The 109,542-nt window shown below is 65.3% G+C and carries 118 protein-coding genes, 7 tRNA genes, 4 pseudogenes and 1 riboswitch (1 of these 130 only partly in view); of the genes and pseudogenes, 53 read left to right on the top strand and 76 right to left on the bottom strand.

The annotated features are described in order from the left end of the window. On the top strand, positions 1-780 hold the 3' portion of the coding sequence (locus LOC60_RS08555) for a bifunctional metallophosphatase/5'-nucleotidase (protein WP_230024499.1). 1,014 nt of this gene lie to the left of the window's left edge; only the last 780 of its 1,794 coding nucleotides appear in the window; its start codon lies off the left edge, out of view; its stop codon occupies positions 778-780. A 192-nt stretch (positions 781-972) separates the two neighbouring features. Then, on the top strand, positions 973-1,242 hold the full coding sequence (locus LOC60_RS08550; RefSeq protein ID WP_230024397.1) for a GlsB/YeaQ/YmgE family stress response membrane protein: 270 nt from the start codon (positions 973-975) through the stop codon (positions 1,240-1,242). Between the two features lie 124 nt (positions 1,243-1,366). Here LOC60_RS08550 and LOC60_RS08545 read toward each other — a convergent pair whose 3' ends face one another. Beyond that, positions 1,367-1,621, bottom strand: a complete 255-nt coding sequence (locus LOC60_RS08545; protein ID WP_230024396.1) for a hypothetical protein — start codon at positions 1,619-1,621, stop codon at positions 1,367-1,369. A 118-nt stretch (positions 1,622-1,739) separates the two neighbouring features. Here LOC60_RS08545 and LOC60_RS08540 point away from each other — a divergent pair, with 118 nt between their 5' ends. Next, the gene (locus tag LOC60_RS08540) at positions 1,740-2,240 is read left to right on the top strand and encodes a DinB family protein (RefSeq protein ID WP_230024395.1); all 501 of its coding nucleotides are present in this window, start codon (positions 1,740-1,742) and stop codon (positions 2,238-2,240) included. Here the strand turns inward: LOC60_RS08540 and LOC60_RS08535 are convergent. Next, positions 2,237-2,782 (bottom strand): GNAT family N-acetyltransferase, encoded by a 546-nt coding sequence (locus LOC60_RS08535; protein WP_230024393.1) that lies wholly within the window; start codon positions 2,780-2,782, stop codon positions 2,237-2,239. The two genes, LOC60_RS08540 and LOC60_RS08535, sit on opposite strands and share 4 nt — an antisense overlap. 163 nt (positions 2,783-2,945) lie before the next feature. Here LOC60_RS08535 and LOC60_RS08530 point away from each other — a divergent pair, with 163 nt between their 5' ends. Continuing rightward, positions 2,946-3,434 carry a GNAT family N-acetyltransferase gene (locus LOC60_RS08530; protein ID WP_230024392.1) on the top strand — a complete coding sequence of 163 codons (489 nt, stop codon included), beginning with the start codon at positions 2,946-2,948 and terminating at the stop codon, positions 3,432-3,434. A 42-nt stretch (positions 3,435-3,476) separates the two neighbouring features. On the opposite strand, the gene LOC60_RS08525 is transcribed toward LOC60_RS08530, so the two are convergent. The 5 genes from LOC60_RS08525 to LOC60_RS08505 all read right to left on the bottom strand — a co-directional run bounded on the left by LOC60_RS08525 (position 3,477) and on the right by LOC60_RS08505 (position 8,926). Continuing rightward, a complete protein-coding gene (locus tag LOC60_RS08525; protein ID WP_230024391.1) occupies positions 3,477-4,811 on the bottom strand; it encodes an HRDC domain-containing protein in 1,335 nt (444 codons plus the stop codon). 74 nt (positions 4,812-4,885) lie between these two features. After that, the gene (locus LOC60_RS08520; RefSeq protein ID WP_230024498.1) at positions 4,886-5,509 is read right to left on the bottom strand and encodes a DUF3000 domain-containing protein; all 624 of its coding nucleotides are present in this window, start codon (positions 5,507-5,509) and stop codon (positions 4,886-4,888) included. Positions 5,510-5,631: 122 nt separating this feature from the next. Next, on the bottom strand, positions 5,632-6,714 hold the full coding sequence (locus LOC60_RS08515) for a threonine aldolase family protein (RefSeq protein ID WP_230024390.1): 1,083 nt from the start codon (positions 6,712-6,714) through the stop codon (positions 5,632-5,634). Positions 6,715-6,755: 41 nt separating this feature from the next. Further along, positions 6,756-7,523, bottom strand: a complete 768-nt coding sequence (locus LOC60_RS08510) for an SDR family oxidoreductase (RefSeq protein ID WP_230024389.1) — start codon at positions 7,521-7,523, stop codon at positions 6,756-6,758. Continuing rightward, positions 7,520-8,926 (bottom strand): DUF6421 family protein, encoded by a 1,407-nt coding sequence (locus LOC60_RS08505; protein ID WP_230024388.1) that lies wholly within the window; start codon positions 8,924-8,926, stop codon positions 7,520-7,522. Before LOC60_RS08505 ends, LOC60_RS08510 begins: the two co-directional genes overlap by 4 nt. 223 nt (positions 8,927-9,149) lie before the next feature. Here LOC60_RS08505 and LOC60_RS08500 point away from each other — a divergent pair, with 223 nt between their 5' ends. Continuing rightward, positions 9,150-9,536, top strand: a complete 387-nt coding sequence (locus LOC60_RS08500; protein ID WP_230024387.1) for a hypothetical protein — start codon at positions 9,150-9,152, stop codon at positions 9,534-9,536. 183 nt (positions 9,537-9,719) lie between these two features. Here LOC60_RS08500 and LOC60_RS08495 read toward each other — a convergent pair whose 3' ends face one another. The 3 genes from LOC60_RS08495 to LOC60_RS08485 form a co-directional block, all read right to left on the bottom strand. After that, the gene (locus LOC60_RS08495) at positions 9,720-11,351 is read right to left on the bottom strand and encodes a peptide chain release factor 3 (protein WP_230024385.1); all 1,632 of its coding nucleotides are present in this window, start codon (positions 11,349-11,351) and stop codon (positions 9,720-9,722) included. An 85-nt stretch (positions 11,352-11,436) separates the two neighbouring features. Next, a complete protein-coding gene (locus tag LOC60_RS08490; RefSeq protein WP_230024384.1) occupies positions 11,437-12,762 on the bottom strand; it encodes an MFS transporter in 1,326 nt (441 codons plus the stop codon). Beyond that, positions 12,759-13,385: a winged helix-turn-helix domain-containing protein gene (locus tag LOC60_RS08485; RefSeq protein ID WP_230024383.1), complete on the bottom strand. Its 627-nt coding sequence runs from the start codon at positions 13,383-13,385 to the stop codon at positions 12,759-12,761. The genes LOC60_RS08490 and LOC60_RS08485 overlap by 4 nt, the downstream gene beginning before the upstream one ends. Positions 13,386-13,910: 525 nt before the next feature. Here LOC60_RS08485 and LOC60_RS08480 point away from each other — a divergent pair. Then, positions 13,911-15,077 (top strand): acetyl-CoA C-acetyltransferase, encoded by a 1,167-nt coding sequence (locus tag LOC60_RS08480; protein WP_230024382.1) that lies wholly within the window; start codon positions 13,911-13,913, stop codon positions 15,075-15,077. A 143-nt stretch (positions 15,078-15,220) separates the two neighbouring features. Here LOC60_RS08480 and LOC60_RS08475 read toward each other — a convergent pair whose 3' ends face one another. From LOC60_RS08475 to LOC60_RS08395, 17 genes are all read right to left on the bottom strand, one after another. Then, positions 15,221-18,238, bottom strand: coding sequence for an alpha-mannosidase (locus tag LOC60_RS08475; RefSeq protein ID WP_230024381.1), 3,018 nt, complete (start codon positions 18,236-18,238; stop codon positions 15,221-15,223). Positions 18,239-18,246: 8 nt separating this feature from the next. Continuing rightward, positions 18,247-19,101 (bottom strand): carbohydrate ABC transporter permease, encoded by an 855-nt coding sequence (locus LOC60_RS08470; protein WP_230024379.1) that lies wholly within the window; start codon positions 19,099-19,101, stop codon positions 18,247-18,249. 3 nt (positions 19,102-19,104) lie between these two features. Then, entirely contained in the window at positions 19,105-20,067 is a 963-nt protein-coding gene (locus tag LOC60_RS08465) for a carbohydrate ABC transporter permease (RefSeq protein WP_231713248.1), read from the bottom strand. Positions 20,068-20,083: 16 nt separating this feature from the next. Beyond that, positions 20,084-21,409, bottom strand: coding sequence for an extracellular solute-binding protein (locus LOC60_RS08460; protein ID WP_230024378.1), 1,326 nt, complete (start codon positions 21,407-21,409; stop codon positions 20,084-20,086). Between the two features lie 252 nt (positions 21,410-21,661). Beyond that, positions 21,662-22,261, bottom strand: coding sequence for a V-type ATP synthase subunit D (locus LOC60_RS08455; protein WP_230024377.1), 600 nt, complete (start codon positions 22,259-22,261; stop codon positions 21,662-21,664). Next, the gene (locus LOC60_RS08450) at positions 22,258-23,640 is read right to left on the bottom strand and encodes a V-type ATP synthase subunit B (RefSeq protein ID WP_230024376.1); all 1,383 of its coding nucleotides are present in this window, start codon (positions 23,638-23,640) and stop codon (positions 22,258-22,260) included. The genes LOC60_RS08455 and LOC60_RS08450 overlap by 4 nt, the downstream gene beginning before the upstream one ends. Then, entirely contained in the window at positions 23,633-25,417 is a 1,785-nt protein-coding gene (locus tag LOC60_RS08445) for a V-type ATP synthase subunit A (protein ID WP_230024375.1), read from the bottom strand. Before LOC60_RS08445 ends, LOC60_RS08450 begins: the two co-directional genes overlap by 8 nt. Further along, positions 25,414-25,941, bottom strand: coding sequence for a hypothetical protein (locus LOC60_RS08440; RefSeq protein WP_230024373.1), 528 nt, complete (start codon positions 25,939-25,941; stop codon positions 25,414-25,416). The genes LOC60_RS08445 and LOC60_RS08440 overlap by 4 nt, the downstream gene beginning before the upstream one ends. After that, entirely contained in the window at positions 25,938-26,171 is a 234-nt protein-coding gene (locus LOC60_RS08435) for a hypothetical protein (RefSeq protein WP_230024372.1), read from the bottom strand. The genes LOC60_RS08440 and LOC60_RS08435 overlap by 4 nt, the downstream gene beginning before the upstream one ends. Beyond that, positions 26,168-26,623 carry an ATP synthase subunit C gene (locus LOC60_RS08430; RefSeq protein WP_230024371.1) on the bottom strand — a complete coding sequence of 152 codons (456 nt, stop codon included), beginning with the start codon at positions 26,621-26,623 and terminating at the stop codon, positions 26,168-26,170. The genes LOC60_RS08435 and LOC60_RS08430 overlap by 4 nt, the downstream gene beginning before the upstream one ends. Beyond that, the gene (locus LOC60_RS08425) at positions 26,620-27,945 is read right to left on the bottom strand and encodes a V-type ATPase 116kDa subunit family protein (protein ID WP_230024370.1); all 1,326 of its coding nucleotides are present in this window, start codon (positions 27,943-27,945) and stop codon (positions 26,620-26,622) included. Before LOC60_RS08425 ends, LOC60_RS08430 begins: the two co-directional genes overlap by 4 nt. Continuing rightward, the gene (locus tag LOC60_RS08420; RefSeq protein WP_230024369.1) at positions 27,932-28,891 is read right to left on the bottom strand and encodes a hypothetical protein; all 960 of its coding nucleotides are present in this window, start codon (positions 28,889-28,891) and stop codon (positions 27,932-27,934) included. The genes LOC60_RS08425 and LOC60_RS08420 overlap by 14 nt, the downstream gene beginning before the upstream one ends. Continuing rightward, complete coding sequence (locus tag LOC60_RS08415; RefSeq protein WP_230024368.1) at positions 28,891-29,334, bottom strand: hypothetical protein; 444 nt, start codon at positions 29,332-29,334, stop codon at positions 28,891-28,893. The genes LOC60_RS08420 and LOC60_RS08415 overlap by 1 nt, the downstream gene beginning before the upstream one ends. Before the next feature lie 47 nt (positions 29,335-29,381). Beyond that, entirely contained in the window at positions 29,382-29,702 is a 321-nt protein-coding gene (locus LOC60_RS08410; RefSeq protein WP_230024367.1) for a ferritin family protein, read from the bottom strand. A gap of 112 nt (positions 29,703-29,814) precedes the next feature. After that, a complete protein-coding gene (locus LOC60_RS08405; RefSeq protein ID WP_230024365.1) occupies positions 29,815-30,351 on the bottom strand; it encodes a flavin reductase family protein in 537 nt (178 codons plus the stop codon). Positions 30,352-30,368: 17 nt separating this feature from the next. Next, positions 30,369-30,815 carry a peptide-methionine (R)-S-oxide reductase MsrB gene (gene msrB, locus LOC60_RS08400; RefSeq protein ID WP_230024364.1) on the bottom strand — a complete coding sequence of 149 codons (447 nt, stop codon included), beginning with the start codon at positions 30,813-30,815 and terminating at the stop codon, positions 30,369-30,371. Positions 30,816-30,829: 14 nt separating this feature from the next. Continuing rightward, positions 30,830-31,321, bottom strand: a complete 492-nt coding sequence (locus LOC60_RS08395) for a hypothetical protein (RefSeq protein ID WP_230024363.1) — start codon at positions 31,319-31,321, stop codon at positions 30,830-30,832. A 94-nt stretch (positions 31,322-31,415) separates the two neighbouring features. On the opposite strand from LOC60_RS08395, the gene LOC60_RS08390 reads away from it, so the two are divergent. Continuing rightward, on the top strand, positions 31,416-32,678 hold the full coding sequence (locus tag LOC60_RS08390; RefSeq protein ID WP_230024362.1) for an alpha/beta hydrolase family protein: 1,263 nt from the start codon (positions 31,416-31,418) through the stop codon (positions 32,676-32,678). Between the two features lie 7 nt (positions 32,679-32,685). Here the strand turns inward: LOC60_RS08390 and LOC60_RS08385 are convergent, their stop codons facing one another. Next, complete coding sequence (locus LOC60_RS08385; RefSeq protein WP_230024361.1) at positions 32,686-33,378, bottom strand: CPBP family intramembrane glutamic endopeptidase; 693 nt, start codon at positions 33,376-33,378, stop codon at positions 32,686-32,688. Between the two features lie 209 nt (positions 33,379-33,587). Here LOC60_RS08385 and LOC60_RS08380 point away from each other — a divergent pair, with 209 nt between their 5' ends. Then, complete coding sequence (locus LOC60_RS08380; RefSeq protein WP_230024360.1) at positions 33,588-34,331, top strand: class I SAM-dependent methyltransferase; 744 nt, start codon at positions 33,588-33,590, stop codon at positions 34,329-34,331. Here LOC60_RS08380 and ybaK read toward each other — a convergent pair. Genes ybaK through LOC60_RS08365 form a run of 3 tightly spaced genes read right to left on the bottom strand, consistent with a single transcriptional unit; the run spans position 34,328 to position 36,291 of the window. Next, complete coding sequence (ybaK, locus tag LOC60_RS08375; RefSeq protein WP_230024358.1) at positions 34,328-34,837, bottom strand: Cys-tRNA(Pro) deacylase; 510 nt, start codon at positions 34,835-34,837, stop codon at positions 34,328-34,330. The genes LOC60_RS08380 and ybaK overlap by 4 nt on opposite strands. Before the next feature lie 54 nt (positions 34,838-34,891). After that, positions 34,892-35,368 (bottom strand): SufE family protein, encoded by a 477-nt coding sequence (locus LOC60_RS08370; protein ID WP_230024357.1) that lies wholly within the window; start codon positions 35,366-35,368, stop codon positions 34,892-34,894. A gap of 23 nt (positions 35,369-35,391) precedes the next feature. After that, on the bottom strand, positions 35,392-36,291 hold the full coding sequence (locus tag LOC60_RS08365) for a sulfurtransferase (protein WP_230024356.1): 900 nt from the start codon (positions 36,289-36,291) through the stop codon (positions 35,392-35,394). Positions 36,292-36,833: 542 nt separating this feature from the next. On the opposite strand from LOC60_RS08365, the gene LOC60_RS08360 reads away from it, so the two are divergent. Further along, positions 36,834-38,624, top strand: coding sequence for an HNH endonuclease (locus tag LOC60_RS08360; protein ID WP_230024355.1), 1,791 nt, complete (start codon positions 36,834-36,836; stop codon positions 38,622-38,624). Positions 38,625-38,771: 147 nt separating this feature from the next. On the opposite strand, the gene LOC60_RS08355 is transcribed toward LOC60_RS08360, so the two are convergent. Next, positions 38,772-39,224 (bottom strand): hypothetical protein, encoded by a 453-nt coding sequence (locus tag LOC60_RS08355; protein WP_230024354.1) that lies wholly within the window; start codon positions 39,222-39,224, stop codon positions 38,772-38,774. Between the two features lie 152 nt (positions 39,225-39,376). Between LOC60_RS08355 and zapE the strand changes: the two genes are divergently transcribed. Then, entirely contained in the window at positions 39,377-40,414 is a 1,038-nt protein-coding gene (zapE, locus tag LOC60_RS08350; RefSeq protein WP_230024353.1) for a cell division protein ZapE, read from the top strand. Positions 40,415-40,786: 372 nt separating this feature from the next. Here zapE and LOC60_RS08345 read toward each other — a convergent pair whose 3' ends face one another. Both LOC60_RS08345 and LOC60_RS08340 read right to left on the bottom strand, forming a co-directional pair. Further along, entirely contained in the window at positions 40,787-41,038 is a 252-nt protein-coding gene (locus LOC60_RS08345) for an antitoxin (protein ID WP_230024352.1), read from the bottom strand. A 106-nt stretch (positions 41,039-41,144) separates the two neighbouring features. Then, entirely contained in the window at positions 41,145-42,344 is a 1,200-nt protein-coding gene (locus LOC60_RS08340; protein ID WP_230024351.1) for a ScyD/ScyE family protein, read from the bottom strand. A 356-nt stretch (positions 42,345-42,700) separates the two neighbouring features. Here LOC60_RS08340 and LOC60_RS08335 point away from each other — a divergent pair, with 356 nt between their 5' ends. Further along, entirely contained in the window at positions 42,701-43,633 is a 933-nt protein-coding gene (locus LOC60_RS08335; RefSeq protein ID WP_230024350.1) for a CPBP family glutamic-type intramembrane protease, read from the top strand. 11 nt (positions 43,634-43,644) lie between these two features. Here the strand turns inward: LOC60_RS08335 and LOC60_RS08330 are convergent, their stop codons facing one another. Further along, positions 43,645-44,502, bottom strand: coding sequence for an SDR family oxidoreductase (locus tag LOC60_RS08330; protein WP_230024349.1), 858 nt, complete (start codon positions 44,500-44,502; stop codon positions 43,645-43,647). 177 nt (positions 44,503-44,679) lie between these two features. Here LOC60_RS08330 and LOC60_RS08325 point away from each other — a divergent pair, with 177 nt between their 5' ends. The 3 genes from LOC60_RS08325 to LOC60_RS08315 all read left to right on the top strand — a co-directional run bounded on the left by LOC60_RS08325 (position 44,680) and on the right by LOC60_RS08315 (position 46,364). Further along, complete coding sequence (locus tag LOC60_RS08325) at positions 44,680-45,264, top strand: hypothetical protein (protein WP_230024348.1); 585 nt, start codon at positions 44,680-44,682, stop codon at positions 45,262-45,264. Positions 45,265-45,382: 118 nt separating this feature from the next. Continuing rightward, complete coding sequence (locus tag LOC60_RS08320; RefSeq protein ID WP_230024347.1) at positions 45,383-45,829, top strand: hypothetical protein; 447 nt, start codon at positions 45,383-45,385, stop codon at positions 45,827-45,829. A gap of 37 nt (positions 45,830-45,866) precedes the next feature. Next, positions 45,867-46,364 (top strand): SRPBCC domain-containing protein, encoded by a 498-nt coding sequence (locus tag LOC60_RS08315; RefSeq protein WP_230024346.1) that lies wholly within the window; start codon positions 45,867-45,869, stop codon positions 46,362-46,364. On the opposite strand, the gene LOC60_RS08310 is transcribed toward LOC60_RS08315, so the two are convergent. The 8 genes from LOC60_RS08310 to LOC60_RS08275 all read right to left on the bottom strand — a co-directional run bounded on the left by LOC60_RS08310 (position 46,354) and on the right by LOC60_RS08275 (position 48,590). Continuing rightward, the gene (locus LOC60_RS08310; protein WP_230024345.1) at positions 46,354-47,331 is read right to left on the bottom strand and encodes a GNAT family N-acetyltransferase; all 978 of its coding nucleotides are present in this window, start codon (positions 47,329-47,331) and stop codon (positions 46,354-46,356) included. The genes LOC60_RS08315 and LOC60_RS08310 overlap by 11 nt on opposite strands. A gap of 94 nt (positions 47,332-47,425) precedes the next feature. Continuing rightward, positions 47,426-47,710, bottom strand: coding sequence for a hypothetical protein (locus LOC60_RS08305; protein WP_230024343.1), 285 nt, complete (start codon positions 47,708-47,710; stop codon positions 47,426-47,428). A gap of 234 nt (positions 47,711-47,944) precedes the next feature. Next, positions 47,945-48,018 (bottom strand) — tRNA-Gly (locus LOC60_RS08300). Between the two features lie 25 nt (positions 48,019-48,043). Beyond that, positions 48,044-48,115 (bottom strand) — tRNA-Val (locus LOC60_RS08295). 56 nt (positions 48,116-48,171) lie between these two features. Beyond that, positions 48,172-48,245: transfer RNA gene (locus LOC60_RS08290), tRNA-Gly, on the bottom strand. A 28-nt stretch (positions 48,246-48,273) separates the two neighbouring features. After that, positions 48,274-48,345 (bottom strand) — tRNA-Val (locus LOC60_RS08285). Positions 48,346-48,373: 28 nt separating this feature from the next. Next, positions 48,374-48,447 (bottom strand) — tRNA-Cys (locus LOC60_RS08280). Between the two features lie 69 nt (positions 48,448-48,516). Beyond that, positions 48,517-48,590 (bottom strand) — tRNA-Gly (locus LOC60_RS08275). 212 nt (positions 48,591-48,802) lie between these two features. On the opposite strand from LOC60_RS08275, the gene LOC60_RS08270 reads away from it, so the two are divergent. The 11 genes from LOC60_RS08270 to LOC60_RS08220 all read left to right on the top strand — a co-directional run bounded on the left by LOC60_RS08270 (position 48,803) and on the right by LOC60_RS08220 (position 58,479). Next, positions 48,803-48,874, top strand: a tRNA-Val gene (locus LOC60_RS08270). An 81-nt stretch (positions 48,875-48,955) separates the two neighbouring features. Then, positions 48,956-49,903, top strand: a complete 948-nt coding sequence (locus tag LOC60_RS08265; RefSeq protein WP_230024342.1) for a PD-(D/E)XK nuclease family protein — start codon at positions 48,956-48,958, stop codon at positions 49,901-49,903. Positions 49,904-49,977: 74 nt separating this feature from the next. Beyond that, positions 49,978-50,580: a peptide deformylase gene (gene def / locus LOC60_RS08260; RefSeq protein WP_230024341.1), complete on the top strand. Its 603-nt coding sequence runs from the start codon at positions 49,978-49,980 to the stop codon at positions 50,578-50,580. Between the two features lie 12 nt (positions 50,581-50,592). Next, a complete protein-coding gene (gene fmt, locus LOC60_RS08255; protein ID WP_230024496.1) occupies positions 50,593-51,522 on the top strand; it encodes a methionyl-tRNA formyltransferase in 930 nt (309 codons plus the stop codon). Further along, complete coding sequence (locus LOC60_RS08250; protein WP_230024340.1) at positions 51,519-53,021, top strand: RsmB/NOP family class I SAM-dependent RNA methyltransferase; 1,503 nt, start codon at positions 51,519-51,521, stop codon at positions 53,019-53,021. The genes fmt and LOC60_RS08250 overlap by 4 nt, the downstream gene beginning before the upstream one ends. A 10-nt stretch (positions 53,022-53,031) precedes the next feature. After that, positions 53,032-53,700, top strand: coding sequence for a ribulose-phosphate 3-epimerase (gene rpe / locus LOC60_RS08245; RefSeq protein ID WP_229952130.1), 669 nt, complete (start codon positions 53,032-53,034; stop codon positions 53,698-53,700). A gap of 9 nt (positions 53,701-53,709) precedes the next feature. Then, positions 53,710-53,855, top strand: a riboswitch (FMN riboswitch). A 134-nt stretch (positions 53,856-53,989) separates the two neighbouring features. Then, positions 53,990-54,673, top strand: coding sequence for a nicotinamide riboside transporter PnuC (gene pnuC, locus LOC60_RS08240; protein WP_230024339.1), 684 nt, complete (start codon positions 53,990-53,992; stop codon positions 54,671-54,673). A 56-nt stretch (positions 54,674-54,729) separates the two neighbouring features. Further along, positions 54,730-55,143, top strand: coding sequence for a DUF1801 domain-containing protein (locus LOC60_RS08235; protein WP_230024338.1), 414 nt, complete (start codon positions 54,730-54,732; stop codon positions 55,141-55,143). Positions 55,144-55,258: 115 nt separating this feature from the next. Continuing rightward, entirely contained in the window at positions 55,259-56,353 is a 1,095-nt protein-coding gene (locus tag LOC60_RS08230) for a DNA alkylation repair protein (RefSeq protein WP_230024337.1), read from the top strand. Positions 56,354-56,388: 35 nt separating this feature from the next. Then, positions 56,389-57,204, top strand: coding sequence for a CPBP family intramembrane glutamic endopeptidase (locus LOC60_RS08225; RefSeq protein ID WP_230024335.1), 816 nt, complete (start codon positions 56,389-56,391; stop codon positions 57,202-57,204). 18 nt (positions 57,205-57,222) lie between these two features. Beyond that, positions 57,223-58,479 carry an MFS transporter gene (locus tag LOC60_RS08220; RefSeq protein ID WP_230024334.1) on the top strand — a complete coding sequence of 419 codons (1,257 nt, stop codon included), beginning with the start codon at positions 57,223-57,225 and terminating at the stop codon, positions 58,477-58,479. A gap of 5 nt (positions 58,480-58,484) precedes the next feature. Here LOC60_RS08220 and LOC60_RS08215 read toward each other — a convergent pair whose 3' ends face one another. The 4 genes from LOC60_RS08215 to LOC60_RS08200 form a co-directional block, all read right to left on the bottom strand. Next, entirely contained in the window at positions 58,485-58,907 is a 423-nt protein-coding gene (locus LOC60_RS08215) for a RidA family protein (RefSeq protein ID WP_230024333.1), read from the bottom strand. Between the two features lie 275 nt (positions 58,908-59,182). Then, positions 59,183-60,505, bottom strand: a complete 1,323-nt coding sequence (locus tag LOC60_RS08210; RefSeq protein ID WP_230024332.1) for an NtaA/DmoA family FMN-dependent monooxygenase — start codon at positions 60,503-60,505, stop codon at positions 59,183-59,185. Positions 60,506-60,805: 300 nt separating this feature from the next. Beyond that, entirely contained in the window at positions 60,806-61,195 is a 390-nt protein-coding gene (locus tag LOC60_RS08205) for a MerR family transcriptional regulator (RefSeq protein ID WP_230024331.1), read from the bottom strand. A 35-nt stretch (positions 61,196-61,230) separates the two neighbouring features. Beyond that, complete coding sequence (locus LOC60_RS08200; protein ID WP_229952123.1) at positions 61,231-61,581, bottom strand: ArsR/SmtB family transcription factor; 351 nt, start codon at positions 61,579-61,581, stop codon at positions 61,231-61,233. 94 nt (positions 61,582-61,675) lie between these two features. Here LOC60_RS08200 and arsB point away from each other — a divergent pair, with 94 nt between their 5' ends. From arsB to LOC60_RS08175, 5 genes are read left to right on the top strand one after another with little or no spacing between them, the layout of a single operon-like run. After that, entirely contained in the window at positions 61,676-62,809 is a 1,134-nt protein-coding gene (gene arsB / locus LOC60_RS08195; RefSeq protein WP_269440168.1) for an ACR3 family arsenite efflux transporter, read from the top strand. Then, positions 62,806-63,225, top strand: a complete 420-nt coding sequence (locus LOC60_RS08190; protein WP_230024330.1) for an arsenate reductase ArsC — start codon at positions 62,806-62,808, stop codon at positions 63,223-63,225. The genes arsB and LOC60_RS08190 overlap by 4 nt, the downstream gene beginning before the upstream one ends. Before the next feature lie 33 nt (positions 63,226-63,258). After that, positions 63,259-64,815, top strand: coding sequence for an FAD-dependent oxidoreductase (locus LOC60_RS08185; protein WP_230024329.1), 1,557 nt, complete (start codon positions 63,259-63,261; stop codon positions 64,813-64,815). A 55-nt stretch (positions 64,816-64,870) separates the two neighbouring features. Continuing rightward, a complete protein-coding gene (locus LOC60_RS08180) occupies positions 64,871-65,227 on the top strand; it encodes a DMT family transporter (RefSeq protein ID WP_230024327.1) in 357 nt (118 codons plus the stop codon). Then, on the top strand, positions 65,227-65,544 hold the full coding sequence (locus tag LOC60_RS08175) for a DMT family transporter (protein WP_230024326.1): 318 nt from the start codon (positions 65,227-65,229) through the stop codon (positions 65,542-65,544). The genes LOC60_RS08180 and LOC60_RS08175 overlap by 1 nt, the downstream gene beginning before the upstream one ends. A gap of 168 nt (positions 65,545-65,712) precedes the next feature. On the opposite strand, the pseudogene LOC60_RS16405 reads toward LOC60_RS08175, so the two are convergent. Beyond that, a pseudogene (locus tag LOC60_RS16405) lies at positions 65,713-65,967 on the bottom strand (hypothetical protein); the annotation flags it as partial. A 240-nt stretch (positions 65,968-66,207) separates the two neighbouring features. Then, positions 66,208-66,504, bottom strand: coding sequence for a recombinase family protein (locus tag LOC60_RS16305; RefSeq protein WP_331460792.1), 297 nt, complete (start codon positions 66,502-66,504; stop codon positions 66,208-66,210). A 115-nt stretch (positions 66,505-66,619) separates the two neighbouring features. Here LOC60_RS16305 and LOC60_RS08165 point away from each other — a divergent pair, with 115 nt between their 5' ends. Both LOC60_RS08165 and LOC60_RS08160 read left to right on the top strand, forming a co-directional pair. Next, positions 66,620-67,591 (top strand): serine hydrolase domain-containing protein, encoded by a 972-nt coding sequence (locus tag LOC60_RS08165; RefSeq protein ID WP_230024325.1) that lies wholly within the window; start codon positions 66,620-66,622, stop codon positions 67,589-67,591. 423 nt (positions 67,592-68,014) lie between these two features. Further along, positions 68,015-68,986 carry an alpha/beta fold hydrolase gene (locus tag LOC60_RS08160; RefSeq protein WP_230024324.1) on the top strand — a complete coding sequence of 324 codons (972 nt, stop codon included), beginning with the start codon at positions 68,015-68,017 and terminating at the stop codon, positions 68,984-68,986. Positions 68,987-68,989: 3 nt separating this feature from the next. Here LOC60_RS08160 and LOC60_RS08155 read toward each other — a convergent pair whose 3' ends face one another. The 4 genes from LOC60_RS08155 to LOC60_RS08140 form a co-directional block, all read right to left on the bottom strand. Further along, positions 68,990-70,330 carry an MFS transporter gene (locus LOC60_RS08155; RefSeq protein WP_230024323.1) on the bottom strand — a complete coding sequence of 447 codons (1,341 nt, stop codon included), beginning with the start codon at positions 70,328-70,330 and terminating at the stop codon, positions 68,990-68,992. After that, complete coding sequence (locus LOC60_RS08150) at positions 70,327-70,527, bottom strand: helix-turn-helix transcriptional regulator (protein ID WP_229952115.1); 201 nt, start codon at positions 70,525-70,527, stop codon at positions 70,327-70,329. Before LOC60_RS08150 ends, LOC60_RS08155 begins: the two co-directional genes overlap by 4 nt. Before the next feature lies 1 nt (position 70,528). Beyond that, on the bottom strand, positions 70,529-70,996 hold the full coding sequence (locus tag LOC60_RS08145) for a hypothetical protein (RefSeq protein ID WP_230024322.1): 468 nt from the start codon (positions 70,994-70,996) through the stop codon (positions 70,529-70,531). 73 nt (positions 70,997-71,069) lie between these two features. Next, entirely contained in the window at positions 71,070-71,567 is a 498-nt protein-coding gene (locus LOC60_RS08140; protein WP_230024319.1) for a hypothetical protein, read from the bottom strand. A 187-nt stretch (positions 71,568-71,754) separates the two neighbouring features. Here LOC60_RS08140 and LOC60_RS08135 point away from each other — a divergent pair, with 187 nt between their 5' ends. Beyond that, positions 71,755-74,001, top strand: coding sequence for an endonuclease/exonuclease/phosphatase family protein (locus LOC60_RS08135; protein ID WP_230024318.1), 2,247 nt, complete (start codon positions 71,755-71,757; stop codon positions 73,999-74,001). Between the two features lie 299 nt (positions 74,002-74,300). Beyond that, complete coding sequence (locus LOC60_RS08130) at positions 74,301-74,879, top strand: DUF1349 domain-containing protein (RefSeq protein ID WP_230024317.1); 579 nt, start codon at positions 74,301-74,303, stop codon at positions 74,877-74,879. A 16-nt stretch (positions 74,880-74,895) separates the two neighbouring features. Here the strand turns inward: LOC60_RS08130 and LOC60_RS08125 are convergent, their stop codons facing one another. Beyond that, positions 74,896-75,456 carry a chloramphenicol phosphotransferase CPT family protein gene (locus tag LOC60_RS08125; protein WP_230024316.1) on the bottom strand — a complete coding sequence of 187 codons (561 nt, stop codon included), beginning with the start codon at positions 75,454-75,456 and terminating at the stop codon, positions 74,896-74,898. A gap of 97 nt (positions 75,457-75,553) precedes the next feature. Here LOC60_RS08125 and LOC60_RS08120 point away from each other — a divergent pair, with 97 nt between their 5' ends. The 3 genes from LOC60_RS08120 to LOC60_RS08110 all read left to right on the top strand — a co-directional run bounded on the left by LOC60_RS08120 (position 75,554) and on the right by LOC60_RS08110 (position 77,787). Then, positions 75,554-76,012 (top strand): hypothetical protein, encoded by a 459-nt coding sequence (locus tag LOC60_RS08120; protein WP_230024314.1) that lies wholly within the window; start codon positions 75,554-75,556, stop codon positions 76,010-76,012. Further along, positions 76,009-76,326 (top strand): winged helix-turn-helix domain-containing protein, encoded by a 318-nt coding sequence (locus LOC60_RS08115; RefSeq protein WP_230024312.1) that lies wholly within the window; start codon positions 76,009-76,011, stop codon positions 76,324-76,326. Before LOC60_RS08120 ends, LOC60_RS08115 begins: the two co-directional genes overlap by 4 nt. An 84-nt stretch (positions 76,327-76,410) precedes the next feature. Further along, complete coding sequence (locus LOC60_RS08110) at positions 76,411-77,787, top strand: hypothetical protein (protein WP_230024310.1); 1,377 nt, start codon at positions 76,411-76,413, stop codon at positions 77,785-77,787. Positions 77,788-77,803: 16 nt separating this feature from the next. Here LOC60_RS08110 and LOC60_RS08105 read toward each other — a convergent pair whose 3' ends face one another. The 3 genes from LOC60_RS08105 to LOC60_RS08095 all read right to left on the bottom strand — a co-directional run bounded on the left by LOC60_RS08105 (position 77,804) and on the right by LOC60_RS08095 (position 79,932). Beyond that, positions 77,804-78,475 carry a hypothetical protein gene (locus tag LOC60_RS08105; protein WP_230024308.1) on the bottom strand — a complete coding sequence of 224 codons (672 nt, stop codon included), beginning with the start codon at positions 78,473-78,475 and terminating at the stop codon, positions 77,804-77,806. 3 nt (positions 78,476-78,478) lie between these two features. Continuing rightward, positions 78,479-79,327 carry a phosphotransferase family protein gene (locus tag LOC60_RS08100; protein ID WP_230024306.1) on the bottom strand — a complete coding sequence of 283 codons (849 nt, stop codon included), beginning with the start codon at positions 79,325-79,327 and terminating at the stop codon, positions 78,479-78,481. 95 nt (positions 79,328-79,422) lie between these two features. Then, complete coding sequence (locus LOC60_RS08095) at positions 79,423-79,932, bottom strand: CGNR zinc finger domain-containing protein (protein WP_230024304.1); 510 nt, start codon at positions 79,930-79,932, stop codon at positions 79,423-79,425. Positions 79,933-80,016: 84 nt separating this feature from the next. Between LOC60_RS08095 and LOC60_RS08090 the strand changes: the two genes are divergently transcribed. Further along, the gene (locus tag LOC60_RS08090) at positions 80,017-80,877 is read left to right on the top strand and encodes an alpha/beta fold hydrolase (protein WP_230024302.1); all 861 of its coding nucleotides are present in this window, start codon (positions 80,017-80,019) and stop codon (positions 80,875-80,877) included. A 565-nt stretch (positions 80,878-81,442) separates the two neighbouring features. Here the strand turns inward: LOC60_RS08090 and LOC60_RS08085 are convergent. Next, on the bottom strand, positions 81,443-81,982 hold the full coding sequence (locus LOC60_RS08085) for a cupin domain-containing protein (protein WP_230024299.1): 540 nt from the start codon (positions 81,980-81,982) through the stop codon (positions 81,443-81,445). A 102-nt stretch (positions 81,983-82,084) separates the two neighbouring features. Between LOC60_RS08085 and LOC60_RS08080 the strand changes: the two genes are divergently transcribed. Beyond that, on the top strand, positions 82,085-83,095 hold the full coding sequence (locus LOC60_RS08080) for a redoxin family protein (protein ID WP_230024297.1): 1,011 nt from the start codon (positions 82,085-82,087) through the stop codon (positions 83,093-83,095). 39 nt (positions 83,096-83,134) lie between these two features. Here LOC60_RS08080 and LOC60_RS08075 read toward each other — a convergent pair whose 3' ends face one another. Next, the gene (locus LOC60_RS08075) at positions 83,135-83,329 is read right to left on the bottom strand and encodes a hypothetical protein (protein ID WP_230024289.1); all 195 of its coding nucleotides are present in this window, start codon (positions 83,327-83,329) and stop codon (positions 83,135-83,137) included. A 236-nt stretch (positions 83,330-83,565) separates the two neighbouring features. Here LOC60_RS08075 and LOC60_RS08070 point away from each other — a divergent pair, with 236 nt between their 5' ends. Together LOC60_RS08070 and LOC60_RS08065 are read left to right on the top strand one after the other, a co-directional pair. Beyond that, entirely contained in the window at positions 83,566-84,093 is a 528-nt protein-coding gene (locus LOC60_RS08070; RefSeq protein ID WP_230024287.1) for an RNA polymerase sigma factor, read from the top strand. Continuing rightward, entirely contained in the window at positions 84,090-85,199 is a 1,110-nt protein-coding gene (locus LOC60_RS08065) for a CU044_5270 family protein (protein ID WP_230024285.1), read from the top strand. The genes LOC60_RS08070 and LOC60_RS08065 overlap by 4 nt, the downstream gene beginning before the upstream one ends. A gap of 134 nt (positions 85,200-85,333) precedes the next feature. Here LOC60_RS08065 and LOC60_RS08060 read toward each other — a convergent pair whose 3' ends face one another. After that, positions 85,334-86,101, bottom strand: coding sequence for an SDR family NAD(P)-dependent oxidoreductase (locus tag LOC60_RS08060; protein ID WP_230024283.1), 768 nt, complete (start codon positions 86,099-86,101; stop codon positions 85,334-85,336). A 124-nt stretch (positions 86,102-86,225) separates the two neighbouring features. Here LOC60_RS08060 and LOC60_RS08055 point away from each other — a divergent pair, with 124 nt between their 5' ends. After that, positions 86,226-87,113, top strand: a complete 888-nt coding sequence (locus tag LOC60_RS08055) for a GNAT family N-acetyltransferase (RefSeq protein ID WP_230024281.1) — start codon at positions 86,226-86,228, stop codon at positions 87,111-87,113. A 29-nt stretch (positions 87,114-87,142) separates the two neighbouring features. On the opposite strand, the gene LOC60_RS08050 is transcribed toward LOC60_RS08055, so the two are convergent. The 6 genes and pseudogenes from LOC60_RS08050 to LOC60_RS16400 all read right to left on the bottom strand — a co-directional run. After that, a complete protein-coding gene (locus LOC60_RS08050) occupies positions 87,143-87,775 on the bottom strand; it encodes a class I SAM-dependent methyltransferase (protein WP_230024279.1) in 633 nt (210 codons plus the stop codon). 327 nt (positions 87,776-88,102) lie between these two features. Next, positions 88,103-88,648: pseudogene (locus LOC60_RS08045) on the bottom strand (recombinase family protein); the annotation flags it as partial. A gap of 555 nt (positions 88,649-89,203) precedes the next feature. Further along, positions 89,204-90,739, bottom strand: coding sequence for an AbgT family transporter (locus tag LOC60_RS08040; protein WP_230024277.1), 1,536 nt, complete (start codon positions 90,737-90,739; stop codon positions 89,204-89,206). Between the two features lie 53 nt (positions 90,740-90,792). Then, on the bottom strand, positions 90,793-91,596 hold the full coding sequence (locus LOC60_RS08035; RefSeq protein ID WP_230024275.1) for a creatininase family protein: 804 nt from the start codon (positions 91,594-91,596) through the stop codon (positions 90,793-90,795). Beyond that, a complete protein-coding gene (locus LOC60_RS08030) occupies positions 91,596-92,027 on the bottom strand; it encodes a FadR/GntR family transcriptional regulator (RefSeq protein ID WP_230024273.1) in 432 nt (143 codons plus the stop codon). Before LOC60_RS08030 ends, LOC60_RS08035 begins: the two co-directional genes overlap by 1 nt. Before the next feature lie 36 nt (positions 92,028-92,063). Next, positions 92,064-92,258 (bottom strand): annotated as a pseudogene (locus tag LOC60_RS16400) (GntR family transcriptional regulator); the annotation flags it as partial. Positions 92,259-93,117: 859 nt separating this feature from the next. Here LOC60_RS16400 and LOC60_RS08025 point away from each other — a divergent pair. Both LOC60_RS08025 and LOC60_RS08020 read left to right on the top strand, forming a co-directional pair. Further along, entirely contained in the window at positions 93,118-93,891 is a 774-nt protein-coding gene (locus LOC60_RS08025) for an SAM-dependent methyltransferase (protein ID WP_230024271.1), read from the top strand. A gap of 257 nt (positions 93,892-94,148) precedes the next feature. After that, positions 94,149-94,436: a VOC family protein gene (locus tag LOC60_RS08020; RefSeq protein WP_442860400.1), complete on the top strand. Its 288-nt coding sequence runs from the start codon at positions 94,149-94,151 to the stop codon at positions 94,434-94,436. Between the two features lie 101 nt (positions 94,437-94,537). Here LOC60_RS08020 and LOC60_RS08015 read toward each other — a convergent pair whose 3' ends face one another. The 3 genes from LOC60_RS08015 to LOC60_RS08005 all read right to left on the bottom strand — a co-directional run bounded on the left by LOC60_RS08015 (position 94,538) and on the right by LOC60_RS08005 (position 95,883). Next, positions 94,538-94,837: a transcriptional regulator gene (locus tag LOC60_RS08015; protein ID WP_230024269.1), complete on the bottom strand. Its 300-nt coding sequence runs from the start codon at positions 94,835-94,837 to the stop codon at positions 94,538-94,540. Continuing rightward, a complete protein-coding gene (locus LOC60_RS08010; protein ID WP_230024267.1) occupies positions 94,834-95,250 on the bottom strand; it encodes a hypothetical protein in 417 nt (138 codons plus the stop codon). The genes LOC60_RS08015 and LOC60_RS08010 overlap by 4 nt, the downstream gene beginning before the upstream one ends. 84 nt (positions 95,251-95,334) lie before the next feature. Continuing rightward, positions 95,335-95,883: a GNAT family N-acetyltransferase gene (locus LOC60_RS08005; RefSeq protein WP_230024265.1), complete on the bottom strand. Its 549-nt coding sequence runs from the start codon at positions 95,881-95,883 to the stop codon at positions 95,335-95,337. A 26-nt stretch (positions 95,884-95,909) separates the two neighbouring features. On the opposite strand from LOC60_RS08005, the gene LOC60_RS08000 reads away from it, so the two are divergent. After that, complete coding sequence (locus tag LOC60_RS08000) at positions 95,910-97,136, top strand: MFS transporter (protein ID WP_230024264.1); 1,227 nt, start codon at positions 95,910-95,912, stop codon at positions 97,134-97,136. 93 nt (positions 97,137-97,229) lie between these two features. Here LOC60_RS08000 and LOC60_RS07995 read toward each other — a convergent pair whose 3' ends face one another. Continuing rightward, positions 97,230-98,795 carry a carboxylesterase/lipase family protein gene (locus LOC60_RS07995; RefSeq protein WP_230024262.1) on the bottom strand — a complete coding sequence of 522 codons (1,566 nt, stop codon included), beginning with the start codon at positions 98,793-98,795 and terminating at the stop codon, positions 97,230-97,232. Positions 98,796-99,151: 356 nt separating this feature from the next. Between LOC60_RS07995 and LOC60_RS07990 the strand changes: the two genes are divergently transcribed. The 5 genes and pseudogenes from LOC60_RS07990 (at position 99,152) to LOC60_RS07970 (ending at position 102,355) form a co-directional block, all read left to right on the top strand. Then, complete coding sequence (locus tag LOC60_RS07990) at positions 99,152-100,234, top strand: NAD(P)-dependent alcohol dehydrogenase (protein ID WP_230024261.1); 1,083 nt, start codon at positions 99,152-99,154, stop codon at positions 100,232-100,234. 152 nt (positions 100,235-100,386) lie between these two features. Further along, a pseudogene (locus LOC60_RS07985) lies at positions 100,387-100,563 on the top strand (pyridine nucleotide-disulfide oxidoreductase); the annotation flags it as partial. Between the two features lie 65 nt (positions 100,564-100,628). Further along, on the top strand, positions 100,629-100,934 hold the full coding sequence (locus LOC60_RS07980; RefSeq protein WP_230024260.1) for an EthD family reductase: 306 nt from the start codon (positions 100,629-100,631) through the stop codon (positions 100,932-100,934). Positions 100,935-101,024: 90 nt separating this feature from the next. After that, positions 101,025-101,492, top strand: coding sequence for a hypothetical protein (locus LOC60_RS07975; RefSeq protein WP_230024259.1), 468 nt, complete (start codon positions 101,025-101,027; stop codon positions 101,490-101,492). Positions 101,493-101,848: 356 nt separating this feature from the next. Further along, positions 101,849-102,355, top strand: coding sequence for a hypothetical protein (locus LOC60_RS07970; RefSeq protein WP_230024258.1), 507 nt, complete (start codon positions 101,849-101,851; stop codon positions 102,353-102,355). Positions 102,356-102,360: 5 nt separating this feature from the next. Here the strand turns inward: LOC60_RS07970 and LOC60_RS07965 are convergent, their stop codons facing one another. Beyond that, positions 102,361-102,666, bottom strand: a complete 306-nt coding sequence (locus tag LOC60_RS07965) for a hypothetical protein (RefSeq protein ID WP_230024256.1) — start codon at positions 102,664-102,666, stop codon at positions 102,361-102,363. A 255-nt stretch (positions 102,667-102,921) separates the two neighbouring features. On the opposite strand from LOC60_RS07965, the gene LOC60_RS07960 reads away from it, so the two are divergent. Further along, positions 102,922-103,428: a hypothetical protein gene (locus LOC60_RS07960; RefSeq protein ID WP_230024255.1), complete on the top strand. Its 507-nt coding sequence runs from the start codon at positions 102,922-102,924 to the stop codon at positions 103,426-103,428. A gap of 29 nt (positions 103,429-103,457) precedes the next feature. On the opposite strand, the gene LOC60_RS07955 is transcribed toward LOC60_RS07960, so the two are convergent. Together LOC60_RS07955 and LOC60_RS07950 are read right to left on the bottom strand one after the other, a co-directional pair. Next, entirely contained in the window at positions 103,458-104,030 is a 573-nt protein-coding gene (locus LOC60_RS07955; protein ID WP_230024254.1) for a hypothetical protein, read from the bottom strand. 115 nt (positions 104,031-104,145) lie between these two features. Then, positions 104,146-104,571, bottom strand: coding sequence for a hypothetical protein (locus LOC60_RS07950; protein WP_230024253.1), 426 nt, complete (start codon positions 104,569-104,571; stop codon positions 104,146-104,148). Between the two features lie 289 nt (positions 104,572-104,860). Here LOC60_RS07950 and LOC60_RS07945 point away from each other — a divergent pair, with 289 nt between their 5' ends. Further along, positions 104,861-105,586 (top strand): hemerythrin domain-containing protein, encoded by a 726-nt coding sequence (locus tag LOC60_RS07945; protein ID WP_230024252.1) that lies wholly within the window; start codon positions 104,861-104,863, stop codon positions 105,584-105,586. 55 nt (positions 105,587-105,641) lie between these two features. Here the strand turns inward: LOC60_RS07945 and LOC60_RS07940 are convergent, their stop codons facing one another. Both LOC60_RS07940 and LOC60_RS07935 read right to left on the bottom strand, forming a co-directional pair. Then, complete coding sequence (locus tag LOC60_RS07940) at positions 105,642-106,796, bottom strand: RNA polymerase sigma factor (RefSeq protein WP_230024250.1); 1,155 nt, start codon at positions 106,794-106,796, stop codon at positions 105,642-105,644. 5 nt (positions 106,797-106,801) lie between these two features. Then, the gene (locus LOC60_RS07935; protein ID WP_229952091.1) at positions 106,802-107,209 is read right to left on the bottom strand and encodes a YciI family protein; all 408 of its coding nucleotides are present in this window, start codon (positions 107,207-107,209) and stop codon (positions 106,802-106,804) included. Positions 107,210-107,382: 173 nt separating this feature from the next. Between LOC60_RS07935 and LOC60_RS07930 the strand changes: the two genes are divergently transcribed. Continuing rightward, the gene (locus LOC60_RS07930) at positions 107,383-107,922 is read left to right on the top strand and encodes a DUF2231 domain-containing protein (protein WP_230024249.1); all 540 of its coding nucleotides are present in this window, start codon (positions 107,383-107,385) and stop codon (positions 107,920-107,922) included. Positions 107,923-107,940: 18 nt separating this feature from the next. On the opposite strand, the gene LOC60_RS07925 is transcribed toward LOC60_RS07930, so the two are convergent. Further along, complete coding sequence (locus LOC60_RS07925) at positions 107,941-108,735, bottom strand: alpha/beta fold hydrolase (protein ID WP_230024248.1); 795 nt, start codon at positions 108,733-108,735, stop codon at positions 107,941-107,943. Positions 108,736-109,542 lie beyond the last annotated feature (807 nt).

The raw sequence follows: 109,542 nt of genomic DNA, 5'->3' as shown, positions 1-109,542 counted from the left end.
TCGCTGTTGAACGCGAACACGGTCGAGGCGGACCCGGTGGTCTCCAAACTGGTCGCGGAGCAGCACCAGCGCGTCATCGATTACGTCAATACGCCGGTCGGCAACGCCACCGAGTCAATGCCCGCGGAGGAATCCCGGTACCGTGATACGGCAGTGATGGACTTCGTGAATTCCGTCCAGGCCCAGGCTGTGGACCGTGCGCTGGACGGCGGCCCGAATGCCGATTTGCCGGTGCTCTCGTTGGTGGCACCCTTTAGCCGCACCGCGGAAATTCCCGCCGGTCCGGTGACCATCCGCGACCTCGCAGGGCTGTACGTCTTCCCGAATACCCTGTTCGGCGTGGAAATGACCGGCGCCCAGGTGAAGGAGTATCTGGAGTACTCGGCGAAGTACTTCAACCAGACCGCGCCGGGAGCCCCGGTGGATCCCGCTACGCTGACCAATGCAAACGGCACTCCCGACTACAACTACGACATGATGTCCGGCGTCTCCTATGACATCGACATCAGCCGTCCCGTGGGGGAGCGGATAGTCAACCTGAGCTTTAACGGGGCACCGGTGGATCCCGCCCAGCGGTTCGCCGTCGCAACCAACAACTACCGGCAGTCGGGCGGCGGCAATTTCCCGCACATCGCCACGGCCACGGTACTGGTGAACCAGCAGACGGAAATCCGCCAGCTGCTCATCGACTACGTGGTGGCCAAGGGGACGGTGGATCCGGCCGATTTTGCCGAAAACAACTGGCGCCTGGTGCGTAACGGCGTCCCCGTTTTCGAATAGCCGGCACGGGGCGCCCGGTAAGCCGCGGTGCAGGGTGGCCGGACCCACCGGTCCGGTTATCCCTGCCGGCTCATGAGGGAATAGACAGCACGCTTAGGAACTTCGGTGTTTTCTGACTAGGATTGAGGGCAGACCGGATCTCCGGGAGACCCGTTCTCCCGTTGCATGCACCGCTACGAAGGGACCAGAACCATGATCGGATTCATCATTGCAGGGCTTATCATTGGAGCCCTCGCGCGGCTGATCAAGCCGGGCCGGCAGAACCTGGGAATCGTTGCGACTCTGCTGCTGGGCCTCGTGGGTTCCGTTATCGGCGGAGTCATCGCCAGCCTGCTGGGCACCGGCGACATCTGGGAACTCAACATCGTCGGATTCATCGTGTCCGTTATCGCCGCGGTCCTGCTGATCGGCGTTGCCGAGGGTGTTGCCGGCCGCGGCAAGGGCAACCAGGTCCGCCGCTAACTCCTGCAACGGCCTAAACGGACTGTCCCGGCACTCGACGCGAACGCGTTGGGTGCCGGGACAGTTTTGTTTTGGGGTCAGATGACCCGCAGGCCAAGGAGGCCGTTCGGCTTCGGGTTAGGTCTTACGCGGGGACGGTGGTGCTTTGCTCCGGAACACCCTTTGCCTGCTGCAAGGCCGGGGAGTCCAAAGGCGCCGATGGAATCTGCCGGGCTTCAATTTCCGCCTGGAGGGAGAGGTAGAAGGCCAGTAGCCCCTCAACGACGGGGCCGTCTTCGAGCTGGGTGAACGCCTGATCACACAGGGACTCGAGTGTACTGTCCGTCATGGCGGAGAAGTCCGGGAAGAGATCGACGGAGACAATGGGGGGCTGGGTCATGAGTGTCCTAACTGAGGAAACCATGGCCCGCGTCTAAACCAAGGAATTACACATTAGCCTGATTCGGATCCCCATGTAAATTCGGCAGGCGCGGGGACACCGGGGCTAGAGTGACCTAATGGAAAACGGCACCCGTGTGGATCCACCCGAGTCAGCGAGCGAACGTGAGACCCTGACCGGGTTTCTAGACTATTTCCGCGCCACGGTGCACCTGAAGGCGGCAGGACTCAGCGACGCCGACGCCGCCAGGCGGCTCCTGCCCTCCCTGACCACAGTCTCCGGGCTCGTACAGCACCTGACCGACGTCGAGCGGCTCTGGTTCCAGGACCGCATCGACGGGCAGCAGGGAGTTCCCGTCCGGTGGTCGAAAGAGGACCCCGACGGCGAGTTCCGGGTCTCCGAAACGGCGAGCCTTGCCCTGCTCCTTGCCGACTACGACGACGCCTGCGGACGCTCGCGTGATGTGCTGGCGCGGTATGACCTTGAGGACCCCTGCCGGGGCGGCAGCCGGGGGCAGAGTGTGCGCTGGGTCCTGGTACACATGATCGAGGAAACCGCCCGGCACTGCGGCCACCTGGATATCCTGCGCGAATTGCTGGACGGCACCACGGGCGACTAGGGCAGCGGGGCAGGCCCGTCAGAAGCGGACCGGACCCAGTAGAGCATCTTCACCAGGGCATCGCGCTGGCGCTGCTGCTCGGTCCGTACCGGATGGAAACCGGCCCGGCGCGCAACCGCTTCGCTGAGGCTGTTGCCGTAAATGGTGCGCAGGGCGACCTCCGGAACGCCGTTGGCCAACGCCCAGTCGCTGAGCCCGCGGCTGGCGGCGGTGGCAGCGCCCCGACCGCGGCCGAAAGGCAGCAGCGCATACATGAGCTCCGGCGTGCCGTCCGCGGTGGAGGAGATTCCCGCTGTGCCCAGCACTTCCTCGCCCTCCCACAGCGAGTACCGGGCCAACAGGCTCTCGCCCCGGGCTTCGGCCGCCCGGTGCATCCGATACCGGGCGCGGTCGTCGCTGAGGTCCGGCGGGAAAAGGGTCCAGCGGATGACGTCGTCGTCCCGGGACAGGGCCTGCTCCAGGCGCCAGTCCGCCGGCGTCAGGATACGGAGCGTGAACCTCCCCAGCTGGAGGGTGTCCGGGGTCGGTGCGAGAAGTGGCATCCGCCATTATTGCGCTCGAAGACGTGGCTGCCCAACCCTCGGGTCGGCTCGGTGTGCCCGGCCACGGGAATTGATTCCAGCTTCAGCCTTCAGCCCCGCGCGGACGCCCGGTGTCCGGGGTCGGGTATTGGTGCGGCGTATCCCGGGCGGCAATAATCGGGGCATGCCCGAACCGCTGTTCCTCCGCCGGCGTACTGCCCGGGACCTGGACACCATCATCAGCTGGATTCCCGACGACGCCGCGCTGAGGATGTTCGCCGGTCCCCGGATGGCATGGCCGCCAACGAGAGAGCAGTTTGCGGAGCCGGCCGCCGTGACGGGATTTTCCGCCTGGGTCCTGTCTGCCCGGGGGCTGCCCGGGACCCCGTTCGGGCACGCCGAGTTGACGGTACGGAAAGGCCATGCGCACATTGCCCGGGTCATCATTGACCCGTTGCTCCGCGGACGGGGCCTGTCGCAGCAGCTGATGCGGCTGGTCCTGGACCAGGCCTGTGCCGAGGGTGCGAGCAGCGCGGGGCTGCGGGTCATCAAAGGGAATACGGTCGCCCTGCGGGCGTACCGGCGGCTGGGATTCGGAATCGATCCGCGCGGGGAGACCGCGGAGGCGTGGGTGCTTGAACTGGATCTGGGTGCGTCAACAGCGGCGGGCTAGGCGGCCGGCCCTGCTGTCAACGCGTGGCCGCAGCGCTGGCGGTCAGCGGCGCCGGCCGCCTGCCGGCTGCTCCCTGGGCTTGTCCTCGGCGGGCCTTTCCTCCAGCGGATCGGGATCGAGGAAGGCCACGGTCAGGACGGCGGCGGTCTGCTCGATCTGCCACTCCCGGGCGCCGAGAGCCCGCAGGGCAGCGCCCACGGTCTCCAGGTTGATCTCGGCAGGCGGGCGCCACGCCAGGCGCCGCAGGTGGTCCGGCGTCAGCAGGTTCTCCAGCGGCATGTTCAGCTTCTCCGCCAGGGCGGTCAACCGCGGCTTGGCGGTCTGCAGGCGGGCGGCGGCAGCCGGGTCGTTCTTGGCCCAGACCCGGGGAGGCGGCGGGGCATGGGTCGGGATGTGCAGCGGGGGAAGATCCGCAGTGGATCGGGCCGCGGAGATGCAGCGCAGCCAGCGCGGAGCTTCCTTCTGTGCGGCGCGGCCGTGGAAACCGGGGGTCTTGAGCAGCTGGGGGACCGTGGTCGGCATGGCCCGGGCAGCGGCCACAATGGCGGAGTCCGGAATCAGGCGGCCGGGTGCGGTGTCCCGCAGTTCGGCCAGGTGCTCGCGTTCGGTCCACAGTTCCCGGACGGCGGCCAGCTGGCGGCGGTCCCGGAGCTGGTGCATCCCGGAGGTGCGGCGCCACGGGTCCACCCGCGGAGGCGCCGGCGGCGCGGTCCGGATGGCTTCGAATTCCTCCTCGGCCAGTTCCAGCTTGCCGGCTTCCTCGAGGACCCGGATCAGTTCCACGCGCAGCTCGGCCAGGACCTCGACGTCGAGCGCCGCATAGCGCAGCCACGGCTCGGGCAGCGGGCGGGTGGACCAGTCGGCCGCCGAGTGTTCCTTGGCCAGCGAAAAGCCGAGCAGGGTTTCGATGACGGCGGCCAGGCCCACGCGGGGCAGGCCGGCGAGGCGGGCGGCAAGTTCGGTGTCGAAGAGCTTATCCGGCCACATGCCCAGTGCCGAAAGGCAGGGCAGGTCCTGGGTGGCCGCATGCAGGATCCATTCGACGCCGCTCAGGGCCTCGTTGATGATGCGCAGGTCGTCGAAGGCTTCGGGGTCGATCAGCCAGGTGCCGGCACCCTCGCGGCGGATCTGGACCAGGAAGGCACGCTGTCCGTAGCGGAACCCGGAGGCACGTTCGGCGTCGACGCCCGCAGGACCGGTGCCGGCGGCCAGTGCAGCGGCCGCCCGTTCGAGGCCGCGCTGGGAGTCAATGACCAGCGGCACGCCGTCCCGGGGCATTTCCAGCACCTGGATCGGCTGCGGCTCCGGCGGCTCCCCGGCTTCGGCAGGTGCGGTGCTGGACTGGTTCTCGGTCTTGCCGGGTATGTGCGCGGTCATAAGGATTCCATTCTACCGAGGAAGACAGCGGCCGCGGACAGCCGCGGCCCCGGCTGCACGGCAACCGGCGGTGCTTAGCTCCTGCGCCGTCCGGGAAGGGGAGTGACGCCGTCGGGCAGCGGCGGCAGGCCGGCAAAGGTGCACACCATGTCCGACCAGGCTTCCAAGTGGGACTGCACATCGGCGTCGGCCGGGGTCCAGGAGGCGCGGAGCTCGATGTCGATCGAATCGTCCCGGCGCTCGAGGGTGCCGTAGCTTTCCGAGAGCACCCGGGTGGCGGTTCCGCCGGCCATGGAATAGCGGGCGCCGTGCTGCTCCAGCGCCTCCACCAGCCACGTCCAGGCGACCGATCCGAGGAGCTGGTCATTGCCCATGTCCGGTTCCAGCTCGGCGCGGATGTAGGTGACAATGCGGAAGGTGCCGTTCCAGACCGGCGAGCCGTCCGGATCGTGCAGCAGGATGAAGCGTCCGGTGGCCAGCTCGAGCTGGTCGGGGACCTGCGGGGCGGCGGGTCCGTGCAGGCTGCCGGGACCGACGGGGCCGGGGGCCAGCACCTCCGCGCCAAGGGAAACGGCATACGGAGCCAGCCGCGTGGGTGCCGGGATCTCTTCCAGCTTCAGTTCGGCCCGGCAGGCAGCCCGGCGCAGGGCGCCGAGGGCGGTCAGGAAATCCGGGGGTACCTGGGACAGGTCACCTATTGCACTCACCTCCGCAGACTACGGGCAGGGGAACGCCTGGGACCGGGCAGGCTCGCCGCTGTGGCCGTTTCGTTACCTGCCGTCCGGTCCGTCGAAGCGGCCGGACGGCAGGCAACATCGGCTTAGCGTGCGCCCAGTGGAGCCGGGTCTGCGGCAACTTCGCGGGCGATCGCAGCAGCGAAAGCATCGACGTCATCCTCGGAAGTGTCGAAGGTGCACATCCAGCGCACCTCACCGGTGGACTGGTCCCAGTCATAGAAGCGGAAGTCGCCGCGCAGCCGGTCGGCGACGCCGGCGGGCAGCTTGGCGAAGACAGCGTTGACCTGGCTGGGCTGGGTGATTTCCACCCCGTCGATCTGCTCGACGGCGGCCCGGAGGCGACTCGCCATGGCATTGGCGTGCGAGGCCGAACGGTGCCACAGGTCGGTGCCGTACAGGGCGACGAACTGGGCGGAGATGAACCGCATCTTGGAGGCCAGCTGCATGTTCATCTTGCGCAGGTAGTCCAGTCCGGGGGAGGCCCCCGGGTCGAAGGTGATGATGCATTCGCCGTACATCATCCCGTTTTTGGTGCCGCCCAGGGAGAGGATGTCCACGCCGGCGTCGGCCGTCATTTCCTTGAAGGACACGCCCAGCGCGGCGGCGGCGTTGCCCAGCCGGGCGCCGTCCATGTGCAGCTTCATGCCGCGGGCGTGGATGTGGTCCGCAATTGCGGCAATCTCGTCCACGGTGTACAGCGTGCCGAGCTCGGTGGACTGGGTGATGGACACGGCCAGCGGCTGGGCGCGGTGCTCGTCGCCCCAGCCCCACGCTTCGCGGTCGATCAGCTCGGGGGTGAGCTTGCCGTCGTCGGTGGGGATGCCCAGCAGCTTCATGCCGCCGATGCGCTCCGGGGCGCCGTTCTCGTCCACGTTGATGTGCGCCGTCGTCGGGCAGATGACCGCACCCCAGCGGGGCAGCAGGGACTGCAGGGCAATGACGTTTGCGCCGGTGCCGTTGAAGACCGGGAATGCGCGGATGTGGTTGCCGAACTGGTCGGTCAGGACCTCGCGCAGCTTGGCGGTGTAGACGTCTTCGCCGTAGGCCACCTGGTGGCCCTGGTTCGCGGCGGTGAGTGCGGCGAGGATTTCCGGATGGACGCCGGAGTAGTTATCGGAGGCAAAGGCCTTAATAGCGGTGTCGTGCAGGGGGAGTATGTCAGTCACGGTTCCTAGTATCTCTTACCTTGGTGTAGTTCAGGTCACGTCTACGGAACGAGGGAAATCCGCTGCCCGTTGACCTCGGCGGCATCCTGCTGGAAGAGGCGGACGACGGCGGCGGCCAGGTCCGCGACGTCGGTGTAGCCGGGGAACCTGCGGTCCGGTGCGGCGGTGCGCTGGGCCGAGTCCACCAGTGCCTTGACGACGAAGACGACGGCGGCGGAGTGCTGCGGTTCCGGGTTTTCCTTCCGGCCGGACTGGGTGCCGCGGAAACCCGCGGCGATGGCGCGGACCCAGGCATCGGCCGCGGCTTTGGCTGCGGCGTATCCGGCGCCGGCGGCCGTGGGGTTGTCCACGGCCGTGGAGGAGACGATCGCCAGCCGTCCGTCCGGGGAGGCCTCGAGCTGGTCGTAGAAGCTGCGGCTGACATTGCGCAGGGTGCGCAGGATGTTCGTTTCCAGGAAGTCCCAGTCCTGCTCGCGCTGGGAGCCGATGCCGGTACCGGCCCGCCAGCCGCCCACGAGATGGATCAGGCCGTCGATCCCGCCGTAGGTTTCCTGCATGTCCGCCGCGAGGGCAGCCACTTCTCCGGCGTCGCTGAGGTCGCAGGTGCGCAGGTCGGCGTCGTTCAGGCGGGCCAGCGTGGTCTCGAGCCGTGCGGCATCCCGGCCGACCGCCACCACCTTGGCGCCCGCCGCCTCCAGGGCTTCGCAGACGGCGGTGCCCGAGGGGCTCCCGGCACCGGCCACCAGGACGGTCCGGCCCTTCAGTGGGGCCGCGGCGGTCTCTGCGGCCGTGCCGGGTCCAGTGCTCATTCGGGGGTGCCTCCCGTGCGGTTTCCGGTGATCCCGGCGGTGGATTCGATGACCGGGGCCATCTTCTTGGACAGGGCCTCATAGAACATGGAGAGCGGGAACTCGTCGTCGAGCACCTGGTCGGTAAGGCCGCGCGGCGGTCCGTCCAGCGGCAGGGCCTGCGGTCCCTGCGCCCAGACCGAGGCCGGGTTGGGCGTCAGTGTTCCTGCCACCAGATCGTACGCCGCGAGCCAGTGCGCCGTCTTGGGACGGTCGATGGAACGCCAGTAGAGTTCCTCGATTTCCGCGCCGAGCCGGACGACGACGTCGGCCGTCTCCTCCCAGTCGATGCTGAGCTTTCCGTCGGTCCAGTGCAGCACATGGTTCTGGTGCATCCAGGCGAAGAGCAGCTGGCCGCCGAGGCCGTCGTAGTTGCGTACCCGGCTGCCGGTGATGGCGAAGCGGAAGATGCGGTCGAAGATCACCGCGTACTGGACCAGCCGGGCGTGCCGGCGGGTGTCCTCCGGTGCATCCTCGTCGTGCTGGATCTTCACGGCCTCGCGGAAGGCGGTGAGGTCGCAGCGCAGTTCCTCCAGCGAGTAGAGGAAGTAGGGCATGCGCTGCTTGATCATGAACGGGTCAAAGGGCAGGTCCCCGCGCATGTGGGTGCGGTCATGGATGAGGTCCCACATGATGAACGTTTCCTCGGCGAGCTGCTGGTTGTGCAGGAGCTCCATGGCTTCGGCCGGTAGCTGCAGCGAGGTGATGTCCGCTGCGGCGGCCAGGACCCTGCGGAAGCGGGCAGCCTCGCGGTCCGCGAAGATGGCGCCCCAGGTGAAGGCCGGGGTCTCGCGCACGGCCACGGTTTCCGGGAAGAGCACGGCGGAGTTGGTGTCGTAGCCGGGGGTGAAATCCAGGAAGCGGATGGGAACGAAGAGCCCGTTGGAGTATTCGCCGGCTTCGAGTTCAGCGACGAATTCGGGCCAGAGAACCTCGATCAGGACGGCTTCCACCAAGCGGTTGGTGCTGCCGTTCTGCGTGTACATGGGGAAGACCACCAGGTGCGCCAGCCCGTCGGTGCGCTGCTCCTGCGGGGCGAAGGCCATCAGTGAATCGAGGAAATCGGGTTCTTCCAGGCCGCCGGCAACCCAGCGCTCAAAGTCGGCTACCACCAGGCGGAGGTACTCGGCGTCGTGCGGGAACGCCGGCGCGAGGGCCGTCACGGCGGCGGCGATGGTGCCGATCAGGTCGGCTGCCTGCCCGTGGTGTTCGGTATCCACCGAGCCGTTCTTGTTCTGGAGAGGCTGCAGGGCAATGGCCGCCTGCTTCAGTGCGGCCCAGGCTTCGGATTCCTCGGGCCGGGAGTCCGGGGCGACGGCGGCGAAGACGGGGCGGGACAGCGCGGGAACTGCGGAGGAGGACATGGTGCTGACCTTCCGGGAAGGGCCTTCCCGTGAGACCGGGGGCGGCAGCTGGAGTTGTTGCGGCCAGCATACTCACGAATTCCTAACGCTTACCTCAGAACGGCTGATTGGTAAGGAATGCTTACGCTCAGGCTGATGTGTCAGGGGTCACTCCGGTAGATTTGCTTCGGTCCGGCTCCCGCTGCGCTCAGGGTGCTATCTGTCCACAGTGGGCATCTCGGGGATGGCGCTTTCCATGCGCTCGGGTGTCCAGTACTCCAACGCCTCGTCAGCCTCGCCGGGTTCTGCCGTCCGGGAGACGGACAGCCCGCACGGATCAGGGTCAGTCGGCGTTGCCTCCGGGGCCGCCTCATCCGGCGGGACAGGCTGGACCGCCGGTGCGGGTTCTACGGGGGTGGCCGGATCGGTCGGCACGGCCTCCGCGCCGCTCGGACATCCCGTCTGCGGGGCAGCGTACACCGCCGTCTGGTCCGGCGGTGCGGACGCGACGGATGCATCCGGCGGAGCCTGCGCCGCGCCCGCGCCGCTCCCGCATCCCGTTGTGAGCAGTGCGGCAGCCAGGAGCACACAGCATGCCGCCATCCCGTTGCGCATCATCCGGGCAGGCTAGCGCAGATTGGAACCGAACGGTGCACGGAATGCGGAATCAGTTCGGTTTCTTTTGTGGAGGCAGGCGTGTCCTTCACCTGCTGTACAGGTGATGCCGTGTGCGTCGTACCTTCCGTACAGGCGATGCTGCCTGGCCCGTGTCTGGCCCACCGGAGCTGTACAGAAGGTGCGAGCGGTGCAGGGCTTAGTAGCCGCGGCTGCTGTTCGGGGACTCGGTGCCGATGACGGTCAGGCTGATGTCCGGGTGGTTCTTTTCCACCCGGCGCAGCGCCCAGACGTCGTTGAAGACGGCCACGAACGCGCCGTCGGTCCGGACCAGCACTTCGGCACCGTGCACGTTGCTGAGCTTTTCGGCGGCGTCGGCGGTGGTGAGCCGGGCCAGCGAGTAGGAGAGCTGCTCGTAGCGCATGGGCGCGTTAAAGTCCTGCGTCATGCGGTCCTCAACCACTTCGAACTGCATCGGGCCGACGGCGGCCAGCACGGGCGCCTGATCGCCGCGGCGGTCCGAACGCAGCACCTGGATGATGCCCTCGTGCTCGAGCTGGTCGATACCTCGCCGGAACTGCTTGTAGCGGCTGGGGTCCTGGGACCGCGCCACGCGGAAGTGCTCGGGGGAGAAGAATGGAATGGGCGGGTACTCCACCGGTTCCTCGACGTAGAGGCTGTCACCCACCCGCAGCGCGGAGGCGTTGACCAGCCCGACGACGTCGCCCGGGTATGCCTGGTCGATGACCTCGCGTTCGCGGCCGAACAGGTGCTGCGCGTACTTGGTGGCGAAGGTCTTGCCGGTGTTGGAATGCGTGACCACCATGCCGCGTTCGAAGATCCCGGAGCAGACACGGATGAACGCCACGTGGTCGCGGTGGGCCTTGTTCATGCCGGCCTGCACCTTGAACACGAAACCGGAGAACGGTGCCTCGACCGGGCGGAGCCCGCCGTCCTTGTCCTCGCGGGCAGTGGCCGACGGCGCCAGGTCCACCAAGGCGTCCAGGATCTGCTTCACGCCGAAGTTCAGCGCTGCGGAGGAGAAGAGGATGGGGGTGGCCTTAGCGTCCAGGAACTTGTTGCGGTCGAACTCGCGGCCGTCAATGACCAGCTCGGCTTCGTCCAGGGAATCGGTCCAGACGTCGCCTTCGCGTTCCAGGGCCTGCTCCGGGGTGAAGTGGTCCTCCTTGGCGAGGGAGGCGCCGGAGTTCTGCCGTTCGAAGTGGACGTATTCGTCCTTCTGCAGGTCCCACACGCCGCGGAAATCGCCGGCGATGCCCACGGCCCAGGTCAGCGGCATCGGCTCGAGACCGGTGCGTTCGGTGATTTCATCCATCAGGGCCAGCGGATCCAGGCCGGGCCGGTCCCACTTGTTGATGACGGTGATGATGGGCAGGTTGCGGGAGCGGCAGACCTCGAAGAGCTTCATGGTCTGGGTTTCCAGGCCCTTGGCGGCGTCCACGAGCATCACGGCGCAGTCCACGGCGGCGAGGACGCGGTAGGTGTCCTCGGAGAAGTCGGCGTGGCCGGGGGTGTCCAGCAGGTTGATCACGGTGTCGCGGTAGGCGAACTGCAGGGCCGTGGAGCTGATGGAGATGCCGCGGTCCTTTTCCATCTGCATCCAGTCGGAGACCGTTTCGCGGCGGTTTTCCTTGCCGTTGGTGGCGCCGGCCGTGCCGATCACCCGGGCGTGCAGGGCCAGCGCTTCGGTGAGCGTGGACTTACCGGCGTCGGGGTGCGAGATCACGGCAAAGGTACGCCGGCGGGCGGACTCCTTGACGATCTCTTTGGTGGCGGTGGCGCTGACGGGGGTGGAAACCTGTTGGGACACTCCGCTGCTTTCAGACTCTGGTGGGTGGGACTGCTTGTCGGGCGGGACTTCTCCCCGGCAGCCGGCTGCTCAGAACACAGCTTTTTCATTCTACCCGCCGCCCGTCGGACGCCCGGACGGGGATGTCCGTGCCGCCGTCGTCGTCGCCCGCATCTCCGGCACCCGCATCTCCCGGGCCGCCGTCGTCCGTGTCTTTAGGGGCGACCGAGCGCGCGTGCCGGGACAGCAAGGGCACTGCCGCAAGCAGGCAGGCGACGGCCATGGCTGCCACCAGCGCCTGGTACGGCATGATCCCGATGAGCACCGCCGCAAGCATGGAGGCCCCGACCTGGGGCAGGTTGGTCATTACCTGCGTTACGGCCGCGGTCCGGCCCTGCATGCCGGGCGGTGTCTCCTCCTGCCGCAGCGTGACGAAAGCGATGATCATCCACGAGGCGCCCGTGCCGACCGCCGCAGCGCCGGTCATCACCAGCGGCAGGAAGGTAAGGGCGGTGGTCAGGACGCCGCCGGCAAGCAGGGCAACGCCGAACACCATGCAGCGGCGGACCCCGAAACGCCGGATCACCAGGCTCGCCGTGAGCCCGCCCAGAACCGCCATGACTCCCTGCGCACCCAGCAGCACACTGAGGAATTCCGGCGGCCTGCCCAGGCCCTGCTCCACGGTGGCGAAGACCGTCACGTTGAGGATTCCGGTGGCACCCATGGCGATGCCCAGGGTCAGCAGGGCGCGGCTGAGCAGGGGGTGCCGGGACATGAAGCGGACGCCCGCCGTCGTGCTCTGCCAGAACGTCTCACCCGTGTCCCGGGCGGAGACCGTTTCGGACAGTTTCAGGGTGGCCAGGATCAGCGCGGCTGCAAGGAAGCAGCCGGTGGCCAGCAGTACAACGGTGTCCATTCCCCACAGGGCGAGCATTCCGGCTCCCACCAGCGGCGAGACGATGCGCAGGCCCTGGTCGATGCTGCTCAGGATGCCGTTTGCGGGGGCGAGGAGGCGGGTGTCCAGCAGGTTGCGGAGCAGCCCGGATTGGGCGGCTGCGGTGATGTAGGAGGAAATGGCGTAGACGAAGATGACCGCATAGACCAGCCAGACCGTATCAACGCCGCGGACAGCCAGGAGGGCGAGGATCACGACGCCGGCGGACAGGTTGGTGAGGATGAGCAGCGGTCTGCTCCGGTAACGGTCTGCCAGGCGGCCGGTGAAGGGGGCCAGGAGCGCCGGAAGGCCGAGGGCAGCGAACACGAGGCCTGCGGCGGCGTCGCTGCCCGTGAGCTGCTTGACCCAGATGGCGGCGGTCAGGAACAAGACCGAGTCGCCGAAGTTGGAGAACACCCAGGCCAGGGCAAGCCTCCGAAAACCGGAAATGCGCAGGACGTCGCGGTTGGTGCCGACAGCCGGCGACGCCGTGGTCATTCCTGCCCCGGATCAACGTTGAGGACGGAGAACAGGCGGACCGGGACCGCTCCTGCGGGGCGCTGGTCGGGGTTCTCCCAGCGGCCTTCGAAGCGCCGGGCCAGCTGCCACAGGTCTTCCCGCAGCTGCAGGATTTCCTGGTGGGTGGCATAGGTGCGGGCCTCGTGCACCGTTGCCACCTCGAGGTCTTCCGGCGGAAGTGCGGGGGAGCGGCTAAGCCAAGACTGGATCCGTTTCAACTGGCGGTCCACCTCTATTGCGGCCACGGCCGAAACCGCGTGCACGGAGCCGGGGGTCTTCGGATCGATGACGTTGGACCGGTGCAGCGCGACCGTCTTCCACGGCTTTTCCCGGCCTGGCTGGTGGACCTGTTCGATGTAACCGTGCCGGGCCAGGACGCGCAGGTGGTAGGAACAGCTGGCTACGGATTCGCCGATGGCTGCGGCGCACTCTGTCGCCGTGGCCGTTCCGGCGTCATCCAGGTAACCGAGTAGTTCCAGCCGGACCGGATGGGCCAGCGCACGGATCTGCACCGGATCGGCGAACACCTGCTCACCGGACGCTCCGGGGGTCGCGGCGTGCTGTTTCGGGCCGGTCACTGCCGGGTCCGGTGTCTGGTTCATGGGGTTGAGGCTAGGTGCTAAAGAAGTCTTTAGCAAGGGTTCTTTAGATTGGGGTTTCGGCTGGGCCGGGGCGGTCGGCGCAGGACTGGGTCACGGGGATGGGTGGACCGTGCCGGTGCTGGGCGGGTGGGATCGGGATTGCCAGCGGGGTCGGCGCGCGTCGCGGAGATGGGGTAGACCGTGTTGGTGCTGGGCGGGTCGGGAATCCCTGCGGTTTGTCGTAATTACTGCGGAATGTCGCAATCCCTGCGCCGCGCCGCGCAGGGATCCGGACAAACCGCAGGAAAACGGACAAACGCAGGGAAACGGACAAGCGCAGGGATCCGGACAAACCGCAGGGAAACGAGCCGGGAAGATATCCAGCCCAGCCAGCGGCACGGCCACACACATACCGCTGGTCTGGTTACCGGCCCGACAGAATCGCCTATTGTGGTGCACGGCACATACCCCGTGCACCGGGTGCCGGCCCTGGGTCCACGCGACCAGGGAACAAAACTGCCTTACAACGACGAAAGGCCCTCGACCATGGCTGAAGCCTTCATCATCGACGCCGTCCGCACTCCCGTCGGCAAGCGCAACGGGGGACTGAGCACAATCCATCCCGCCGACCTCGCCGCGCATGTGATTGCCGAAACGGTCCGGCGCGCAGGGATCGACTCCGCGGAGTATGACGAGGTCATCCTCGGCGCCATTGACCAGGTGGGACCGCAGGCCATGGACATTGCCCGCACCTCCTGGCTCGCGGCGGGCCTGTCCGAACGCGTTCCCGGCACCACCGTGGAGCGCCAGTGCGGTTCCGGTCAGCAGGCCGTGTCCTACGCCGCGCAGGCCGTGATGAGCGGCACCAGCGATCTCGTGATTGCCGGCGGTGTGCAGAGCATGTCCTCCGTGCCGCTGTCCTTCGCCAACTCGGCTGCCAAGGAGCTGGGCTTCCCGAACCCGTTTGCCGGCTCCGTCGGCTGGGAGAAGCGCTACGGGAACCAGCAGATCTCCCAGTTCATCGGTGCGGAGATGATGGTCAAGCAGTGGGGGCTGACGCGCGAGGAGATGGAGGACTTCGCCGTCGAATCCCACATGCGTGCCATTGCTGCGCAGGGCGAGGGCCGCTTCGACCGGGAAATCCTGCCGATGAACGGCGTCACCGCGGATGAGGGTCCCCGGGATCCGGACCGCGCCAAGATCGCCACGCTCGCACCCCTGGCCGAGGGCGGACACCTCACCGCTGCGACCTCCTCGCAGATTTCCGATGCCGCCGCCGTGCTGCTGGTCGCGTCCGAAGATGCGGTGCGCCGCTACGGGTTGAAGCCCCGCGCCCGCATCCACTCCATTTCCGCCCGCGGGGATGATCCGGTCATGATGCTCAGCGCTCCGATCGAAGCCACCCGGCATGCCCTGAAGCGCACCGGGATGAGCATCGAGGACATGGACCTGCTGGAAATCAACGAGGCCTTCGCCTCCGTGGTGCTGGCCTGGCAGCGGGAGCTCGGCGTGGATATGGCCAAGGTCAATGTCAACGGCGGCGGCATCGCCCTGGGCCACCCGATCGGGGCCACCGGCGCGCGGATTATGACCACGCTGCTGCATGAACTTGAGCGCACGGGCGGCCGCTACGGCCTGCAGACCATGTGCGAGGGCGGCGGCCAGGCGAATGTCACCATCATTGAGCGGCTGGACGAGAGCTTCCGGCTGTAGCGCGGTTCCGGGGACCTTCGTGGTTCGGACTGTTTCGCATCGAGTCTGCAATATTTACCGATATTCGGCCCCAAAACGGTAAATATTGCAGACTCGATTGCTGAAACGGTAAATGTTGCAGACTCGATCCGGGGACCGGCCCGTCAACTGACCCGGAACCGCAGCGTGACCAGCTCGAAAGGCCGCAGCGACAACTGCACCCCGCCGTCTCCGGCATCGACCATGGCCACAGAGTCCACCGGACGTTCCAGCAGGTCCATCGCGGCAACTGAGGAGTAGTCGAAACCGGCTGTGACCCGCGCCGTCGCCCGCCCGCCGAATGCCTCATAAAGCCGGACGACGACGTCGCCGCTGCGGTCCTCTGCGAGCTTCACCGCCTCGATCACCACCGCGGGATGATCCACCGCCAGCAGCGGGACGGTGTCGGCGGCTCCAACTCCGGATACCGTGCGCAGCGGCAGGTTCAGCCGGTATCCCTCCGCCACCGCGTCGGGAATCCCTGCAGCCGGCCGCAGCGAAAACCGGAACCGGTGCGGGCCCTGGTCCGTGCCCGGATCCGGGAACACCGGAGCGCGGAGCAGCGACAGCCGGACCGTCGTGCAGGTCCGCCCGTCCACCTCGTCCCGGATCGTATCGTGCCCGTAGGTCCGGTCATTGGCCACGGCGACGCCGAATCCGGGCTCCCCGACGTGGATCCAGCGGTGCGCCACTGTTTCAAAGCGCGCCGCGTCCCAGGAGGTGTTGGCATGGGTGGGGCGGTAGAGGTGCCCAAACTGGATTTCCGACGCCGCGCGGTCCGCATGCACGTCCAGCGGAAAGGCGAGTTTGAGCAGCTTCTGCCGTTCGTGCCAGTCCACATCGACGGTGAGGTCCACCGCCGCACCGTCCGGGCTGAGCGTAATACGCTGCACCAGGGTGGAAGCGCCGAAAGACCGCTCGATGCTCAGGACCCGGCCGTCATCCTCCAGCTTCATGGCGTCGGGCTGCATCAGCTCGGTGCTGCTGAACCGGTAGTGTGCGTCCAGGTCCCACGCGTCCCACTGGTTGGGAGTGTCGCGGAAGAGCTGGAAGTGGTTTCCGGGCCGGCCGGGCAGGAACACTTCCCGGCCGTCGGCAACCAGGGAGGTAAACAGTCCGGCGTCGTCCACCGTCAGCCGAAGGCGGGGCCCCGCCAGATGCCAGCCGGCGTCGGTGCGTTCCCAGCTGCCGGAGCTTCGCGCAAAAGCCGACGCCGCAGCCGCACCTCCAGCGGGCACGCCCTGCTGCGGATACGGACCCGCGTTCAGCACCGCCAAGGTGTCGCCGCTGCCCAACAGGGTCCCGGCGGCGTCCTCGATCACCGTCTCAAGTGCTGCCGCCACCCGGGCGTAGTTACGCTCGGCTTCCTGATGCACCCAGGCGATGGAGGTGCCGGGCAGGATGTCATGGAACTGCTGGAGCAGGACCGTGTGCCAGGCCTGTTCCAGCACGTCGTAGGGGTACGCGGCACCGGTGCGCACCGCGGCAGTCGCTGCCCACAATTCGGCTTCCCGCAGGAGGTGCTCACTGCGCCGGTTGCCCTTTTTGGTGTTGGCCTGGCTCGTGTAGGTACCGCGGTGAAACTCCAGGTAGAGCTCCCCGGACCATACCGGAGGCTCGGCCAGTTCCTCCTCGGCTGCGGCGAAGAACCGTTCCGGGCTGGAAAGCCGCACCTGCGGGGACCCTTCCAGGTCCGCGGTGCGCTCCGCCGCCGCGAGCATCTCCCGGGTGGGGCCGCCGCCGCCGTCGCCCCACCCGAACGGAACCAGGGACGTGTTCCCGAAGCCCTTCTCGGCGTACTGGCGCTGTGCACGGGCCAGTTCCTGGCCGGAGAGCTCGGAGTTGTAGGTGTCCACGGGCGGAAAGTGCGTGAACAGCCGGGTGCCGTCGATGCCCTCCCAGAGGAACGTGGAGTGCGGCATGGTGTTGGTTTCGTTCCAGGAGATTTTCTGCGTAAGGAACCACCGGGCGCCTGCGGCCCGGGCGATCTGCGGCAGCGCTGCGGAGTACCCGAATGAGTCAGGCAGCCAGACCACCTCGGGGTCCACACCGAACTCCTCCCGGAAGAAGCGCTTTCCGGCCACGAACTGCCGCGCCAGCGCTTCACCGCCGGGCAGGTTCGTGTCCGATTCCACCCACATCCCGCCGGTGGGCACGAACTGCCCGCTGCGTACCTTCTTGGCGACCCGGTCAAACAGGTCCGGATTGTGGTCCTTCAGCCACGCATACTGCTGGGCTGAGGAGGCAGTAAAAACGAACTCGGGATCGTGGTCCATCAGCTCCAGCACATTGGCGAAGGTCCGGGCCACCTTCCGGATGGTTTCCCGCACGGGCCACAGCCAGGCGGTATCGATATGCGCGTGTCCCACCGCGGAGATCCGGTGCGCGCTCGCATACGCCGGGCTGGCCAGCACAGCGGCCAGCGCTGCCCGGCCGGCACCGGCGGTGCCGGGGATGTCGGAGGGGTCAACCGCATCGACCGCCCGTTCCATTGCGCGCAGGATTTCGTGCCGGCGGGGCAGGTCCATGGGCAGCTCATGCATTAGCCCGTTGAGGGTCCAGAAGTCCCTGGCAAGGTTCCAGGCCGGAACGTCCAGCAGGGCAAGGTCCGCGGCGCGGAACACGTACAGCGGCGCGCTGCCCGCCGTCGTCCGGTCGCCCATGGGAGTGGGCGCGTAAGTGAAGCCCGCGATCACGTTGGGATTGGACGCGGCCTCGATGTAGTAGGTGAAGGTTTCACCCGGCCGGCGGGGGAGCGGAACGTGCAGGTTCCGCGGTTCCACCGCTTTGACTATTGTTCCCTGCTCCGTGTAGACCAGCGCCTCGGCCTGGAAGCCCGGGCCGTCGCCGTCGAACCCCAGATCGATCACCAGCTCCGGCCGGACGCCGTCCGCTTCGGCCCAGCCGTCGGGTACCGTTCCGCTGACCCGAAACCAGGTGGTGTCCCACGGGGCGCCCCAGGCCTGGCCCGCGCTGAAGGGGAGGAATTCCCGGCCTGATGCCTCCGCGAAGGGCACCGGCTCGCCCGGTTCCGTCCATACGGCAATGTCCAGCGGCCGCCGGTCCCGCCACCGTGCAGGTTCGAGCCGTTCCCGCAGGAACCGGCTGATGCGGGCTTCAACAAGTTCGCGGTTCGCGTGCACCAGGCACCTTAGCCTTTCATGGCCCCGCTGAGGGCAAACGAGCCGCCCAAGGCACGGGAAACGATGTAGAGAACGATCACGGGAAGCGAGTACAGGATGGAGAAGGCCGCCAGCTCGCCGTAGGCCACGCCGCCGTACTCGTCGAAGAAGCGGAAGATGCTCACTGCCGCAGGCTGGCTGTCGGGCGAGAAGAGGAGGATGAACGGGACGAAGAAGTTTCCCCATGCCTCCAGGAACACGAAGATGAACACCACTGCCAGACCCGGCCGCATCAGCGGGAGCACCACGTAGAACAGCGCCTTCATGGAGGAAGCCCCGTCAATCCAGGCCGCCTCCTCCAGGGACACGGGCACGGAGTCCATGAAGTTCTTGGTCATCCAGATCGCGATCGGCAGGAAGGTGGCGCCCATAAAGAAGATGGTGCCGGCCAGTGAATCCAGCAGGTTCAGCTGCACGAACAGGCTGTACACCGGAACCATGATCGCGGTGATCGGCAGGCAGGTGCCGAAGAGGATGGTGTACATAAACGGGCGCTTGAAGCGCATCTGGTAGCGGGAAAGCGGGTAGGCAGCGAGCACCGCGGCCGTGACGGTGACCAACGCGGAGCCGACGGCGAGGATGAAGCTGTTCAACAGGGGAATGAACGTCTGCTGCGCCGTCATAATGGCGGCGAAGTTCTCCAGGGTGAGGGTCGTCGGTATCGCCAGCTCGTAGCTGGCATCGGCGTTCACTGAGGCGGCCAGCAGCCAGGTAAGCGGAAGCAGGAAGCAGGCTGCCAGCAGCACCAGCACGATATTGGCAGTGCGGGCGCTGCGGGTTTTGCCGGCCCCCCGGGCGGGGGCGGCGGTGGCGACGGCGGCCATGGACTAGTCCTTCCTTTCCCGCAGCATGCGGATATAGGCGATGGAGAACACCGCTCCGATAAGCAGCATCACAACGGCAATGGCGGTGCCGTAGCCGATGTCGCCGTATTGGAAGGCCTGCTCGTAAGCCATGATCGGCAGCGTGGTGCTGGCATTGAGCGGCCCGCCGCCGGTCACTACGTAGATGAGGGTGAACGTGCCCAGGGTCAGCAGCGTGATCAGCATCAGGTTGGTGGCGATGCTGCTCTTGATCATGGGCAGCGTGATGAACCGCAGCCGCTGCATTCCGCCGGCGCCGTCGATGGTTGCCGATTCGGTGATCTCCGGCGGGACGTCGTTCAATGCGGCCTGGTAGTTCATCATCGAAAAGGCGGTGCCCCGCCAGATGTTCGCAAATACCAGGGCCAGCATGGGGTATTCGTAGAGCCAGTCCACTACGGGCAGCCCCGCAAGCCCGGTGAGCTGGTTCAGCATTCCGTCCCGGAAGAAGAACGCGTAGGCAATAAAAGCAGCAACAATTTCCGGCAGCACCCATGCCGCCACCACACAGGTGCCCGCCACCGCAGCCACCACGCGGTTGGCGCGCTGCATCACCAGGGCCAGCGCCAGCCCCAGGCAGTTCTGGCCGATGACGGCGGATCCGAGGACAAACAGGAACGTCAGCCACAGGGAGTGCGGAAACTGCGGATCGGTGAGCAGGGTGCGGTAGTTGTCCAGCCCGATCCATTCCGGGTTCCGGGCACTGGCGCCGGTGAGGCCTGCATCGGTGAACGAACCGTAGAAGGCCCACAGGATGGGTCCCCCGAGGAACACCAGAAGCAGTACGACGGCGGGCAGCAGCGGCAGCAGGCGGACGGCCTGCCGCAGCCGCACGGACGCCGGCGGTGTCCGCGGGCGGGGAGCCTCCCGAACCGGCTGGTCCCGGTCCCGGGCCGCGGTCGCGCCGGCGGCGCGGGCAGGGGACATGCCCGACAAGCCGGGACTACTTTTCAATGACGTTGTCTTCGCCGACGATCTGTTTCAGGGCCTCGTCATAGTCGGCTGCCGCCTCCTCCGGGCTCTTGCCTCCGGCCACTACCTCCTGGGTCGCCGTGAGCACCGCAGTGTCGATTTCGGCGAAGTCGGCGGTTGCCGGGCGGTAGCGGCTCACTTCGAGCACCTCGGTGACCTCCTTGGCGAAGGGGTTCATCTCCTGGTATTCGGTGGTTTCCGCGACGTCGTTGCGCACGGCTATCTTTGAGGCGTCCACCGTGTAGGCCAGCGAGTTGTCGAAGTTCATGGCCATCTTCACGAAGTCCACGGCCAGCTCGGGGTTTTCGCTTCCGGCACCCACGGCGAGGGTCCAGCCGCCGGACATGCTCACGGCGCCGGGCTCCTGTCCGTTCTGGGTGGGGAACGGGGAGGTCGCCATCACTTCGCCGTATTCCGGCCATTCATAATCCGCCCCTTCCTGCCAGAACTGCGGGGCGTAGGAGCCCTCGACCGTGGCACCCATGCGGTCCTGCGGCAGCATGTCGCCCACAATCTCCTGCCAGATGTTCGGATCCAGCGCCTGGGCCGGAGTGACCGCCAGCCCTTCGTCGTAGATGGTCTTCAGGAAGTCCAGTGAATCGATGAACCCCTGGGAGCCGACGACCCACTTCTGTTCGTCCTCGTCGTACAGGGCACCGTCTTCGGTGCCGTACAGCAGTTCGTAGAAGCTCTGCATGGTGCCTGCATACATGCTGAACGGCACCACATCGGGGTTGGCTGCCTTGACGGTGCGGGCCATCTCCAGCAGGTCCTCCCAGTTTTGGGGCTGCCAGGGCAGCTCGATGCCGGCTGCGCCCAGGACATTCTGGTTGTACCAAATGACCCGGGTGTCGGCTTCCAGCGGGACCGCGTAGATGCCGCCGTCGTCGCCCGTTCCGGCTTCCTTCGCGGTTTCGTTGAACGCGTCCCAGTCCTCCCAGTCAGCGAGGTATTCGTCCAGCGCGAGGACGTAGCCGGCGTCGACGTCGGCCCGCAGTTTGAACGAATCCTCCACGAAGACGTCCGGAGCGGTGTCGGGGGAGCGCTGCGAGAGGGCCAGCTTGGTCGCGTAATCGTCGTCGTTGCCCTCAATCGGGCTCAGTTCCACGGTGATGCCCTCGTTGGCAGCCTCAAACTGCTCTTTGGTGTTTTCCATCAGGGATTCGAGGACGGGGTCGGCCTTCTTGTACGCAATCAGCAGGGTCTGGGAGTCCTCCCCGCCGGAATCGCCCGAGCAGCCGGTGAGCGCCAACCCCACGACCGTCACTGCCATAAACGTCTTCTTTATGCCGCGCATGGTTCTCCTTTGATCCACGACTTCCCCAGACAGGCGCCAAAGGCCCTGTTGCTGGCGAGGCTAGTACATCAAAGTGATTTAGGCCACGTTTCCGACCGGCCTGTCGGACCGGCCGAGCAGCCGGTCGGCAAGGCAGGTGGCTGCCCCGGGCAGGATCGGCAGGGCTCCGATCGAAAGTGCAGTAGTTACCGAAGCCGGGCTGAAAACGGTAACTAGTGCCCTATCGATTCCTGTGGCCTCCGTCCGCCGCCCTCACATCAGCCCGGCGGCCCAGCGCAGCCGCAGGCTTTCCTCCAGTTCCTGTTCGGCGATCCGGCGTTCGATGGCCGTCAACTGTTCCTCCAGCCGGGGGATCCACCGGTTCTCCACGGCCCGCTGCCGCGTTCGGGTGGCGGCAAGCTCCTCCGACACGAGAAGCAGCGCGCGTTGCCCGGCCGCAGCAGCCACGGCCGCCTCCAACGCCGCCCGGTGCGCCGCCGCCGCAAACGCCAGGGCGGAACTGCCGCCGGCGGGAGGAGCCGGCGGCACGGTGCAGGACGCCGCCTCGGGATACGAGATGCCCATGGCCCCGCCCCACTGCACGACGGCGACAGCGGCGTCCGGCGGTGCGGCCTCCAGCAGGCGGTCCGCACCGTCCAGCCCGGTACTGCGCTGCAGCCACACCGCAGCCTCCCGGGCGGCGGTTTCCCAGGCACGGGTGCCCGCATCCGCCCGCTCCTGCAGGCCCTCGATGGCCGCCTGCAGGATGCGCTGCTTCCGGTCCAGCAGTTCGGCTCCGCGCCGGGCCGTGGCGAGCCGGCGCTGCACCTCGGACCGTTCGGCCCGGCTGCCGCCGGACCGGAACCCGCTCACGGCAGGTACCGGTCCAGGAACTCGGCGGACAGCATGGTGAGTTCCCGCCGCGGCAGCAGGGACAGTGCCTGCCAGGCCAGGTCCAGCGTCTGCTCCAGGGTGCGCAGTTCGTCCCGTCCCTGGTTGAGCAGTTCCTTCTCCACCACGGTCCGGAACTCGATATACGCCTTGTCGGTTTCGCTCAGCGCCGCAGCCCCTACCAGTTCGGCCAGTTCCGCGGCGGACCGGGCGCGGGCCATCGCTGAGAGGATCTGGGCCGCGACGTCGAGGTGGTCCTCCCGGGTCCGTCCCCGGCCGGCGCCGCTGCGCATGAGACGTGACAGCGAGGAGAGCACGTCCACCGGCGGGTAGATGCCGCGGGCATCGATGTCGCCGTCGAGCACCACCTGCCCCTCGGTGATGTAGCCGGTGAGGTCCGGCACCGGATGGGTGATGTCCCCGGCTGGCATGGTCAGCACCGGCACAACGGTCACCGAACCCTCCCGCCCCCGGACCCGGCCGCAGCGTTCGTACAGCTCAGCCAGGTCGCTGTACAGGTAGCCGGGGTAGCCGCGCCGGGCGGGGATCTCCCGGCGGGCGGCGGAGACCTCACGTACCGCCTCGGCGTAGCTGGTCATATCCGACATCACCACCAGCACGTCCGAGCCGTAGTCGTAGGCCAGGGACTCCGCGATGGTCAGGGCAATGCGCGGGGTGAGGATCCGTTCAATCACCGGATCATCCGCGGCGTTGAGCAGCAGGACCAGTTCACCGGCGGCGGAGCGTTCCTCCAGCCGGTCGCGGATATAGGCGATATCGGCATGGGTCATCCCCATGGCGGCGAACACCACCCGGAAGGCCCGTCCGGAGGATGCGGTGGCCTGCGCGGCGATCTGGGTGGCCAGGGTCAGGTGCGGCAGCCCGGGGATGGAGAAGATCGGCAGCTTCTGGCCGCGGACCAGGGTGGTAAGGGCATCCACTACGGAGACGCCGGTGATCACCGGGTCCTGCGGCGGTTCCCGGTAGACGGGGTTCAGCGGCCAGCCACCCACGGGAGAGGTGTCCTCGGCGGTGACGGGCGGACCGCCGTCGAGCGGTTCACCGCGCCCGTTGCACACCCGGCCCAGCCAGCCGGGGCCCACCGGTACTGCCAGCGGCCGGCCCTGGAAGCGGACTTCCACTCCGCCCAGTGCCATGCCCTCGGTACCTTCGAGGACCTGCAGGGTGGTCTCGTCGCCGTCGACCTCCAGCACCAAGCCATGCCGCTGGGGGCCGCCCTCGACGTCCACCGTGGCGAACTCGTCCCAGCCGACGCCCTCCGTGTCCCCGAGGACCAGCAGCGGTCCGCGCAGTTCACGCACGTCACTGTGGCCTACCTGCGCTCGGTGGCTGTTAGCCATGGGCATCTCCCGTCGGTGGCTGGTCCAGTGCCTCGGTCAGGCGCCGGATGAAGGCCCGGCCGCGCTCCTGCACGCCGGCGGCATCTGTGGGCCCGGTGTCCTCCCGCAGGCGCAGGACGGGGCTGAAGTCATAGCTGTCGACGTCGGCCGGCGGCACTCCGCGCGCCACCAGGGCCTGGCAGGTCTCCACCACGTCCAGCACCGTCTGCAGCAGCGCGCCGCCCTTGTCCGCAGAGCTGTAGCCGTCGTTGGGGCTGAGCGCGTTCTGCAGCAGCACCCCGTCGCGCAGCAGGCGCCCGCCGAGCAGGACCATCTGCTCATGTCCGGGGAGGGAGGAGGCGCCGATGATCTCGGCCAAGGCGGTCAGGCGGTCCGCCTCCGAGAGGAGCAGGGTGGCGGAGGCCCGGCGCTGCGCCCACCTCGGATCCCCGTGGGCGGAGTACCAGCGGCCCAGCGACTCGGCGTCACGGGAAAAGGAACCGCGCCAGCTGACGGCGGGGTAGTGCCGGGAGTAGGCGAGGTCCCGGTCCAGCAGCCACAGCGAGCGGACAAAGCGCTGGGTGCCGGTGGTCACCGGTTCGCTCATATCTCCGCCAGGAGGGGAGACCGCCCCGATCACGGTGACCGACGCCGTCGCCCCGCCCAGCGTCCGCACCCGGGCGGCCCGCTCGTAGAACGCGGCGAGCTCACTGGCGAGGGAGGCCGGATACCCTTCCTCGGCGGGGAGGTCCCCGTTGCGGTTGGCGAACTCGCGCAGAGCCTCGGCCCAGCGGGAGGTGGAGTCGGCAATCACGACGGCGTCGTAGCCCATGTCGCGGAAGAACTCGGCTACGGTGACGCCGGAGGCGATGGACGCTTCCCGGGCCATCATGGGCATATTGGAGGTATTGGCAATGATGACGGTCCGGTCAATCAGCTTGCCGCCGGTACGGGGATCGTCCAGCCCCGAGAGTCCGTCCAGCACGTCGGCCATCTCGTTGCCGCGCTCGCCGCACCCCACGTAGACAATCACGTCCGCGTTGGACCACTTGGCGATCTGCTGCAGGGTGAGGGTCTTGCCGGTGCCGAAGCCGCCGGGTACCGCGGCAGCCGCGCCGCGGGGAACCGGGAACAGCAGATCCAGGACCCGCTGCCCGGTCTGCAGCGGCACCAGATCCGTGATGCGCTCGCCGAACGGCCGCGGGCGGTGCACCGGCCAGCGCTGCGCGAGGGGCACCTCCATGCCGCCGATCCGGGCCACCGGATCCAGCGGCCGGACCTTGCCCTCGGCCAGCCACGTCACCTCGCCGGAGACCGACGGCGGCGCCAGCACCCGAAACTCAATTGTGCCCACGCCGGGCACGGTGCCCAGGACCTGTCCGGCCCGCACGGTCTCGCCGACGGCTACCGACGGCGCGAACTCCCACCGGGTTTCCAGCACTGCGGGGTCCTCGGCTGAGCTCTGCCGTTCCTGCGTCAGCCAGAGCGGAGCGGAGGAGAGCGGGCGCAGCAGCCCGTCGAAGACGGTGCCCAGCAGCCCCGGTCCCAGCAGCCCGGCCAGCTGGTGGCCGGTCCGTTCGGCACGGTCGCCGGCCTTCAGCCCGCCGGTGTATTCGTAGGCCTGCAGGGTGGCCTGGTCCCCGTTGATGGATACCGCCTGCGCGGCAATGCCGTCCGGGCCGATATTGACCACTTCGAGCATGGACAGCCCGGTCAGGCCGCTGATTTCCACCAGCGGTCCGCTGACCCGGGTGATCCGGCCGCTGCCGCCTGTTTCCGCCGGTTCCGAAGCCCTCATCCGTCGTGCCATAGCCGCCGCACCTCCCCGGAATGGTCCTCCAGCGCCTGGTCGGCCAGGGTGGGCAGCGACAGGTCCAGCCGCCGCGAGCCGGCCGTGCCGGTCACGCCCCCCTTGTGGCTTTCGGTCACTGACGCCATCGGTCCGAGGATCCGGTCCGCCTCCGCGGTCAGCCGCCGCAGGATCTGCGGGTAGCGCGGGTCCCGCCGCACTTCACGGACCTGCTCCTGGACCTGTGCGGCCAGGAGCGACCGCAGGTGTTCCTGCTCGGCGAGGACGGTCCGGCGCGCCTGACGGCGGGCACGGGCGGAGGAAGCCGCGGCATCGGCCCGGGCGGCTTCGGCACCTTCGCGCTGCGCGGTGCGGTGGATATCGTCCGCCTCCGCCTGCGCCCTGCCCAGCAGGTCGGCGGCCTGCTGCCGCGCGTCAGCCTCGGACCGGGCGGCGGCTGTCTCGGCATCCCGCCTCAGTGCCTGCCGCACCGGGTCCAGGGCCGCCTCCGCACCCTGCGGCAGCCGGGTCATGAAGGCAGCACCGCCGTCAGGGGCGACGCCGGATGGACCAGTTCGTCGCTGAGGTGCGCTGCGGCGTCGGGCGTGAGCAGGACGACGCAGACCGAGTCGGGCAGCCCCGCCCAGGCGGCCCGGACGTCGGCGGCTCCGGCGGCGGGGTGGAGCTCTGCCCCCGCCAGCCGGTACCCCTCCAGCAGGGCAGGATTCCCCAGCGCGGCCACGGTTCCTTCCCGGCTGCTCATGCCTGGCCGATGAGGATGATGGAAATGATCAACCCGTAAATGGCGATGCCCTCTGCCAGGCCCACTACCACCATGGCCCGTCCGAAGATTTCCGGCCGCTCACTCATCGCCGCCAGGGCGGCCGAACCGGTGTAGGCGACGGCGATGGCCGCGCCGATGGAGGACCCGGCGACGGCGATCGCGGCGCCGATCAGCGCGGCACCGCTGCTGTCACTGCCGTCGGTTGCCGCTGCGACAGCGGTGGCGGCAGCCCCGCCGTCGCCCGCCGTGGCCGGGGCTGCGTTCAGGGCGGAGACCAGCAGGGCCAGCGCTCCGGCCATGAGGACGGCGTTCAGCCCGAGCAGCGCGCGGACGCCCGCCCGGCGGCGTCGGCGCATCAGGGCCAGGGCGCCCCCGGCCAGCAGGACGGTAAGGAACAGGGCCAGGGGAAGGACGGCAAACCAGGGATTCACGGCAGGTGCCTTTCAGCAGCGGGAACGGCGGAGGCAGCGGAGGCGGGCCCACCGGAGGCGGGCCCAAGGTCGGGAGCCCAGGGCCGGAACGGGCGTCCCTCCTCGGTGAAGACGCGGGAGAAGAGCTCGTAGTACTCCAGCCGCAGCGCCTGGATGCCGGCCACGAGGCCTTCCAAGGCGAAGGTGAGGACATTGCCCAGCACGAACATCAGGATGGCGGGGATGATCCTCCAGCCCGGTTCCCAGATGGCCGTTGTTGCCTGCCAGACCACCATCATCAGGGCCGCGTGTGTAAGGCCGAAGGCGGCCAGCCGGGTGAAGGACACCAGGTTCGAGGCCAGCTGCACCACGGTGTCCACCAGTTCCACCGTGGCCTGGAGTCCGCCCGTGGGTCCGCCGCCGGATTCCACGAACAGGCCGATGAAGATGAACACCAGCGCGACCAGTGCAGCGGTTCCGGCGGCCACCAGGATTACGGCGCTGCCGGCCAGCAGCCCCCAGGCCACCAGGCCGATCGCCGCGAACAGCAAGGCTCCGGCCAGCCCCGAGCGGGCATACAGGGCATACCCCCAGCCGCCCTCCCGGACCCGATTAATGGTTCCGAGCGCGTAGGACCCGGCCAGCAGCACCGCCCCGAGCACCAGGGCGGCGACGATTAGCGGTATGGGTTCTTCGAGCGGTTCCAGCCACAGCACCGGCAGCACATGGGTGGGGCCGAAGAACTCCCCGTACAGGATGCCGAAAAACACTGCCGCCGCACCGGCCCCGGTAATGAAAAGCCAGGTCCGGCGGTAGCGCTCCAGCCACGGCACCCGAAGGAACCGGACCAGCAGCCCGGCGATCACCAGCAGGGCCCCCTGCCCGGCGTCGCCGAACATCATCCCGAACATCACCACGTACGCCACCGCGGCTATCCGCGCCGGGTCCAGGTCCGCGTACGGGACAGTGGTGTAGGTGTCCACGAGCAGCCGCGAGAGCCGCGGCCGGCGTCGTTCCTCACCGGTCAGCTGGGTGGGCGGCTGCACTCCGCGCGGCCGGCGCAGCGGCACGGCGGAGGCGCCGTGCGGCTCGAGGGCCTTCCGGAGTTCCGGCAGCTGCCGGGTGGGGGACCAGCCAACCAGCGCGGCCACCGGCCCGTGAACGACGGCGGCGTCCGCGGCGCGGTCCAACTCCTCCGGACCGTCCCCGGGTTCGAAGGGCAGATCCAGTTCGACTGCGGCGCTGGCCGCCACCTCGGTCAGGACGGGACGGCGGGCGCCGAGCGGCCAGACCAGGGCGATGCGGTCCATCCGGACCGGACTGAGGGTTTCACGCCACGGCATCGAGCACCTCGCTTCTCCCGGTGCCTGCGGCTGCCGCGGCCAGTGCAGCGCGGACCCGCCACGCGTCGGCAGCCAGGACCGCCATGGCGCCGAGCACCACGTCCGGGCCGGGCAGCCCGGCCCGCAGCAGGCCGAAGCCGTCCGTTTCCACCTGGGCGGCAAGGCGGGCCTCCGCCTGCCACAGTTCATGCGGCTCCTGCACCTCGGCCAGGATCCGGCCGGCGCCCGGGCTGAGGGCCGAGGTCAACTCCGGCAGCGAGGCGGCCTCCGTCCATCCGGTGCCGATCAGTGGACGGAGCAGGGATACGAGGCGGTCCGTCGGGCGGACGCCGTTCACCAGCAGCAAACGGGCAGCCAGCAGCACGGCCCCGGCAACAGCCCAGGGGCGCGCGGCCGGGGCCGCGGCGGCCAACCGGCGGAGCCAGACGGCGGTGAGCATGTCGGGGAGCGCCGAAGCCGGGCCGGGGTCACCCCAAGGCGACGCGGCCAGCATTGCCTGCAGCATTTCGGGGGAGTCCGCGGTGCGCAGCCGCGGCCAGGCCGTGGCCAACCCACCGAGGTCGAAGGCAGATCCTAACGGGGCAGCTGTGCCGGGTTCCGTGCCTGTATTCGCCCCCGTATCCGCCCGGAGTGCGGCGGCGAGGGTAAGGATGTTGTCCGCTTCGAACCGTGCGGCGGCCGCCCGCACCAGCTGGGTGTCCTGGCCGGCCGGGAGCCACCCGGCCAGGACACGCAGCTGCCAGAGCACGGCACTCCGGGTGGCCTGCTGTGCGGAGCCCAATGTCCGGGCGCCGGCCAGGTCGCCGGAGTACACCGACTCGTTGAGCGCCTCGACGGCGGCGGGCAGGCTCGGCAGGGCGGACAGGTCCCGGCACATCCCGGCGCCCACCCGCCGCTGCGCCATGGACCGCGCCCGGACCGAGGCCGCCACCCAATCCGCCCTCATCAGCCGGTGTCCGTTCCCCGGCCCAGCAGGTCCTGAACCAGATCCGCCACAATGGCGGATGCGAGTTCCGGTACCCGGGACTCGCCGCGGCTCCGGAGCGCCTGTGCCTCTTCCCTGGCGTCGGCGAGCAGCTGCTCGTCCTCCTGCGCGGCTTCAGCGGAGACCCGCGCCGCGGCTTCGGTCCGTACCGCCGCACTGTCCATCCGGGCCTGCTCCACAAGGGCGGCGGCCTGCCTGCGGGCGGCGGCGACGGTCTGCTGCGCCTGGGCGGCGGCTGATTCGGTGAGCCCGGTGCCCTCATCGATCGTGGGCTCGAGGGCCTCGAAGACGGGGATCAGCTCGGCGGCCGTTCCTTCGTCATCAGTGGCCGGAACACCGGCCGGCCCGGCGGGGCCGGGCGCACCGACGGGTCGGAAACGGTCCAGCAGGCTGTTGCGTGCCATGGCGGCACCTCCCTGAGCGGAGGAGTGGTTGCGGGGTTGCCGGGGGACTAGTCGCCGGTTGCTTCGGCCTCCGAGGCTTCGCCGTGCCGGACTATGTCTCCCTCGGAGAAGAGGATGCCGTAGGCGATTTCCCGCCAGAGGGGAGTGCGGCGCAGCAGGAACTCGAGTTCCATGCTGAAGTGCTTGAATTCCTCGCCGAGCGAATCAAGCATGATCGCCCGGGACTCGGCGTCGGGCTCCACCGCCGTCCGCTGGACGTACCAGCCGATGGCCTCGGCTTCCTCTGCCAGGCTGGCGCACATCCGCGCAAACGTCCGGGTTTCTGCGGGAAGTTCGGAAGGCGGCTCATGGTACTGGTCTGTGCCCATTTGCATCTCCTGAGGACCGGTAACTCCGCAGCGTCCAGCCGGCTGCGGAACGTTTCCCCCGTTCCTCGACGTTACGTTGGGCGGAGTGCGGACACAATGGTTCCGGCCCGGATCAGCGGGCCAGCCGGGCGTAGGCTGAGGCAAAGTGCACCAGCGGATCCGCCTCGTCGTCGGCATTGGCGCGGCGGCCCATGGCGACCACCTCGCCGATGACCAGCTGGTGCGTCGCCGCCGTCGTCACCTGCGTGGTGCGGACCTCGAACCAGGCGATGGAATCCTCGATAACCGCGGCACCGGTTTCGGGTGCCCGCCCGTAGTCAACCTGGTTCAGCAGCCCTTCCAGTGGTGACCCGGGGCTGGCCAGCCAGTTGGCGGTACCGCGCAGCCTCGCCGGCAGCAGGCTGAGCGCCCAGCTGCCGGCGTCGACCACTGCCTCGGCAATGCGTGCCTCGGCGTACAGGCTCACCAGGAGGGTGGGCGGATCGTAGGAGACGGAGAGGAACCCGCTGACGGTGGCCGCGTAATCGCGTCCGCGCAGGCGGGTGGACACCACGCCCACGCCGGACGCGATGTCCGCGCTCAGCTCCCGGTACCGGTCAATGACCTCGTCCGGGACGTCGGGCCCGGTGACGGTCTCACCGGGAAACACTCCGTGTTCCAAGGGTCCTACTCCGCGGAGGCGGCTGAGCCGTCCTGCGGGACCAGCTTCACGGAGATGGAGTTGATGCAGAACCGCTGATCGGTGGGCGTGTCGAAACCTTCGCCCTCGAACAGGTGGCCCATGTGCGAATCGCAGTTGGCGCACCGGACTTCAATCCGGTCCATCCCCATGCTGCGGTCGTGCAGGTAGCGGACCTTGCCCTCGGCCAGCGGGGCAAAGAAGGACGGCCACCCGCAGTGCGAATCGAATTTCTCGCTGCTGGTGAACAGATCGCTCCCGCAGGCACGGCACTGGTAGACGCCGGCGGTCTTGGTGTCCCAGTACTCGCCGGTGTAGGGCCGTTCGGTGCCGGCCTTGCGCAGCACCGCGTACTCCTGGGGAGTCAGTTCCTCGCGCCACTGCTCATCGGACTTCTGGACGGGAACGGTTCCGGTGTTTTCTTCGGTAGTCATATCCGCGTCAACGCTTAAGAGTCGCCAATAAATCCCGAGCCGCTGTACAGATGCAGCACCGGCACGCCCAGCCGGTCCTGGGCCTCGTTCGCCCAGTCGGTGCCGAAGGTGTCCTCAATGGCGTGCGGGGTGGTGATCACGACAACCTGGTCAGCGTGCGTACGCTTGGCGGTTTCGACGACGGCGGCCACCGGGTCCTCGCCGGTCACGGTGCCGGTGGCATCCAGGCCGGCGGCGGAAAGCTGCTCAAGGGAGTCTGCGAGCGAGGTGACCGCTTCCTTCACCTCGTCGGCCTTGGACGGACGGCCGCCGGTCAGGTTCCGGAAGGCCTCGGCGAAGTCGAGCAGGCTGAGGTTGTCCAGCACGTCCACCAGCAGGTTCCGGCCCGGATCAGCAGGCACCAGCACCTCAAAGCGGACGGGGTTCTCTCCTGCGACCGCGCGCAGGTTGTCAATGTCGCGGGTACCCAGCGGTTCTTCCGTCAGCACCACAATTGTCGAAGTCATGCGCACCAGCCTAGTACGCCTGTCCCTTGCGCCCCACCGCGCGGTACCGGCCTGCCGTTACGCGGACCCGGTGCCCATCCGGTAAAAATGTTCTATGGCTATCTCCGTTCCTTCTGATGCATCCGCCGGCGGCGCTCCGGTTCTCTCGGTTCCGTGGGTCCGGTGGACGGCGTTCGGCGCCGGTGTCGGTGCTGCGGCATCCGCCGCTGTCGTGGCGGCCGCCTCCGGCCTGGGCGTCTACTTTGCCCGCCAGGTGGTCACGCCCGCCCGGACCCGGGACGCGAACCTGGAGATCCTGGCCGTCATGGACAGCGAGCACGGCCGGCAGGTCATCCTGCCCGCAAACCTGGACACCACTGTCGAGGGCACCTACAGCCTGTACTTCGACAACGGCGACGGGCACGCCCGGATCGGAGCCATCCGCTCCTATGTGCCGCGCGAGGGTACGGTGCAGCGGGATGTGGAAGAGGTGTACAGCGGCGACCTGGGCAAGGCACGCCGCGGCTGGTGGAGCGGTTCGATGTATCCCTCGCCTGCCGCCGTCGGGCTTCCGGAAGAGGAAGTCTCCATTCCGGTGGACGGCGGGGACGCGCCGGCCTGGCTGGTGCGTACGCCCGGTGCGGAAACCTGGGCGATCATGGTCCACGGCCGCGGCGCCCGGCGCACCGAATGCCTGCGGGCGCTGCGCACCGCCCGCGAAGCCGGGCTCACCAGCCTGGTGATCTCCTACCGGAACGACGGCGAGGCCCCTTACGCCTCCGATGGCCGTTACGGGCTCGGCCTCACGGAGTGGCAGGACGTCGAGGCGGCCATCCGCTACGCCCTGGACCGCGGCGCCAAGGACGTGGTGCTGTTCGGCTGGTCCATGGGCGGGGCGATCAGCCTGCAGGCTGCGGACCGTTCACCGCTGCGCCGGTACATCCGCGCCATGGTGCTGGACGGCCCGGTGATCAACTGGGTGGACGTGCTGGCCCACCATGCCCGGGTCAACCGGATTCCTGCGCAGGCCGGACGGCTCGGCCAGTGGCTCATTTCCAACACCGCCGGACGTGCGCTGACCGGGCTGGCTGCACCGCTGGACCTCAAGAGCATGGACTGGGTAACGCGCGCGGAGGAGATCCGGATCCCCACGCTCATCCTGCACAGCAAGGACGACGACTTCGTTCCCTACGGGCCGTCTGCGGAACTGGCGGAGAAGAACCCCGAGGTCATCACGTTCGAGCCCTTCACCCGGGCACGGCACACCAAGGAGTACAACGTGGATCCCGAGCGGTGGGAGCGTGTGGTGCTGAGGTGGCTTAATGATGCCCTGGGCCGCACCCGGCATCCGGCGGAGCACCGTCTCGACGCGGAGTAGCGGGTAGTTAGATCGAGGTAAGGACTACGAGGGTGACGAGGGCGTTGCTTGCGGCGTGAAGCAGGATCGGGGCCCAGATATTCCCGTGGAACCGCCGCAGCAGCGCCAGCGCAAGGCCCAGCATAAAGAGGTAGGCGAAACCCACCAGGACCAGGTGCACCACAGCGAAGAGTGCTGCGGACAGGACGACGGCAGCGAAGGGCCCGAAGCGCCGCGAGAGCCCGTCGAGGAAGGCGCCCCGGAACAGGACTTCCTCCCACAGCGGCGTCAGGACCGTTACGACAAGCACAACGAAGGCGGTCAGCGGAATGGATAGGCCGCCGAGATCCTTCAGCGGGTCGCTGGTGGATCGAGCCGTGGTCGTATCGAAGTCGATGAGGGACAGCAGCCCGAGGAACAGGCCCTGCGCCAGCATGCACACGATGATCGCTGCGGGGATCTGCCAAAACAGGTGAAGTATTCTCAGCCCGGGCCGGCAAAACCCGAGGTCCGCCGGTGTCAGCGAGTTGCGGCGGAACAGGTGGACGTAGACGGCCAGCATCGATGCGGCCGTTACGGAGCCGAAGGCAGCGGGGAGAAGCGTCTCGAGAGTGAAGTCAACGACGCCGGAAAGTCCGAGCGCTACCAGTGCGCCGCCGGCAGCGAGAATGTACAGGGCGACGAACATCGAGGCCCAGGCGGCCTGCCCGAGGGTGACCACGGGCCGTTGGCCGGCTCGCGCGTGTGTTTCTCTGGCTGACAACAAGATTCCCCCGATGATGGTGCTGGTATGGCGGGCCAGCGCGATGGCGTTGGTTCATCCTGCCATTAGTTCCGGTGGAAATCGGGCATGCCGCCGGTCCGGTGCTGAGCATCGGCCGGCACCGAGTAGGTTAGAGGCGCACCGACACGTTATTGGGGGATACAAAGATGCCGGACCAACACGGGACTGCAGCGCCGGAGGACTTCTTCCCGGCCTGGAACCAGGGTGCACATCCCGAGCTGTATGAAGTGGAGAATGAGGCCCTCGACCGCGAAGGGGTGGTCTGGGCCGAACTCGTCCGCCTTGCGCCGTGGGCCGGGCGGACTCTCCTCGATCTCGGCTGCGGCACCGGTTTCTGGCTGCCGCGCTACGCCGAGCTCGCCAGAGCCGTCGTCGGCGTCGAGCCCGATCCGGAGCTGCTCGCTGCTGCCCGTGCCCGGCCGGGCGGAGCGGAGGTCCTGCACGGATCGGCCGAACACCTTCCGCTGCCGGACGCCTCGGTGGATGTTGTCCACGCACGGTTCGCGTACTTCTTCCCCTCGCCGCACGCGGACTGCACGGCGGGTCTGGAAGAAGTCCTGCGGGTCCTGCGGCCGGGCGGCTCGCTGGTTGTGGTCGACAACGATCAGCACAACGGCGAGTTTGCTGCCCTGCTCCGTGCCGCCAACGCGTCGGCCCATCAGGGCGAGGCCGAGTACATCAACGCCTGGTGGGCGGAGAAGGGGGCCTCGACAACGTTCGTCATGAGCAGCTGGACCTTTGACAAGCCGCAGGACCTGGCCGACGTCATCAGCATGGAGTTCCCCAACGGGACCGCCGACGAATGGCTAAGCCAGGATCCGAAGCGGGTCCGGCTGAGCTACGGCTACGCACTGCACCACCTTCGAAAAGGAGAGCAGAACCTCCGCTAGGCAGGGGATGCGGCGATCGGCGCCGTGACGGCGTGGCTGAGGCGGAGCAGATCAAAAGGCGAAAGTCCGATCTGCAGCCCGCGCCGGCCGCCGGAAACGTACACGGTGTCCAGCAGTTCCACCCGGGAATCGATTCCTGCGGGTGAGGGGTGCTTCTGGCCCAGCGGCGAAATGCCGCCCACCATGTAGCCGGTCCGCCGCTCTGCGTCGCGGCGGTCGGCCATCACGGCCTTGCGTGCACCCATCAGCGCGGCGAACTTCTTCAGGTCCAGGTTCAGGGCTACCGGAACCATGGCCACCGCGAGGTGCCCGCCGAGGTCCACCATCAGCGTTTTGTAGACAGCTTCGGGCGGCACGCCGAGTTTCTCCGCGGCTTCCAGCCCGTACGACGGCGCGCCGGCGTCGTGCTCATAATGACGCACCGCGTACGTAACCCCGGCTTCGTCCAAGACCCGGGTTGCCGGCGTCGCACCCTTGCCCGAATGCTTGTCGCGGTGTCCAGCCATGGTTGCGCCTCCTGTGCTCCTGCGGCGGCCCCAGGTACATTTGGGCCCGGCCGGTTACGGCTGCGACGGCTGCTGTGCCAGTTTTTCGTGCTGGGCGAGCCGGCGCTTGATGCGTCCCAGCATGGCGGACATTCCGCGCATGCGCAGCGGGGTGATGGCCCGGGTGAGGCCGAGACGGTCAGGAACATCGGCGGGAACGGCCAGGATCTCGGCGGCCGGAAGCCCGTTCAGGCCTTCGTAAAGCACGCTGGCGAACCCGCGGGTGGTGGGCGCTTCCGGCGGTGCCTTGAAGAACAGCGAGACCCGGTGTTCGGGGGAATCGTCCACGTCCAGGCTGAGGAACACCGGCGACTGGCATTCCACCACCTGTTCCAGCAGCTCGGGCCGGTCGGCAATTTCGGCCGGCAGTTCGGGCAGGCTGCGGGAGAATTCCAGCAGCAGTTCCAGGCGGTCGGATTCCTCCATCGCCTGGAAGTCGTCGATGATCTCGGCCAGGGAGTCCGGGACGGCGGTTTCGGGTGTGGCAGTCATGGGTAAATCTTTCTTGCTAAAGATCAGCTGGGAGCGTTGCCGGGTTCTTCGCCACGGGCAATCGGGACGCGTACGGCGTTGCCCCATTCGGTCCAGGACCCGTCGTAGTTACGCACGGATTCGAAGCCGAGCAGGTGCTTGAGCACGAACCAGGTATGGCTTGAGCGTTCGCCGATGCGGCAGTAGGCCACGACGTCGTCGCCTTCCTTCAGTCCGGCGTCGTCCTTGTAGAGGGCCTCGAGTTCTTCACGGGCGCGGAAGGTACCGTCTTCGGCGGCGGCCTTGCTCCACGGGACGGACTTTGCGGTGGGGATATGCCCGCCCTTCATGGCACCCTCGTCCATGTAATCGGGCATGTGGGTGCGTTCCCCGGTGTATTCGGCGGGGGAGCGGACGTCGATCAGCGGTCCTTTACCCAGGTGCCCGACGACGTCGGGCAGGAAGGCGCGGATCTTCTCGTCGTTGCGCTCCACCACCGGGTATTCGGTGGGTTCCACAACGACCTTATCCGTGGTGACCGGACGGCCTTCGGCAATCCACTTGTCGCGGCCGCCGTCGAGCAGGCGGACGTCTTCGTGGCCGAACAGGGTGAACACCCACAGGGCGTAGGCGGCCCACCAGTTGCTCTTGTCGCCGTAGATCACCACGGTGGAGTCCCGGGTGATGCCCTTGCGCGCCATCAACTGCGCGAAGGTTTCGCTGTCCACGAAGTCGCGCGTATCGGCATCGTTGAGGTCGGTGTGCCAGTCGATCTTCCGGGCACCGGGGATGTGTCCCGTTTCGTACAGCAGGATGTCCTCGTTGGATTCGAGGAGCACCAGGTTCTCCGCGTCCAGGTTGTCGGCCAGCCACTGTGTGGAGACCAGGCGTTCCGGATGGGCATAGGCGGTGAACTTGGGGCTGGTGTCAGCTGCGATCGACATACGCGAAACTTCTTTCCTCGACAATTGGGCTTCCACCTAGCCTAACGACGGCGAGGGCCGAAAACTTCCACGGGGCGTGCTTGCAGGGTGAACTTCTCCGGCACGGTGTCCCACGGTTTGGGGTTGTTGGTGTCTGTTGAGGTCCCACCGACACCAGCAGCACCACCCGGTGGGATGCTGTGCTGCCTGGTTGAACCCTTCCGGCACGGTGTCCCACGGTTTGGGGTTGCTGGTGTCTGTTGAGGTCCCACCGGCACCAGCAGCACCACCCGGTGGGATGCTGTGCTGTGGCCCGGGTGCCAAAGCTGTAAGCTTCCGGCCCCGCCAGCACCCGAGAGCCGAGACGGAAGGCCTGAGGGCCAAGGCCGCGGGCCTGAGGACCTATTCGGTTGGGGCCGGTCTGGGCACGCTGCCAGGTCAAAATGCCCGGTTTTCGCAGCACGTAGTCGTCTCAAAAAGACGCGTATTCTACGTTTCCGTAAAGGCTCGTTTGGTCCTGTTTTTGGCCCTGAAATGTCAGTGCCGGGTGAAATCCTTGGGGTATGGATCAGCTCGGGAACACCGAACGGACAACCGAAGAACCAGGCACGGAAGACCACCAGCCGGAAGCCATGGCCGGTGAAGCAGATGCGCCCCGTGCGGCCTGCACCTTGGCGGTGTATCGGGCGGAACTGGATGCCCAGCCTTCCGTTGCCGCTGATGCCAAGCCCGGCACTGAGCCAGCTGACCATTCCATCCCTGATGAGGGTCCCGCCCCTTCCGGACACGCTGAGGCCGTCCAACCCGGGGCTCCCGCCTCCACTCCAGATCCTGACACCGGAGCCGCTGATTCCGATCCTGACGCTGGTGCCTCCGCTTCCGGGGCCGATAGCTCTGCCGACGGATACCCGGACGGTTTTACCGGAACATTGGCGCTTCAGAACCTTGAATCCTTTGACGAGCAGATGGTCGGCGAAGCCCTGTCCCGGATGGCGCATCTGATGTCCTGGGTGCAGGCCCAGGAGGCCCGCTTGGTCAACCGGATGAAGGAGATCTTTCGGGACGACTTCCACGCCGCGTCGGGGCGGCTTGAACCCGGGATGGCGTTCAGCCTCGCGGCTTCTGAATGTGCCGCCATCCTGAATGTTCCGCAGGTCACCGCCCAGCGGATGATGTTCGAAGCTGGCATGCTGTGCGGGACCCATGCCGCCACCCTGGCCGGGCTGGAGGACGGGCGCTTGTCGTACCAGCATGCGCAGGTGGTGCTGGAGCAATGCGAGAACGTTCCCGCCGAGAAACTGCCCGGGTTTGAAGCCGATCTGCTGAAGGCTGCAGAGGGGAAGACCCGGGCGCAGTTCTCCGCTAAGGCCCGGCGGCTGCGTGAGAGGAAGTTTCCGGACACGATCAGCAAGAGGCATCTGACCGCCTTCGAGCAGCGCAAAGTCACCCTGGACCGGGAAGAGGACGGCATGTCCTGCCTCTCCGCCTACCTTCGGGCCGAGGAAGCCCAGCAGATCTACACGACCCTCAGCACTGCAGCGCGGGGTGAACAGGCCGCCGGCGATGGCCGCTCCACGGATCAGCTGCGGGCCGACATCCTCGCCCAGTTATTGATGGGCAGCAGCCGAAGTGTTTTCGCCACAGCGGGAAGCGGTCGGGGTGACGGTCCGGCCCCCACAGGGGGAGGGGGCAAGCAAGATGACCGTCACGGCTCAGCCTCTTGTCCCGCGCAGGACAGCCCGGATCTTGAGCCGGGACCGGACGAGGGAATCGTTCCGCGGGCGGAAATCATGGTTCTAATCAATGCCGAAACCCTCTTCGGTGCCGACGACCAGCCGGCAGAGCTGCACGGCTACGGACCCATCAGTGCCGAAGCGGCCCGACGGCTGGCGCGCAACGCTGCCGGATGGACCGGCCTTGCACAGGATCCGCGGACCGGAGAAATCCTCGGGGTGGGACGCCGCCGAAAAGTCCCCGCCGGGCTCCGCCGCTGGCTCCGGGCCCGCGACGGAACTTGTCGATTCCCCGGGTGCCGGGTCAACACCGCAAACTCGGACATCGACCACACCACCGACTGGGCCAAGGGTGGGCCTACCGATCACAGAAACCTGGAACACCTGTGCCGGCGGCACCACCGGTTCAAGACCTTGGGTTACTGGAAGGCCCGTCAGCCCTCACCCGGGATTATTGAGTGGACGTCGCCGACCGGTCGGGTCTACAGGACCGAACCTTTCCTGGAACTCGGCTCATCGCATCCGGTGGCGGAGCCGCCAACGGACCGTAGGGAGCCGGAAGGTGTGTGGGCGGACCACGCGGAGGAGGACGCCAATCAGGAACAGGTGTCACCGTTCTGAGCAGACCCCGCCAATGACGGGTGGGTACGCTGCGCATAGTGCGCTCTGGCATCTAGTAGGCAAACCAACATCCGGGCGTACCGCAAATGGCAGAGCATTCCCCATGCTTCCATCGGCTATACAGACGGTGTTCCGAACCAGCCGTCCTCAGCAACCCGGCAGCGGAACACCCGCCGTGGGCGCCTCAGGCGGGAGGCGCAGCGCCAGCACAACGACGGCGGCACCAACCCCCGCGAGCACCAGCTCCAGCGGCTGATACTCGATGAACGCTATTTCCCACCCTTCCAAGCCGATGAGGGTGACCCCGGCCGCCACGGAAACCCGCCGCGCTGCATGATGCCGCCGCAGGTGCAGCAGCCCGGCTGCCAGGTAGCCGCCGCCGCAGCCAGCCGCGAGGAGCAGGCCGGGGAGCCGCCAATCCTGAAAAGGGGTGTGCCGCAGCACGGAGGGACCGGAATGCAGAAATGCCCCGTCAGGGCGCAAAGCCAGAAGGATACCGCCACCCAGGGCTGCTGCAGCGGTGCCGAACTCCAGGCCCATCAAAGCCTGTTCCTCCGCCGAATGCCGGCCGGACCGTACCGTTTCCTTCGGCAGCGTCATGCTCCGACTATGGACTGCAGATCCGCCGCAGTCCACCGGCAGCGTTTCCGGATTCCCGGACACGTTGGCGTATCGTTGCGAGGGCGGCAGAAGGCCGCAGATCCGGCACGTTTGACGCCGGACGCAGGCACCAAACGGACGGAAAGCGCGCAGTGGCACAACTCGAGCACCTGACAGAACGTACTCCCCAGGTATCGGTGGATGAACTGCTGAAGGGATTCTTCCCCTCGCCCCGGTTCGGCAGCGTGTCCTTTGATTCCTACCGGCCCGATCCGGCGCAGCCCTCGCAGGCGAAAGCCGTGTCCGCGATGCGCACCTTCGCCGCCGACGTCGACGTCCCCGAACCCAGCGGTTTCCGGAAGTTCTTCGGTGGCAGGAAGCCCGAAACCAAGGCCGGCTTCTACCTGGACGGAGGGTTCGGCGTCGGCAAGACCCACCTGCTGGCCTCGCTCTGGCACGCGGTGGAGGGACCAAAGGCCTTCGGAACGTTCGTGGAGTACACCAACCTGGTGGGCGCCTTGTCCTTCCGCAAAACCGTAGACGCACTGAGCGCGTACAAGCTGGTCTGCATAGACGAATTCGAGCTCGACGATCCCGGCGACACCGTGCTGATGTCCCGGCTGATGCGCGAACTGGCCGACGCCGGCGTCAAGCTTGCGGCCACGTCCAACACCCTGCCCGGTTCCCTGGGCGAGGGCCGCTTTGCCGCCGTCGACTTCCAGCGCGAGATCCAGGTCCTGGCGGACCAGTTCGACGTCGTCCGCATCGACGGCGAGGACTACCGGCACCGCGGGCTGCCCGAGTCCCCGCAGCCGGTGGCGGACGGAGAGCTGGAAACGCGGATGGAGGCCGAGTTCTCTGGCCGGACCGTGGCCGTTGACGATTTCTCCGAACTCATTAGCCACCTGTCGCAGGTCCACCCGAGCCGGTACCGGCAGATGATCGACGGCATCGACGCCGTCGCCTGGCACAACGTGCAGACCATCACGGAGCAGTCCGTGGCCCTCCGGTTTGTGGTGCTTGCGGACCGGCTGTACGACAAGGATGTCCCGATCCTGGCCAGCGGTGTGCCGTTCGACCAGCTGTTCACCAAGGAAATGATGGGCGGCGGCTACATGAAGAAGTATTTCCGTGCGGTCTCCCGCCTGACCGCGCTAGCCCGCGAAGGCCAGACCGGCGAAGCCTCGTAGCCTTCCCGGTTCGGCCCGACCTGTGGGGAAACCTGCTCGCCTGGCTCAAAATCGCCACCTTCCGTACAGCAAATGCGCCCTAGAGGTCTCCTGGACAGCATCAGCTGTACAGGAGACGGAGGCAGAGACCTCGCAGGCAGCATCAGCTGTACAGAAGGCGACAGCCCCGAAACCCCCACCGTGAACGCCCGCCAGCGCCCCGGCAAAGCAGCAGGCAAACCGGTGATCGCGTCGTCGGGTAGTCCCTCGACGGGCTGGATCAGCCCGGGGTCCGCCTCCGGCAGGTAGGAGGCGCCCCGGCCTTAAACGACGGAAGCACCGGTGCCGCCTCTCGGCGGGACCGGCGCTTCTTTGTCGTGCTCCTGGGGCTGGTTAGGCCGGAGGCGTCTGGGGACCGTTACCGGTACCCGGCTCCCGGTTGCGGTTGGTCTTATCAACCGCCTCGGAGGCCTTGCTCTGGAAACCATCGATCTTGCTGGAGTACTTGCGACCGGTCTTCTGGTCCACGAAGTTCCCCGCCTGGTCAATGCCGCCCTTGATCTTGTCGGCATTCTGTCCGACAAATCCTGTGGCCTTTTCCTTCAGCTCACCGGCCCTGCCCTTGAGCTCGTCAAATACAGACACGGATCACCTCCTTTCACAGGGGAAACCCGCTCGTTTCCCGTTCCCCTACATCGTAGGTCCCGCAAGGGGGTAGAGGAAAGGACTTTCCTCTGCAGGCATATCCGGACTATTCCTCCGACCCGTCGCCGCGGACGCCGTCACCCGAGTGCCGGTCAGCTCCGCCGTGGTGGTAATGATTGCCGGCGCAGTTGTCGTCCAGCGAAATACGGATGATGCTGCCGAACGGCGGCTCACCGGCCAGTACATCCACTGATGCATACAGTGCATCCCCGCGCAGCTCCAGGGCCGCCGGCTGGTTGACCTCCAGGAACAGTTGGGGGGTATCCGAGCCGGACGGTACCACCGAGATCCGGTTGGCGAACAGCTCCGCCACGAAGATATCGCCGTTGTCGTTCACCGCCAGACCGGTGGCCCCGACGAAGCCGGTCGCCACGAGTTCCGGTTCGAGAGTGGCCGGGTTGATCCGGAAGACCGATCCCGTGGGACCTCCTTCGGGGCTTCCGGCCAGCGAGGTCACGTACAGGGCGCCGTCGGGACCGCGTTCGACGTCGGTCGGTACCGGTTCCGCGTTGTAGGCGAGTCCCACTGCGCAATCCGGCCAGCCGATCCCGGCGGGTACGGTCACGGGGATCGGCGGTAGCACCGCGACCGTGGCGATGTCGCCGTCGTCGCTCACCTGGATGAGGGCGTTCATTCCTGCGTCCGCCACAATGGTCCCGCCGAACCGCCCGGGAAGGGAAGCCGCCGGATTTGAGTCCGGCAGCCCGGTGTAGGGCGACGCGGGTATGCCTTCCGGCAACTGTGCCGCGCATTCGGCAGGAAGCGCCTCCTCGAAGCCGTAGGTGTTGATGCTGTCCGGGTTTTCGGCAAATTCGTAAGCAGAAATATCCGCAATCGTTTCGACGGTGCCGTTCCGGTCAACCGACTGCAGCAGGGTGATGTTTTCTACAGGGTTGTTGCTTCCGGCGCCGGTAGCCACGGTGTAGTAGGTAGTGCCGCGGTCACGGGAAACGGAGCCTGTCGAATAGTCTTCGGGTGCCGTTGCGAGGACCTCGGGTTCCCCGCCGTCAGTGATGCGGGTCAGGAGCGTAGTGAATGATTGGGCTACGTCGAGGGTGCCGCCGCGGCCGACGGCGAAACTCAAGGGACCGACCAGGCCGTCGGCGACAGTGGTCACCTCCCCGGCAACGGGTACGGGCGACGGTGATGGTTGGTGGTGCCGGCCTCCGGCGGTTGCAGGTGAGGCTGCCAGCCCCAGAGCTGCGGTTGCGGCAAGGACGGCGAGGGCAGGTGATGATTTCTTCACGGTGATCTCCTCAGCATTGGTGCGGTGCAATGCGAGACTCGCCTCTCGACCTCCCATGGATCCCGGCCACGCCCCCGGCCAAGGCATTCAAAGCCTAGGGGCGGCCGGGTTCTCCGAACACGTAGTTTCGCTATATGCGCCATCTCGGTGTTCGGAAAAACCAAGTAGTCTGCGGGGTGCCCAAACGAGTAGTTTTTCGGCGCCCCACCGTCGCTGCCCGAATGGGAACTGCCACCTCTGCGGTCGCCGCGGCAATCACCGGCCGGGCGTGGCTGCGGAGATTGCCCGGGTCCCCGTGGTGGACTGGCGTCGATCCTGCATACCTGCCCGGACGCCCATGAACGAGGACCGAATTAATGGCTGCACGCCCACCGACTGCCGCGCCGCCGTCCCCGCTGCGGGACCAGATCCGCCAGCCGACCCCGCGGGGGCGCGCCCTTCAGGCTGCGGTCCTTGGATGGGCGTTCCTCGGCATCGCCCTGGGCACGGCCATCGGGGTCGCCGAAGCCCTGGGCCAGGCCTTTGGCTGGGGACGGCTGGCTGAAGTCCTGCTTCAGGCTGCCCTGATGACCGCCGTCGTGGTGCCGGGCATCGTGCTGCTGCGTCGGAGGCTGGACCACCGCAGTCTGGAAGGACTCGGCGTCAGCAGGTCAGCGGCCCGGCCGGTGGCTCTGGGCATGGCCGTCGGCGTGCTCACCGGCCTTCTCGTCTGGGTACCGGCAGGCTTGGCGGGATGGATACGGGTGGATGAACTGGACGTTGCCGCCTTCCTGGGCTTCCTGCTCCTGAACGGCGTGGTGCTGGCCCTTTACGAAGCGCTTCCCGAAGAACTTGCCCTGCGCGGGTATGTCTGGACGAACCTGCGGGATGGCTGGGGGCCGGCGGTTGCGACGCTGGTGACCACTGCATTGTTTCCATTCATCGGACTGGTGGTCGGGCCGGTACGGTGGGCTATCACCACGGTGCTCGGCGGTGACGGAGGAGGAATCGAGGTGTTCCCGGCAGGCAATGACCCCGTCATCTACATCGTGCAGCTGGTGCTGTTCGGGCTGGCGCTCGTGGCGGCCCGGCGCATTCCGGTGCCCGGCGCGTTGTGGGTGGCTATCGCGTTCCACTGGACGCAGCTGACCGTCACCCGGACGGTTCTCGGGGGAATGGGATGGATCGAATCAGGATGGGCCATCACGTGGGTTGAACCGGATGCAATCGCCCTGGTTTTGGTGCACATCATGCTTGCCGGAGTTGCCTTTGTCGCCCTACGCCGGCGGCTGCAGCGTCGGGCCGGCTGACGAAGGCGCTATCAGCGGGCCCAGGACCGCATCGTTTCGATCAGCGGCTCGGTTGGCCGGCCGATGAGTTTGGCCAGTTCGCCCGGCGCAGGGGCCAACGCGCCGTCGCGCATGTTGGCATTAATCATGCCCAGGAATCCTGCGGTCGCCTCGTCAAGTCCCAGGCTGATCAGCTGTTCCTGTTCCTCCTCCGGAGTCAGGACCTCGTAGCGGACAGGGGTACCAAGCACCTCCTGTGCGGCAGCGGCGAACTCCGTGTAGGTCCAGGCCGTATCGCCGGATAGTTCATAGGCCTTGCCTTCGTGGCCGGGAGTACTGAGTACGACGGCGGCAGCCTCGCCATAGTCCCGGCGCGGAGCGCTGGCAATCCGTCCCGAACCCACGCTGTTGGCGACGACGCCGGTTTGCCGCGCGGCGTCGAACTCCTGCCGGTGGTTTTCGGTGTACCAGCCGTGGCGCAGGAACGTCGCCGGGATGCCGGATGCGGTAATCAGTTCCTCGGTGGCCCGATGCTCGGGAGCCAGGGCGAGAACCGTCGTTGGCGCACCAAGGACCGAGGTGTAGACCAAATGGCGGACGCCGGCCTCCTGGGCTGCCTCGACGGCGTTTGCATGCTGCGCAACCCGGCGCCCCGGCTCGCTCATGGAAATGAGCAGGACCCTTTCGACGCCGTCCAGCACACCGGCTGTCGTGGCGCCGTCGTTAAGGTCAATCCGAGCGGTGCGCAGGCCGCGGTCCGCGAGCTCGGACAGCCGGTCCTGGTTGCGGCCCAGGGCAAGGAGATCGCCCGGCGCGGCGCCGCGTCCGATCAGGGCGTCGATGGTGAGGCCGCCGAGCTGCCCGGTGGCACCGAAGATGGCAATGGTCACGGATGGTTCCTTTCAGGTGGGCCCCGGGAATGGCGAAAGATTATGCCCCAATCGGCTTCGTCGCCAGCGAGACAGGTGCGGTGACGGGACGACGCCGGTGTGCGCAGCGGTCAGCAGGAGCCCGGAAGGACCACTGCCCCCTGTTTGCGAGCTGCAAGGCGGTGCCAGAATGAAGGCATGCCTCCGCAAGTCATTCCGATGCTGCCGTGCGCGGACATTGACGAGATAGCCGCCTTCTTTTCCGCGATGGCGTTCCAGGTCCGGTACCGGCAGACTAAGCCGAACCCCTACCTGGCACTGGAAGGATACGGTTTTCCGTTGCACTACTACGTGCTGGAGGGGCACCGCACCGAAGAATCACACAGCACCTGCGGGATCCTGGTGCCGGACACGGGAGCGCTCTTTGACTCGTTCGCAACAGGTCTCCAGGCTGCCTACGGCAAGCTGCCGATTTCGGGCTATCCCCGCATCACCCGCCCGCGGAGGCGCACGAATGCGGATGGGAGGACCGGATTCAGCCTGATCGATCCGGCGGGAAACTGGATTCGAATCATGAACGAAGCCCCGGTTCCGCAGGCTGAGACAGCGTCCTCGCCCCTTGGCCGAAGCCTGGACAACGCCGTAGTCCTCGCTGACAGCAAGGGCGATACGGCCCAGGCCGCCAAGATCCTCTCGGGTGCCATCCGCCGCGCCGATGCCGCGGACCCCGGAATGCCCGCTGCCCGTGAATTCCTGGCAGAGCTGGAAGAACGGATGCGATAGGCGGCTGCACCTCGGGGCGGCAAGGAAATGGGGTAGCGTTCCCTAATCAGGACCGCCCGTGGAAACGATGAGGGGGAAAGCCATGGCGCCGCAGGCACCGGCAAGCAGTGTCAGGTTCGTGGAACGTTCGCCCGGATGGCTTCGGTGGGGAGGCGGTGCCTTTCTTGCGGCCGTCGGGGCCGCGTTGGCGGGTGGGGCAGCTGTCGAGTCGGTCTGGCATCTGTATGTAGCCGCCGCAGCGTTCCTGCTAGCTGCCGGCTGGTGGTGTTTCGTTGCGCGGATTACGGTCTCGGTGGACCAGCAGGCCGTCACCCTGAGAGGACCCCTGTGGAAGCGCACCATTCAGCGCCAAAACGTGCAGGACATCATGGTGGCCAAAGACAACGGGCAGAACACCGGACTCGTGAACTGGCCGGTGACGCGGCACGGACGCGGCTCCCTGACGAGACTGAATATGGGCGGCGCCGGTGCTGTCACGTTCTCCGACGCCGGTGGCCACCGCTACCAGGTGGTGCTGGCTGATCTCGCGTCCGCTGAACAGATGGCACTGGCCATCGGAAACTGATCCGTGCGGCGCGTATCTGTATGCCACAATCTTCGACATGCCGCTCACCTCTGTATCAACCGCCGACGGTTCGCTTCTGATTTCCTGGGCGTTTTCCGTCCCGGCACAAGCCGTGTGGGCGGGGTTCACTGACGCCGCCCTTTTGTCCCAGTGGCTGGGCCGTCCCCTTGAATGCGACGCTCGGACTGGCGGAACAATCGTCGTCGACCATAGCGGAGGCTACTTGTCGCGCAGCGTCATTACTGACATGGACGAGCCTCGCCGGTTGGCCATGAGCTGGGAGTTCCCCGAGGAACCCGAGTCGCGGATCAGCATCCGGCTGGGTGACACGGAGGCGGGGGCGGTGATGGACTTCGTGCACTACGGTCTGGGGACCCTCGTCGATTCCTACGGCCCCGGCTGGATTACCCACCTCGTGTATTTGGAAGCCGCCGTCGCCGGCGCCGCCATTCCTGCCGCACAGTTCTGGCCTCTGCATGCCACTTTCGAGGCGTTGTATACCGCAAGCGTGGCAGCGGACGCGGTCACGGGCTGACGGTTTCCTTCTGCAGGATGATTTCCGTCTCCACGGGCGTGAAACCCATCCGTGCGTTGATGGAACGCATCCAGACATTTCGGTCATCGCTGCTGGTCCGGACCCTATGCACATTGCCGGATTCGACAGCCCGGTGCAGGGACGCCAACTTCACGGCTGCTCCGAGGCCGTGGCCGCGGTGGCCGGAGACGACGAGCGTTCCTTCAATCTGTGCCGGGCGGCCCCCATCGGCGGCCGCCAGCAGGCAGGTCCAGGCCGCCACGTTGCCTTTCGGGTCCACGGCAATCGACTCGATGACCGTGGATCCCTGGGCCATCCAGAGGTTCAGCTCGTCGGCATATTCCTCGGGCGATACAGGGGTTTCACCCCAGCCGAGATCACCGTTGGGCGCCTCGGCGTCCACCAGGCCCTTGATCTGGCCTACCTGTTCACGGAACCGCCCCGGGACGCCGTTGACGTGCGTTGAGATTTCGTAGCCGGGCGTCGTCGTCGGACTCGCTAGCTGCATATCCCGGAGATCAAGTTCCACGACGGTTTCGGTGCTTGCCGGGGCGTAACCCAGGCGGGAGGCAAACTTCCGGGTGAGCGCATCAATTTCATCGGTGGTGGACCGGTAGGCGCTTGTCACGAACCGCGTGGTCGACGCCGGACTCGCACCTTCCGCTGCACGGGCCAGTGCGGATCCAACTCCGTTGTTCTGATGGGCAGGATCAACCCAGACGAATATCCATGTGGTGTCCGGGGTGTCGGTTGAATTCATTCCGGCCGCGAAGCCAAGCAAGGCGGTCCCGTTCCAGGCACCGAACAGCTGGTTCCGCCATCCGTTGGGTGTGCGCCACCCCAGAACCCGGGCCTCCCTGCCGAGGGGAATCCAATCGGGCCGAACGCTTTGGTTTGCAGCGCATTCAACGCGGTAGGCATCGGCCATGACGGCATCATCATTGAGGTCTACGGGGTGGATTTCCATAGGCCACACTCTAAGCAGTTAAAACAATTCCGGCACGGAGCTCAAAGAACGCCGCGCCGGATTTGGTGTCCGGCACTAGGCCGGAAAACGCTGGTTACGCGTTGTTGTTGCTGTTGTGTCCACGGTGGCCGGACTTTGCCAGACCGCGGGCAACCATCAGGCCGACCGTGAGGAAGGTGATGTATTCCATTGCCTGTGCGGCGTTGAATGCGTCAAGGCCGTTTTCGCTGGCGTTGTCGCCGACAACTGCAGCCGTGATGACCGTGGCAATGACGGCCAGGACGTAAACGGCGAATTCGAGGGTCCGCGTGGACACCTTGATGTCGTTGGCGTTGCGGACGGTGGTGTTGTGATCGTTGTGAGTCTGCGTGTTAGCCATGTGGTTCTCCTCAAGTAGTGGTGTGAGCGGCCTAAGGGCCATGCAACTTTGATCCCGCTACTGAAACCAGGTCGACATATTCTCTACGACAAACACTTTATCTGTAGGCCAACTAATAAGCAAACTTAGGTTTTCTCCGCCGAGCGAACCCAGGCCTCAAACACCGCGTGTTAAACAAAAGAAGGAACAGGCAAAAACCTGTTCCTTCTAAGCCGGCACCAAAGGCCGGGGGAGAGCGGACGACGGGATTCGAACCCGCGACATCCACCTTGGCAAGGTGGTGCTCTAGCCAGCTGAGCTACGTCCGCAAATATAGACAGTCGAAACTGTCCGTGCGCGATACTGGGATCGAACCAGTGACCTCTTCCGTGTCAGGGAAGCGCGCTACCGCTGCGCCAATCGCGCCCTAAACTGCTCGGCCCGTTCAGGATTACTCCTGGAAAACCATAAGCAGAAGGGAGAGCGGACGACGGGATTCGAACCCGCGACATCCACCTTGGCAAGGTGGTGCTCTAGCCAGCTGAGCTACGTCCGCAAGAAAAGCACTGAAACAGTACTGTTCGTGCGCGATACTGGGATCGAACCAGTGACCTCTTCCGTGTCAGGGAAGCGCGCTACCGCTGCGCCAATCGCGCCCATAAATGGGTTTTCTACAATCCACTGTGGAGGTGGGGACGGGATTCGAACCCGCGTATACGGCTTTGCAGGCCGCTGCCTCGCCTCTCGGCCACCCCACCGTAACCGCCGCATAAAGCTTTGGCTGACCGATCCCGGGAAACCGGGAGCGGCTTGTACAGTGACTTGCGAGCGGACGACGGGATTCGAACCCGCGACATCCACCTTGGCAAGGTGGTGCTCTAGCCAGCTGAGCTACGTCCGCATGTTGATCAGGTGAGGAGCTAACGCCCCCGGATTGCTTGCGCTTTCCGCGGCGAACCCCCGCTTTCCAACGAAGAAAAACTCTATAGGACGTTTGCGGGTTCGTCCAATCGGTCCCCGGTTCGCCGCGGGTTTGGACTCGCGGGGGATCTGGGCTAGCATCTTTAGACGTTGGAGTGCTTGCGGGCGCATCAACACGATTTGGCAAAAGAAGGGCGATTGGCGCAGTGGTAGCGCGCTTCGTTCACACCGAAGAGGTCACTGGTTCGAACCCAGTATCGCCCACCCTTTCTTACAGCAGGCATCAGGAATCGCTCCTGGTGCCTGTTTTGGTTAAACGTCAGAGCCGGGTGACAAACTGTCTATATGACTGAACCAGCACTGGCACACGCCACCGAATACGGGCGGATGTACTCGCGGTCGCTCTCCGAGCCGCCCACGGTCCCGTCCATCACTACGGTCATTTCCCAGGGTTCCACGTCCCTGGACGGCTGGCACAGCTACATGGCGGCCTCCGCCGTCGTGAAGGACCCCAAACTTACCGCCGCCCTCGGCAGCCCGTCGCAGCTGCGCTCCGTGGTGAAGGAAGCGTCCTCGGCCTCCGAGCGCTACCGCGACGCCGCCGCCCAGCGGGGCACGCGCGTCCACTTCTACTGTGAGCAGGTTGCGCTCCGTGCCCTGGACCGGCCCCACGAACTCGACCGTGCCCGCGAGGAACTGGCGTCCCGCGGAGAGCACCAGTTCGCGGACCGGTTCGACGAATGGTGGACGCTGTACGACGTCCAGCCCATCGCTCCGGAAATCACGGTGTGGAACGCCGAACTCGGCTATGCCGGCACCCTGGACCTGGTGGCACGGATCGGCGGACGGCTGTGCCTGATTGATTACAAGACCAAGAACACCGACCGCGACGGCCAGGTGAAGCAGCTGGACGACAAGGTGGTGATGCAGCTGGTCGCCGGCATGAAGGCGCAGGAATCGCTGGTTGACGCGGCTGCCGGCACCTGGGAGCCGTGGGCCTACGGGCAGGATCCGCTGCTGCTGGGCGTTGCCGTCGGGCAGACCGAGGTGCGTCCCATGCGCGCCAACCCGGACGTACTGCCGCAGCACTGGTTCAAGTTCTGCGCACTGCGCCGGGTCTGGCAGACCAACATCGACGCCGCAGCGGCAGGCCGTGCCCTGCTTCCCGTCCCGCCGCCTCCGGTCGGCGCGCACGAGACCGCAGCCCCGCAGGCCTCCGCGCCTCAGGCCCCCGCCCCGCAGGCATCCGCGGACCCGCAGACTTCGGTGCCGGCGGGCGCTCCCCGGCCCTGATCGTCCCGGTCAGCGGCGGAGCCAACTAGACTGGAGTCCGATCCCATGCAGCAACAGTAAGGAACGAACTCCCGATGGCCATCCTGACTATCCGCACGCTCGGCGACCCGGTCCTGCGGACCCGCGCCGAAGACGTGACCGACTTCGGCCCCGAACTGGCGAAGCTGGTAGCGGACATGGAAGAAACCATGGAGGACGTTGAAGGTGCCGGACTGGCCGCACCCCAGGTGGGCGTCAGCCTCCGCGTCTTCACCTACCGCGTCGACGGGCAGGCCGGACACGTAGTCAACCCCGTCCTGGAACTGAGCGAAGACCGTCAGCCGGACCATCTGGAAGGCTGCCTGTCCATCCCCGGGCTCGGCTACCCTGTTCCGCGGTACCGCTGGACCCGTGTCACGGGCAAGGACATGCACGGCAACCCGATCAGCATCGAGGGCGAAGGTATGCTCGCCCGCTGCTTCCAGCATGAAACGGACCATCTGGACGGCGTCCTCTACATTGACCGTCTCGAAGGTGAGCACCGCAAGGAAGCCCTGCGTGCCATCCGGCAGCGCGAATACGATGCCATCGCGGACCGGACGGTGGCCCAGCGCGCCCAGAACGTGGGATCCAGCTTTGGTACCTTCGGCCAGGCGACGCCGGGCAAGGGCACCTTCGGCAACACGACCGGAGCCTAGGTCCGCGTGGCACTGCGAGTCTTGTTTGCCGGCACACCCTCGGTGGCCGTGCCGTCCCTTGACGCACTGATCGACGCCGGGTTCGACGTCGTCGGCGTCCTCACCCGCCCCGACGCACCGCTGGGCCGCAAGAAGGTCCTGACGCCCTCACCTGTCGCGGTCCGCGCGCAGGAACTGGGCCTTCCGGTGATCCGCGCCGCGAAGGTGGACGACGAAGCGATCGCCGCCATCTCCGCGCTGGAGCCCGACGTCGCCGCGATCGTCGCGTACGGCGCCCTGGTTCCGGCCCGCGCCCTCACCGTGCCGAAGCACGGTTGGATTAACCTGCACTTCTCGCTGCTGCCCGCCTGGCGCGGCGCCGCCCCCGTGCAGCACGCGGTCATTGCCGGGGACGACATCACCGGCGCCTCCACGTTCCTGCTGGAAACCGGCCTGGACACCGGCCCCGTCTACGGCACGCTCACCGAAACGGTGCGGCCCGAGGACACCAGCGGTGACCTGCTCGAACGCCTCTCGCACTCCGGTGCCGTGCTGCTGGCCCAGACCCTCAGCGCGGTCGACGCCGGCGCGGCGGTGCCCGTGCCGCAGCAGGGCGAGATCACCCTGGCGCCGAAGCTCAGCATCGACGACGCCCGCGTGGACTGGCAGCAGCCCGCCCTCGCCATCCGCCGCCGGATCAACGGCGTTACCCCCGAACCCGGCGCCTGGACCACCTGGGACGGCGCCCGGTTCAAGATCGGTGCGGCCGTGCTGCGCCCCGATGTCACCGACCTGCGCCCCGGCCAGGTCCGCTTCACCGGCGGCGGGGACGCCGCCGCCGTCGTGGGCACCGGCTCGCACGGACTCGAACTGCTGCGTGTCCAGCCCGCAGGCAAGAAAATGATGCCGGGGCCCGACTGGGCCCGCGGCCTCGCCAACCGTGAGGACGTGGTCTTCGAATGACCCACCAGCCCGACCAGCCCAACAAACACCGCAACGACAAGGGCCACGAACGCCGCCGCGCCGCCGTGAAGACCCGCACCGCCGCTGCCCCCGGCCAGCGCACCCGCGCCGCGGATCCGGCCCGGCTGGTGGCCTTTGAGGTGCTCCGCGCCGTCTCCGGCGAGGACGCCTACGCCAACCTCGTGCTGCCCAAGAGCATCCGCAAGCACCGGCTGGACAAGCGCGACGCCGGCTTCGCCACCGAACTGGCCTACGGCGCGCTGCGCGGCCAGGGCACGTATGACGCCATCCTCGCCAAATGCGTGGACCGCCCGCTGGAACGCCTGGACCCCGCCGTCCTCGACGCCCTGCGGATCGGCACGCACCAGCTGCTGGCCATGCGTGTACCCGCCCATGCGGCCCTGGACCAGACCGTCGGCCTGGCCCGCGCCGTGATCGGCGCCGGTCCGTCCGCCCTGATCAACGCGGTACTGCGCAAGGTCGCCGCCCGCAGCCTGGACGAGTGGGTGGAGATCCTCACCGAGGGTGAAGCCGACGCCGTGAAACGCTCCGCCATCGAGCACTCCCATCCGGAGTGGATTGTCCGCGCCCTGCGCCAGTCCCTGGTGGCGCACGGCCGCAGCGTAGACGAGATCACCGATCTACTGCGCGCCGACAACGATGCCCCGGTCGTGAACCTGGTCGCCCTGCCCGGCCTCGGCAACCTCGACGAGGCCCGCGCCGCCGGAGCCGTGGACGGCGAGCTCGTGAAGGACTCTGCACTGTTCTCCGCCGGCGACGTCGGCCGGCTGGACTCGGTCCGCGCCGGCACCACCCGGGTGCAGGACGCCGGCTCGCAGCTGGTGGCCCGCGCCCTGGCCGAACTGGACCTCGGCGGTGCTTCCGTGGATGAAGACGGCGTGGAAAAGTGGCTGGATATGTGCGCCGGTCCCGGCGGCAAGGCCGCACTGCTGGCCGCCCTCGCGCACGAATCCGGCGCCGTGCTGCTGGCCAACGAACCGGCTCCGCACCGGGCGCAGCTGGTCCGCCAGGCACTGGACGCGGTGCCGGGGGAGACCTGGAACGTGCGTACCGGGGACGGCCGCACCATCGCCGAGGACTACCCGGAAACCTTCGACCGGATTCTCGTGGACGCTCCGTGCACCGGCCTGGGGGCCCTGCGCCGCCGCCCGGAATCCCGCTGGCGCCGCAAGCCCACCGACGTCGGCGAACTCGGCATCCTGCAGCGCGAACTGCTCACCACCGCCGTGGACGCGGTCAAGCCCGGGGGAGTGGTGGCCTACGTAACGTGCTCCCCGCACCCGGCCGAGACCACCGCCGTCGTCGCCGATGTGATGCGCAAACGCAATGACCTGGAACTGCTCGACGCCGGTGCCGCCCTGGACGCAGTCAGCCTGCCCGGCGCGCTGGAAGCCGGCCACGAATCCACCGCCCAGCTCTGGCCGCACATCCACGCCACCGACGCCATGTTCCTGGCGCTGATCCGCCGCAAAATCTAGGAGACCCTTCGTGAGCAAGTGCTGCATCAACCCGAGCATCCTCTCGGCCGACTTCGTGAACCTCGAAGCCGAGCTGCAGCGGATCAGCGCCGCGGACGCCGTGCACGTGGACGTTATGGACAACCACTTCGTCCCGAACCTGACCATCGGGCTGCCCGTGGTGGAACGGATCCAGCAGGTGTCCGCGCTGCCGCTGGACGCGCACCTGATGATCGCCGACGTCGACCGCTGGGCTCCGCTGTACGCCGAGGCAGGCCTCGCGTCGGTCACGTTCCATGTGGAGGCGTCGACGGCGCCGATCAAGCTCGCGCGCGACCTGCGGGAGCGCGGCGCGAAGGCCGGCATGGCCCTGCGTCCGGCGACCCCGGTGGAGCCGTACCTGGACATGCTGTCCGAGCTGGACATGCTGCTGATCATGACGGTGGAGCCGGGCTTCGGCGGGCAGAAGTTCCTGGACGTGACGCTGCCGAAAATCCGCCGCGCCGCCGAAGCCGTTCGCGGCTCCGGGCTGCCGCTGGCCATCCAGGTGGACGGCGGAATCTCCCCGGAGACCATCGAACGGGCAGCCGAGGCCGGTGCGAATGTGTTCGTGGCCGGCTCGGCGGTGTACGGCGCCGGTGATCCCAATGACGCTATCCGCAAACTTCGCGCTTCCGCCGAAGCGGCTGTGCAAGAATAGTTAGCAACAAACGTGCTCCGGGGTCGGTGTAATTCCGAACCGGCGGTTATAGTCCGCGACCCGCACTGCTGATCCGAGAACCTCGGGGAGGCGGTTCGGTTGAATCGGTGAAATTCCGATACCGACAGTTAAAGTCTGGATGGGAGAAGCACGTGCAGTTTGTTGTTCCGCCGGCTTTGCTGACCCTTCGAGGTCCCCTTTTGCAGGGGTGACCCCTCGGACCGGTAGCACCCCGGCGACGCATCGTACTGTCGTACCCCCGGAGCACCCGCTTAGGGATAAGGACGACATGGATTTTCTGCGATGGCTCTTTGAGGCACAGATTCCGGTGGGCTCAAGCTCACTGCTGGTGCGCGAACTGGTGGGCAACATCTTCGGGCTGCTCAGCGCCTTCGGCGGTATGCGCCGTAAAGTGTGGGCCTGGCCCGTCGGCATCCTGGGCAACCTGCTCCTGCTGACCGTCTTCCTCGGCTCCATCTTCGGCGCGGCCGATACCGCCACCCTGCTGGGCCAGGCCGGACGGCAGATCATGTTCATTGCCGTGTCGATCTATGGCTGGCGGCGCTGGCAGCAGAGCAAGACCAACGGCGAGGACGCCGTCACCCCGCAGTGGGCCTCTACCAAGGAACGGATCGGGCTGGTCACCATCATGCTGCTCGGAACCGTCGCCCTGACCCCCGTTTTCGCCCGGCTGGGCTCCTACGAACCAGTGTGGGCCGATGCCTGGACCTTCGTCGGTTCGCTGCTGGCCACCTACGGCATGGCCAAAGGCTGGGTTGAGTTCTGGCTGATCTGGGTGGCCGTGGACATTGTGGGCGTGCCCCTGCTCTTCAGCACCGGCTACTACGCCACCGCCTTTATGTACCTCTTCTACGGCGGCTTCACCCTTGCCGGCTTCTTCGTCTGGTGGAAGGCCAAGCGGGACGAGAAGCCGCAGGTGGAAGTGATGATGCCGGACCCGCGTACCCGGTAAAGAACCCTTGGTCGGCGTCCAGGATGGAAGCCGGCCCGGCAACGAGGATGGACGCCATGGAACCAACCAGCACCAGCGTCAGCAGCTTCATTGACGGCGTGGCGTCGCCCGTTCGCCGCCGCGACGCCCAAACCCTACTCGAGCTGATGACGAGGGTCACCGGTGAGCAGCCGGCCATGTGGGGGCCGTCGATTGTCGGCTTCGGCAGCTACCACTACAAATATGCCAGCGGCAGGGAGGGGGACGCCGGTGCGGCGGCATTCTCTCCGCGCAAGGACGCCACCACGGTCTATCTTCCTGACGGAGTGGATACCTACACCGAGCAACTGTCCCTCCTCGGCGACCACAAGACGGGTGCGAGCTGCCTCTACATCAAGGATCTCGGCAACGTGGACATGTCCGTGCTGGAGGACATCATCACCGAGTCCTACCGTCGCGTCAGCGCAGATGATTTCGGCAGCGGGGGCTGAACCCGGTAACCAGTAGGTTAGGGATAGGCTTATCCAGCCCAAATAAAAGAGGCTATTGGATCCAGTCGGCCACTGCCCGCGGGATATCAGAGGGAATGGAAAACGGGGGAGCACCATGGGCACGATGGATGATCTGCTGGGGCCGAACGAGGTCAAGGCCCTGCATGACGCGCTGGCCGCTGCGGCACCCGGGATTTCCTGGGATGGAGTGCTGGCCACCCGGACCCGGCTGGAACCACTGTCGCTGCGCGGCCGGACCGACGCCGTCGCGCACGCCCTCGTTAGCGCGCTGGGCACCTATCCGGCGGCTGCGGTCGCGTTCCGCTCCGCGCTGGAGGATCCGACCTTCACCGGCTGGGCGCTGTGGCCGGTCACCGAGGCGGCCGTCACCTTGGCACTGGCCGACGGCGGCACCCCGGCCTTCGATGATGCGCTGGCTCTGCTCGCTGAACTGACTCCGCGGCTGACCAGCGAGTTCGCCATCCGCCGGCTGCTACGGGCCGATCACGAACGGGCACTGGCCATCATCCGGACCTGGACGGACCATCCCAACGAACATGTCCGCCGGCTGGCCAGCGAGGGGACGCGCCCGTACCTGCCGTGGGCCGTCCGGGTACCGTTGCTGCTCGCTACGTCGGGAGCCACGCTGCCGCTGCTGGACGCGATGCACAATGACGAGTCCGAGTATGTGCGCCGGTCCGTCGCCAACCACACCAATGACCTTGCACGGCACGCGCCCGAGCTGGTGCTTGAGGCGGCCGCGCGCTGGCAGCAGACCGGCACGCCAGGCGCTGCCTGGGTGGTCCGGCGCAGCCTGCGCACCCTGGTGAAAAAGGGCAATCCCGGCGCTCTTGAGCTGATGGGCTTCACGCCGGCACAGGTGAGTGTCACTGCGCTGCGGACGGAAACCTCCAGCCTGGCCCTGCCGGGCGAGCTGGTCTTCGACTTTGTCCTGACGAACACCGGCGACGCCCCGGGCCGCCTGTCGGTGGATTACGCCGTGCACTACGTCAAGGCGAACGGGTCCACGGCGGAGAAGGTCTTCAAGCTGACCACGGTGTCCCTGGACCCGGGGGAGTCCCGGCAGCTGAACGGCCGGCACGGCTTCCGGCAGATGACCACCCGGCGGCACTATGCGGGCACTCACGCCCTGGAAGTGCAGGTCAACGGGATCCGGCACGGCCGGCTGGAGTTTGATCTGGTCCTCTAGGGTCCCCGAGGCCCACCGCTTGTTAGCCTGTGCCCATGAAATCAGTCACCGTCCGGCAGCCCGGGCCCTCCGCCGTCGAGGTCCAACGCGCTGGACGGCGGGCAGCCTTGCTGCTGTTTGTCCGCCTCGGAATGGTGGCGGCCGCAACGGTGGCGGCCTGGTGGATCGTGCAGGCCGTCGACGGTACGGCCACGTTCCCGCCCACGCCGATGCTGGCCGCCCTCAGCCTGATTCCGGTGAACATCGCCTCGCTGCTGCTCGTTTCGCGTCTGCTGAAAAGCGAGGGCTCGAGTCTGCGGTCCCTCTTCGCGCCGCGTCGGTCGGTGCTGCGGGACGCCGGGTGGGGCCTGCTCTGGATCGCGGTCCTCTATGTACCGTTTGTCCTCGCCGTCATGGCCGCGATGTGGGTGCTGCACGGCTCCGGCATGTTCGACGCGTTCGCCACCGTGTTCTACGACCCCGACGCCGCCACGATCGCCTCACCGGTCTGGTCACTGATCCTCGGCATCCTAGCTGTGGTGACATTCGCTCCGTTGAATGCCCCGGCCGAGGAAGCCGTTTACCGCGGCTACGCGCAGTCCCGGCTTTCGGCCTCGTGGTCACCGTGGCCGGCGATGCTCGTCTGTTCCCTGGCCTTCGGCGCGCAGCATGCGTTCTTCGCTCCGACCACCGACGCGATGGTTGTGTACGTGGTTGCCTTCACCGTCTGGGGGCTCGGGTCGGCGCTCATCGTCCGCGCCCAGGGACGCCTGCTGCCGATCACGATCGCGCACCTGCTCGTGAACCTCATGACGAGTTCCCCGGCAGTTGTGTTCCCGATCCTGGTGCTCACCGGCGTCGTGCAGTACTGACCGGATTACGGGACCGCAATGAACCAGATAAATGAAACCGTCCTGATGGATGAGGCGCGCCGTGCCGCAGTTCAGCGGCGTACCCTCACCGTGGTTGTCCTCAGCCAGGTTCTCGGCGGGGCTGGCTTGGCCGCGGGCGTCACGGTGGGGGCCCTCCTGGCGCAGGACATGCTTGGGTCGGAGGGGCTGGCCGGCCTGCCGGCAGGGCTGATTACCCTGGGTTCCGCACTGGCGGCCTACCTTGTGGGAAGGGTTAACCAGCGGGCCGGACGGCGCATTGGACTCGGGTCCGGGTTCATAGCCGGCGGTCTCGGTGCGCTGGGCGTGGTCCTGGCTGCTGTGGTGGACAGCCCTCTTCTGCTGTTTGCGGCGCTGGTCCTTTACGGGGCGGGAACGGCCACCAACCTGCAGGCTCGATATGCCGGAACGGACCTTGCGCTGCCGGACCGCAGGGGACAGGCCATCAGCATTGCGATGGTCTCGACGACGTTCGGGGCGGTTGCCGGACCCAACCTGGTTACGCCCATGGGCCGCTTCGCCGACGGTCTCGGTATCCCTGCCCTGGCCGGCCCGTTCCTTCTTGCCGGAACAGCGTTCCTGGCCGCCGGCGTCGTACTGCTGGTGCTTTTGCGCCCGGATCCGTACTTTCTGGCGCGCGGGTTGGAGAACCGGACGGCGGATACCGTGCCGAGCGACGTCGGTGCGCCGGCAGCCCGTCCGGGGGCCGGAGTCTACGTGGGTGCCGCCGTGATGGTGCTGACACAGATCGCGATGGTGGCGATCATGACCATGACGCCGGTGCATATGAGGTCCCATCACCATGACCTTGCCGCTGTCGGAATGGTCATCGGGGTGCACATCGGCGCGATGTACCTGCCGTCGCTTGTCACGGGGATATTGGTGGACAAACTCGGACGTACTCCAATGGCTATCGCCTCCGGAGTAACCCTGCTCTTGGCTGGAGTCACTGCGGCCCTCGCGCCGGGCGGATCCCTGGGGTTGCTGCTCCTCGCCCTGGCACTGCTCGGCATGGGTTGGAACTTCGGCCTGATTGCCGGCACGGCGCTGGTAGTCGATAACACGTCACCCGAGATCCGCCCCCGCGTCCAAGGCAAGATCGACGTGCTGGTTGCCCTGGCCGGGGCCGGAGGCGGAACCTTGTCCGGCGTGATGATGGCCGGCACCAGCTACGCCGCACTCGCCCTTTCCTGCGGCATCCTGGCCCTACTGCTGATACCGGTGCTGTTCTGGGCCCGGCTCAGCAGGGCGGCCTAAGGTCATTAGTCGCGGACGGCAGCTACCGCTTCGATCTCGACGAGTTGATGGTCGTAGCCCAGCACAGTGACTCCCAGAAGGGTGCTCGGTGCGTCGTGGCTGCCGAAACCATCCCGGACCACTTCCCAGGCGGTGACCAGATCCGCCTGCGAGCTGGACGCGACCAGCACCCGGGTGCTGAGCACGTGCTCGAGTGTCGCCCCCGCCGCGACCAGCGCCAGCTCCAGGTTCTGCATGCACTTCGCAGCCTGCCCGGCGTAATCGCCAATGGCCGCCGTCGAGCCGTCTTCTTCCAGCGGGCAGGATCCCGCGAGGAAAATGAGGCGCGCGTCGGCGGGTGCCGTGGCCGCATAGGCGTACTCGGCGGCGTCGGACAGCTGGGTGGAGCGGACGAGGGTTACCTGGGAGGGCTGCGGGGAGACTGACATGGATGCAGTCTAAGCGGGAGCTATGTCGACACCGAAGACCGACCGTTCCTGCCCGCCGTCTGTTGCTGTCAGCTCGAAGGACATGCCGATCTTCTCCGCAACCCGCCGCGAGGCCGTGTTTTCGGGGCGGGATAGAACTTCATCACCGCGGGATCGCCGAGCATGGACGCCATGGTGTCGAGGTCGCTGTCTGCCATTTCCCGGAAGCGGAGCCGGGCTGTTTCGGGAGGATTCACCTGCACAGCCTACGAAAAAGGCTGTGCAGGCGCTCGAAATTACTGGACTCTGCTGTCGAGCCCGTACTGTTCCGGCACCCCGAGGTGGTCGCGGAGGGTAGTGCCTTCGTAGTCGGTCGGCATGAGGCCGCGTTCCTGAAGGATCGGCACGACCTCGTCGACGAAGGTGTCGATGCCGTCCTCGTAGATATCGACGGATACCCAGAAGCCGTCCACTGCTCCTGCCTCGAACCATTCCTGCATGTGGTCCGCGGTGACGGCCGCATCGCCGACCGGGGTGGGGTGGTAGTCGATGACGCCGTGGGCGAGGATCTCGCGAATGGTCCAGCCTTCGCGGGCCACCTCGAGGGCCCGGAGCGCCCGCGGATCGAACGGGCTTGCCTGGGCTGTTGCCAACTGGTGCGGGGTGAGGGGCTGATCCAGCTGGCCGAGTTCCAGGCTCAGTCCGAGCATTGAGCCAAGGTAGGGAACCCGTTGCGGGAAGATCCGTTCGCCGAGCATAAGGCGCCGGTCCAGTGCGGCTCGCTTGGTGGCGCCGATGGCAGGCATGAGGCCCGCGAAGTATTTGATTTCGTCCGGGTTACGGCCGGCCCGGCGGGCCGCATCGCGGGCTGCCTCCCGCTGGGCGCGTGCATCCTCGATGGAGAAGGCCGCACCGATGACTCCGCTGGCATACCGCCCTGCCAGTCCCAGGCCGTACTCACCGCCCCCTGCAGAGAACATGACAGGCTGTCCCTGCTCGGACGGCGGAATCGGCAGCGGGCCACGCGAGGAGACGAACCTGCCGCGGAGGTCGAGGGGTCGGATTTTCGAGGAATCAGCGAAACGTCCGGTCTCCTTGTTTCTGGTCCAGGCGTCTTTCTGCCAGCTTCCCCATAGTGACTGGGCGATCTGGATCGTCTCGTGGGCACGCTGATACCGCTCCGGCCGCGGAGCTATTTCCTGCCCGAAATTGGCTGCAGCCGAGGGGTCGCTCGTGGTTACGGCATTCCAGCCGGCGCGGCCGTGGCTCATGACGTCGAGCGCTTTGAACTGCCGGGCAATGTTGTAGGGCTCGTTGAAGGTGGTGGATCCGGTGGCAACGAGGCCGATGCGTTCGGTTCCCCGCGCGATGGCCGCCAGGGCCATCATCGGGTCGAGGGACATCTGCGGGGCGTCGTGGTTCACGTCGCTGGTCAGGGCAGGGGTATCAGGCAGGAACAGGAAAGCGACTTTCCCTCGTTCAGCGGCCTGCGCGTACCGGACCATCGCGTCGTAGTCCGTGTAATTGGACGGATCAACCCCGGGCATCCGCCAGGCGGAGGGCTGGGAACCATAACCGTTGTTGAGTTGCATGCCGAGAATCAGTTTGCGCTTGCTCATGAGCGTCCTTTAGGAAAGAAGGGGAAAGTATTCGGAGAAGTGGTCGGCCTGTTGGGGATCAGGCGGCTAATCGCATCGACCTCGGTGTCCCTGGCGACGACAAACGAAGCGATCGCACCCGGAAGGAGCACGCTGCCGCATGGCGCATGGCGCATGGCGCAGGGCGTGCGGGGTTGGCTTCACCCGGTTCGGAGGTCGGGCTGGTGTTGGTGAATCAACACGTGGTTCAGTCATGCACTAATGGTGCAACCTTGCCACTAATGTCAAGGTCAAATCGGAGGCACTTAGACGACGTGCGACCTAGCTCGCGGCAGACTCCCGGGTTCCTGACGCGGCGCGGTCCAGGGCATCAATGTAGCGGGTGAGCGCGTCCCGGTTTTGAGCGAGAAAATCGATCTTCACGTTCATCCGGTCCCGCTCCTGTAACAGGAGATCCCGCAGTTCGGGGTCCGGATTGTCCACGACAATGCTCTGTGGCTTGTCCAGGCACGGAAGGATATCCGCAACGATGCGGGTCGGGATTCCCGAGTCGACCAGGCCGCGGATCTTCCTGACTCTGTCCACGAGGTAATCGTCATAAACGCGGTATCCGTTCTGGAGGCGCCGGGGGCTGATCAGGCCCTGTTCCTCGTAGTACCGCAGCATCCGGGCAGGCACGCCCGTCTTCTTCGCCAGTTCTCCGATACGCATGTTCGTCTATTCTTCCAACTCAGCAGATGTGCTGCTCACCGCGGCGACAAAACAGCAGCAGCGCGTTCGAGCGCACCAGGAACGATGGAGTAGTAGGCCCAGACACCGCGCTTCTCACGGTGCAGGATGCCGGCGTCGACCAGGATCTTCAGATGGTGGGACACCGTCGGCTGGCCCAGTCCGATCGGCTCGGTGAGGTCGCACACGCAGGCTTCCTTGTTCTCCTGGGCGGCGATCAGCGAGACCAGGCGCAGCCGGGTCGGCTCGGCCACAGCCTTGAGCAGCTGGGCGAAGCGCTGGGCGTCTTCGATGCTCAACGCTTCGGAAGTCAGCGGGGTGCAGCAGGCCTCGACGGCGGGAGCGGGAACTGTCAGTGCAGTGGTCACCTGCCCATTATGCACAGATTGACAGGTATCGATATATCCCGGGATACTCAACATCGAAGGATATCGATGTTCTTCAATGTAGGTTGCCCTGTCGATGTCCCTGCCGAGGAGCTTTGTGAGCACGTCCACCGCACCACCCCAGACCGGCCAGGTCACCGCCCGGCTCTCCACCCTGGACCGCTTCCTGCCGCTCTGGATCCTCGCCGCGATGGCCGCCGGACTGCTGCTGGGCCGCCTGGTTCCGGGCATCGGACCCGCGCTGGACTCGGTGAAGGTGTCGAATGTGTCGCTGCCCATCGCCGTCGGCCTGCTGGTGATGATGTATCCGGTGCTGGCCAAGGTCCGCTACGACGAAACCTCGAAGGTCGTCGCCGACCGGAAGCTGATGGTCACGTCGCTGGTGCTCAACTGGGTCGCCGCCCCGGCGTTTATGTTCGCGCTGGCCTGGATCTTCCTGCCGGACCTGCCGGAATACCGCACCGGGCTGATCATTGTTGGCCTGGCCCGCTGCATCGCGATGGTGATGATCTGGAACGACCTGGCCTGCGGTGACCGCGAAGCCGCCGCCGTGCTGGTGGCCATCAACTCCGTCTTCCAGGTCCTCGCCTTTGGTGCCCTGGGCTGGTTCTACCTGCAGGTCCTGCCCGGCTGGCTGGGACTGGAAACCACCAGCGCCGGTTTCTCCTTCTGGTCCATCACGGCCAGTGTGCTCATCTTCCTGGGCATCCCGCTGCTGGCCGGCTTCCTCACCCGCACCCTCGGCGAAAAAGCGAAGGGCCGCGACTGGTACGAAGGCACGTTCATTCCGAAGATCGGCCCGTGGGCGCTCTACGGCCTGCTGTTCACCATCGTGCTGCTCTTCGCCCTGCAGGGGGATGAGATCACCTCGAACCCGCTCGACGTCGCCCGCATCGCCCTGCCGCTGCTGGTCTACTTCCTGGTGGTGTTCGGCGCCGGCATGCTGCTGGGCAAACTCCTGCACCTGGGCTACCCCCGCACCACCACGCTGGCCTTCACCGCCGCCGGCAACAACTTCGAACTCGCCATTGCCGTGGCGATCGGCACCTACGGCGTGACCTCCGGGCAGGCACTGGCCGGCGTCGTCGGACCCCTGATCGAAGTCCCCGTCCTGGTCGCGCTGGTCTATGTCGCCCTCTGGGCGCAGAAGAAATACTGGCCCGCCGCCGCTCCCACCCCTGACGCCTCCACAGAAAAGATGAACCGATGAGCACCACCGAAACCGCAGCCAAGCCCTCCGTCCTGTTCGTCTGCGTGCACAACGCCGGACGGTCGCAGATGGCCGCCGCGTACCTGCGCACCCTCGGCGAGGGACGGATCGAGGTCCGGTCCGCCGGCTCCGCGCCCGCCGCCTCGGTCAACCCGGCCGCCGTCGAGGCCATGGCCGAGGAGGGCATCGACATGTCCGCCGAGCTGCCCAAGGTGCTGACCACCGAGGCCGTGAAGGACTCCGACGTCGTGATCACCATGGGCTGCGGCGACGCCTGCCCGATCTTCCCCGGCAAGCGCTACGAGGACTGGAAGCTCGACGACCCGGCAGGCCAGGGCGTGGAGGCCGTCCGCCCCATCCGCGACGACATCAAGGCACGGATCACCGCGCTCATCGCCGACCTCCTGCCGGCCTAGCAAAACCTTCGTACTCCTTGAGGAAAAGCACCAATGAACACTGATCTGTCCCAGCTTCCAGTCGCCGTCATCGGCTCCGGCCCCGTCGGCCTGGCTGCCGCCGCCCATCTGCTTGAACGCGGACTGACGCCGGTCATCTTCGAAGCCGGCGATGCGCCCGCCGCCGCCGTCCGCCGCTGGGGACACATCCGGCTGTTCTCGCCGTGGCAGTACGACGTCGACGCTGCCGCCCGCCGATTGCTCGCACGTACCGGCTGGCAGGAACCGGATGCCGAAACCCTGCCGACCGGCGCGGAACTCCTCGAGCAGTATCTGCTGCCGCTGGCCGCCGTCCCCGCCATCCGGAACGCCCTGCACACGGACAGCGAGGTTGTTGCCGTCAGCCGCGAAGGCCTGGACAAGACCCGCACCGGCGGACGGGATACCACCCCGTTCCTGGTCCGCGTCCGGAACGCCGACGGCACAACCGCTGACCACCGGGTGCGGGCCGTCATCGACGCGTCCGGTACCTGGAACTCTCCGAACCCGCTGGGCTCGGCAGGACTTGCAGCACCGGGGGAGGCCGCGGCCTACGCGTCGGGCTTCATCACCGCTCCGCTGCCGGACATCGTCGGCCGAGACCGTGCCCGTTTCGGCGGCAAGCACGTCCTGGTGGTCGGCGCCGGCCATTCGGCCGCCAATACGCTGCTGGCACTGGGGGAGCTGGCCGAGCAGGAGCCGGAAACCCGGATCAGCTGGGCCATCCGCCGGTCCTCGGCGGCAAGCGTGTACGGCGGCGGCGACCTTGACGGGCTGCCTGCCCGCGGTGCGCTGGGCAGCCGGCTGCGGACCCTGGTCGAGGAAGGCCGCATCACACTGCACACCTCGTTCACCATCACCGGCTTCAAGAGCGCGGACACCCTGACCGTCGTCGGGGCCACGCCCTGCGGGGAGACGCAGTTGGACGTCGATCTGCTGGTTCCGGCCACCGGCTTCCGGCCGAACCTGGACATGCTGCGGGAAGTCCGCCTTGATCTCGACCCGGCTGTGGAAGCTCCGCGGGCACTCGGGCCGCTTATTGACCCGGAGTTCCACAGCTGCGGCACCGTGACACCGCACGGCGCGCGGCTGCTGTCCCACCCGGAAAAGGACTTCTACATCGTCGGTATGAAGTCCTACGGCCGGGCGCCGACATTCCTGATGGCCACCGGCTACGAGCAGGTCCGTTCCATTGCCGCAGCCCTGGCCGGAGACCAGAAGGCGGCCGACGACGTCGAACTCGTGCTGCCCGAAACCGGGGTCTGCTCCACGGATCTGGGCGGCAGCTGCGACACCGTGTCCAGCTGCGGCACCGACGCCGGCGCTGCTCAGGCTGATCAGGGGGACTCCGCCTGCTGTGGTGTGCCGGAACCGGCTGCTGCTGCACCGGTTGATTCCTGCTGCTCGGTACCGGAGCCGGCTGCTGCTGCACCGGCTGATTCCTGCTGCTCGGCACCGGAGCCGGCTGCTGCTACGCCCGCTGCTGACTCCTGCTGCGCGGCGCCGGAACCGGCGTTCCTCGGTATTCCTACCGGCCTGGAACACGGTCGCTCCGGAGAACGGGGAAACTAGTTCCGGATACGATGCCGTAGGTCCCACCACACGTCGTCACCGAAGGAACCGTTCGATGAGCAACAGCACAAAAGGGTGGATGCTCCTGTCCGCCGCCATCCTCGCTGAAGTGGCGGCGTCGCTCTCGCTCAAAGGTGCGTTGGAGCATGCCGGCCTCTATGCGGTGGTCGCGGCCGGCTATCTTGGCTCCTTCATCCTGCTCGCCGGTGTGCTGCGCACCGGCATGGCCTTGGGTGTCGCCTACGGCGTGTGGGGTGCAAGCGGCGTCGCCCTGACCGCCATCGGTTCCCTGGTCATCTTCGGGGAACCGCTCACCCTGCTGATGGGCATTGGTATCGCCGTTGTCATCGCCGGGGTGCTCTGCGTCGAACTCGGATCACAAGCGGCACATGAGAAAGCCGAATCCGCCTAATGGCTTACTTGTTCCTGATCGGAGCGATCCTCTTCGAAGTGGCAGGCACTGTTTGCCTTCGCCTCGCCGTAAATGACAGGCGCTGGTACGGCGGGGTCGCCGTCGGCTACCTGGTTGCGTTCGTCATGCTTACCCTCACCCTCGCCAACGGCCTGCCATTGGGCATCGCCTACGGGATCTGGGCAGCCGCCGGCGTCGCCCTGACAGCAGTCATCGGCAGGGTCTTGTTCAAGGAACCCTTCACCTGGCTGATGGGCCTGGGAATAGTCCTTATTGCCGGTGGTGTGCTGCTCATCGAACTGGGCGCTGTCCACTGACGACAGCAGGATCAGGCGGGACCGTGAACGGTTAGTGCTGCAGCCTGGGGGTGTCGAGTCAGGCTCGAGCTTGCAGCATTCGCTCGACCGCGGTGACGACCGCTTGCCGGCGAGCGGCAACTTCCTCACCCCTGTCCGGGTTTCCGCGAGACCGGTAAGCCCTTCCGGAGAGAGCTGCCAGGCCTGCGCGATGGCGTAGATGAAGACCAGAACGTCGACGGCGGACAGCGGGCGTGCGGCAGCCGTCGCGACGGCGAGCGTTTTGTTCCGATAGATATCGCTCGGCTCGGCGGTGGCCTCCGGCCGCTCGAGCTGAGCCCACATGCTCAGGCGGAGGACTTCGGGGAAACGCTGATGATGGTCGAACACATCCCCGGCCCAGCCTGCGAGGTCCTCGGGACGCGGCGGGACATTCTTGGCCACAAGTAAGTATCCATTTACTTATAGGAGATGCCATGCAGCCACGCCAGCGCTCGACCCAGTTCGAGCCGCACTCGGCGACGACGGTGCTGACCTAATTGCGCAGTATGCGAGTGTCGCTGTCTATATGACCGAGATGTTCCGCGCCCTCACGCAAGATGCCCTCGCAGTGCGGTACCGACAGCCGTAGGGCATCGGCCCCGGATGGAGAACCCGTCCCCGTGAGGGACCGGATTACGAGACCTACCTGGCGGCCTCGTAGGGCTCGCACCGGGTCTGGAGCTCCGTGGCGGCCGTGGTCCAGGACTCGGCGTTAAACATCCACGCCTTGGAAGGATTTTCGGCCTGCATAATGACGTTCTCAGTGGGTAAAGACAGCTCCTCGCGGGTCCTTAGGTGAATGAGCGCGGCCTCGAACTCGGCGACCATGCCGAGGATGTTGAAGAGAAGACGCCCAACGGGATCCGAGGGGTCGTAGACGCTGGCGCCCAGGCTCACTGATACGCCACTATGTGTGAGCTCGTCGGCGGGTATCGTCAACTAACGTTGACAGCTTTTGACCTGCCAATTATGGTTGCCCAAGTAGTGTCAACTTGGGTTGACCCGAGTTCGGTGGTGCTTCTCATCCTGTGGACCTAGGGAAGGACGTCCCGTTGTGGAAACGGCATGGATTGGTGACTTTGAACTAGTCCGCGTAGTGGAGCGGATGTTTCGGTCACCTGCCCAAGCGACAGCCGTGGCAGTGGTCACCCCTGAGCGCGAGATGACAGCCAGGGTCGGCTCCGACCACCACTCCACCTTCGAGATCGGGTCGATCTCGAAGGTGCTCACCGGGATGCTGTATCGGGATGTGGTGGAGCGCCGCCTCGCCTCGCCGACGATGGTTCTTCGCGAACTGCTTCCCCTCGACGGATACGGAGACGTGGGGTCCGTGACCCTGGAATCCCTGGCTACCCATCGGTCCGGGCTGCCGGGCCTACCACCGGGGATGCAGCCGCTCCGGCGCACCCTTGGCTTCTGGATCCGCGGCGAGAACCCTTACGGCGATTCCCTTGCCGACCTTCTACTCCAGACGCGCACCGTGCGCGTCGGTACCCCTCGACCCAGGTACTCGAACCTGGGTTTCCAGTTGCTCGGGCATGCCGTGGCGAAAGCAGCCGGCAGCAGCTACGCACAGCTCCTGCAGGACGTTCTCGGCCCTGAGTTCTCGACTCCCGCACGTGTGAAGGATCTCGGCCCTGCGGACCTCACAGGGTCGGACCGCTTCGGGCGTCCCATGCGCGCCTGGGTCGGCGAAGCGATCGCTCCCGCGGGAGGTGTCCGGGCGACAATCGATACCATGAGCGGGTTCCTTCGGTCGCTCCTCGACGGGACACCTCGCGGTATGTCGGCTCTCGATCCTGTTGCCGACTTCACGCCCAGAGTCGGCATCGGCGCCGGATGGATCACCCTCGAGCACCACGGCCGGAGCATCACTTGGCACAACGGAAGTACCGGCGGATTCAGCAGTTGGATCGGACTCGACAGGGCTGCGGGCACCGCCGTCGTCGTGCTCGCGGCGGTCCACCGGTCCGTCGACCGCCAGGGGTTCCGAATTCTCGAGGAATTCGTTTCCCCGGCAGGATGACACGACCACTCGTCGCCGACGGCAAATCAGGCTAATTGGCCGTCGGCGATACGCAGAGGCTCTGGTCGCTCGTAATCTAGCTACTCAACCCGACGTGACAGCGCTTGTCGATCGGCTTACGGGACAGCACCTCGTGTCCCTGCCTGGATGGTGCAGTTATCCAAGTGGCGGTTAGCCCTGGGTCTGCTGGGCGCGCCGGGGCGCGCCGGGACGCGCGTTCGACGGCATTGACCAGTCCAAGCGGGACTTTCGTTCCTTCCTCCTCCACATGAGTCCGCGGTGCACAGCCGCGACTGGGTTTTCGGAATTTCCCGCCTCACGGTGGAGGATTGCTCCGGGGCCCGTCGCAACTATCGCGTCCTGGAGCCTGATTCGGACGCCAGCGGTGGGCCCGGCGCCGGAAAGACTGAAAAAGGGGAACTGATGGGGGAGACGCCGCGGGAGCACGGCATGCTCGAGGTGGGAGAGGGCCAGAGCATTTACTGGGAAGAATGGGGGCAGCCCGACGGCGTACCCGCGCTCTACCTCCACGGCGGCCCCGGCAGCACGCTGGGAACAAGCGGGTACCGGCACCGTTTCGATCTCACGCGCACCCGGGTGCTTGGGCTGGAGCAACGCGGCTGCGGACGTTCCCGCCCCCATGCGGCGGATCCGTCCACGCCCCTGGAGCTCAACACCATTGCCCACCTCATCCGTGACATCGAGACCCTGCGCAAAGCACGCGGCGTCGAGAAGTGGATCGTCAACGGAGTGTCCTGGGGATCGACCCTTGCCCTCGCCTATGCCCAGGCGCACCCCGAGCGCGTCCTGGCCGTTGTCCTGGTCGCGGTCACGACGACGAGCCGGCGGGAAGTGGACTGGATCACCGAAGGCGTCGGCGCGATTTTCCCGGAAGCCTGGGACCGCTTCGTGGCGCACGCAGAGCGAAGCGGGATTGGGTATGAGCGCGGACGCGGCCGGCTGGTCGAAGCCTACCTGCGTCTGCTGAACTCGCCGGATCCTGCCATCCGCGACGCTGCCTCGCGCGAGTGGGCTCTGTGGGAGGACACCCATATCTCCATCGGCACAGACGGCTTCCGTCGCGATCGCCGGTGGGACGACGACGCCTACCGGATCGCCTTCGCCCGGCTCGCCACGCACTATTGGACGTCTGCGGGCGTCGGCGACCTGCCGATCCTGGCCGCCATGGACCGGCTGCACGGCATTCCGGGAACGCTTATTCACGGGCGCCGCGACATCTCCGGCCCAGCCGTCACCGCGTGGGAACTGCACCAACAGTGGCCGGGATCAACACTCATTATCGACGACGGCGACGGCCACGGCGGCGGGAGCATGGTGACGCACTGGGAGCAGGCCAACGCGCAGCATGTCAGCGCGGGAGCCACTTTCTCCTGACGCCTACGGCACGAGTTCTTCTCCATCGGACAGCTGCTGAACCTCTATGCGGGCGTTTCTGAACTTGGAAAACAGCAGCACGAACCCGGACAAGAGGAGAAAGCCCGCCGCGGCCCAGAGCGCCGTTCCAGTTCCGGCAACGGCTGCCAAGGTGCCCCCAAGCGGAGCGCCGAGCACGATCATTCCGCGGTTCACCGAGCGCATGGTTGCACTCATCCGTGCAATGAGTCGGTCCGGCGTCACGGCCTGCCGGTAGCCCATTTCCAGCGGCCCTTCGGCGCCCATTGCCAGACCGAAGAGGAACTGCCCCGCGCCTGCCAGCAGAAACGCTGCCCACAGCTCTCCCGGCCACTCGGCCGGTGAACCGTGGATCCCGCCGTCGTGCGCCGGATCGGCAACGAAGGGTGCCAGTGCCACCAGGACGACGGCGACCGGCTGGGCGAGGCGGGCAGCGACGATGACGCGGCCCGTACCCCATCGGTTGCCCAGCCGGGTGGAGAGCGTGGTGCCGATGACCGCACCAATGCCCGCACAGCCCAGCACCAGACCCATGCCCAGGGCGCCCAAGCCAAGGTCAAGTAGAAGAACCGCAGGCAGGACGGCCCCGAGGATGGCGGAGCCGATGAACCACAGGTGCGTGCTCCAGGCCAGCGGACCAAGGTAGGCATGGCCGTACACCCAGTCCAGTCCCTCCGCGATTTTCCGGTGGAGCCGTTGTCCGCTTCTCACCGGAGCCGGAGGTTCCGGCCGTTCCAAGGTCAGGAGCACCGCTGCCGAAAGAAGATACGAGACGGCATCGAAAAGAAGTGCCACCGGTGCGGTGACCAATGCCACCAGGCCGCCTGCGACTGCAGTTCCCGTCGCCTGGGCTGCGGTGTCGCTTTGCTGCAGCCGGGCATTGGCCCGAGTCAACAGGGAGCGGGGGACCAGTTGCGGAAGGAAGCTCTGGTAGGCGGCGTCGCTGGTCAGCGCCAGGAGTCCGAAGGCGAACATCAGAACCAGCAGGACCGGAATCGAGATCCCACCCGCTGCCGCCGTTACGCATATGCCGACGAGGATCACGGCGCGGCCGATGTCTCCGCCGATGAGTACCGTCCGGCGGGGAAACCGATCAATCCAGATACCGGCAACCAGACCGAATAACAGGTAGGGGGCCCAGCGGGCAGCATTGACCAGACCCTGGTCCAGTGCCGTCCCGTTCATGGTTACCAGCACCAGCACCGACAAAGCCAAAGTGGTCGTATAAGTTCCGAAGTCGGAAACCGTCGACGCGAGCCAAAACCGGACGAAAGCCGGATAGCGACGCAGGTTCGGCCGTACCTCTTTGGCGCCGGCGCGACTCATTGCTGCTCGTCGGGAAAGAAGAGGTCCTCGATTGTGCTGTTGAAGACTGCGGCGATCCGGAAGGCCAGCGGCAGCGACGGGTCAAAACGTCCGCGTTCAATGGAAATGACGGTCTGGCGGGATACCCCCAACTCGTCGGCGAGCCGCTGTTGGGACCAGGCCAGGCGCTGCCGCGACTCATGCACCAGGTTCTTCACGTCAGCCTTTCCGCCGCAGCACCAGGTACCGGATGCCGAAGGAGGCGAAGCCCAGCCCGACCACAGCCGGAAGGACGAGCTTCAGGTCGACCACCAGCTCCCTGGGGATGAACGCCAGAACGGTAGTGGCGGCTCCAAGCACCAGGATCAGATCCATGAAGGAACCCGAGGCAGCCTTGTCGATCCACCCGGATTCGACGGAGTCGTCCGGGCGTTCGGTTGCACCTATCAGGGTGTTTCGGTCCACGACCAGGACATAGACCAGCGCCGCGGCCGGCATCGCGATGCAGGCGGCAAAGACCCAGAAGCCGAGCGCAGGATTCGATCCGCCGATCCCGGCCAGGACGGACAGCCAACCTCCTGCTGCTCCCAGGATCAGCCCGCCCGGAACGGCGATAGCCGCGGCGGGCAGGCGGCCGGTTCCGAACTTGGCATATCCCCACTTCGTACGTGTTGGCGCAACAGACATTTCCGGCCTCCCGAGGTGTACAGCTCGCTTTACACGTCTAGTTAGCTTTACATGCTGCCTGCTGTCAAGGGTTTTATAGGTGCGGATCCACCACTACCTGAACGTCGTCTTCATAGAGAACCCGTCCCGGATCGGTTGACCGCACTTCCTGCCAGTCGATCCCGTACCGGGTGAGCAGGCCGAGGTATCCGGGGATTCTGTCCAGCAGGTGCTCGGCGGAAATCCGAAACCATGCCTGCGCGTGCGGGTGGATTCCCCGGTCGTATATGCCCGGATCGGTTGTGCTTGGATCCGGGTAGGCGGCGTCGTACCAGGCATTGGCGTCGGCCCACCACTCGTAGTCTTCACGGTTCAGCCGGCCGTCCCGCGCCAGGGCGTTGGCTAACCCGAATATGCCAATCCGGGCTCCGCGGGCATTCGGTTCGGTTGCCTCATACCTGACGAATTCCTGGTCTGCATCCTTGCATGCGGGCCGCCTGCGAAGCGTGCAGGGGAGCCTTCGCCACTGCGTCTCACTGCCATGGCGATCATAGGCGGCTAGATGCACAGTGCTCGGAAAAGGGATCGGCATCCCAGATATGCGGCGAGGTGGCCTCGGGCGCCAGCTCCCCCTTGAGTAACTTTGACCCTGAGCGCAGGCTGGAGAAGGGTTCTCCATATATCACTTCTAAGTGGAGCCCGCCTCAGAATGACAGTGACATTTGCGGTTGGGTCGAGAATGTCGTTACATGGTTTGTTTCGCTGGCTCAGGAGTCCTGATGGCATTGCGCATCGGTACATTCAATGTCCAACTATTCACCGACACTCAGGCGAAAGCAGCGGCTAAGGACTATGTGGGTGCTGCAGCCGCGCTGACCGAATTTCTGCATGCGGTGGCTACGGGTCAGCTGTCCACTGTCGACACCGCGCAGCAGGCCAAGGGTCTCCGTTTCGTCGAGCGGATTCTGGACGCCCCCTACGATGTTGTGTGCCTTCAGGAGATGTGGAGTCTGCCTGCGTGGTGGGTAATGCGGGATGCGTTGCAGGCTGGCGGCTATGTATTCACCGAGGGCAGCTTGGAGATACGCCACAATTTGCCGACGCCGCGCCCGGAAAAGGATTGGACCGATCGGGACGTGATCGAGGAGAATGTCGCCAGTTGGTCAGGGCCAGCCGGGAGCGGTTTGGCGGTGGCTAGCAGAATCGCGCCAGTGCCCTTCACATTGCCGGGCGATACATCCCCGCGAACCACTGCCTTCGGTGTCTTTGAGCAGGTAGGTGGTTCCGATGGGCTGTCGGACAAAGGTGGGTTAGTGTTCGCGCTCGATGTACCTAAGTTGGGGCGGACAGTGGTCGCGGCGTCTCATTTGCAGGCCGACTATTCGTTGGACGGTGACCCGACATATGAGGGCATCCGTCAGGCACAGCTGCAGCAATGGGATGATTTGATCGGGCAAGTAGCCGAGGTGGTTCACACGACCCGGATCGTCGCCTGCGGGGATCTCAACGTGCGTGCAGAGCCGCAGGTCCCGGCGACTGCGGGAACGCCGCCACGCAGTGCAGAGTACCTGCACACCTTCGGATGGTCCCCGGGTACACCAGCAAGCAATCGGTTCGGTGCCAGACTCGTTGATGGTTGGACTTTCAGTAGTCCGGAGGAACTGGCGGTGACGAATCAGGACCGCCAGCGACTGGACATGGTCTGCAGCGGGACCGGGACGGAGCGCCCGGCGGTGGTCCGCCACATCATGCTCGCGCGCAATATGCTCACGCCCAGCACTCCATCACTTCTGGAACCCACTCCCATAGGGCGCGGCCCGCTGAACGGACGCGGCGGCGACCGGTGGGAGAGCGATCATATGGGGGTCAACGCGATTATTGGACCACCCGCCGAACATGGGACCCCGGTACAGGCCCGGCCGATGCCCCTTGATCCGGGGCAATGGGGTCACTGGAATGCGATTCTCGACAACGGTGCCCCGCGGTGGTTGCTGCTCACCGAGCCCGGAACCTACCGGGTAGAGATTAAGGACCCGACAGGAACCGACTCACGCTTTTTGGTGTTCGAACCCCATGATCTCTCCGCACCGTTTGCCTGGTTGGACCCTGAGGGTAGACAACCCGAGCCGATAGCCGCATCGGGGGAGTTCCCAGGCTACGCCGCGGAGGTGCACCGGGTTGGCGGCCCGCTTACGCCGCTCTACGTGCGGGCTCAGGCGGAAACAGACGCAACTGTGAGAGCGACAGTGCTCGCTTACCGCCACGCGGGCATCACCCCCGATGAGGCGATCATCATCGACCCCGACGTCGAACACCAGCTCACGATCGCATCCAATCAGGACGATATGTGGGTGGAACTCCAACCCGACGGACCCCCTCTGGACCCTGATCCGTCGCAGATGCAAACCATCCGGATCGAAGTACACGGAAGCGTCGTAAAGGTCGAGGTACAGGACCTTGGGTTGTCGCCGCTGCCGAACACGCTCGTCGAACCCGGCGTCACATTCAACGGGCTTCAGGCGACGATTCGGCTTCGGGGACCGCAGAGGGTGCTGGCTCGAATCCAGGCGGCCTCCGTTGCAGATACGTTTCGTGTCCGCTGGGTCACTGACCTAAAGGTGCTGCACGGGGCGCTCTACGAGGGTACTGCCCCCGCCAGCAGCTGGGATCTCAAACTCCACGTAGATGACGAGACTGGAGCCGATTTTCTCGGTGCGGACGAAATCACCGTTTCGGGTCAGGCCGACGCGGCGCCCATGGGTCAAATCTCCGCGAATGATTCCGACACAGGAGAGAACATATCCCTAACGGCCATGGATCCGACCCGGTTTATCGACGAGTGCGTCATCACTATCACTGAGGACGATGTCGATGGCGACGCCGTGGGGGGTGTCATCCTTCCGGCAGATCTACCAGTTGGCGTTATGCTTCCAGCTCGCTCGCGACGACGTGCAATACGGGTGGGATCAGGGACCTACGCCCTGTTCTACAATCTCAGTGGCTGGCTGCGCCGCAAGAATTTGTAGTCGCCCCCAGTCGCCCACCGGCAACAATCTCCAGGTCTACCGGTCCTATTTGGAGAGGCCTGCGACTCTATATGCAGGCCCACCCGCGGAGCTGCTCAGGGACGGGCGACGTCGTTGCTTGTGACCGTGTCCTACCTCGGGTTCCTGCTTGGTCCTGTCTATGTTGGGAATTGGGTGGACACGGCAGGGCTGCGCGGTGCGATGGCCGCGGTGGCTGCCCTCGGCGTCGTCCTCCTTTTGCTTGCGCCGTCTATGCTTCGCCGTACCCGTTCCACGTCTGAACCGAGAAATGGATGAAAATGTTCGAGAACATGTTTTGGCTGAACGAACCCGGCAGCTGGAACGACAACGGGGACTCACTCACTCTGGAAACTGCTGCTTCCACGGATTTCTGGCGGAAAACCCACTACGGATTCATCCGCGACACCGGACATTTTTTCTCCACGGAAGTTGCCGGTGACTTCACGGCTACCGTCACGTTGGCCGGCGATTTCACCTCGCTCTATGATCAGGCGGGCCTGATGCTCCGGATCGATGAGCGATCGTGGCTGAAGGCGGGAGTCGAGTACAGCGACGGCGCGCTTCAGCTCAGTACGGTGGTCACCAACGGCACCTCGGACTGGTCGCTGTCTCCTCTCGGAACGGCCCAGGATGAGATAACCCTGCGGCTGACCCGTCAGGCCACCGCGGTCCACGTGCAGTACCTGGAATCCGGCGGCCCGGCCGGACATTGGAAAAGCCTGCGGCTGGGTTACCTTCCAATGGAAAGTCTTTGCCAGGTGGGGCTGATGGCCTGCTCGCCGGAACGCGGAGGATTGACCGTCCGTTTCACGAACTTCAGCGTTGTGCCCTCTGACGGGATCAACCTGCATCCCTGAGACAGTACGGGAGGCCTCAGAGTAGGGAACCGGACCGGAGTAAATTTGCGATGTCCCGGGCGCATGCCTCGGTCTTACGATTTGTGGTGTCGACAACGACATCGTAGGCCACCCCGGTATGCACAGTCAGGGCCTGGTGTCGCGCCATGCCTTCCACGCGGTCGGACCGCTGCCCTTCCCGGAAGGCTGCGACATCAGAGTTGCAGCGCACTCCCACCCACATCATGGCTATCCCGCTGAACGTCGCTCTCAAACGCTCCTGACCGGCGCCGCCTGAGAGGACAACCTCATCAAGAATCAAGCGGGCACCAGAGCGCGCCATGTTGCTCAATCCCATGTACCACGCACGCTCAAGGTCCCGGTGCTCGGCGGTAAAGGAGATCGTGCCGTCGGGCTCGTAAGTGATTCCGGCGCGCGGGCTGTCGCCCCGATCGGGAAGTGCGTCGATGAAGGTATCCACGCCGAAGGTCAGCCAGATACCCGGAAGCAGTTCCTGCAGAGCCCGAGCGATCGAGGACTTTCCGGAGCTGGAGCCTCCGTTCAGCACGATTACCTGGGGAATTGGGTCGGGAGACATTCCGCGAGCCTAACCAGAAACCGGAGAGGGGCCAAGCCGCGGAAACATGGAGTACTTTCCACTTGCGAAAGTGATAAGTGAGTGTCATGCTCCTCGTATGGAAAACTTCGATGCAGCTCTCCGTGCCGCCGACCGCGCTGCTGCCGCCCCTTTCACGCAGACGCCCCGCATCTCTGCGTGGTATCCGTTCGCCATGGCCGCCTACTTCACTGCAGTTGCTGCAACGTATCCGCTCCTGCGGGACGGCCGCATCATTCAGGGCGTCGGCCTGCTCCTGGCGGCCGTCGCCGCCGTGCTGATCCTTACGCTGACCATCCGGGCGCGATGGGGTACATGGCCGCGTATGGCTGTAGCTCCTACCGAGATCAAGCGTGCGTACATGCTCTTCATTGTTTTGGCCGTGGCCGCCTTGATCCTTTCCGCAGCCATCTGGAGCTGGTTCGGTGATACCACCGGGCTGGTCGCGGTCTTCCTCACCGCGCTGGTTCTCGTCTCGGCCTATGAGTTCCGGCTGTACCCCAACGCCGCCCGGCAGGTACGGCAGCGCATGGCATGAGTTCCCCACTGGACGGGCTCGACCCGACACTCAACCAGCCCAAACGCCTGGCCGCGATCGCCATGGTGGCCGCGAGCACCTCATGCGACTTCGCGTTCCTGCGCGAGCAACTCCAGATCAGCGATTCAGACCTGTCCAGGCACATGTCGGCACTCAATCACGCTGGCTACGTCTCCGTGCGTAAGAGCGGCAGCGGCCGTGGCAGCACCACGACCTACTCGATCACGCCCGCTGGCCGCACCGCTTACGGGCGGCACCGCGACACGCTGACCCAATTCCTCGCCGCCCACGACCCGGGTGAGAGCGGCGGTTAGGGCCGCTAGACTAACCCCGTCTCACGTTCGGCATGTGACGCGGGACGGCATGACCAGGTTTCGGAAACCACCGGGGGAATCAGTATGAAGAAGCTCGTCGTCGCGCCTTGTCTTGCAGCGCTGCTGCTCGCTACGGCCTGTGCTCCGTCGTCGCAGGATCCAGCTTCTTCCACCGCCGGGGGCGATGCGTCGCCGTCCCGGACACCCGCTGCTGTTTCGGCGAGCCCCTCCCGGACACCCGAGCCCACCGCGACGGAGCGGCCAACGCTGGGCAAGCCCGCCTCCTACGAGGAAGGTTTTCCCTACGCGACCGGTGCACTGCCGGCGCGGTGGCTGAGCCAGGCCGGCTGGTACGCCCGGAAAGGGGCCGGGGCGGAGGTCATCGGCGACCTGACTGCCTTCGTCGATCAGGATCTGGAGACCCGGGACCAGACACTCGTGGTGACGGACAGTGCCGGCGACATCCTGTATCGGTCGCCGTCCCTCGGCCTGGACCCGGAACAGCGCGTCGAGCCGGCCCTGGACCGGGTGCGGCAGAATGGGCAGGAATTCTTCACGTTCTACCAGATCGGCGTGCCGCTCCAGCCAGGCGCCGGGCAAGGTGGCGCTGATCCCGTTGCCCAGCTGATCGTCGTCGACGCGGCAGGGAAAGCAGCCGTCGTTGAAGAGGATGTGGCCGGCTACCGCCCCACGTCGACACATGACGGTAACGGTGCCTTGGCCTTGACCGCGACCGACGGCAGCCTCGGCATGCAAAGCGGTATCGCAGCCGGCCCCGACACCCCCGGGTTTGTCCGGGTGCTCAATGCCGAGACAGGAACGCTGGAGCAGATTCCGGAACTCGAGGGGCAGTCCTGGCTGGCCCGGATCGACGGGGTGGATGTGTACCGCTCGCCCCGGGCAGCGAACCCGCAGCAGGGTCTGCCGGAGGCAACGCTCAGCATTGGTGAATGGTCGACGACGTTCGCGGACCATCCGTCCGGGTCCATCGTCTTCGGCTCCACATTCGTCTCCGTCCGCAAGGTCGACGAGACGTGCGAGTCCGTCGACGTGCACACCGGACAACCGGTTGTCTTCGAGGGCGCGGCACAGGGATGTGCCTTCCAGGCGGCCCGGCTGCCCGGATACGCAACAGCGGCCAGCCCGAATGGTGAGCTGTACCTGATGCACTGGCAGAACGAGCAGGGCGTTGACGCGCAGTGGGTGGTGAACCTGACGACGGGGGAGCAGAAACGGATCGACCCGGCGTCGGACTTCCACCCCGTCATGGTCTCCGACGCGGGCGAGGTGTACGGCAGGAACTCCGCCGGGGATAGAACCGGGTATCTGAAGTTCCCGGAGCAGGTGGTGCCGCAGTTCGACGAGACGAAGCGCGACCTCCCCGCGGCGATCACCAGTGAGGGCCTGGCAATGTTCAAGTACGAGGACCTGCCGACCTACTTCGCGCTGCCGGTGGACTAGCCCGTTCAGGCTGGCGTCATCGGCAGGCGACCGGCTGCTGCACGAAACTGGTTGGGCCGGCCGGCACGTAACCGCTGAGTTCGTTGCCCTCGGCGTCGAGCTGTACGGTGTATTCGCTGGATTCAACCAGCCGGTATCCATTGAAGGTGGAAGCGCCGTCGACGGTGAGCACTCCGCCGGTGGCGTTCCACGCCAGGGTGTAGTTGCCCGCTTCGATTGGCCGGTAGCCGTCGTCGGTGTGCCACTCGCCGGCCAGCCGGCCGATTCCGTAGCGGCCCACCGCGTAAACCCTGCCGCTTCCGGACGTGAAGAACGAGGACTCCCGCACCGCTGCGCGGCAGCCCTCCGGCCCCTGGGGCTCCAGGATGAAGCTTTCCGTCCCTGTAATGAGCAGCGATCCGAAGGCGAGACTTGCGACCGCGGCGGAGGCGAGGAGGGCCGGGACCGAGGAACGCGGCCGGGTATTCGGGTGGTCGCCATTCCGGCTCCACGAGCTGAGCCACCGGAACGCCAGTGCTACCAGGAGCAGTGCGATAGCCGCCATCCCGGGACTGACGATCCAGGAACCGATAACCAGGACCCACCCGGTGGCTGATGCCAGGATGCCCACCAGTCCAAGCAGCAGGCAGGCGCCCGGCACAACAACACGCAACGCACCTGTCCGGTAGCGAGGTTCGTTGGAGTCCATCGTTTACAGCCTTTCCCGGAGCCAGGTGTTTGCCCGCGCGACCGCTTTCCCGATCTCGTCCGCGGGCCGGCCGTTCACCAAGGCGAACGCGACTTGCTGCAGCCGGAAGGTGTTCCGCCGGACGGCAGCCCGGCGCACGTCCGCGGAGCCGGCGATCAGCGGCAGCTTATCCCACCCGTTCCAGGCGCCGATGCAGGCAAGATCGGTGGAACGGTCGCTGCGGGACGCCAGATCCCAGTCCAGGACCCCGACTATCCGGTTCCCTTCCCAGAACACGTTGTGTCCTGCGAGGTCACCATGGGAAAACACGTCGCAGGCCCGTTCGAGGTTCATCAGGGCGGCGACTGCATCCGCCGCCCGCTCCTGAACATCCTGATCGAGACGCGGCAGGACCTCTTCGCATTGGATCCGATACCAGTCCGCACCGCCGCAGAAGACCAGCGGTTCGGTCAGCAACCCCTCGATCGGCTCAGTGGCAATGGAGGACACCGAGCCGAGCAGGTCCTGAAGCTGGCCGGGGTCGCCTTCACCTGCCGGGCAGGGCCCGCCCGGGATCAGCCGCGTGGCGACAGCCGAAAAACCCTCGACTTCCACGACCGGTCCCAGGGACCGGGGGAGGATGAAGCCGACCGACTCCGGGATGCTGTCCACCAGCTGCTGCCGCTTCCGCATAGCCGCTGCCGTTGCGGGATCCCGTCCGATCCGAACCGCGGCGGTGCCGTCCAGCAGGACCACGGTATGGGCCGATCCTATTTCCACAATCGACCGGGGAGCCGCCTGCGCCGCCGGAGGCAGCCCTTCAATGGCGGCATCCACCAGGGCATGCAAACTGCGGTTCTCAATTGTCCCCATGACCCGAACCTAACAGGGCCGCCGAAGTGTTCCAGGAACCTACGCTGATCCGGACACCGGCCCCCTCAGAGCCGGTCGACTCGAAGCCGGACCCGTTACGGCCGGTCCGCGGCCGCCCGCTGGCGTCCTGCATGGGTGCGGGCCTTCATCCGGTTTCCGCAGACGGCCATTGAACACCACTTGGCGGTTCCCGGCCTGCTCCTGTCGATGAGAAACAGGTTGCATTCGTTGTTGGCGCAGGCGCGGAGGCGGCCGGGAAGCTCATGGAGCACCCGTGACCAGGCAATCGCCGTACGGAAGGCTAGCCGCTCGTCCTCCGGCGCCCGGACTTCCCAGCGGAGACCCTGCGGAGTGACCCGGGGAACCAGGACGCCGTCACCCAGCGCTGTCGAAAGGCGGGACAGCGCGTCCTTGGACTCCCGGACGGCGTCCTGCAGGCACTCCCGCATCCGTCGCAGCTGTGCAAGCTCGGCCGGTGAGCCGGTGCCCCCGTAGCGGGCGGCCAACTCCTTGCCCGCTGCGCCTGACAGTTCGTCCGTGGGTCTGCCTGCGACCACGGGTGCGCTGTTGAGCACCGCCAGCAGCAGGTCTTCATCGTTGACCATCGGATTCCTTTCACGGGGGTGCACGGGACGCTTTCCATGGTAGCGTCCGCATAACCAGTAAATTGAATGATAGGGGTTAGTCCCATGGTTGCCGTCCACCACCGCACTGTTTCCGTCAATGGCCTAGACGTGTTCTACCGCGAAGCCGGTCCCGCGGATGCCCCGGTGCTGCTGCTTCTGCACGGGTATCCCACAAGCTCACACATGTTCCGCCACCTCATCCCCAGGCTCGCCGGGAAGTACCGGGTAATTGCCCCGGACTCCATCGGTTTCGGCCGGTCCTCGGCGCCCTTAGCTGAAGAGTTCGCCTACACTTTTGCCTCGCTGGCCGACGTCACGCGCGGTTTCCTGGCGGAACTCGGCGTGAACGCCTACACGGTCTACACCCAGGACTACGGCGCCCCGATCGCCTGGCGTCTGGCGCTGGCCAACCCGGCAGCGGTGGAAGGGGTGATCTCGCAGAACGGCAACGCCTACGAGGAGGGATTTGTGCCGGGTTTCTGGGCTCCCATCTGGGCCTACGGTGCGGACCCTTCGCCGGAAAACAAGGCGGCCCTGCGTCCGGCGCTTGGCCGGGAGGCAGTTGAATGGCAGTACAAGCACGGCGTTCCGGATCCCACCACCGTGGACCCGGACGCCTGGGAGCACGACCTGGCTCTCTTGGCCCGCCCCGGCGTTGACGAGGCCCAGCTGGCGCTCTTCGGCGACTACCACACCAACCGGACCCTGTATCCAGCCGTCCACGAATGGCTTCGTTCCACCCAGGTTCCGGTGCTTGCCGTGTGGGGACGGAATGACGAAATCTTCGGTCCGGCCGGAGCACGGGCGTTCCTCCAGGACGTCCCCAAGGCCCGCGTGGAACTGCTCGACGGCGGCCACTTCCTCCTGGAGTCACACCTCGACGAGGTAGCGGACATCATCCTTGACTGGCGGTCCGGGTTCTGACAGAGGAGTCAGAAACCACTGAATCCTGTCCGATACCCCGTGATGAACGAGAACCGATGAGACGCGCCGAACTCCTCAACTCGCTGCTGGTGCTGCCGACGATCGAAGCCGGGCATTCCGAAGAGGATGACGCTCGGAGCTCGATATGTTCCAATCGGCGGCGCCGGCTCAGTGCTTGGGGGAGATTATGGTGTTGAGTATGCGCGCGTCTGAGACTGTTCATGCTGAACCCCGGGACGTATTGGATTCGCCGTCCTATAGAGTCAATTTCTGGCAACAAGCATCGCCTCCGCGCGGCTGGGCGTTGGATGCGTACGTCCTGAGCGACGTCGAGGACCTGGCCGAGGTGCAGCAGTGGATAGAGGAGAACGCCCACGGGCGCCGATTCGAGTTGTTCGTCGAGGTGGATAACGAACCCCCGGGTCCTTTCACCAGTCCACGGAAAAGTGGGCTCGTCCGACTGCTTGGAAGTAATCCCAATGCTGGCGTGTCTGTACATATCGGGAGTTTCATACCGCTCTAAACAAGATTCTGGTCGAGACTTCTTCTGAGCGCCCCGGCACAATCAGCCCTCAGCAGTTCCGGGCATCCCATCCATTTCTGCCGGCCTGGCGAGGTTGAATCGCTCCACCAGAAGTGGAAGCGTGTCGAAGTCCATTTGCAGCCCGTATTTGGCATTGGCTTCCGCTAGCGTGCCGAAATCCGGAGGGGCGTCCTCAGGGAAACACCCGCTGATCTCCTGGAAGTACCCGGCGAAACCCGCAGGCGAGATGATTTCCAGAACGCGCGCCGGTTCGTCGTCGGCGTTCCAAAAGGTATGCCACTGGTTCCTGGGCTTCCGGACAAGTTCGCCGGGGCCGGCGTAAAAGACCTCATCTCCTAGGAGGAAGCCAATTCTTCCCCTCGTGACTACGGTGAACTCATCCTCGCGGCTGTGCATGTGAAAGGGTGCCGCAAGTTCTCTCGGCGCGATCAAGTGTTCGACAACCGAGAAGGAGGCCGCTGTTGACTCCGCCCCGAGAACCGTCCGTGCCGTCATCGCGTCATTGAAGCGAATCAGGAGTCCCTCGTCCTTACCGACAGGTCCATAGTTCCTGATGCTCATGGGACCATGTTCCGTCCATCTATGACCGTAGGGAAGGCCCCGGAATTCCGGGAATCAGAAATCGTTGACCTGTCCCCTAGGGGCTGGGTTTACGGTTGGTGCATGGAGAAGCTTTTGCGCTCGGGTGAAGTGGCCGCTGAGACGGGTGTGTCGGTGAAGGCGCTGCGGGGGTATGAGGATCACGGTTTGGTGGTGCCAATGCGTGGGGAAAACGGTTATCGCCTGTACGGGCGGCATCAGGTGAATGTCGTTACACAGGTCCACCGACTGAACGCCCTGGGGATCCCGCTTCGTGACATGGCCGCGTTCGTCGACTGCTTGAACGCTGGCAGCGTTCATGCCGACGCATGCCCGTCGACGCTGACTGAGTATCGTCGGGCGATCGAGCGGATTGATGCGACGATCACAGCTTTGACGCAGCAGCGCACCCTGCTGGTGGGTAACCTTTCGACTGCGAGCAGGCGAATGCTGGGACAGATGGAAGAAACCGATGCGGCCAACCCGAATCTAGCCCCGCTATCCGGTGACTTGGTGGCCCCGAATGATGACGGAGCCACCGATCATCTACCGGGAATGCTGATGCCTTCCATCGTTTTGCCCTCCACAGACAACGACGACGTCGATCTCGGTGATCTGGGGGAGGGACGGGTGTTGATCTACGTGTTCCCAATGACGGGATCACCGGAGCAGGACATGCCCGAGGGGTGGGATGCGATTCCCGGTGCGCGGGGATGCAGCCCGCATAACTGCGACATGCGCAACCACTACGCCGACCTCGTGCAGGCCGGAGTGCGGCGGGTCTTCGGGCTGTCCAGTCAGCCCGGCTCGTACCAGCAAGCACTCGTTGGAGCCCTGCGGCTCCCGTATCCACTGCTCACCGATGAGGAGCTGTCCCTTGCAGCAGATCCTGGGTTACCTACCTTAACGGCAGGGGATCTTACGGTTTACCGTCGTCTGGCTCTGCTGATCCGTGACGGGCGGATCGAGCACGTGTTCTACCCTGTCTTCCCGCCGGACCAACATGCCGGCGTCGTTCTCGACTGGCTCGCCAACCACCCGGTGGATGGTTTTTCGGAGCAGTCAGCTGGGCATGGCACACAAAACCACTACTAACAGACTGAGATGGAGCTTTGCGGGGCGGGGTTCGTCCGCTTACTCCAAAGTGGTGGCTGTCGTCCGCCCCCGTCGGTACTCCAGAACGGAGCAGATGAGGAACGCAGAAGCAGCCAGGACCAAGACGAGGACCGACGCTGGGCTCCACCATTCCGGCAGCTGCTCGGCGAGCATCATCGTGCCCACCGCGAAAACGATCGAGACTCCGAACAGGTAGCGGCTCCATGCAGTCATAGCCACAGCCTAACCGCGGCCGCGATGCCGAGACGAGATGTTCGATAGCCAATCCTTCGGCGAAACGACCTGGGCGTTCCGCTATTCCAGCGAGGGCAACTCGCGATCGCTCTTCCACAGTTACGACATCGCGACCCTCCAAGCACATCACCCCACGGGACACGCGGTCGATTTCCTGACAATCGATATCTGGGCCGGTTAGTTACACTTTTGAGGCTGCCGGACATTAACAGGGCATGAGCTTACAAACCGTCCGGAAGGAACAAGTGGTCTTGGAAAGGGAGAAACGCTTCCTGGCCACGCATGCCGCCTGTCATGACCGCATTTACCGGTATTTCCGCCGTCGAACAGATAATGCCGCAACCGCAGAAGACCTGTGTGCCGAAGTCTTCCGGATTACGTGGGAAAAAACGAGCCAGAACGAAAGCCCTTCGGTGATGGTCGTTTTCGGGATCGCGAAAAACGTGCTCCGCAACCACGACCGGTCGGCGCTTCGGTCCTCCAGCCTCCTCGGGGCTCTGCAACTCGAACGGGACCAAGAGCGCTGCCGTGATGAATCGTCCATCCATGAGGCGCTGAGCCGGCTTCGCCCCGACGATCGTGAAGTACTGCTGCTGACCTATTGGGACGGCTTCAGCTCCACCGAGGTTTCGGACCTGCTTAACACCAGCGCCACCGCGGTCAGGATGCGTCTGCACCGGGCCCGCAAGGCGCTGAGTCACCTACTTGAACCGGAAACGCAGCCAGAGGGAGCAGAAAGATGAGTAAAACCAGCATGCCGGGCGGCATCGAACGTCTGCTTCAATCGGTCGATCCCGGGCACTCCGTCAGCGAGGCCGAGGTGGCCACGAGCCGGGCCAGATCCCTCTCAGTCATGAGCGCAGATGCCCGCGCAGAAGGCACGACGGTAACCCGCCTCGCAAGCCGCATTCCGCCGCACACCACATCCAGGGGCAGCCGACCGCGCGTCCGACGCCGCCTGGTGCTGGCCTCGGCGGCTGCCGCCTTGCTCGTAGGCGGCATCGTGATTGCCGACGTCGTGCGGCCGAATGGCCCGGGAGCAACCGCCGAGGCGGCCGAGGTCCTGAACGATGCGGCGGAGGCAACGATCCGCACATCCGACCCGCTGGTTGGACCCGGGCAGTACCTGAAAATCGAAACGAAGGCCCTTACCTATGGCGGCATGCAGGCCGCCGACGGCAGCGACATTTCCTGGCAGGAAACGGTTAGCGATCAGCTGTACATACCGGCGGACAAGGAGGCGGAATGGGTATGGGACCGCGGCGAGCGGATCCCCCTTGAGTCCTCCTCGGACGCCGCCAAGGCTGCGGCCGCTGAAACCGCGAAGTTGTTGCAGAAGGGGAAGGGCGGCCTCCCGAACCCGACGGTCGGAATTCAGCGTGCTCCGGGCGGAGCCTTCTACGGGACCGCGCCGATGGTCATTATCGGCACGTCCCTTCAGGACGCAGGAAGTCTGCCCCGGGATCCGCAGGCCTTGCTGGACCTCATCTATGAACGGACGAAGGGCGCCAATAAGACGCCGGAAAGGGCGGCTTTCGTAACCATCGCGGATGGTTTGCGCACCGGAGCCGTTCCGGCCGACCTGCGCGCCGCCATGTACAAGGCTGCCGCCCTCATCCCCGGCGTCGTCGTGGGGGACCGGCAGGCAACAGTCGACGGCCGGACAGGAATTGCGATCGGCCTCGCTTCTCCGGAGGGAACGTCAAGGGATGACATCATCATTGATCCCGCCACCGGGCTGGTGATCGGGGAGCAGGACGTACTGCTGAAGGACTTCTCCGGCTCACCCGCAGGGACCGTCTCATCCTGGACTTCCGTGCAGACTTCCGTCGTGGACTCCGCACCCTGAACATCAAGGGAACCGTTGCCAGCCAGGAATGGTTCCAGGACCCGGGGTGATCGGACCCCGGGTCCGCCGTTGCTTGGCGGGCGGGCGGTGCGAGCCCTACGAGTCCGCCAGCTAGTCGTTCCACTTTGAAAGCATTAGTGGACCGAAAATCCTCCATCAACGGTGATCAACTGCCCGGCGACGTAAGCCGACGCAGCGCTGGCAAGGAACACAGCCGCGCCTGCGAAGTCCTCGGGCAGGCCGTTTCGCCCGACGAGTGTGCGCCTGGCCAGAGCTTGGACGGCAGCTGGGTCCGAGCTGAGCCGCTTATTCAAGGGGGTTTCCACGAAGCCTGGCACCAATACGTTTGCGGTGACACCGTACGGTGCCCAGGCCTCGGATTGGGACCGGGCCAGGGCCTCGATGGCTGCTTTTGATACCCCGTAGGCACCACTTGACGCGAACGCCCGATGTGCCTGCTGAGAGCTGATGTGAATGATCCGGCCGAAACCGCGTTCGGCCATTCCGGGCGCGAGGCGCTGACCGAGGATGAATGGCGCCTCGAGGTTGACTCGCATGGTCTCATCCCAGGTGGCCTCGTCGAGCTCGGGCATCAGCGGGCGAAGATTGATGCCAGCTGAGTTAACCAGGATGTCGACGTCGCCGGCAGCATCGGCAAGAGCGTGTGCTCCCTGGCGGGTTGCGAGGTCCACGACGACTCCGTCTGCGGACCCTCCTGCCTCGCGTATTTCCTCTACTGCCGCGTCGATCGCCGCTGCGGTCCGGGCCGCGATGAGGACGTGTGCGCCCGCTGCGCTGAGTGCGAGTGCGATCGCTTTGCCGATACCCGAACTTCCTCCCGTCACGAGTGCCACGCGCCCATGCAGGCCGAAGAGATCACGGAGATACGTTGATGAATCCATCGCATGAGCGTAACGCGGAGCATGGTGCTCTCTAGACATGGGTGATTGGTAGATTCGGCTCTAATCGTCGCGGAACGCGTTCCCGGTTTCGCCTGGAGCATTTTGGAGAAGGAAGACGGGGGTCATGGACGTTGTCCTGCGCACACCAGGTGTAGACGAGCTCGGCGAGATCTGCAGCGTTTTGGGGGACTGGCAGCAGGACGGGGGACCGCTGCATCTACACCCAGGCGATCTAGGCTGGTTCTCCCTACGGGGGCCCGCCGCCACGGCGGCTGCGACGCGCGTGTGGTCGCAGGGTGACACGATCCTTGCTATTGCCCTTCTCGACGGTCCCGACCTGTTGCGGTTCGCCATCGATCCGACGCGGCGCCGAGATACCAGCCTTGCCCTTCGCATCGTTGTTGACGTCAGCAACCCGCTGGCCGGAATCCTCAGCGCAGGAGCAGCAACCATCGAGGCGCGCGGTGCGGATGCTTTGATCGAGCAGCTTGCACAGAACGACTGGTCGCCCGACGATCCGTGGACACCGCTGCACCACGATATGGCAGCCTCTCCTAAGGCCTCGGGCTTCCGAATTGAGACCGTCGAACCAGAGAACACCGCTGAGTGGGTGGCTGTTCACTGGTCGGCCTTCCGAGGTACCCCGATACCTGACGAGCGCATCCAACATTTCGTAGATGGATGGCGCCTGGCTACCGAAAGCCCCTTTCTCGACGTCGCGCGCATACTGTCCCTGCGATGCCGTGACGGTCACGTCGTCGCTGTCGCCGCGGTGTGGTCCGCTGGCGGAGGGCGTCCTGGATTAATCGAACCACTAGCAGTACATCCGGAACACCGGGGCCGCGGATACGGCACAGTCATGACACATGCGGCAGTGGACGCCCTGAAGCAAATGGAGTCCTCGAGCGCCATTGTCTGCGCGGAGACCTCCAACGCGGGAGCCCTCGCCACCTATCTGGCGGCAGGATTCACGGCGCACCCGGAAGTCACCGACTGGCATCGAAGGGTCTGACACCCCTGCCCACTTGGCCTGTCTACATATCAGCGCTTCAAAATGAATATTCCGTCTGGACCGGTACCAGTGTTCAGTGCACCAGGTTTGGCATAGACGCTCACCGACCAGCCTGAGTCCTTATCGAAAGCGCCGAGGTGCCAATCCGAGAATCGATTCAATAACGGTAGCCCTGCGAAACCGGCCGCAGCATCCTGGGTCTTCGGGCCGCCCCTTGCCTCAACGGTCGTACCAACCACAAACAGACCACCATCAACCAAGAACCCACAAACGCTCCTGAAAGCCTCCTGCAAAGCCTCGTTAGAAAGGAATGCCGGCACGTTTCCCGACATCAAGATGACCTCGTATCTGTCAGGAAGACCCTCATGACACAAGCGTTCATCCGATAGTTCCTCCACAGGCAGCCGTCGATACCAACCCCTATCGAAGATGTCAGCGGCGACATCCAAAACGGCACGAGTCGGATCAATGCCGTACGCCTGATGCCCACTTCGACGCAGCGCACTAACTGCCGAGCCGATGCCACACCCAATGTCGAGAATCCGGCTGTTGCGGGGGGCCAGCATGTCTATAAACCGTGCATCGACCTCGAGGTCCATTCCTTGATCCACTAACTGGCGCATCTTTTTTGCGTAGGAATCGAGGTCAGCACTTGGCATCATGAGCATCAGACTAACTGGCGACGTGGCCACCGACGGCGTTCGTAGGGCGATCCCTCTGCGCTGCGGCATTCGGGCGGCCATACGCTAGCGGACGCAAACCTATAGGGGATTGTTTCGTGCTGTTCGAGTGGTGAGTATGGACGTCAGCAGGGACCACTAACCGGTCATGACGTAGAACCAAATCCGGGCCCCGTTGCTCAATTCGTACTGTCGCCTCGGGTGCGTTTTTCTACTCAAAGACCATGGTGGTCTCAACCGGTCAACGCACCGCGGTTTAACCAATTTTATTGACGGGGCTGCGGCATGGCCGCGATTGCTCGTCACTGCACTTCGCGGTAGATCTCTCGTTCGAGAGACTGAGAATAGTTCAGCGAGTTCGGCCTTGGTGTGCGCACCTTTCTCGCGGAGTTCAAGCAAGTGCCGGCGCTCCGAAGCAGATAACTTCGGCGTTTTACCCCGTGGCTTTGGCCACTGTCATGCCCTCGCTGGTACTCATACGAATGAGATCGGCCTCGAATTCAGCGACCATGCCGAGGACGTTGAAGAGAAGGCGCCAGACGGGATCCGTGGGGTCGTAGACGCTGGTACCCAGGCTCAGTGATACGCCCTTGCGTGTGATCTCGTCGGCGATGTCGCGAGCGTCAGGAAGGGAACGCGCGAGGCGGTCGAGTTTGGTAACAACCAGAGTGTCCCTGGATCAGACGGCAGCCATGGCCTCACGCAATCCTGGCCGCGTGCGGTTTGAACCCGGTGAGTCCGTGATCGACATAGATGTTCTCGGGGGGGGGGGGCAACTCCGAGGACCGCGAAGCCGTCCCGCTGAGCGGTGAGGTCTTGTTCGTAGGGTGAGACGCGTGCATATCCAATCTTCACCCCGATAGTGTTGCAGATAAGGTGTCCTCTCCGCGCAAATCACCGTACAGGTCTTACGTACATCGGGGTGTCAATGGATAAACAAGGTTTTGCCGGAGTGCATAAGTGCACGGTGAGGGACCGGCTTGCTGGCGGCGTTCGGGGCACTCATGTGCCTAGGAAATCTATTGTGGCCAACGTGCTCAATGTTGCGGATTGGATAAATCGAGCGCTGCGCCTCCAGGAAAACTATTCACCCAGCGGTAGGCGGTGGGCCGGGACCATTTCATTCGCCACGTGGGCGACGGGCTGACCGGATATGACGCGCTGGACCAGGACCATTCATCCGGCTGGGCTCAGGCAGGCGAGATGTGAAGACCTCTTAGGTTCGATGTGTTGCGTAACCACCAACCTAAGAGGTCTTCCCTATGTCCCGTTTAATTAAGTTCCCGTCTCAGTACTCGAAGGGCCGCCAGCAGCCGGGTTCAATAGAGTATGAGCGGATTGAATAGACCCGCCGAGCACTCGCCCCCATATCCTTCATTAAGTTGGCCATCTTGGTTTTCGTGAGTTGGCTCAACGGACCGGGGCGCCTGGGCCTAGTGGGATTCCAAGCGACCACCAGAGGAAGAACAAGCCCGTCCAACACACGGTCATGCATATAGCTAGTGGGAGCGTGTGTGAGGCAAGGGTTCCTATACCTGCACTTTTTTGGTAGCGCTGCATGAAGCCCAATGCCATGATGAAATATGGGCTCATAGGAGTAATTGAGGTTGACCCCGAGTCGGCAATCCTGAAGAGAGCTTGAGACGTCTCAGCGGGTACGTCCAAAAGCATTAGCATCGGAACAACAACAGGGGCGGTAATTGACCACATGGCTGAACCGCTTGTGATCATGATGTTCGTTAGTGAAAGCAAAACGAGCACGATGAGGAAGATCACCCAGATCGGTGCACCAATGTCCCGGAGCGACTCCGAGGAACTCACTGAAATCAGTGTTCCTATGTTCGTCCATTTGAAATAAGCGAGAAATTGCGCGATAGCGAAAAATAGAACTAAGACCGGTGCGAAAGACGCCAGGCCCTTACCCATCATCGTGGGGACATCTGCTGCTTCCTTTATTGCTCCTGTCCGATAGCCATAAACAATACCGCCCAAGCCGAAGAGTAAGGCGATGATGAAAGCTATACCATTCAGGAAGGGGGAATCGCCAAAGTCTTCTGCGTTGCCGAGCGGCGCCCCGGGCAACGCGGTGAGCATAATAAGTGCGATTATCGCCAGTGCGAGAGCGAGCATGGCCCATCGCAGGGCAACGCGCTCGTGGGTGGTAATAACAAGGTTGTCGTACTCGGCATCCTCGTCGGCCTCCAAATTCGTCCGACGAGCAAGGACTGTCTCGGTAACGACCGTGATCACCAAAGCCAACAGGAATGAGCTTGCAATATTAAAGTACCAATTGCCTATTGGGGTCACTACGATGGTCGGGTCGATAATTTGCGCTGCGGCGGTGGTGATTCCAGCAAAAATTGCATCGTTCGGTGTCGGTATTGGACTGGCGTCGTAGCCGGACGCGATGGCGGTATACGCCACCACAATTCCTAATACAGGCGAACGGCCAGCTGCTCTAAAGGCCAAAGCCCCAAGCGGTACCAAAATGACGTAAGCAGCGGCTGAGGCTACGTGAGCGACTGTCCCCATGAACGCCACCATAAAGACGATCAGCCACGCGGGAACTCGTGCAACCGAGATTTTTAAAGCTGTAGCCAGCATGCCCGTTTGTTCGGCAATAGACACACCCATAATCACCACCATGATTGTAATCAAGGGCGGAAAATCAGCATACGCCTGAGTTGCGCTTTCCAATGCCATAGCCAGCCCTGGACCGCTCAGCAGGTTCTTTACTGGCGTCCATTCACCGGTGCCTGGGTCCATGGCACCACTTCCAGCTGCTGAAAGGATGGCGCTCGTTAGTGCCAGCAGAAGTGCGAGTATCCAGAATAGCCAAAATGGATGCGGCAACGCGTTGCCGACTCTTTCAATTACGTTGAGAGCACGTATTACCCAGGGAAGACGTTCCTGAGTCGTCGTGGCTGGTGGAGTGGCTGTTGACATGGTAATACTCCTAGGATGGCGAGTGAATAGGAGGTCGGGTCGATGACGGGGCGTCAGAGAGCGAGTAGAGCCGCGGCATAGTCGGTCAGGCACTCCACAATCTCATCGAGAATTTCCTGTCCCTCTGCAGCGGTGACAGTTGTGGGATCGCCAAGAACTCCATTGGGCGCATATTTATCAAAGGTGACGGCAATATTGGGGCCAGTCGCGCGGCTCAGTCGTGCCCGCCCTGTCAATTGGTCTAGTGCAGTGACGCCCGCTCGCAAGGATTTTTGGTCCACTAAACCTGGATCTATCCCCAGCATCTGGGCGGTCTCGCTTTCTCCGGAATGACCGGAGATTTCACTTCTACCCATACGCGAGTTGGCGTTTGGGGCTAGGGAAGTTAAAGGGCTCCAGGCGAAAATAAGATCCGGATGAGTTGCTAGGAGTGATTGCTGGACGACACTCAGGGCACCATTGTTTCCACCATGCCCATTTATTACGAGGATTCGGGTCCATCCCGACTCAGAAAGGCAAACAGCAATCGTCTCGATTATCTGAATGAACAAAGCCGGGGGAAGTGTAACCGTTCCGGGCAAAGATGCGTGATGTGGAGAAACACCGTACGGTATGGCCGGCATAACCAGCGCGCGTCCAACGAAGTTTTGCGCAACACGCTGAGCAACATGCTCCGCGCGGATTACGTCGGTTGCTAGAGGCAGGCCATCACCGTGCTGCTCTACTGCCCCGACTGGCAATAGGAGTAGACGGCCTTCGCCTTGAGCGGTATGCGACTCGGGGGATGTCAACGCTCCGTACGATGTGATCGCGTCACGATCACCTGAGCAGCCCGCGGTCGGTGGCAAGAACGTCATTATTTCGCCCACCCCTCTATAACGAAGTCCTTGATGTTGCGCAGATGTTGTTCGGTACGGTGACTGGCCTCAACGGGGTCGCCTCGTCTGATGGAATCGACGATGTTCACGTGCTCTTGGTGATCGCGTACGCGGTCGTAACGGATGCGGGCAGCTTGCTGCGCATTTGACCGGAGAAGAAGCAGCGCTTCGAGCATTTCGTGAAGCGCTCGGTTGTGGGACGCCAGCGCCAATTGCTTATGAAAGTGTCCAGGGGATACGGGGGTCTGGGCAGAAAGAGCGTGGTCCAGGGCGGCATTCAACGTGTCGAGAGAAGCGTCTTCCCGACGGATTGCTGCCAAGGCTGCAATTCCGGGTTCGATGGCGATACGTGCATCCAGGAGTTCTACAACGGATTCCAGATCTTCCGGCGAATAGTAAGGATTCCTCATAATCCTTCGATCTATTTCCGTACCGACGTAAGTTCCGGACCCATGGCGCATTTCGACCGCCCCCGTCGCCTCCAGGTAACGCAACGACTCCCGGATAGTGGGGATCGTGACCTCAAAACGCTCTGCGAGGACTCGAGCGGAAGGTAGGGCAGTCCCTGGAGTCATATTTTCCGCTCGAATTGATTCTATTATTGCGTGCGTTAATCGCTCACTCAGGCTCAAACCGTGCATGCAACACCCTCCTCGGGGACCAACAAATTTAGATGCTTGTGATGGATATCACGTCATCTAATCATCTGATCACTAAGCTGGTCAAGGAGTGAGGTCTAGTGCCTTACTGCTAACGTTCGCGTCGTGGACATCTCATGGCACGTGCCAGCCCCAACCAGCGGAGACATGACTTGGACTCAACTTGCGCGACTAGTCGCGCGAATTACTTTGTGCTGCATGGTTCACCGACGCCAGGCCTTTCGATTCTCGAACCTCGGGCGCCCGTCGACTACAGCCTCGACGAGTTCTCAAAACGGACAGGTGTCTATGCGACCGAAGACCCAACCTGGGCTATCGCATACGCCGTCCGCTCAGCGTCCAGCCGTGGTTTCTTGAATGCCTGCTTCTATCCGGGCGCCAGCGCCGGGGGCCCATCGGAGCGGCGCATTTTTCTCTCAGTCGCCGGCAAGGAGAACGGCCAGGCTGCTATCAGAGCAGGAGTGGTGTACATACTTCCCAGCAGCAGTTTCACGAGAATGCCCAGCTATACGGACCCCATTCTCGGCCTGATTACAGAGTGCCAGTTCATAAGCACCAAGCCCATCCCTGTTTTGGCAGAAATTTCAGTGCAACCCGCAAACTTACCTCTCGCGCCACTACTCCACGATTTCGAAACTGTTTCCAGGTGCGCGTCTCTGGACCGACTGGGTTTTCCATGGCTTGAAGATTTGGCCTTGCTCAGCGATGCCCGTAAGCCGGGTCCCCACCGCAACGCTAAGCAACGAGGGAAAACGCGCCTGAGACGTTCCGTCTAGGGATCCAATGCCGGACAAGCAGATATACCAACAGTCGCTTCCACGAATCGTGAGAACATCACCGAGTGACCGACGACACTTCGCTTGACCTGCCGCCCCTATATGAGTCCCTGACCTGGCTTACCCCGCTTTCCGAGGAACGTGCCGCTCACCTTGTGGCGTTCTTGTCCGACCCGGCGCCGGCTGAGGTTCTGGACATGGGATGCGGATGGGGCGAACTACTACTTCGGGTTTTGACGTCCGCCCCGCAGGCACGGGGACGCGGAGTGGACAGTGCTTCCGCATCCATCGACCGAGCGAGGCAACAGGCATTGACTCGTGGGCTGCTCAACAGAGCGACGTTTGATTCGGTGCCCGGGGTAGAAGCTCAGGATCACCCCGCGGACGCTGTCATCTGCATCGGCGCGAGCCAAATTTGGGGGCCGCCGGTAGAGGACGCGCAGCCGCTCGACTACGCCGCAGCCCTGCGCGCCCTTCGAGCCCTGGTGCTCCCCGGCGGCCGGCTCGTCTACGGCGAGGCGATCTGGTCAGCAACACCTCATCCGGCGGCTACCGCCCCTCTGGCTGGACGTGATGACGAGTACCTGACAGCAGATGCGTTACGCGAGCAGATCCGCGCCGCTGGTTTCGAGGTGGTGGACGACGACCAGGCAAGCGTTCAGGAGTGGGACGTCTTCGAAGCCGGATACCGCGACAGGTTTACCCGTTGGCTAGAAACACATGATGCCTACCATCCCGCCGCAGGGCAGGTCCGTCGACAATATGAGGAACAGCGCGCTGCATATGAAGAGGGCTACCGAGGCGTACTCGGGATGGCGTATTTCTGCCTAAGGGGGTAGGAGTCCATAGCAACTCACCGTCACATGGCGCGCAGACATGCTGGCGTTCCACCGTCCTTAACGACTCCAGGTAGCTTGATGTGGTGCGGCAGAGGCTGGCTCGGGAACCTTGATGATCGTTAGTCTCAGCCCATGAGCGTATTCCCCAGGTGCTTCACACGGTTCTCGACACTACTGACGTGCGAGGACTGGCGGAGTTCTACCGTTACCTGCTCTGACTCCAGTAGCGGCCAGGAGATGAGCCCGTGGGCGAGGGCATGCCTGACGACGTCGATTGGCTCGTTCTCACTGATGCACACGGCAACCGCAAGCTTGCTTTTCAGCAGGTCGATCATTTGAAGAGAACAACATGGCCGCTGCCTGATGTGCCGATGCAGCTGCACCTCGATCTAACAGTTCCTGACCGGGAAACACTCGAGCATCACCACTCCGGGGCATTGGCGTTGGGGGCAGAGCTCCGCTTCGATCGTACGGATGACCTCAACGAGCCGTTGTGCGTTTACGCCGATCCGGCCGGTCATCCGTTCTGCGTCTTCGTAGCCTGAAGCGAGCATCACGTCCGCTGTCCGTTGAGTGATCGATAAGCGGGACGGGACCCTGCGGTGGTGTTCGCCGCGCTGGCCGCGGAAGCGGAGCCGAAGACGGACTAGGCGGTTCTTCCTGCGATATCTCGAAGGATCGCCAGATTGCGTTCCAGTGCCTGATTGCCGGCACCAGTGCTTGAAATCCAGGTCCTTACGCGACGGCCTGATTGGCGCTTCTCGATGGTGACAAACCCTGCCTCTGCAAGCCTCGTGAGGTTCTGGGAAAGGCTGGAGTCAGACAGTTCTACAGCGTCACGCAGGATATGAAACTCGCATTCATCGACGGATCGCAGGTAGCCCATAATCGAGAATCGCACGGGGGAATGAATCAGTGGGTCCAGTTCATAGCGGGCATGTGTCACCGGGATGCGTCCTTTTGCGACCAGAATTTGGCGGCCACAACAAGGAACGGCGTCGCAGCAACGGCAGAGCAGACCAAACCCAGTCCAAGGCTCTCGATATTATTGCCGAGCGTTGAGACGACCGTACTGAGGATGGCCCAGCAACCGACGGCCAGATATGTGGCGGTCTTGCTACCACGTGGGGCTGCCCGCATTCTGCTCATCGCCAGGACGGCGCAGAGCATGAGGACCAGGGTGCTGGCTGTGACAACGAGAGCATCGGGCCATCCCCAAGGCACGACCGTTCCCCCCGGAATGACGATCAGGAACATAGCTAAGCACGCCCAAGGAAACCAGCGACCATCAGTACGGGCGCGTTTTTGCGCATCAGCGGCGGCTTGGAGCGAAGCGTCGGCACGTTCTTGTTCAGTCATGAGAACAGTTTACGGTTTATAAAGTAGATGTACAGAAGTAACCCGTTTTATTCACCGCTGGTTAATAGGCCCGGTGAAGGTGCGCTAAACGCTGCGGCCCAGGCCGCCCGCGGCGTCGCCCAATGAAGAGCGGTAGCGGACCTCCGTCAGGGTGGAGCCGCCGATGACCTGTTCTTTGGTTGCTCCGTCCAGGGACATGCCCATTCGTTCGTAGAAGTTCCGTCCCCGCCGATTGGAATCCAGCACCCAGACCGAAAACGCAGTGTGCCCGCTTTCGCGCAGCTGATTGGTTGCTGCCTCCCACAAGCTGCGTCCGACTCCCGTGCCGACGTAATCCTCCAGCAGGTAGATGGCAGTGACCTCGCCGGTCTCCGATCCGGCATCTTCGTCGCCGCTGGTGTCGGCGTGGGAGAACCCCGCGACGCCCGAACCGGTCACGGCCACATGCGGTCGAGGCACCTGCCCCTCGCGGATCAATTGCTGCCAGTTCCTTGCTCTCCGCTCGGCGTCCAGCCCGTCGAGGAGGGCATCCGGCATCAGCCCGCGGTAGGCCCATTGCCAGGCCTGGACATGGACCAGCGCCAGATCCCGGGCGTCATTTTCGGTGGCTCGGCGGATTTCGACAGTCGGCATGGGCATCAGGCTATATGCTCAGTCAAATGTCCATCGGCCGTCCGTTTCGGGTGCTACTCAGTGCCAATGCCGCCTCCAATCTGGCGGATGGCCTCGCGTTCGTTTCGATCCCCCTGTTGGCTGCCTCCCTTACCAGCGACCCCCGCCTTATCGCCGGCCTCGCCGCCGTCTATGCGCTCGTCAGATTGGTCGTCGCACTGCCGGTCGGCGTCTGGGTGGACCGCACGGACCGGCGTACGCTCCTTGCCGCAGCCAACCTGTTGCGCGGCGCCTCAATACTCTCCCTGGCCGTCTGCTTCCACTTCGGTTTTGGGAGCCTGGTCCTGCTGTATGTCGCCTACGCCATCCTCGGAACGCTGGAAAGCGCGGCCGATAACGCCGCTGTTTCGCTGGTACCCGCGTTGGTGCGCGGCCAGGACCTCGACCGGGCAAACGGGCGTATCTCCGCAACCCAGCTGGTCGCGGACGAATTCACCGGCCCGCCACTGGGCGGCATACTGTTCGCCCTGGCCGCCACCGCTCCGGTGTTTGCGATGGGCGGACTCTGGGCTGCGGCAGGTTTCCTGGCGCTTGCCCTGCCGCGGACACGGCCGGTCGCCGGCCCGGAGCCCCGCCGGGCATTTTGGCAGGAAGCGTCCGACGGGCTGCGCTGGATCGCCCGGGACCGGGTTGTCGGCGCCCTCGCCCTCGTTGGGGCCCTGGCCAGCGTTGGCTACATGCTGCCTTTCTCGATTCTGGTTCTCTTCGCCCGGGAACGCCTCGGCGTCGACGACGTCGGCTACGGACTTCTGCTGTCCGCGTCCGCGGTCGGCGGGCTGGCCGGTTCGTTCCTCGCAAGCCGGCTCCGGGCCCGCTTCGGATACCGGACAACCATCCTGGCGAGCCTGCTGACGGGCGCGTTGTCACTCTTCGCGCTGGCGCTGACAACCCACCCCGTTCTCGCGGCGTTCCTGCTGGCGGTCTACATTCTGCATGCCGTGGTGTGGGGAATCTGCGCCACGTCCCTCCGGCAACGGCTGGTTCCGGACACCCTCCGCGGCAGAGTCAATGCCGGAACACGCACCCTGGGACTGCTGGGCCTCATGGCCGGATCCCTTGCCGGCGGAGCACTGGCCACCATCGATGTGGCCCTCCCGGTCGCCGCAGGCGGCGCCGTCTTCGTTGCCTGCACCGGGTTGGCCCTGCTTCTGGTCCGCAGCGGCGACGCAATGCCGGCCGAAGATGCCGCAGTGCTGGCCCCGCGACCCGGATAGGCCGCACCTTGCCCGGGTGAAGGCGGGGCATGACGACGGCGGCCAGCAGCAGGGCGGTGCCGCAGTGCTGGCCGCGCTGGTCATGGACGGAGACTAGGGTGCCGGGCTCACCCGGTCCCACAGCCCGCACCCGTGCTCGGCATCGATCGCCGCGTGACTGACCACCTGGGCGCTCGGGGCAGCGAACTGCAGCATCTCTCCCTGCGGGCGGTAGCGCGGCCACTCCGGAGCGAAGCGCGCATCCGGCCGGCCTTTGTCGGCGAAGCTGGACCAGTAGCTGATCATCTGGTCCGAGAGCTGGACCTGTTCGGTGCTGAACGGCAGTGCGGTGCCGAGGTAGTCCCACAGGTAGCCAAGGTCGTTGACGTGGGTGGCGCCGAACGGGTAATCCGTGCCGAGCCGCCAGATGGAGGTGAACGCCGGTCCGTTCCTTTCCGCGAATTCGTAGGCGTACGTCCGGGTGTCCGCCGCCAGCCGGTCCCGCAGGGTCTGGTCGCGGCAGGCACGCTGATCGCTCTGCACATCTCCCCACGCCACGGTGGGGGAGGCGTAGTTGGCGGCGGGGTAGGCCGCCGCCACCTGCGCGGCATCGTTCGGATAGGTGGTGGCGATCAGGTCGGCGAGCATTTCTTCGGTGATCGGGTTGCCGACGTAGTCGTAGGCGCCGAAGACGCTCTGCTGCGACTCATCCGCCGTTGCGCCTACGATCACGGGAAGCCTGGTGAGCCTGCCGGACTTCAACAGCTCGAGCGGGTCGGACGGGAGGACGGCGTTGCCGGCAACCGGGCCGCTCTGCCGCACCACCGTCTGGGCGGCAAGCACCTCGGCCGGAGACTTCGCCCGGAGACAGGCCAGCTCGGTCGCCGGATCGGGACAACCGATCTCCGCCGCGAACTGGGCACCGGACGTGCGTGCCGCCTGGGGTGTGCGGGCCGAGCACCCGCCGCTTTGCAGGATCGCCTGGTCGAACAGGCCTTCGGCTCCGGGGGAGGCGAGCTGTGCGCAGGTATTCGAGGCTCCGGCTGACTGGCCGGCCAGGGTGACGTTCCGGGCGTCACCGCCGAACTGCCCGATGTTCTCCTGGATCCAGGTCAGCGCGGCCTGCTGGTCGAGGAGGCCGAAGTTGCCGGCCGCACCATCCGGGTTGTCGGCTTCCAGCCCGGTGGTGTCGAGCCAGCCCATCGCTCCCACACGGTAGTTGATGGTGACGAACACAGCCTCGCTCTTGGTGATGAACTTGGTCGGGTCGGTGTCCCGGCCGGCGCCGGCAACGTTGCCGCCACCGTGGTTCCACACGAACACCGGCAGCCTTTTCGACGACGGCTCGCTCGGGCGGTACACGTTGAGGTACAGGCAGTCCTCGTTCAGCGTGGGCTGGTCATAGCCCGGGTCCCATCCGGTGCCCTGAGTGCAGGATCCGCCGAACTGGGTGGCGTCGAGAGCGCCTTCCCACGGCCCGACGTCGGCCGGGGCCTTCCAGCGCAGGTCACCGACCGGGGGAGCGGCATAGGGGATGCCTTTGAAGGAGGTGACCATCGACGTCGCCTCACCCTGTACGTCGCCCTTATCCGTCGAGACAACGGGGTAGTGGTCCCGGTAGCCCTCGTCGGGATTATGCACGGCGGGTGAATTGGCGAAGGCTGCGCCGGTTAGGGTCAAGCCGGCCGCTATTCCGGCCGCTGACCATGCACGGGCTCTTTTGGTATTCATCATTGGGTACCTCACTCATCGGCGAATGTCCGGCCGAGTATTGAGTGTTGAAATGCCCGGATCAAGCGTTTTTAGCGAGTTGGATAGGTACTTCCGGAATAAGGGCCTTTACCTGTTGTGGAACGGGAATAAGCGTGGAGCCTGAAAGGCAAAGGGGGCTCTGCCAGTGCCCCCGCCCGCGGGGGCACTGGCTAACACTCTGAGGGCTAAGTAGATTCACGACTCACAAATCCGGAGCCTGCACGCTGCAGGCGAGAAGCGTCGGCACGCAACTTAGCAAACTAGTCTGTTTTTAGGAGTCCACCATGGTTCCACCAGTTCAGATCGCGGCTCGTCCGACTCGGACCGTGAGTGCCTACGCCGCGATATCGCCCACCGACCCGCTAGTCGCTACCACGATTGAACGACGCAGCGTTGGCGCGAAAGACGTACTTATCGAGATCGCCTACGTGGGGATCTGCCACTCAGACATCCACACTGTCCGGGGTGACTGGGGTCCGGTGCAGTACCCGTTGACGGTGGGCCACGAGATCGTCGGGGTTGTCAGCGAGATTGGTGCAGACGTCACGCAGCACCAAATCGGCGACCGCGTCGGCGTGGGGTGCCTCGTCAACTCCTGCCGTGAATGCGCCAACTGCCGCGCGGGTGCCGAGCAGTACTGCCTCAATGGCAACACCGCTACCTACGGCGCCGTGGACCGCGACGGCACCATCACGCAGGGCGGGTACTCCACGCATATCGTCGTGGTAGAGGACTTCGTGCTGAGTGTTCCGCAGAGCATCCCGTACGAAGCGGCCGCGCCCCTCTTGTGCGCCGGCATTACGACCTATTCACCACTGGCGCACTGGAATGCCGGCCCAGGCAAGAAGGTAGCCGTCATCGGGATGGGCGGGCTCGGTCACATGGCCGTAAAGATTTCACATGCCATGGGAGCGGAAACCACGGTTCTCTCGCACTCGCTTAGTAAGCAGGAGGACGGGCTGCGGTTCGGTGCTGACCACTACTACGCCACGAGCGACCCGGCTACATTCGAAACCCTCGCCAACACCTTTGATCTCATCATCAACACGGTGAGCGCGAAGATCGACGTGGATGCCTACCTCTTACTACTCGGCCTCGACGGAACCATGGTGAACATCGGTGCGCCGACCGAGGTACTGCCGGTACCGGTGTACACACTGTGCAGCAACCGGCGCTCGTTCGCGGGCACTGGTATCGGCAGTATCCGTGAGACCCAGGACATGCTGGACTTCTGCGCCGAGCACAGCATCGCACCCGAAATTGAGCTCATAGCCGCCGACGCCATCAACGATGCCTACGAACGTGTGCTCGCATCCGATGTACGGTACCGCTTCGTCATCGACACGGCGACACTTCCGGCGATCTAGGCGGGCAACGAACTGCCGCACACGTTCGCGGCTGACCGCCTTCGGCGCTCATGAATGGCTGCATAATCCTGGGCTGGTGTTCCCGGTTCCAGCCGGCGGCGCCGAGGCGAACAGCGACGACGGCGTGCCGGCCGCGCAAGCATCGTCATGAGGACACCAACACGATTGCCGGGTTCACCGCCGTCGGATCTGACGTGACCGAACTGGTGCACGCCGCAATCAATGCGATCGCGGCGGAAGTGCCGATCGACCACCTGTGGCACGCCGTTCCGGCCTATCCCACGATCAGCGAAATCTGGCTCCGGCTGCTGGGGGCTGCCGCACGGTAGACAACCGTGCCACGTGCCCGGAAACTTCTACCACGCTCACTGCAACCCCGAAAGGAAAGAACATTATGCCCACCAAGATCACGTTCGTTATCGACAACCCTGCCGACCCCAACGCGTTTGAGACCGCCTACAAAGGCATCGCGGACAGCGCCAAGCAGCTCCCGAAACTGCGTCGCTACGAGGCAGGCAAGGTCTGGCCCAAGGAGGACGGCTCGCCCACCCCTGCCCACCGGACGCTTGACCTGTACTTCGACAGCTATGAGGACGCCTCGGCTGCCGTGACAAGACCTGCGGCAGCGGACCTCTTCGGTCAGCTGAAGGCCACTGGGGCCACTTTCATCGCCCTGTTCTCGGAGGTGGAAGACAGCTAGGCGGCTCCCGGGGCCGCGGTGGCTGCGGCCCTGAACGGTGCGAACATCGGCTCCACAGGGCCCGCGCGGCCCCGTAGTAGGCTTCGGGCCATGGGAACTCGGAGAAGCATCAGTAAATCGGATTACCGGCTTTACGCCCGGCCGGTGCCGGGGGAAAGCGGAGACTGGGTGGAAGTGGTGGACGACGGGGGCGAACCTCCGCAGGCATCCAGCCGGATCACCCATCCCGAAGCGGAGTTCAATGACGCAGGCGGTGACGACGCCGCTGCTGAATGGCCCTTTGACTCGGCTGCTGCTCCCAGGAGCCGGTTCAATCCCTACCTCCGTGCGGCGTGGGCAGTTGTGTCGATCATGCTTGTCCTGGGACTGTTCTGGCTGTTCGGCAACCTCCAAGCGATGACGACTATTTACAGCAGCACGGGAACCATGGGCCGGCAGGACCTGGTGTTGATGAACTTCCACTTGATGGGTGTGTACCTGCTGCCCTTCGGCCTGGCCGGCGCCCTCGCGCTGCTGATGCTTCAGGCTGCCGGATACCGTCGCGAACGCCGGGACTAACCGGCGAGCTCATAGTGCGACACGGCGCGGTCACGCTCCAGGAGGATCCAGTCGTCATCGGGATCGAAGAAAGCCCGGCCGACGTCGTCGCCCGCGAATGTGCGAACCGCGTCGACGCTTCAAGGTTTTGGTTGGTTGCTGGGATGGCTTGTGCGCCGCGTGATCTGCGCCGGGTTCACCCGTACCGGCGGGCTGCACTGATTCTGCTGCCGGTTTGGGAAAACCCTCCGCTGCGCAGCGGCAGGGATGTCCCAAGCTGGCAGGCTTTTCCCAAAACGGAGTGAATCCGCCCGGTTCGGAATAGTTAGACTTCTACTGCTGATCCTCCGGTCCGCCCGTTATCGATAGGTCTCAAAGTGTCAAAAGCGAAAGAACTCTCCGGCGTGGACCCGAGCGAGAGCGTTGTTCCGAAGGTGGCCAACGCGTGGTTGGTGACGGGCCTGCTGGGTGGCCCGGGCATTGGTGTCGTCCTCGCAGGTGTGGCTATGGATGAGACTGAGGGCGGTCCGGCAGAAGAGTTTTGGTTCGTATTGTTCCTGGTTTTTCTTCTCGCTGCGTTGGTGGGTCTTGTTGTCTCGATCCCGCTTATCGTGAAACTCAGGAAGGCACTATCCGTTGCCAACCGGAACATCGCGGAATCGCTGCGTTGGCAATACGGGTTCACAGTTGACCATCCGAAAACTTTGATCCTGACTGACAAGAGCAAGCCCCGGCTGAACCCCTACGACATACCGGCCACCGACACCTACGGGCGGCCGGTCAATATCCGGATTAGCCCGGATGAAACGGGTACCAAAGTGGTGGCCTCCATCTGCGAAGAACATCCCACGCCGGCGGCAAACCATCCGTACGAAAGGCACTAGGCCGGCTAATCGGTTAGGGAATAGTGCGACACGGTGCGGTCACGCTCCAGCAGGAACCGGTCATCCTCGGGATAAAAGACGGCCCGGCCGACGTCGGCGCCCGCGAAAGCTCGAATAGCCTCGAGGGAAACCCACAGCGAAACCGTGACAATCTCGCTGCGTCCCTCGTCCAGGCTGCGGGTGATGATCCAGGCGCCGAGGTTGCCGGCCGTGGCGCTGTACCCGTTGATCCCGGTTTCCCGAACGTATGCGACGTATGTCTCAAGATCGTCGCTGCGGACTATGCCGCGCCACGTCCGCACAATGCGCATGCCGGTCCTTCCGAAGATGGCGGGCTTCCTCATCCGCCCGTCCGGGTGAAGGAGCCTAGCGTCGGGCGGGCCGTGCGGCCAGAGTGGACGGTTGTCGGGGGTGCCATTGACGTCGGCGGGGAAGAACCGCCGGCGCTTCCGCGTCCCGCTTGATTCTGTTTAGGTTTAATCCTTGATCTGCATGAATCCGCCGTATCGTTACACCGCTACTGCTGAAGTTATTGTGCCGTCCGCCTTTTACCGTTAGGTCTCAAAGTGTCAAAAGCCAAAGAAATCCCCGGCGTAGAGGCGGGCGAAAGCCTCGTTCCCAAGGTGCCCGCGCCATGGCTGGCAATCGTGCTGATGATCGCATCGATCGCTGGAATGATCTTCGCCAGTGAAACCAGGGGAAACCCCAATGCCGAGGGTGTGGAAAACGTACTGATGCTGGGGATCCTCGTCCTTCTGGTGGTTTACGTTGTTTCTGTTGTCGTGCTCATCAGGGCCGGGATCGCTGGCAAAAGAAAACTGGCGGCGGCGAAAGGCAGGATCGCGGATATGCTGCGGCAGGAACACGGTTACACGGTGGAACATCCCAAGACGCTCATCCTGAATCTCAAGAGCACGAACACGCTGAACCCCTACGACATACCGGCTACCGACACCTACGGACGGCCGGTCAATATCCGGATCAGCCCGGATGAAACGGGGACCAAGGTGGTTGCCTCAATCTGCGAAGAACATCCGGACCCCACCACGAATAGCCGCTATCGGAGGCACTAGGCGAGGGACCAGTTTCTCTCAAATTGAACCTAGCCCTCCAGGTCGTACACCTGGGCCGGGTCGCGCTCGAGGATCCGGTCCCGCATCTCGCGTTTGAGGACTTCCAGGTGGGCCAGCTCGGCGGCCGTCTTGTCCGGCTTGGCGGTGAGCTCGATGAACTCGTCCGCGACGATGCCGTCATTGCGGATGACGCAGGTGACGGTTGCGTCCCCGGCGCTGATCTCGAACACGTAGCGGGCCAGGGTGTTGCCGCGCTCGGGCCGGGCCAGTTCCGGCAGCACTGCGTAGCGGTCGCCGGTGACCGCGCGGGTCACGAGTTCGAAGGCGTCCCGGGCGCCCGGACCGCCGAAGGGGGTGCGGATCCGGATCTCGCGGCGCTCTACGCGGCCGCCGGGGGTGCGGGCGGCCAGCTCCGGCAGCGCCCGGCCGAGTGCGGCGAAGGCATGCGCGACGCCGCCGGGGAAGCCGGGGCCGTGGTACTTCATGCAGTCGGCGAAGGTGAAGTCCAGCTGCACCCGGTCCTCCCACACGGTGAGCGTGCGCTCCGGGTTGGGGATCGGCGACGGTCCGGGACGGTCGGGGACGGCTGCGTGCTCACTCATGGGGGACTTACTCTCGGTGCGGGGAAAATCTGGCCATCAAAACTTTACCGACCTGCCGGTTTATGCGCCTAGCCGGGGCCGTTCCGTAGCGGCGTTGGGCCGGACCGCCTGTCCTTCAGTCCGCCTTCGGAAGCCGATTCATGTCTTGCCGGCCGAGCACTGCCATCAGTGCTGCGAGGGCCGTCGCGGCCGCAGTCATTGGCAGCAATGATTTGTCCGGGGACTTCCCACGCCAAGCCTGACGGATAGATTTCTCTACGGGGTAGCCGCCGCTCATTATCGCGCCCAGAATGGCGAGGGTCTTTGCGGCGGTGCGGCGCCACCTGCGGCTCAGCAGCCCTGCCGTGGCCAGCCCTTGAAGAATCAGCATCAGGCCCGGGGCCGAAAGATTGGTTCCCATGACCCACTGGTCGCGTGCGACGTGTCTGGGGTCGCCCTTGAGTTTCCAGACGTCGTAGCTGGTCCGGTCCCGCAGTGCCTTCCCGAGGCCGGCCAGACCGAGGGCAAGCTGTGCCGCCGAAACGGTAAACAAAGCCTTCATAGTGCATCCTTCAGTCGTCCGGCCCCCAGACAGCATGGCGCTAGTTTAAAGCCGTCCTTCCTTCGGCTCAACATACGCATGCCGGGACATGCAAGCCCTGCTGTGGGCGGGCCTGCGTATGAGGGGGAACCAAACGGCCCTCCAGGCTGAAGCTCGCCGTAACCCCGCTGGATTAAACCAGCTCGCCGTAACCCCGCTGGATTAAACCATTGTGCCGTGTGAGGTAGGGCTCTTATAATGTCCGCGGGGAGGCCGTGATCTTGCATCAATTCTGTAAGGGGCGATCCGAATGACTGACTTCTTTACGGCACAGCCGGGCGAGACCGCTGCTCCCTTGCCGCCGGGGCCCGTCCTCTGCACCGGGACGGTCGGAATGCGGCGCGTTCACCGTTTTTTCCTTTGGGCCTACGATGAGGCACCCGGCCTGGTGCGGTCCACCCCTATTGGCGATACGGATCGCGCCGCATACGTTGGGGAAGTGCTCGGAAACTTCGACGGCGTGCTGCACATCCACCACGAGGGTGAGGACCTGCTGATGTACCCTCAACTGGCTGGCCGGGCACCGGGGTGCGCCCTGCATGTGGCGCAGATGCTGGAACAGCATCGGCAGGTGGGGGAGCGCCTTGATCGCATCGAACCGGTCCGGCGACGCTGGATGGAGACGGCAGACGCGGCGGCCGGCGAGGAACTCGCTGAACGCTATGAGGACCTCTCCGCTCTGCTTAAGGTGCACCTGCGCCGCGAAGTCACTGAGGTGATGCCCGTGGTGGACAGGGTGTTGAGCGAAAAGGAAATGGACGCGGTCGGAAAGCACGGAATTGAACAGTTCGACAAGAAGTTTTTGGTGGGCTACCTCGGGATGATGATGGCCACGAACCCACCGGACGACCGAAAGGCTTTCTTCAAGGAAATCCCTGCGCCGGTCCGACTTGCCTACCGCCTCGTGGGGCGCCGAATGTATCGGCGACAATATTCGACGCTGTTTCCCGGGCGTGCAATTCCGGAGACACTTTAGTCTGTTCGTTGGCATCCGTGCGGTTTCCCTTTCCGCCGACCTGCCGGTTTAGCGCCTAGCCGGAGCGGTGCGGCGCACCAGCATTCAGCCGGGCGGCCTGCAGCGTCAGGTGGTCGCGTTCGGCCAGGTTCGGCGCCAGCAGCGCCGCCTCCGCATAGAGCCGTGCGGCCTGTCCGACGTCGCCGCTCTTCTCGTGCAGGTACGCCCGCGCCGCGGTGTGCCGGGGGAGCGACGCATCCAGTTCCGCCAGGGCGGCCAGGCCGGCGCGCGGCCCGTCCGCCTCGCCGACGGCGACGGCCCGGTTCAGCCGGGCGACCGGGCTGCCCGTCAGCCGGACCAGTTCGTCGTACCACTGCACAATCTGCGGCCAGTCGGTGTCTTGGGCCCTCTGTGCATCCGCGTGCAGGGCCGCAATGGCCGCCTGGGCCTGGTATTCACCGAGCCGGTCACGCGCCAGCGCCCGCTGCAGGATGGCTACGCCCTCAGTAATCAGCCGGGTATCCCAGCGGCCGCGGTCCTGCTGGGCCAGCGGAACGAGCCGGCCGCCGTCGTCGGTCCGTGCGGACCGGCGGGCGTGGTGCAGCAGCATCAGCGCCAGCAGTCCCTGCACCTCCGGATGGTCGACGGCGGCGGCCAGCTGGCGGGTGAGCCGGATGGCTTCGGCGGCCAGGTCGACGTCGCCCGAGTAGCCCTCGTTGAACACCAGGTACAGCACCCGCAGCACGGTGGCGACATCGCCGGGGGTGTCGAAGCGGACGCCGGCGACGGTCCGCTTCGCCCGGCTGATCCGCTGGGCCATGGTGGCCTCGCCCACCAGATACGCGACGGCGATCTGCCGGGTGGTCAGCCCGCCCACGGCCCGCAGGGTCAGCGCCACCGCCGAGGACGGGGACAGCGACGGGTGGGCGCAGAGGAAATACAGCTGCAGCGTGTCGTCCGCTGAGCTCACGACGCCGGGTGGAGGTTCGGCGTCGGCCTTGAGTTCACGACGACGGCGGGACGAGTCCGCGCGGGCGGCATCCAGGAACTTGCGCCACGCGACGGTGACCAGCCAGCCCTTCGGATCCCGGGGCGGATGCTCCGGCCAGGTGTGCAGGGCTTCGAGCAGGGCGTCCTGCACCGCGTCCTCGGCCGCCGCGAAGTCGGCTCCGCGGCGGACGAGGACGGCGATGACCTGCGGGGCGAGAACCCGCAGCCGGCTTTCCTCCACGGGGGTTATTCCGTGATCGTGACGGGCTGGGCCAGGAACGGACGGACCTCGATCCACTCGTGCAGCGGCTTGCCGCCGGCGGCCGGTGCCGCGGACAGTTCTCCGGCCAGTTCGAGTGCGCGGTCATAGCCGTCCACGTCGATGGCGAACCAGCCGGCGATCAGGTCCTTGGTTTCCGCGAACGGTCCGTCCGTCACCGGGGGCCGGCCCTCGCCGTCGTACCGCACGAAGGTTCCTTCGGGGGAGAGTGCCTGGCCCTCCACGTATTCGCCGTTGGCCTGCAGCCGTTCGGCATAGTCCGCCATGAACTGCATGTGGGCTGCGACTTCGTCCGGTGTCCACTGATCCATCGGTACGTTGTTGAGCGCTTCGGGTGCGCCGCGGTAATGCTTGAGCAACAGATACTTGGCCATGACGGTCTCCCTTGTTCTCCTGCAACTGTTCCCCCCACGACACGGCCATTGTGACTGTGCCTAATGCTGGGACGGAACGGGGCGGGGGATTTCGACATGGAATTGCCGGGCCGTTTCCGCGGGTTTCGGCGGAGCCTTTGCAGCTGTGCCCGGCGGGCGTAGCGTCAGTAAGCGTGAGTGAAGTTTCGCTGCCGCTGCGTCTGGCCCGGGCTGTGGGCACCAGTCCGGTCTCGGAACGCGTTGCCGCCGCGCAGGAGTTCCTCTACAAGCCGGTGCTCGAGTGGGCGCGGAAAAGTCCGTTCCATACCGGGGTCCTGGGCCACTCGATTCATCCGCCGCTCACGGACCTGACGCTTGGCTGCTGGGGCAGCGCGTCCATCCTCGATCTAGCCGGCGGAGTCCAGTCGCGGCACGGTGCCGCCGTTCTGGTTTGCGCGGGGCTGGCCGCGGCCGTGCCCACCTCTATCGCCGGTGCCAGCGACTGGGCGGGAATGACCGGCGACGAGCGTCGAATCGGAGCCGTTCACGCGCTGGGTACGGATGTGGCGGTGTTCGCCAACCTCGGATCCCTGATCGCCCGGACACGCGGCCGGCACGGACTGGGTGTGGCCCTGGCCCTTGCGGGCAATGCGGTCCTGGCGGGTTCCGGCTTCCTGGGCGGGCACATGGCGCTCAACCGCGGGACGGCTCGCCGGGTACCTGTCGATGCCTGACGGTTGTCCGGGCGGGGATCAAGTGAGAGAAGCCAGGAACGCCGTAGTATCTGCTGCGACCCGTTGTGGGCATTCCCACAAAACCAAGTGGGCGGCATCGGGATAGATTTTCAGTTCCGCGCCCTCAATCCGGGCAGCCAACGTGTCCTGGTCCGCGCGGGGCAGCAGGCCGTCCTGTCCGCCCCACAGGATCAGCATGGGAACGTCGATGGGTCCCGACTCGGTCGGCGGTCTAGCCGTGTACAGGCCGCGCAGGCTCAGCTTCCACGCGTGGGCGGGCATCTTGACGCCGTCGCGCACCCGGTCCTCGATGAACCACGGGGGAACCTCTTGGATTAACGGAAACCAGCCGAGGAAACCGCGCACCCAGTCCTCGGCGACGGGATCTGTCAGTCCGTCGACGTCGTCGGCGAACCCGGGCCGGCCCTGCAGGGTCAAGGGGGCGCCCACCAGCACGAGTGCCGCCACCCGCTCGCGGTGTTCCACGGCCAGTTGCTGGGCCACATAGCCGCCGCTCGACGAGCCGAGGACCGACGCCGTAGATACCTCAAGTGCATCTAGAACTGCCGCGGCATCCCGGGCCTGTTCTGTCAGCGAGTATCCGTTCTGCGGCTTGTCGGCATCGCCTTGGCCGCGGAGGTCCGGGGCATAAACCCGGAAGTCGGTCAGCCCGGGCACCAGCCGGTCGAAGCTCCGGCGGGATTCGGCCCATGCGTGCAGCAGCAAGACCGGTGGTGAATCCGTGTCGCCCTGGACGAGGCACGGCACTGTGATGCCGGTGTGAAGCGCAAGATTCCGGACCTCGGATTCCATAGCTCAGGGTACGTCGGCTTAGCGGCGGAAACGAGTGAAAAGTTGCCCGGTGGATTATTTGACCGAGCCAGGTCGGCCGCGAAGCCGGCCCCGCGGCGGACGAGGACGGCGACCTGCGAGGCCAGAACCCGGACCCGTCATTACGTGATGGTCATCGGCAGGGCCAGTACGACTCAGGGTTTTCCGCTGTAACAGTAAGGGCCACCGACAGTTCGCCAACCAGTTAGATAGGACGGTCATGGTTTTCAATGTCGAAAACCATCCAGCCGGTGACCAAATTCCCGGTTTCCGGGAATGGCCCGCCGGTCATCGGGGGGGGGGGGGGGGCAGCCGACGTCGGACCGCACAAGGTTCGCCCAGAGAACAGGGCCTGCCGTTCGATGTGTTCGCCGTTGGTCTGCAGTCGGTCCGTGACCTCCTGCACGAACAGCGAGTGGATATCGGCCTCGCTCGGGATTCGCTGCTCCCTCTGTACTTCGAAGGACGGTCCTGCGTCAGCAACAGATAGTTCGCCTTGATGGTCTCCCTTGCCTCTTGGACACAGCCACTGTGGCTTTATTCGCTTCGGCGACGGAGCGCGGGAGGGGAACGCGACACGGCGCGAGGGAAATTTCCTTCGTGGCGGTCAGACGTGGCACCAAGGGTTCGCAATTTATTTGCTGTGGTCAACGGGTAGACCGGGAAACAGCGACACGAGTAACTCTGCGGGCACAAGAATTCGCCCCCGTTAAACCTAGAAGAAGCATGCAGGACACGATCGCATGCCACAGCTGCTGTAGTCGGATTGAACCTGCATAAGATCGAAAC

The sequence above is a fragment of the Arthrobacter sp. zg-Y769 genome (genome assembly GCF_020907405.1).
Classification (GTDB): domain Bacteria; phylum Actinomycetota; class Actinomycetes; order Actinomycetales; family Micrococcaceae; genus Arthrobacter_B.
Note: the sequence above shows the minus strand (reverse complement) of the source record. Positions and strands in the feature narration are given on the sequence as shown.

Coding starts and splice junctions, on each gene's coding strand:
- LOC60_RS08395 (WP_230024363.1), bottom strand. CDS start 31,321: ATGACTTCGACAATTGTGGTGCTGACGGAAGAACCGCTGGGTACCCGC.
- LOC60_RS08205 (WP_230024331.1), bottom strand. CDS start 61,195: ATGCGTATCGGAGAACTGGCGAAGAAGACGGGCGTGCCTGCCCGGATG.
- LOC60_RS08465 (WP_231713248.1), bottom strand. CDS start 20,067: ATGTCCCCTGCCCGCGCCGCCGGCGCGACCGCGGCCCGGGACCGGGAC.
- LOC60_RS07955 (WP_230024254.1), bottom strand. CDS start 104,030: ATGAGTGAGCACGCAGCCGTCCCCGACCGTCCCGGACCGTCGCCGATC.
- LOC60_RS08470 (WP_230024379.1), bottom strand. CDS start 19,101: ATGGCCGCCGTCGCCACCGCCGCCCCCGCCCGGGGGGCCGGCAAAACC.
- def (WP_230024341.1), top strand. CDS start 49,978: ATGGCCATCCTGACTATCCGCACGCTCGGCGACCCGGTCCTGCGGACC.
- LOC60_RS08310 (WP_230024345.1), bottom strand. CDS start 47,331: ATGGAAATCCACCCCGTAGACCTCAATGATGATGCCGTCATGGCCGAT.
- LOC60_RS08235 (WP_230024338.1), top strand. CDS start 54,730: ATGGAACCAACCAGCACCAGCGTCAGCAGCTTCATTGACGGCGTGGCG.
- LOC60_RS08005 (WP_230024265.1), bottom strand. CDS start 95,883: ATGCCGACTGTCGAAATCCGCCGAGCCACCGAAAATGACGCCCGGGAT.
- LOC60_RS08410 (WP_230024367.1), bottom strand. CDS start 29,702: ATGGGCACAGACCAGTACCATGAGCCGCCTTCCGAACTTCCCGCAGAA.
- LOC60_RS07980 (WP_230024260.1), top strand. CDS start 100,629: ATGCCCACCAAGATCACGTTCGTTATCGACAACCCTGCCGACCCCAAC.
- LOC60_RS08035 (WP_230024275.1), bottom strand. CDS start 91,596: ATGACGTTCTTGCCACCGACCGCGGGCTGCTCAGGTGATCGTGACGCG.
- LOC60_RS08480 (WP_230024382.1), top strand. CDS start 13,911: ATGGCTGAAGCCTTCATCATCGACGCCGTCCGCACTCCCGTCGGCAAG.
- LOC60_RS08140 (WP_230024319.1), bottom strand. CDS start 71,567: ATGCCGATCCCTTTTCCGAGCACTGTGCATCTAGCCGCCTATGATCGC.
- LOC60_RS08335 (WP_230024350.1), top strand. CDS start 42,701: ATGGCTGCACGCCCACCGACTGCCGCGCCGCCGTCCCCGCTGCGGGAC.
- LOC60_RS07965 (WP_230024256.1), bottom strand. CDS start 102,666: ATGCGCATTGTGCGGACGTGGCGCGGCATAGTCCGCAGCGACGATCTT.
- LOC60_RS08435 (WP_230024372.1), bottom strand. CDS start 26,171: ATGAGCAGCCGGGAAGGAACCGTGGCCGCGCTGGGGAATCCTGCCCTG.
- LOC60_RS08040 (WP_230024277.1), bottom strand. CDS start 90,739: ATGTCAACAGCCACTCCACCAGCCACGACGACTCAGGAACGTCTTCCC.
- LOC60_RS08550 (WP_230024397.1), top strand. CDS start 973: ATGATCGGATTCATCATTGCAGGGCTTATCATTGGAGCCCTCGCGCGG.
- LOC60_RS08540 (WP_230024395.1), top strand. CDS start 1,740: ATGGAAAACGGCACCCGTGTGGATCCACCCGAGTCAGCGAGCGAACGT.
- LOC60_RS08305 (WP_230024343.1), bottom strand. CDS start 47,710: ATGGCTAACACGCAGACTCACAACGATCACAACACCACCGTCCGCAAC.
- LOC60_RS08370 (WP_230024357.1), bottom strand. CDS start 35,368: ATGACTGCCACACCCGAAACCGCCGTCCCGGACTCCCTGGCCGAGATC.
- LOC60_RS08355 (WP_230024354.1), bottom strand. CDS start 39,224: ATGACGCTGCCGAAGGAAACGGTACGGTCCGGCCGGCATTCGGCGGAG.
- pnuC (WP_230024339.1), top strand. CDS start 53,990: ATGGATTTTCTGCGATGGCTCTTTGAGGCACAGATTCCGGTGGGCTCA.
- LOC60_RS08420 (WP_230024369.1), bottom strand. CDS start 28,891: ATGAGGGCGGATTGGGTGGCGGCCTCGGTCCGGGCGCGGTCCATGGCG.
- LOC60_RS07925 (WP_230024248.1), bottom strand. CDS start 108,735: ATGGAATCCGAGGTCCGGAATCTTGCGCTTCACACCGGCATCACAGTG.
- LOC60_RS08220 (WP_230024334.1), top strand. CDS start 57,223: ATGAACCAGATAAATGAAACCGTCCTGATGGATGAGGCGCGCCGTGCC.
- LOC60_RS08265 (WP_230024342.1), top strand. CDS start 48,956: ATGACTGAACCAGCACTGGCACACGCCACCGAATACGGGCGGATGTAC.
- LOC60_RS08510 (WP_230024389.1), bottom strand. CDS start 7,523: ATGAGCACTGGACCCGGCACGGCCGCAGAGACCGCCGCGGCCCCACTG.
- LOC60_RS08545 (WP_230024396.1), bottom strand. CDS start 1,621: ATGACCCAGCCCCCCATTGTCTCCGTCGATCTCTTCCCGGACTTCTCC.
- LOC60_RS08065 (WP_230024285.1), top strand. CDS start 84,090: ATGAGTAAAACCAGCATGCCGGGCGGCATCGAACGTCTGCTTCAATCG.
- LOC60_RS08080 (WP_230024297.1), top strand. CDS start 82,085: ATGGAGAAGCTTTTGCGCTCGGGTGAAGTGGCCGCTGAGACGGGTGTG.
- LOC60_RS08315 (WP_230024346.1), top strand. CDS start 45,867: ATGCCGCTCACCTCTGTATCAACCGCCGACGGTTCGCTTCTGATTTCC.
- LOC60_RS08230 (WP_230024337.1), top strand. CDS start 55,259: ATGGGCACGATGGATGATCTGCTGGGGCCGAACGAGGTCAAGGCCCTG.
- LOC60_RS08535 (WP_230024393.1), bottom strand. CDS start 2,782: ATGCCACTTCTCGCACCGACCCCGGACACCCTCCAGCTGGGGAGGTTC.
- LOC60_RS08445 (WP_230024375.1), bottom strand. CDS start 25,417: ATGAGGGCTTCGGAACCGGCGGAAACAGGCGGCAGCGGCCGGATCACC.
- LOC60_RS08135 (WP_230024318.1), top strand. CDS start 71,755: ATGGCATTGCGCATCGGTACATTCAATGTCCAACTATTCACCGACACT.
- LOC60_RS08050 (WP_230024279.1), bottom strand. CDS start 87,775: ATGATGCCAAGTGCTGACCTCGATTCCTACGCAAAAAAGATGCGCCAG.
- LOC60_RS08010 (WP_230024267.1), bottom strand. CDS start 95,250: ATGACTGAACAAGAACGTGCCGACGCTTCGCTCCAAGCCGCCGCTGAT.
- LOC60_RS08100 (WP_230024306.1), bottom strand. CDS start 79,327: ATGGGGACAATTGAGAACCGCAGTTTGCATGCCCTGGTGGATGCCGCC.
- LOC60_RS08125 (WP_230024316.1), bottom strand. CDS start 75,456: ATGTCTCCCGACCCAATTCCCCAGGTAATCGTGCTGAACGGAGGCTCC.
- LOC60_RS08450 (WP_230024376.1), bottom strand. CDS start 23,640: ATGGCTAACAGCCACCGAGCGCAGGTAGGCCACAGTGACGTGCGTGAA.
- LOC60_RS08020 (WP_442860400.1), top strand. CDS start 94,149: ATGCCTGACGACGTCGATTGGCTCGTTCTCACTGATGCACACGGCAAC.
- LOC60_RS08145 (WP_230024322.1), bottom strand. CDS start 70,996: ATGTCTGTTGCGCCAACACGTACGAAGTGGGGATATGCCAAGTTCGGA.
- msrB (WP_230024364.1), bottom strand. CDS start 30,815: ATGACTACCGAAGAAAACACCGGAACCGTTCCCGTCCAGAAGTCCGAT.
- arsB (WP_269440168.1), top strand. CDS start 61,676: ATGTCCCTGCCGAGGAGCTTTGTGAGCACGTCCACCGCACCACCCCAG.
- LOC60_RS08415 (WP_230024368.1), bottom strand. CDS start 29,334: ATGGCACGCAACAGCCTGCTGGACCGTTTCCGACCCGTCGGTGCGCCC.
- LOC60_RS08325 (WP_230024348.1), top strand. CDS start 44,680: ATGCCTCCGCAAGTCATTCCGATGCTGCCGTGCGCGGACATTGACGAG.
- LOC60_RS08425 (WP_230024370.1), bottom strand. CDS start 27,945: ATGCCGTGGCGTGAAACCCTCAGTCCGGTCCGGATGGACCGCATCGCC.
- LOC60_RS08210 (WP_230024332.1), bottom strand. CDS start 60,505: ATGAGCAAGCGCAAACTGATTCTCGGCATGCAACTCAACAACGGTTAT.
- LOC60_RS07935 (WP_229952091.1), bottom strand. CDS start 107,209: ATGGCCAAGTATCTGTTGCTCAAGCATTACCGCGGCGCACCCGAAGCG.
- LOC60_RS08155 (WP_230024323.1), bottom strand. CDS start 70,330: ATGAGTCGCGCCGGCGCCAAAGAGGTACGGCCGAACCTGCGTCGCTAT.
- LOC60_RS08225 (WP_230024335.1), top strand. CDS start 56,389: ATGAAATCAGTCACCGTCCGGCAGCCCGGGCCCTCCGCCGTCGAGGTC.
- LOC60_RS08105 (WP_230024308.1), bottom strand. CDS start 78,475: ATGGACTCCAACGAACCTCGCTACCGGACAGGTGCGTTGCGTGTTGTT.
- LOC60_RS08440 (WP_230024373.1), bottom strand. CDS start 25,941: ATGACCCGGCTGCCGCAGGGTGCGGAGGCGGCCCTGGACCCGGTGCGG.
- LOC60_RS08160 (WP_230024324.1), top strand. CDS start 68,015: ATGGGGGAGACGCCGCGGGAGCACGGCATGCTCGAGGTGGGAGAGGGC.
- LOC60_RS07945 (WP_230024252.1), top strand. CDS start 104,861: ATGACTGACTTCTTTACGGCACAGCCGGGCGAGACCGCTGCTCCCTTG.
- LOC60_RS08505 (WP_230024388.1), bottom strand. CDS start 8,926: ATGTCCTCCTCCGCAGTTCCCGCGCTGTCCCGCCCCGTCTTCGCCGCC.
- LOC60_RS08500 (WP_230024387.1), top strand. CDS start 9,150: ATGGCGCTTTCCATGCGCTCGGGTGTCCAGTACTCCAACGCCTCGTCA.
- LOC60_RS08120 (WP_230024314.1), top strand. CDS start 75,554: ATGGAAAACTTCGATGCAGCTCTCCGTGCCGCCGACCGCGCTGCTGCC.
- LOC60_RS08000 (WP_230024264.1), top strand. CDS start 95,910: ATGTCCATCGGCCGTCCGTTTCGGGTGCTACTCAGTGCCAATGCCGCC.
- LOC60_RS08055 (WP_230024281.1), top strand. CDS start 86,226: ATGGACGTTGTCCTGCGCACACCAGGTGTAGACGAGCTCGGCGAGATC.
- LOC60_RS08360 (WP_230024355.1), top strand. CDS start 36,834: ATGGATCAGCTCGGGAACACCGAACGGACAACCGAAGAACCAGGCACG.
- LOC60_RS08110 (WP_230024310.1), top strand. CDS start 76,411: ATGAAGAAGCTCGTCGTCGCGCCTTGTCTTGCAGCGCTGCTGCTCGCT.
- LOC60_RS08070 (WP_230024287.1), top strand. CDS start 83,566: ATGAGCTTACAAACCGTCCGGAAGGAACAAGTGGTCTTGGAAAGGGAG.
- LOC60_RS08175 (WP_230024326.1), top strand. CDS start 65,227: ATGGCTTACTTGTTCCTGATCGGAGCGATCCTCTTCGAAGTGGCAGGC.
- LOC60_RS08090 (WP_230024302.1), top strand. CDS start 80,017: ATGGTTGCCGTCCACCACCGCACTGTTTCCGTCAATGGCCTAGACGTG.
- ybaK (WP_230024358.1), bottom strand. CDS start 34,837: ATGGCTGGACACCGCGACAAGCATTCGGGCAAGGGTGCGACGCCGGCA.
- LOC60_RS08485 (WP_230024383.1), bottom strand. CDS start 13,385: ATGAACCAGACACCGGACCCGGCAGTGACCGGCCCGAAACAGCACGCC.
- LOC60_RS08060 (WP_230024283.1), bottom strand. CDS start 86,101: ATGGATTCATCAACGTATCTCCGTGATCTCTTCGGCCTGCATGGGCGC.
- LOC60_RS08130 (WP_230024317.1), top strand. CDS start 74,301: ATGTTCGAGAACATGTTTTGGCTGAACGAACCCGGCAGCTGGAACGAC.
- LOC60_RS08115 (WP_230024312.1), top strand. CDS start 76,009: ATGAGTTCCCCACTGGACGGGCTCGACCCGACACTCAACCAGCCCAAA.
- LOC60_RS08075 (WP_230024289.1), bottom strand. CDS start 83,329: ATGACTGCATGGAGCCGCTACCTGTTCGGAGTCTCGATCGTTTTCGCG.
- LOC60_RS08490 (WP_230024384.1), bottom strand. CDS start 12,762: ATGACCACGGCGTCGCCGGCTGTCGGCACCAACCGCGACGTCCTGCGC.
- LOC60_RS08180 (WP_230024327.1), top strand. CDS start 64,871: ATGAGCAACAGCACAAAAGGGTGGATGCTCCTGTCCGCCGCCATCCTC.
- LOC60_RS07990 (WP_230024261.1), top strand. CDS start 99,152: ATGGTTCCACCAGTTCAGATCGCGGCTCGTCCGACTCGGACCGTGAGT.
- LOC60_RS08390 (WP_230024362.1), top strand. CDS start 31,416: ATGGCTATCTCCGTTCCTTCTGATGCATCCGCCGGCGGCGCTCCGGTT.
- LOC60_RS08530 (WP_230024392.1), top strand. CDS start 2,946: ATGCCCGAACCGCTGTTCCTCCGCCGGCGTACTGCCCGGGACCTGGAC.
- LOC60_RS08030 (WP_230024273.1), bottom strand. CDS start 92,027: ATGAGGAATCCTTACTATTCGCCGGAAGATCTGGAATCCGTTGTAGAA.
- LOC60_RS08190 (WP_230024330.1), top strand. CDS start 62,806: ATGAGCACCACCGAAACCGCAGCCAAGCCCTCCGTCCTGTTCGTCTGC.
- LOC60_RS08365 (WP_230024356.1), bottom strand. CDS start 36,291: ATGTCGATCGCAGCTGACACCAGCCCCAAGTTCACCGCCTATGCCCAT.
- LOC60_RS08085 (WP_230024299.1), bottom strand. CDS start 81,982: ATGAGCATCAGGAACTATGGACCTGTCGGTAAGGACGAGGGACTCCTG.
- LOC60_RS08525 (WP_230024391.1), bottom strand. CDS start 4,811: ATGACCGCGCACATACCCGGCAAGACCGAGAACCAGTCCAGCACCGCA.
- LOC60_RS08185 (WP_230024329.1), top strand. CDS start 63,259: ATGAACACTGATCTGTCCCAGCTTCCAGTCGCCGTCATCGGCTCCGGC.
- LOC60_RS07950 (WP_230024253.1), bottom strand. CDS start 104,571: ATGAAGGCTTTGTTTACCGTTTCGGCGGCACAGCTTGCCCTCGGTCTG.
- LOC60_RS08380 (WP_230024360.1), top strand. CDS start 33,588: ATGCCGGACCAACACGGGACTGCAGCGCCGGAGGACTTCTTCCCGGCC.
- LOC60_RS07975 (WP_230024259.1), top strand. CDS start 101,025: ATGGGAACTCGGAGAAGCATCAGTAAATCGGATTACCGGCTTTACGCC.
- LOC60_RS08250 (WP_230024340.1), top strand. CDS start 51,519: ATGACCCACCAGCCCGACCAGCCCAACAAACACCGCAACGACAAGGGC.
- LOC60_RS08215 (WP_230024333.1), bottom strand. CDS start 58,907: ATGTCAGTCTCCCCGCAGCCCTCCCAGGTAACCCTCGTCCGCTCCACC.
- LOC60_RS08460 (WP_230024378.1), bottom strand. CDS start 21,409: ATGCGCGGCATAAAGAAGACGTTTATGGCAGTGACGGTCGTGGGGTTG.
- LOC60_RS08095 (WP_230024304.1), bottom strand. CDS start 79,932: ATGGTCAACGATGAAGACCTGCTGCTGGCGGTGCTCAACAGCGCACCC.